Origin of the sequence: Caballeronia sp. LZ008, assembly GCF_031451435.1 — a bacterium.
In the GTDB taxonomy this organism is placed as follows: domain Bacteria; phylum Pseudomonadota; class Gammaproteobacteria; order Burkholderiales; family Burkholderiaceae; genus Caballeronia; species Caballeronia zhejiangensis.
The window spans coordinates 415,230-525,305 of sequence record NZ_JARUXK010000004.1; the positions used below are offsets into that span (position 1 = coordinate 415,230).

The 110,076-nt window shown below is 64.2% G+C and carries 98 protein-coding genes; 63 read left to right on the forward strand and 35 right to left on the reverse strand.

The features are described 5' to 3' along the window. A partial coding sequence (locus QCE49_RS26690) for an IS3 family transposase (protein WP_309806065.1) occupies nt 1–80 on the forward strand: 80 nt, incomplete at its 5' end. A gap of 73 nt (nt 81–153) precedes the next feature. Here the strand turns inward: QCE49_RS26690 and QCE49_RS26695 are convergent. Next, nucleotides 154–1,614, reverse strand: a complete 1,461-nt coding sequence (locus QCE49_RS26695; RefSeq protein WP_250460787.1) for an NAD-dependent succinate-semialdehyde dehydrogenase — start codon at nt 1,612–1,614, stop codon at nt 154–156. A 739-nt stretch (nt 1,615–2,353) separates the two neighbouring features. Further along, complete coding sequence (gene gabT / locus QCE49_RS26700; protein ID WP_309806605.1) at nt 2,354–3,649, reverse strand: 4-aminobutyrate--2-oxoglutarate transaminase; 1,296 nt, start codon at nt 3,647–3,649, stop codon at nt 2,354–2,356. 115 nt (nt 3,650–3,764) lie between these two features. On the opposite strand from gabT, the gene QCE49_RS26705 reads away from it, so the two are divergent. Then, entirely contained in the window at nt 3,765–5,252 is a 1,488-nt protein-coding gene (locus QCE49_RS26705) for a PLP-dependent aminotransferase family protein (protein ID WP_175979121.1), read from the forward strand. A gap of 121 nt (nt 5,253–5,373) precedes the next feature. Next, entirely contained in the window at nt 5,374–6,567 is a 1,194-nt protein-coding gene (locus QCE49_RS26710) for a M20 aminoacylase family protein (protein ID WP_250458926.1), read from the forward strand. Between the two features lie 6 nt (nt 6,568–6,573). Here QCE49_RS26710 and QCE49_RS26715 read toward each other — a convergent pair whose 3' ends face one another. From QCE49_RS26715 to QCE49_RS26735, 5 genes are all read right to left on the reverse strand, one after another. Continuing rightward, nucleotides 6,574–8,115, reverse strand: a complete 1,542-nt coding sequence (locus QCE49_RS26715; protein ID WP_034474397.1) for a methyl-accepting chemotaxis protein — start codon at nt 8,113–8,115, stop codon at nt 6,574–6,576. Nucleotides 8,116–8,253: 138 nt separating this feature from the next. Then, the gene (locus QCE49_RS26720; RefSeq protein WP_008353824.1) at nt 8,254–8,415 is read right to left on the reverse strand and encodes a hypothetical protein; all 162 of its coding nucleotides are present in this window, start codon (nt 8,413–8,415) and stop codon (nt 8,254–8,256) included. A gap of 27 nt (nt 8,416–8,442) precedes the next feature. Further along, nucleotides 8,443–9,030, reverse strand: coding sequence for a glycosyltransferase family 9 protein (locus tag QCE49_RS26725; protein WP_008353823.1), 588 nt, complete (start codon nt 9,028–9,030; stop codon nt 8,443–8,445). 295 nt (nt 9,031–9,325) lie between these two features. Continuing rightward, entirely contained in the window at nt 9,326–9,832 is a 507-nt protein-coding gene (locus tag QCE49_RS26730) for a hypothetical protein (protein WP_008353817.1), read from the reverse strand. Between the two features lie 139 nt (nt 9,833–9,971). Beyond that, nucleotides 9,972–11,468 carry a UdgX family uracil-DNA binding protein gene (locus tag QCE49_RS26735; RefSeq protein WP_250440453.1) on the reverse strand — a complete coding sequence of 499 codons (1,497 nt, stop codon included), beginning with the start codon at nt 11,466–11,468 and terminating at the stop codon, nt 9,972–9,974. A gap of 199 nt (nt 11,469–11,667) precedes the next feature. On the opposite strand from QCE49_RS26735, the gene QCE49_RS26740 reads away from it, so the two are divergent. Continuing rightward, nucleotides 11,668–12,378, forward strand: coding sequence for a glycosyltransferase family 2 protein (locus QCE49_RS26740; RefSeq protein WP_250440454.1), 711 nt, complete (start codon nt 11,668–11,670; stop codon nt 12,376–12,378). 7 nt (nt 12,379–12,385) lie between these two features. On the opposite strand, the gene QCE49_RS26745 is transcribed toward QCE49_RS26740, so the two are convergent. The 6 genes from QCE49_RS26745 to QCE49_RS26770 form a co-directional block, all read right to left on the reverse strand. Continuing rightward, on the reverse strand, nt 12,386–12,973 hold the full coding sequence (locus tag QCE49_RS26745; RefSeq protein ID WP_250458854.1) for an NTP transferase domain-containing protein: 588 nt from the start codon (nt 12,971–12,973) through the stop codon (nt 12,386–12,388). A gap of 110 nt (nt 12,974–13,083) precedes the next feature. Then, entirely contained in the window at nt 13,084–15,306 is a 2,223-nt protein-coding gene (locus tag QCE49_RS26750) for a xanthine dehydrogenase family protein molybdopterin-binding subunit (protein WP_008353812.1), read from the reverse strand. Further along, a complete protein-coding gene (locus QCE49_RS26755; RefSeq protein WP_008353811.1) occupies nt 15,303–16,292 on the reverse strand; it encodes a xanthine dehydrogenase family protein subunit M in 990 nt (329 codons plus the stop codon). Before QCE49_RS26755 ends, QCE49_RS26750 begins: the two co-directional genes overlap by 4 nt. A gap of 10 nt (nt 16,293–16,302) precedes the next feature. After that, nucleotides 16,303–16,995: a (2Fe-2S)-binding protein gene (locus QCE49_RS26760; RefSeq protein WP_250435556.1), complete on the reverse strand. Its 693-nt coding sequence runs from the start codon at nt 16,993–16,995 to the stop codon at nt 16,303–16,305. A gap of 309 nt (nt 16,996–17,304) precedes the next feature. Beyond that, on the reverse strand, nt 17,305–17,820 hold the full coding sequence (locus QCE49_RS26765) for an isochorismatase family protein (RefSeq protein ID WP_250458856.1): 516 nt from the start codon (nt 17,818–17,820) through the stop codon (nt 17,305–17,307). A gap of 4 nt (nt 17,821–17,824) precedes the next feature. After that, on the reverse strand, nt 17,825–19,153 hold the full coding sequence (locus tag QCE49_RS26770; protein WP_250458858.1) for an inositol monophosphatase: 1,329 nt from the start codon (nt 19,151–19,153) through the stop codon (nt 17,825–17,827). A gap of 62 nt (nt 19,154–19,215) precedes the next feature. Between QCE49_RS26770 and QCE49_RS26775 the strand changes: the two genes are divergently transcribed. The 9 genes from QCE49_RS26775 (at nt 19,216) to QCE49_RS26815 (ending at nt 33,011) form a co-directional block, all read left to right on the forward strand. After that, complete coding sequence (locus QCE49_RS26775) at nt 19,216–19,638, forward strand: GFA family protein (protein ID WP_008353807.1); 423 nt, start codon at nt 19,216–19,218, stop codon at nt 19,636–19,638. Nucleotides 19,639–19,645: 7 nt separating this feature from the next. After that, the gene (locus tag QCE49_RS26780; protein WP_008353805.1) at nt 19,646–20,557 is read left to right on the forward strand and encodes a DUF72 domain-containing protein; all 912 of its coding nucleotides are present in this window, start codon (nt 19,646–19,648) and stop codon (nt 20,555–20,557) included. Nucleotides 20,558–20,708: 151 nt separating this feature from the next. Beyond that, the gene (locus QCE49_RS26785; protein ID WP_250440457.1) at nt 20,709–22,295 is read left to right on the forward strand and encodes a protease pro-enzyme activation domain-containing protein; all 1,587 of its coding nucleotides are present in this window, start codon (nt 20,709–20,711) and stop codon (nt 22,293–22,295) included. Nucleotides 22,296–22,338: 43 nt separating this feature from the next. Beyond that, nucleotides 22,339–24,036: a S10 family peptidase gene (locus tag QCE49_RS26790; protein WP_250458860.1), complete on the forward strand. Its 1,698-nt coding sequence runs from the start codon at nt 22,339–22,341 to the stop codon at nt 24,034–24,036. A gap of 896 nt (nt 24,037–24,932) precedes the next feature. After that, the gene (gene katE, locus QCE49_RS26795) at nt 24,933–27,053 is read left to right on the forward strand and encodes a catalase HPII (RefSeq protein WP_250458862.1); all 2,121 of its coding nucleotides are present in this window, start codon (nt 24,933–24,935) and stop codon (nt 27,051–27,053) included. A 218-nt stretch (nt 27,054–27,271) separates the two neighbouring features. Next, nucleotides 27,272–30,427 (forward strand): ATP-binding protein, encoded by a 3,156-nt coding sequence (locus QCE49_RS26800; protein ID WP_309806608.1) that lies wholly within the window; start codon nt 27,272–27,274, stop codon nt 30,425–30,427. A 125-nt stretch (nt 30,428–30,552) separates the two neighbouring features. Further along, complete coding sequence (locus QCE49_RS26805; RefSeq protein ID WP_008353800.1) at nt 30,553–31,086, forward strand: hypothetical protein; 534 nt, start codon at nt 30,553–30,555, stop codon at nt 31,084–31,086. Between the two features lie 227 nt (nt 31,087–31,313). Beyond that, nucleotides 31,314–31,580: a hypothetical protein gene (locus QCE49_RS26810; RefSeq protein ID WP_008353799.1), complete on the forward strand. Its 267-nt coding sequence runs from the start codon at nt 31,314–31,316 to the stop codon at nt 31,578–31,580. A 207-nt stretch (nt 31,581–31,787) separates the two neighbouring features. After that, nucleotides 31,788–33,011, forward strand: a complete 1,224-nt coding sequence (locus tag QCE49_RS26815; RefSeq protein WP_250458868.1) for a hypothetical protein — start codon at nt 31,788–31,790, stop codon at nt 33,009–33,011. Between the two features lie 15 nt (nt 33,012–33,026). Here QCE49_RS26815 and QCE49_RS26820 read toward each other — a convergent pair whose 3' ends face one another. Both QCE49_RS26820 and QCE49_RS26825 read right to left on the reverse strand, forming a co-directional pair. Further along, on the reverse strand, nt 33,027–33,911 hold the full coding sequence (locus QCE49_RS26820) for a DMT family transporter (protein WP_250458870.1): 885 nt from the start codon (nt 33,909–33,911) through the stop codon (nt 33,027–33,029). A gap of 87 nt (nt 33,912–33,998) precedes the next feature. Then, nucleotides 33,999–34,184 (reverse strand): hypothetical protein, encoded by a 186-nt coding sequence (locus tag QCE49_RS26825; protein ID WP_008353795.1) that lies wholly within the window; start codon nt 34,182–34,184, stop codon nt 33,999–34,001. Nucleotides 34,185–34,365: 181 nt separating this feature from the next. Here QCE49_RS26825 and QCE49_RS26830 point away from each other — a divergent pair, with 181 nt between their 5' ends. The 6 genes from QCE49_RS26830 (at nt 34,366) to QCE49_RS26855 (ending at nt 42,539) form a co-directional block, all read left to right on the forward strand. Then, nucleotides 34,366–35,121 carry a DeoR/GlpR family DNA-binding transcription regulator gene (locus QCE49_RS26830; protein WP_250458928.1) on the forward strand — a complete coding sequence of 252 codons (756 nt, stop codon included), beginning with the start codon at nt 34,366–34,368 and terminating at the stop codon, nt 35,119–35,121. 845 nt (nt 35,122–35,966) lie between these two features. Further along, entirely contained in the window at nt 35,967–37,040 is a 1,074-nt protein-coding gene (gene phnS, locus QCE49_RS26835; protein ID WP_250435564.1) for a 2-aminoethylphosphonate ABC transporter substrate-binding protein, read from the forward strand. Then, nucleotides 37,040–38,101: a 2-aminoethylphosphonate ABC transport system ATP-binding subunit PhnT gene (gene phnT, locus QCE49_RS26840; RefSeq protein ID WP_250458872.1), complete on the forward strand. Its 1,062-nt coding sequence runs from the start codon at nt 37,040–37,042 to the stop codon at nt 38,099–38,101. Before phnS ends, phnT begins: the two co-directional genes overlap by 1 nt. Next, the gene (locus QCE49_RS26845) at nt 38,079–39,020 is read left to right on the forward strand and encodes a 2-aminoethylphosphonate ABC transporter permease subunit (protein ID WP_250458874.1); all 942 of its coding nucleotides are present in this window, start codon (nt 38,079–38,081) and stop codon (nt 39,018–39,020) included. The genes phnT and QCE49_RS26845 overlap by 23 nt, the downstream gene beginning before the upstream one ends. Nucleotide 39,021: 1 nt before the next feature. After that, nucleotides 39,022–39,840: a 2-aminoethylphosphonate ABC transport system, membrane component PhnV gene (phnV, locus tag QCE49_RS26850; protein ID WP_175979137.1), complete on the forward strand. Its 819-nt coding sequence runs from the start codon at nt 39,022–39,024 to the stop codon at nt 39,838–39,840. 245 nt (nt 39,841–40,085) lie between these two features. Beyond that, a complete protein-coding gene (locus QCE49_RS26855) occupies nt 40,086–42,539 on the forward strand; it encodes a glycogen/starch/alpha-glucan phosphorylase (RefSeq protein ID WP_008353789.1) in 2,454 nt (817 codons plus the stop codon). 8 nt (nt 42,540–42,547) lie between these two features. Here QCE49_RS26855 and QCE49_RS26860 read toward each other — a convergent pair whose 3' ends face one another. After that, the gene (locus QCE49_RS26860) at nt 42,548–42,874 is read right to left on the reverse strand and encodes a hypothetical protein (protein ID WP_008353788.1); all 327 of its coding nucleotides are present in this window, start codon (nt 42,872–42,874) and stop codon (nt 42,548–42,550) included. A gap of 110 nt (nt 42,875–42,984) precedes the next feature. Beyond that, nucleotides 42,985–43,392 (reverse strand): DUF6232 family protein, encoded by a 408-nt coding sequence (locus tag QCE49_RS26865; RefSeq protein WP_008353787.1) that lies wholly within the window; start codon nt 43,390–43,392, stop codon nt 42,985–42,987. 186 nt (nt 43,393–43,578) lie between these two features. On the opposite strand from QCE49_RS26865, the gene QCE49_RS26870 reads away from it, so the two are divergent. The 4 genes from QCE49_RS26870 (at nt 43,579) to QCE49_RS26885 (ending at nt 48,533) form a co-directional block, all read left to right on the forward strand. Then, complete coding sequence (locus tag QCE49_RS26870; RefSeq protein WP_008353786.1) at nt 43,579–43,872, forward strand: helix-turn-helix transcriptional regulator; 294 nt, start codon at nt 43,579–43,581, stop codon at nt 43,870–43,872. Between the two features lie 54 nt (nt 43,873–43,926). Continuing rightward, nucleotides 43,927–44,988 carry an alkene reductase gene (locus tag QCE49_RS26875; RefSeq protein WP_008353785.1) on the forward strand — a complete coding sequence of 354 codons (1,062 nt, stop codon included), beginning with the start codon at nt 43,927–43,929 and terminating at the stop codon, nt 44,986–44,988. A 157-nt stretch (nt 44,989–45,145) separates the two neighbouring features. Continuing rightward, entirely contained in the window at nt 45,146–46,837 is a 1,692-nt protein-coding gene (gene aspT, locus QCE49_RS26880; protein ID WP_175979139.1) for an aspartate-alanine antiporter, read from the forward strand. A 49-nt stretch (nt 46,838–46,886) separates the two neighbouring features. Next, nucleotides 46,887–48,533, forward strand: coding sequence for a bifunctional aspartate transaminase/aspartate 4-decarboxylase (locus QCE49_RS26885; protein ID WP_008353781.1), 1,647 nt, complete (start codon nt 46,887–46,889; stop codon nt 48,531–48,533). A gap of 60 nt (nt 48,534–48,593) precedes the next feature. On the opposite strand, the gene QCE49_RS26890 is transcribed toward QCE49_RS26885, so the two are convergent. Next, nucleotides 48,594–49,790 carry a porin gene (locus QCE49_RS26890; protein WP_250435571.1) on the reverse strand — a complete coding sequence of 399 codons (1,197 nt, stop codon included), beginning with the start codon at nt 49,788–49,790 and terminating at the stop codon, nt 48,594–48,596. Between the two features lie 240 nt (nt 49,791–50,030). Here QCE49_RS26890 and QCE49_RS26895 point away from each other — a divergent pair, with 240 nt between their 5' ends. Further along, complete coding sequence (locus QCE49_RS26895) at nt 50,031–50,399, forward strand: nuclear transport factor 2 family protein (protein ID WP_175979141.1); 369 nt, start codon at nt 50,031–50,033, stop codon at nt 50,397–50,399. A 15-nt stretch (nt 50,400–50,414) separates the two neighbouring features. Here the strand turns inward: QCE49_RS26895 and QCE49_RS26900 are convergent, their stop codons facing one another. After that, nucleotides 50,415–51,530, reverse strand: coding sequence for a succinylglutamate desuccinylase/aspartoacylase family protein (locus QCE49_RS26900; protein WP_175979142.1), 1,116 nt, complete (start codon nt 51,528–51,530; stop codon nt 50,415–50,417). A 199-nt stretch (nt 51,531–51,729) separates the two neighbouring features. Next, nucleotides 51,730–52,524 carry an ABC transporter substrate-binding protein gene (locus tag QCE49_RS26905; RefSeq protein ID WP_008353777.1) on the reverse strand — a complete coding sequence of 265 codons (795 nt, stop codon included), beginning with the start codon at nt 52,522–52,524 and terminating at the stop codon, nt 51,730–51,732. 374 nt (nt 52,525–52,898) lie between these two features. Between QCE49_RS26905 and QCE49_RS26910 the strand changes: the two genes are divergently transcribed. Continuing rightward, nucleotides 52,899–54,311, forward strand: coding sequence for an MFS transporter (locus QCE49_RS26910; RefSeq protein ID WP_175979143.1), 1,413 nt, complete (start codon nt 52,899–52,901; stop codon nt 54,309–54,311). 86 nt (nt 54,312–54,397) lie between these two features. Further along, the gene (locus QCE49_RS26915; protein ID WP_008353775.1) at nt 54,398–55,294 is read left to right on the forward strand and encodes a ferritin-like domain-containing protein; all 897 of its coding nucleotides are present in this window, start codon (nt 54,398–54,400) and stop codon (nt 55,292–55,294) included. Here the strand turns inward: QCE49_RS26915 and QCE49_RS26920 are convergent. Then, a complete protein-coding gene (locus QCE49_RS26920) occupies nt 55,284–56,018 on the reverse strand; it encodes a TetR/AcrR family transcriptional regulator (RefSeq protein ID WP_250458876.1) in 735 nt (244 codons plus the stop codon). The two genes, QCE49_RS26915 and QCE49_RS26920, sit on opposite strands and share 11 nt — an antisense overlap. Nucleotides 56,019–56,181: 163 nt before the next feature. On the opposite strand from QCE49_RS26920, the gene QCE49_RS26925 reads away from it, so the two are divergent. From QCE49_RS26925 to QCE49_RS26935, 3 genes are read left to right on the forward strand one after another with little or no spacing between them, the layout of a single operon-like run. Continuing rightward, nucleotides 56,182–57,363: an isovaleryl-CoA dehydrogenase gene (locus tag QCE49_RS26925; RefSeq protein ID WP_062603797.1), complete on the forward strand. Its 1,182-nt coding sequence runs from the start codon at nt 56,182–56,184 to the stop codon at nt 57,361–57,363. A 10-nt stretch (nt 57,364–57,373) separates the two neighbouring features. After that, the gene (locus QCE49_RS26930) at nt 57,374–58,981 is read left to right on the forward strand and encodes a carboxyl transferase domain-containing protein (protein ID WP_175979144.1); all 1,608 of its coding nucleotides are present in this window, start codon (nt 57,374–57,376) and stop codon (nt 58,979–58,981) included. 17 nt (nt 58,982–58,998) lie between these two features. Next, complete coding sequence (locus QCE49_RS26935) at nt 58,999–61,002, forward strand: acetyl/propionyl/methylcrotonyl-CoA carboxylase subunit alpha (RefSeq protein WP_250458878.1); 2,004 nt, start codon at nt 58,999–59,001, stop codon at nt 61,000–61,002. On the opposite strand, the gene QCE49_RS26940 is transcribed toward QCE49_RS26935, so the two are convergent. Further along, nucleotides 60,992–61,519, reverse strand: a complete 528-nt coding sequence (locus tag QCE49_RS26940; RefSeq protein ID WP_250458880.1) for an OmpA family protein — start codon at nt 61,517–61,519, stop codon at nt 60,992–60,994. The two genes, QCE49_RS26935 and QCE49_RS26940, sit on opposite strands and share 11 nt — an antisense overlap. 174 nt (nt 61,520–61,693) lie before the next feature. Between QCE49_RS26940 and QCE49_RS26945 the strand changes: the two genes are divergently transcribed. Continuing rightward, nucleotides 61,694–62,782 carry an AI-2E family transporter gene (locus tag QCE49_RS26945; RefSeq protein ID WP_033536337.1) on the forward strand — a complete coding sequence of 363 codons (1,089 nt, stop codon included), beginning with the start codon at nt 61,694–61,696 and terminating at the stop codon, nt 62,780–62,782. Nucleotides 62,783–62,830: 48 nt separating this feature from the next. Here the strand turns inward: QCE49_RS26945 and QCE49_RS26950 are convergent, their stop codons facing one another. From QCE49_RS26950 to pcaH, 3 genes are all read right to left on the reverse strand, one after another. Continuing rightward, a complete protein-coding gene (locus QCE49_RS26950; RefSeq protein ID WP_008353766.1) occupies nt 62,831–63,136 on the reverse strand; it encodes a DUF2288 domain-containing protein in 306 nt (101 codons plus the stop codon). Between the two features lie 87 nt (nt 63,137–63,223). After that, nucleotides 63,224–63,832 carry a protocatechuate 3,4-dioxygenase subunit alpha gene (pcaG, locus tag QCE49_RS26955; RefSeq protein ID WP_008353765.1) on the reverse strand — a complete coding sequence of 203 codons (609 nt, stop codon included), beginning with the start codon at nt 63,830–63,832 and terminating at the stop codon, nt 63,224–63,226. A gap of 6 nt (nt 63,833–63,838) precedes the next feature. Further along, on the reverse strand, nt 63,839–64,540 hold the full coding sequence (pcaH, locus tag QCE49_RS26960) for a protocatechuate 3,4-dioxygenase subunit beta (RefSeq protein WP_033536333.1): 702 nt from the start codon (nt 64,538–64,540) through the stop codon (nt 63,839–63,841). A 115-nt stretch (nt 64,541–64,655) separates the two neighbouring features. Between pcaH and pcaQ the strand changes: the two genes are divergently transcribed. Then, a complete protein-coding gene (pcaQ, locus tag QCE49_RS26965) occupies nt 64,656–65,594 on the forward strand; it encodes a pca operon transcription factor PcaQ (RefSeq protein ID WP_034471860.1) in 939 nt (312 codons plus the stop codon). Nucleotides 65,595–65,647: 53 nt separating this feature from the next. After that, nucleotides 65,648–66,166: a response regulator transcription factor gene (locus tag QCE49_RS26970; RefSeq protein WP_235366236.1), complete on the forward strand. Its 519-nt coding sequence runs from the start codon at nt 65,648–65,650 to the stop codon at nt 66,164–66,166. 7 nt (nt 66,167–66,173) lie between these two features. Here the strand turns inward: QCE49_RS26970 and QCE49_RS26975 are convergent, their stop codons facing one another. Further along, nucleotides 66,174–66,887 (reverse strand): 1-acyl-sn-glycerol-3-phosphate acyltransferase, encoded by a 714-nt coding sequence (locus QCE49_RS26975; protein ID WP_250458881.1) that lies wholly within the window; start codon nt 66,885–66,887, stop codon nt 66,174–66,176. 153 nt (nt 66,888–67,040) lie between these two features. On the opposite strand from QCE49_RS26975, the gene pip reads away from it, so the two are divergent. Further along, nucleotides 67,041–68,030 carry a prolyl aminopeptidase gene (pip, locus tag QCE49_RS26980; protein ID WP_008353760.1) on the forward strand — a complete coding sequence of 330 codons (990 nt, stop codon included), beginning with the start codon at nt 67,041–67,043 and terminating at the stop codon, nt 68,028–68,030. Between the two features lie 12 nt (nt 68,031–68,042). Here the strand turns inward: pip and QCE49_RS26985 are convergent, their stop codons facing one another. After that, entirely contained in the window at nt 68,043–69,263 is a 1,221-nt protein-coding gene (locus tag QCE49_RS26985; protein ID WP_144403698.1) for an EAL domain-containing protein, read from the reverse strand. 325 nt (nt 69,264–69,588) lie between these two features. On the opposite strand from QCE49_RS26985, the gene QCE49_RS26990 reads away from it, so the two are divergent. From QCE49_RS26990 to QCE49_RS27000, 3 genes are all read left to right on the forward strand, one after another. Beyond that, the gene (locus QCE49_RS26990) at nt 69,589–70,011 is read left to right on the forward strand and encodes a hypothetical protein (protein ID WP_008353757.1); all 423 of its coding nucleotides are present in this window, start codon (nt 69,589–69,591) and stop codon (nt 70,009–70,011) included. 656 nt (nt 70,012–70,667) lie between these two features. After that, the gene (locus QCE49_RS26995) at nt 70,668–71,342 is read left to right on the forward strand and encodes an N-acyl amino acid synthase FeeM domain-containing protein (RefSeq protein ID WP_250458883.1); all 675 of its coding nucleotides are present in this window, start codon (nt 70,668–70,670) and stop codon (nt 71,340–71,342) included. A gap of 154 nt (nt 71,343–71,496) precedes the next feature. Continuing rightward, entirely contained in the window at nt 71,497–74,466 is a 2,970-nt protein-coding gene (locus QCE49_RS27000; RefSeq protein WP_309806614.1) for an EAL domain-containing protein, read from the forward strand. 10 nt (nt 74,467–74,476) lie between these two features. Here QCE49_RS27000 and QCE49_RS27005 read toward each other — a convergent pair whose 3' ends face one another. Beyond that, a complete protein-coding gene (locus QCE49_RS27005; protein WP_008353754.1) occupies nt 74,477–74,686 on the reverse strand; it encodes a hypothetical protein in 210 nt (69 codons plus the stop codon). Nucleotides 74,687–74,858: 172 nt separating this feature from the next. Here QCE49_RS27005 and QCE49_RS27010 point away from each other — a divergent pair, with 172 nt between their 5' ends. Beyond that, nucleotides 74,859–76,088 (forward strand): ROK family transcriptional regulator, encoded by a 1,230-nt coding sequence (locus QCE49_RS27010; RefSeq protein WP_008353753.1) that lies wholly within the window; start codon nt 74,859–74,861, stop codon nt 76,086–76,088. A 1-nt stretch (nt 76,089) separates the two neighbouring features. On the opposite strand, the gene QCE49_RS27015 is transcribed toward QCE49_RS27010, so the two are convergent. Continuing rightward, nucleotides 76,090–76,713, reverse strand: a complete 624-nt coding sequence (locus tag QCE49_RS27015) for a LysE family translocator (RefSeq protein ID WP_250458887.1) — start codon at nt 76,711–76,713, stop codon at nt 76,090–76,092. Nucleotides 76,714–76,842: 129 nt separating this feature from the next. Here QCE49_RS27015 and QCE49_RS27020 point away from each other — a divergent pair, with 129 nt between their 5' ends. The 3 genes from QCE49_RS27020 to hutI all read left to right on the forward strand — a co-directional run bounded on the left by QCE49_RS27020 (nt 76,843) and on the right by hutI (nt 80,355). Next, nucleotides 76,843–77,307 carry an Lrp/AsnC family transcriptional regulator gene (locus QCE49_RS27020; RefSeq protein ID WP_008353751.1) on the forward strand — a complete coding sequence of 155 codons (465 nt, stop codon included), beginning with the start codon at nt 76,843–76,845 and terminating at the stop codon, nt 77,305–77,307. A gap of 154 nt (nt 77,308–77,461) precedes the next feature. Next, entirely contained in the window at nt 77,462–79,138 is a 1,677-nt protein-coding gene (gene hutU, locus QCE49_RS27025; RefSeq protein ID WP_250458889.1) for a urocanate hydratase, read from the forward strand. Next, entirely contained in the window at nt 79,135–80,355 is a 1,221-nt protein-coding gene (gene hutI, locus QCE49_RS27030) for an imidazolonepropionase (protein ID WP_008353748.1), read from the forward strand. The genes hutU and hutI overlap by 4 nt, the downstream gene beginning before the upstream one ends. Before the next feature lie 65 nt (nt 80,356–80,420). Here the strand turns inward: hutI and QCE49_RS27035 are convergent, their stop codons facing one another. Next, entirely contained in the window at nt 80,421–80,672 is a 252-nt protein-coding gene (locus QCE49_RS27035; protein WP_008353746.1) for a GlsB/YeaQ/YmgE family stress response membrane protein, read from the reverse strand. A 204-nt stretch (nt 80,673–80,876) separates the two neighbouring features. Here QCE49_RS27035 and QCE49_RS27040 point away from each other — a divergent pair, with 204 nt between their 5' ends. Then, nucleotides 80,877–81,365 carry a hypothetical protein gene (locus QCE49_RS27040; RefSeq protein ID WP_250458891.1) on the forward strand — a complete coding sequence of 163 codons (489 nt, stop codon included), beginning with the start codon at nt 80,877–80,879 and terminating at the stop codon, nt 81,363–81,365. A gap of 97 nt (nt 81,366–81,462) precedes the next feature. On the opposite strand, the gene QCE49_RS27045 is transcribed toward QCE49_RS27040, so the two are convergent. Together QCE49_RS27045 and QCE49_RS27050 are read right to left on the reverse strand one after the other, a co-directional pair. After that, nucleotides 81,463–83,277 carry an OmpA family protein gene (locus QCE49_RS27045; RefSeq protein WP_250458893.1) on the reverse strand — a complete coding sequence of 605 codons (1,815 nt, stop codon included), beginning with the start codon at nt 83,275–83,277 and terminating at the stop codon, nt 81,463–81,465. A gap of 140 nt (nt 83,278–83,417) precedes the next feature. After that, the gene (locus QCE49_RS27050) at nt 83,418–83,654 is read right to left on the reverse strand and encodes a hypothetical protein (RefSeq protein WP_008353743.1); all 237 of its coding nucleotides are present in this window, start codon (nt 83,652–83,654) and stop codon (nt 83,418–83,420) included. Nucleotides 83,655–83,804: 150 nt separating this feature from the next. On the opposite strand from QCE49_RS27050, the gene QCE49_RS27055 reads away from it, so the two are divergent. After that, the gene (locus QCE49_RS27055) at nt 83,805–84,101 is read left to right on the forward strand and encodes a YciI-like protein (protein WP_008353742.1); all 297 of its coding nucleotides are present in this window, start codon (nt 83,805–83,807) and stop codon (nt 84,099–84,101) included. 13 nt (nt 84,102–84,114) lie between these two features. Here QCE49_RS27055 and QCE49_RS27060 read toward each other — a convergent pair whose 3' ends face one another. Both QCE49_RS27060 and QCE49_RS27065 read right to left on the reverse strand, forming a co-directional pair. Continuing rightward, a complete protein-coding gene (locus QCE49_RS27060; protein WP_033536340.1) occupies nt 84,115–85,107 on the reverse strand; it encodes a LysR family transcriptional regulator in 993 nt (330 codons plus the stop codon). A gap of 187 nt (nt 85,108–85,294) precedes the next feature. After that, nucleotides 85,295–86,560: a mechanosensitive ion channel family protein gene (locus tag QCE49_RS27065; RefSeq protein WP_250458895.1), complete on the reverse strand. Its 1,266-nt coding sequence runs from the start codon at nt 86,558–86,560 to the stop codon at nt 85,295–85,297. Between the two features lie 218 nt (nt 86,561–86,778). Here QCE49_RS27065 and QCE49_RS27070 point away from each other — a divergent pair, with 218 nt between their 5' ends. The 17 genes from QCE49_RS27070 (at nt 86,779) to QCE49_RS27150 (ending at nt 103,052) form a co-directional block, all read left to right on the forward strand. Next, nucleotides 86,779–87,753, forward strand: coding sequence for a MurR/RpiR family transcriptional regulator (locus QCE49_RS27070; RefSeq protein WP_250458897.1), 975 nt, complete (start codon nt 86,779–86,781; stop codon nt 87,751–87,753). Then, on the forward strand, nt 87,750–88,724 hold the full coding sequence (locus QCE49_RS27075; protein WP_250458899.1) for an isoaspartyl peptidase/L-asparaginase family protein: 975 nt from the start codon (nt 87,750–87,752) through the stop codon (nt 88,722–88,724). Before QCE49_RS27070 ends, QCE49_RS27075 begins: the two co-directional genes overlap by 4 nt. Continuing rightward, on the forward strand, nt 88,721–90,613 hold the full coding sequence (locus QCE49_RS27080) for a dipeptide ABC transporter ATP-binding protein (RefSeq protein WP_250458901.1): 1,893 nt from the start codon (nt 88,721–88,723) through the stop codon (nt 90,611–90,613). The genes QCE49_RS27075 and QCE49_RS27080 overlap by 4 nt, the downstream gene beginning before the upstream one ends. A gap of 49 nt (nt 90,614–90,662) precedes the next feature. After that, nucleotides 90,663–92,213 carry a glutathione ABC transporter substrate-binding protein GsiB gene (gsiB, locus tag QCE49_RS27085; RefSeq protein ID WP_250458902.1) on the forward strand — a complete coding sequence of 517 codons (1,551 nt, stop codon included), beginning with the start codon at nt 90,663–90,665 and terminating at the stop codon, nt 92,211–92,213. Between the two features lie 46 nt (nt 92,214–92,259). Continuing rightward, complete coding sequence (gsiC, locus tag QCE49_RS27090) at nt 92,260–93,180, forward strand: glutathione ABC transporter permease GsiC (protein WP_008353734.1); 921 nt, start codon at nt 92,260–92,262, stop codon at nt 93,178–93,180. Between the two features lie 7 nt (nt 93,181–93,187). Further along, a complete protein-coding gene (gsiD, locus tag QCE49_RS27095) occupies nt 93,188–94,078 on the forward strand; it encodes a glutathione ABC transporter permease GsiD (RefSeq protein WP_250458904.1) in 891 nt (296 codons plus the stop codon). After that, nucleotides 94,075–95,085, forward strand: coding sequence for a P1 family peptidase (locus QCE49_RS27100; RefSeq protein WP_250458906.1), 1,011 nt, complete (start codon nt 94,075–94,077; stop codon nt 95,083–95,085). The genes gsiD and QCE49_RS27100 overlap by 4 nt, the downstream gene beginning before the upstream one ends. Next, a complete protein-coding gene (locus QCE49_RS27105) occupies nt 95,082–95,900 on the forward strand; it encodes a M55 family metallopeptidase (RefSeq protein ID WP_250458916.1) in 819 nt (272 codons plus the stop codon). Before QCE49_RS27100 ends, QCE49_RS27105 begins: the two co-directional genes overlap by 4 nt. 57 nt (nt 95,901–95,957) lie before the next feature. Next, nucleotides 95,958–96,206 carry a hypothetical protein gene (locus tag QCE49_RS27110; protein ID WP_033536342.1) on the forward strand — a complete coding sequence of 83 codons (249 nt, stop codon included), beginning with the start codon at nt 95,958–95,960 and terminating at the stop codon, nt 96,204–96,206. A 33-nt stretch (nt 96,207–96,239) separates the two neighbouring features. Then, nucleotides 96,240–96,617 (forward strand): fluoride efflux transporter CrcB, encoded by a 378-nt coding sequence (gene crcB / locus QCE49_RS27115; protein ID WP_008353729.1) that lies wholly within the window; start codon nt 96,240–96,242, stop codon nt 96,615–96,617. Nucleotides 96,618–96,785: 168 nt separating this feature from the next. After that, a complete protein-coding gene (locus tag QCE49_RS27120; RefSeq protein ID WP_008353727.1) occupies nt 96,786–97,265 on the forward strand; it encodes a GNAT family N-acetyltransferase in 480 nt (159 codons plus the stop codon). Nucleotides 97,266–97,387: 122 nt separating this feature from the next. Beyond that, entirely contained in the window at nt 97,388–98,917 is a 1,530-nt protein-coding gene (hutH, locus tag QCE49_RS27125; RefSeq protein WP_250458918.1) for a histidine ammonia-lyase, read from the forward strand. Next, on the forward strand, nt 98,914–99,609 hold the full coding sequence (gene hutC, locus QCE49_RS27130; RefSeq protein ID WP_008353725.1) for a histidine utilization repressor: 696 nt from the start codon (nt 98,914–98,916) through the stop codon (nt 99,607–99,609). The genes hutH and hutC overlap by 4 nt, the downstream gene beginning before the upstream one ends. Before the next feature lie 2 nt (nt 99,610–99,611). Then, entirely contained in the window at nt 99,612–100,184 is a 573-nt protein-coding gene (locus tag QCE49_RS27135) for a HutD family protein (protein ID WP_250440480.1), read from the forward strand. Between the two features lie 31 nt (nt 100,185–100,215). Further along, entirely contained in the window at nt 100,216–101,595 is a 1,380-nt protein-coding gene (locus QCE49_RS27140) for a formimidoylglutamate deiminase (RefSeq protein WP_250440481.1), read from the forward strand. A gap of 8 nt (nt 101,596–101,603) precedes the next feature. Beyond that, on the forward strand, nt 101,604–102,410 hold the full coding sequence (gene hutG, locus QCE49_RS27145; RefSeq protein WP_250458920.1) for an N-formylglutamate deformylase: 807 nt from the start codon (nt 101,604–101,606) through the stop codon (nt 102,408–102,410). A gap of 318 nt (nt 102,411–102,728) precedes the next feature. Next, nucleotides 102,729–103,052 carry a DUF4148 domain-containing protein gene (locus QCE49_RS27150; protein ID WP_033536343.1) on the forward strand — a complete coding sequence of 108 codons (324 nt, stop codon included), beginning with the start codon at nt 102,729–102,731 and terminating at the stop codon, nt 103,050–103,052. A gap of 178 nt (nt 103,053–103,230) precedes the next feature. Here QCE49_RS27150 and QCE49_RS27155 read toward each other — a convergent pair whose 3' ends face one another. Beyond that, entirely contained in the window at nt 103,231–103,953 is a 723-nt protein-coding gene (locus QCE49_RS27155; RefSeq protein WP_250440483.1) for a TetR/AcrR family transcriptional regulator, read from the reverse strand. 382 nt (nt 103,954–104,335) lie between these two features. On the opposite strand from QCE49_RS27155, the gene QCE49_RS27160 reads away from it, so the two are divergent. The 4 genes from QCE49_RS27160 to QCE49_RS27175 all read left to right on the forward strand — a co-directional run bounded on the left by QCE49_RS27160 (nt 104,336) and on the right by QCE49_RS27175 (nt 109,907). Further along, a complete protein-coding gene (locus QCE49_RS27160) occupies nt 104,336–105,616 on the forward strand; it encodes a Zn-dependent hydrolase (protein WP_008353719.1) in 1,281 nt (426 codons plus the stop codon). 87 nt (nt 105,617–105,703) lie between these two features. Beyond that, nucleotides 105,704–107,038 carry an NAD(P)-dependent oxidoreductase gene (locus QCE49_RS27165; RefSeq protein WP_008353717.1) on the forward strand — a complete coding sequence of 445 codons (1,335 nt, stop codon included), beginning with the start codon at nt 105,704–105,706 and terminating at the stop codon, nt 107,036–107,038. A gap of 21 nt (nt 107,039–107,059) precedes the next feature. Then, entirely contained in the window at nt 107,060–108,346 is a 1,287-nt protein-coding gene (preA, locus tag QCE49_RS27170; RefSeq protein ID WP_008353716.1) for an NAD-dependent dihydropyrimidine dehydrogenase subunit PreA, read from the forward strand. 73 nt (nt 108,347–108,419) lie between these two features. Next, a complete protein-coding gene (locus QCE49_RS27175; protein WP_250458922.1) occupies nt 108,420–109,907 on the forward strand; it encodes an NCS1 family nucleobase:cation symporter-1 in 1,488 nt (495 codons plus the stop codon). Nucleotides 109,908–110,076 lie beyond the last annotated feature (169 nt).

Here is a 110,076-nt window from a genome sequence, read left to right on the forward strand (position 1 = left end):
ACTACAATCACCACCGCATCAAGCTGAAGCTGAAAGGGCTGAGTCCTGTGATGTACAGAACTCAGCCCTTAGCGGCCTAGCCCAAAACTGTCCAACTTTTGGGGTGCAGTTCAAAGCGCCGAGGCTTTTTCTTTTCGCGTCAACGAAACGCGATCACACCGCCATGCAGAGATACTTGATGACGACGTAATCGTCGATGCCGTAATGCGAGCCTTCGCGCCCGAGGCCCGACTGCTTCACGCCGCCGAACGGCGCGACTTCGTTCGAGATGAGGCCGGTGTTGATGCCCACCATGCCGTATTCCAGCGCTTCGGCGACGCGCCAGATGCGGCCGATGTCGCGGCTATAGAAGTACGCGGCGAGGCCGAACTCGGTGTCGTTGGCGAGCTGCACGACTTCGTCGTCGGACGAGAATTTGAAGATCGGCGCGAGCGGGCCGAAAGTTTCTTCCTTCGCCACTTTCATGTCCGGCGTGACGCCGGTCAGTACGGTCGGCTCAAAGAACCCGTGACCGAGCGTGTGCCGCTTGCCGCCCGAAGCGAGCGCGGCGCCTTTCGCGAGCGCGTCCGCGATATGCGATTCGACCTTTTGCACGGCCGCTTCGTTGATGAGCGGCCCGAGCGCGACGCCGCTTTCCGTGCCGCTTCCGACCTTGAGCTTGCTCGCGGCTGCCGCGAGCTTTTGCGCGAAGGCATCGTAGACGCGCTCGTGGACGTAGAAGCGGTTCGTGCACACGCAGGTTTGTCCGCTATTCCGATATTTCGATGCAATCGCGCCTTCCACGGCGGCGTCGAGATCGGCGTCGTCGAATACGATGAACGGTGCGTTGCCGCCGAGTTCCAGCGTCACCTTTTTGACGGTCGGCGCGCTTTGCGCCATCAGCAGACGGCCGACCGCCGTCGAGCCGGTGAACGACAGCTTGCGCACGATCGGATTGTCCGTCATTTCGCCGCCGATCGCTTTCGGATCGCCGGTCAGGATGCTGAGCACGCCTTTCGGCAGGCCCGCGCGTTCTGCGAGCACCGCGAGCGCGAATGCGGAGAAGGGCGTTGCTTCGGCGGGCTTCACGACGATCGGGCAGCCGGCTGCGAGCGCCGGTCCGACCTTGCGCGTGATCATCGCGGCGGGGAAGTTCCACGGCGTGATTGCGGCGCAGACGCCGATCGGTTCCTTGGTCACGACGATGCGCTTGTCGGCGGCGGGCGTGGCGAGCGTATCGCCGGCGACGCGCTTGCCTTCCTCCGCGAACCATTCGATGAACGACGCCGCGTAGGTGATTTCGCCCTTGGCTTCGGCGAGCGGCTTGCCTTGCTCGGTCGTGAGGATGAGGGCGAGATCGTCGGCGTTTGCCATCATCAGGTCGAACCAGCGGCGCAGGATGGCCGCGCGTTCCTTCGCGGTTTTTTTGCGCCAGGCGGGCCAGGCGGTGTTGGCGGCATCGATCGCGCGGCGCGTTTCGGTTGCGCCCATGTTGGGGACTTTGCCGAGGGATTCTCCCGTTGCCGGGTTCACCACTTCAAACGTTTCGCCGTTGTCGGCTTGTTGCCATTCGCCGTCGATGTACGCTGCGTGACGCAAGAGCGTCGGGTCTTTCAGGTGTTCTTTCAGGCTCATTTGCTAGTCCTTTCGGGTCGGCTCGGGGTTGTCGCTGGATCCCGTTTTCGTGTCGGCTCCGGTTTTTCGCCGGATCCCGTTTTCTTAGTGGTCTATTAGCACTGCCCCTGTGCGGGGCGGCACTTACTTTCTTTGCTGCTGCAAAGAAAGTAAGCAAAGAAAGCAGCTTCCGATACGCCCGCGGTCACACGCAGTTTGGGTAGTCCTCTCGTCGTTCGTGGGCTGCCTAAAGAGTGCCCTCATAGGCCCCATCGGGCTTGGCTCGCGCACGGTCTGTCACATCGCACCACACAACAAACTGGTTCAGCACCAAATAGCTCCAGCCCGCTTCGCGGCCGACCGGTCAATCGGGTCCGCGCGTGCTTCTCTACTAACGTCTCCATCTCACTGCAATCGCCGCCCTTTGGTTTCCCTTGCGGACCCGGCGGCAGCGCGTAGCGCTGTGCCGAAGCTCTTTCGTGCTGAACCAGTGTCCTCAGCGTTTTCGGGCGGCGGACCGTGCGCGAGCCAAGCCCGGTTGGTCCTTCGAGGGCACTCTTTAGGCGAGTGCCGCCTGGGACGAGAGAACTACCCAAATTGCGTGTGACCGCGGGCCTGAAAAGCTGCTTTCTTTGCTTACTTTCTTTGCAGCAGCAAAGAAAGTGAGTGCCGCCCCGCACAGGGGCAACGCTAATAGACCGACGCGAATACGGGATCCGGCGACCAACGCAAAACAAAAAACAAAAAACCAAAAACCAAATCAAACCGCAACGCCAACAGTCTCCGTCAACACATCTTCAAGAATACCGAGCGCCTCATCAAAAACCGCATCCTGAATGGTGAGCGGAAACAGGAACCGAACCACGTTCGAATAAACGCCACAAACCAACAGCAGCAACCCGCGCTCCAGCGCCCGCGTCTGCACGAGCTTTGCAAAAGCAGCATCCGCATCATGCGAACCGGGCTTGCAGAACTCGACCGCGATCATCCCCCCCGGCCCGCGCACATCGGCGATCTGCGGCACATCGCCCTTCAGCGCTTCGAGTTTCGCCTTCAGCTTGTCGCCGAGCACAACCGCGCGCTCGCAGAGCTCTTCATCGTCGATGATGTCGAGCACCGCATGCGCCGCCGCCACCGCCAGCGGATTGCCCGCATACGTGCCGCCGAGCCCGCCCGGCGCCGCCGCATCCATGATCTCCGCGCGCCCGACGACGCCCGACAGCGGCATCCCGCCCGCCAGCGACTTCGCGATCGTCATCAGATCCGGCACGACGCCGTGATGCTCCATCGCGAACAGCTTGCCGGTGCGCGCAAAGCCCGTCTGCACTTCATCGGCGATCAGCAGAATGCCGTGGTCATCGCAAATCTTGCGCAGGCCGCGCACGAATTCCGTCGGCGCCGGAACGAAACCGCCTTCGCCCTGCACCGGCTCGAAGATGATCGCGGCAACACGCGTCGCTTCGATATCCGCCTTGAAAAGATGCTCGATCGCGCGCAGCGAATCCTCGACGGACACGCCATGCAGCGAATTCGGGAACGGCGCATGGAACACGTCCGACGGGAACGGCCCGAAGCCGATCTTGTACGGCGCGACTTTGCCCGTGAGCGCCATGCCCAAGAGCGTGCGGCCGTGAAAGCCGCCCGTGAACGCGATCACGCCCGGCCTGCCCGTCGCGGCGCGCGCGATCTTCACCGCGTTCTCGACAGCCTCCGCGCCCGTCGTGAAAAACGCCGTCTTCTTCGCGTGCGAGCCCGGCGCGCGGGCGCTGATCTTCTCGGCGAGCGACACATACGACTCGTACGGCACGATCTGATACGCCGTGTGCGTGAAGCAGTCGAGCTGCGCGCGAATCGCCTCGACGATCTTCGGATGGCGATGCCCCGTATTGCACACCGCGATGCCCGCCGCGAAGTCGATGAAGCGGCGGCCCTCGACATCCCACAGTTCCGCGTTCTCGGCGCGCGCCGCGTAGAAATCGCACATCACGCCGACACCGCGCGGCGTCGCAGCGTTCTTGCGGGCGTGCAGATCGGCGTTCTTGAGGTTGGTGCTCACGGAAATCTCCTGGATCGTTGGTGGCCGCATCGGCCGACTGAACATAGAGACGACTATAGTAAGATTTGGCCCTCAAGTTCAGAGCCATTTCAATAAATCTATAGGAGCCAATTCGATGTCGACGCGCGCAAGCGTGCTGTCCGACTGGCTGGCGCAGCGCATCGATCGCACGAACGGCCAGCCGATCTACCGGCAATTGCATCGGCTGCTACAGCAGGCCATCCTCACGCGCGAGCTCGCGGCGGGCGCGAAAGTGCCGTCGTCGCGCTTGCTTGCCGCCGAGCTCGGCGTCGGGCGCAACACGGTGACGCAGGTCTACGAGCAACTCGCGCTCGAAGGCTACGTGTCGTCGGCGACGGGGCGCGGCACCTTCGTCGCGGACAGCACGCCCGACGACATCGTGTTCGACGACGCGCCGCCCGCGGCGATCGCGCCATCCGATGCACAATCGACGCTCTCCACGCGCGGCGCGCGGCTGATTTCGGGCGCGGGCGTGTCGAAGCGTCAGGGCGGCGCGTTCATGCCGGGCGTGCCGGACGTATCGCGGTTTCCGTCGCGCGTGTGGAACCGGCTGCACGCGAAATACTGGCGCAAGCCGCTGCCCGATCTGCTCACCTACGCGCCGGGCGGCGGCCACGCGGGACTGCGCCACGCGCTCGCGCACTATCTGCGCACGTCGCGCTCGGTGCGTTGCACGCCGGAGCAGATCGTCGTGACGACGGGCATCCATCAATCCATCGATCTCGCCGCGCGCCTGCTCGCCGATCCGGGCGACACGATCTGGACGGAGGATCCGTGCTACTGGGGCGTGCGCAGCGTTCTGCAGGTTTCGGGGCTCGATCTGAAGGCGATTCCCGTCGACGCGGAAGGCATCGCGCCGACATCCGCCGATCTCGCGTCGCCGCCGAAGCTGATGCTCGTCACGCCGTCGCATCAGTATCCGCTCGGCATGGTGATGAGCCTCGCGCGCCGCCGCATGCTGCTCGAATATGCGCGCCAGCACCGCTGCTGGATCATCGAGGACGATTACGACAGCGAATTCCGCTACGGCAGCCGGCCGCTCGCGTCGCTGCAGGGCATGGACACGGCGGGGCAGGTGATTTACGTCGGCAGTTTCGGCAAGACGCTGTTTCCGGGGCTGCGCATCGGTTATGTGGTCGTGCCGGAAGCGCTCGCGGAGAGCTTCGCGATGGCGAGCGCCGAGCTGTATCGCGAAGGGCAGTTGCTGCAGCAGGCCGTGCTCGCGGAATTCATCGAGCAGGGGCATTTCACGTCGCATATCCGGCGGATGCGCGCGCTCTACGGCCAGCGCCGCGACGCGATGCTCGCGACCATCGCCGCGCGCTACGGCGACACGCTTTCGATCGCCGGGGGCGATGCCGGGCTGCATCTCGTGCTGAAACTGCCGCGCCACGTCGATGATCGCGCGCTCGCCGCCGCCGCGCTCGCGCAGAACATCGTCGTGCGGCCGCTGTCGGGGTATTACGCGCATCGGCCGGACGCGGAATCCGGTTTGCTGATCGGATATGCATGCGTGCCGGACGACGACATCGCGCCGGCTTTCGCCACGCTCGCCGACGTGATCGACCGGTTTCTGCGCTAAAAGCGGTCGAAATTTCACGATTCGCTTACGGTCAGCGAAAAAAACGCGCGCGGAACTGGCAAGGGCGGCGCATGTGGAGGATCATGTGCGCCGTTTTCCGATCAACCGCAAGGGCTTCTCCATGACGATCTCGTCCGACCACCACTTCACCGTCATCGCCGATCTCTCCGACGACGCGCCTTCGCTGCGCGAAATTCGCCACGATATCCATCGTCATCCGGAGTTGTCGTATGAGGAGACGCGCACTGCGGCGCTCGTCGCGGAGCGGCTCGAAGAGTGGGGCTGGACGGTGACGCGCGGCGTCGGCGGGACGGGCGTCGTCGGCACGTTGAAGGCGGGCGACGGCACGAAGAGCATCGGACTGCGCGCGGACATGGACGCGCTGCCGATCATCGAGCAGAGCGGCAAGCCCTGGGCGAGCGAGACGCACGGCAAGATGCACGCGTGCGGCCACGACGGCCACACGACGATGCTTCTCGGCGCGGCGCGCCATCTCGCGCGCACGCGCAATTTCAACGGCACGGTGCATCTGTATTTTCAGCCGGCGGAAGAGCACGGCGTGCCGAGCGGCGCGCAGAAGATGATCGAGGAAGGTCTTTTCGAGCGCTTTCATTGCGACGCCGTGTTCGGCGTGCACAACCATCCCGGCGCGCAGCCCGGCACGTTCCTGTTCCGCAAGGGGCCGTTCATGGCGGCGGGCGATCAGGTGTCGATCGCGGTCGAAGGCGTCGGCGGGCACGCGGCGCGGCCGCATCTGTCGGTCGATCCGGTCGTCGTGACGGCGAGCATCGTCATGGCGCTGCAGACGATCGTCGCGCGCAACGTCGATCCGGCGCAGCCGGCCGTCGTCACTGTCGGCTCGATGCACGCCGGGACGGTCAACAACGTCATCCCGAATCGCGCGACGCTCGAACTGTCCGTGCGCTCCTTCGACCCGCAAGTGCGCGAACTGCTCAGGCGCCGCATCAAGGAACTGGTGGAATCGCAGGCGGCGAGCTACGGCGCGAGCGCGACGGTGAAGTATCTGGAAGGCTATCCGGTCGTCGTGAATTCGGACGCGGAAACGGAGTTCGCTATGGAGGTCGCGCGCGAACTGGTCGGCGCAGAGAACGTCGTCGCGCACGCCGATCTGCTGATGGGCAGCGAGGACTTCGCGTTCATGCTGCAGCAGCGGCCGGGCTCGTTCCTGCGCCTCGGCAACGGTGCGGGCGAGGACGGCTGCATGGTCCACAACCCGCACTACGATTTCAACGACAAGAATCTGCCGGTCGGCGCGGCTTACTGGGCGCGTCTCGTCGAACGATTCCTGGCGTGACCGAAATCACGCCGGCAGCCTGAAACTTCCGATCGCCTCGCGCAGCACATCGACCTGATCCTTCAGCGAATGCGCGGCGGCGGCGGCTTCCTCGACGAGCGCGGCGTTCTGCTGCGTCACCTGATCCATCTCGACGACCGCGCGGTTCACCTGCTCGATGCCCGCGCTCTGCTCGCGCGACGCGTGGCTGATCTCGTCGAGAATCTCGTTCACGCGGCGCACCGATTGCACGATTTCCGTCATCGTCGCGCCCGCGTTCGTCACGAGCGACGCGCCTTGCTCGACCGTCTGCGTCGACGTTTCGATGAGCGCCTTGATTTCCTTCGCCGCCGTCGCCGAGCGCTGCGCGAGACTGCGCACTTCCGCCGCCACGACCGCGAAGCCGCGTCCCTGTTCGCCCGCGCGCGCCGCTTCGACCGCCGCATTCAGCGCGAGGATGTTCGTCTGGAACGCGATGCCGTCGATCACGCCGATGATGTCGCCGATCTGCTGCGAGCTCGCGGTGATGCGCGTCATCGTGTCGATGACGTCGTCGACCACGCCGCTGCCGCGCGTCGCCACGTCCGCCGCCTGCTCCGCGAGACGCGCCGCCTGCGCGGCGCTCTCCGCGTTGTTCTTCACGTTCGCGGTCATCTGGTCCATGCTCGACGCGGTCTGCACGAGCGCCGCGGCCTGTTCCTCGGTGCGCTGCGACAGATCGGTGTTGCCCGCCGCGATCTCCGACGCGCCCACGTTGATGTTGTCCGTGCCGCTGCGCACGCGCGACACGGTATCGACGAGACCGCTCTGCATCACGCTGAGCGCGTGCAACAGACTTGTCGTGTCGTTCGGACGGACGTCGACGCTGCTCGTCAGATCGCCACGCGCGATGCGATGCGCCGCGTCGACCGCCAGTTCGAGCTCGCCGCCGAGATTGCGTTTGATGCTGCGCAGAACGATGAGCATCGCGGCCGTCGCGAAGCCGCCGAGCACGGCCGTGATCGCGAGCCAGCGCAGCGCGCTTGCCCAGAACGCGCTCTGCACGTCGTCCATGTACATGCCGGTGACGATGTACCAGTCCCACTGCCCGAAGCGCTGCGAGTAGGAGAGCTTGCCGACTGGCTTGTCGCTGCCGGGCTTCGGCCACAGATAGCTGATGAAGCCGCCGCCGGGCTGATCGCCCGCCTTGACGATATCGACGAACAGGCGAGTGCCCGCCGGATCGGCATAACTCGAGAGATCCTGCCCGTTCATCGCGGACTTGATCGGGTGCATCACCATCCTCGGATGCGAGTCGTTGATCGAGAGATAGCCGTCCGTGCCGTAGCGGATCGCGCCGACCACTTCCAGCGCGCGCTTTTTCGCTTCGTCTTCGGTGAGCGTCTTGTTCGCGGCGAGCGCCGCGTAGTGCGCGGTGATCGAGTGCGCCTCGTTGACGAGCGTCTTCAACTGCTCCTTGCGGTCGTCGATCATCGACGTCCGGTTTTGCCATGCCCCGATGATCCCGATCGCGATCAAGCCGATCCACAGCACGGCGATCAACGAGCCGAGCTTCTTGTTCAACGTCATTCTGTTCATGTTGCGCCCGTCGCCTGTTTGCGTTGTATTCGCGTTGTCGTTTGCGACGGCGCACGCCGCCGCATGCCCGCTTTACGGCAGGCATGGGCGGCGAATGTAGGGCGGGAATTCCCGTAGGGAGGCGTCGGATCAGAGACGCCGGATCGGATCCTTGTCGGGCGGCGCGTCGGGATGCTGCGGCTCCTCCGGCCGATGACCGGGCGAAGGCGGCGTGAGCGGATCGGCTTCCGGATCGCGGTTCGGGTCCGCGACGGGATCCGGAACGGGATTGGTCTGCATGTCGAATTTCATGATGTCCCCCGAAAGGTGGCTCTTCGTCTATGCCGATTCGTGCGCCGCCGGCATGTGCAGCGTGAACGGCTCGCCCGGATGCGCGCCGCCGGTGTGCGAGAGCGCGTCGCGGGCGTGTGCGGCGATCGCGTCGCTGCCGGTGTCGCGCGGATGTTCGTCGAGCACGATATGCGGCGTGCCGAGCGCGCGGGCGGCGGCGACGGGCGAGGACGCTTCGGCGTCGTCGGACAGGAGCAGCCGCGCATTGGCGATCAGGCGCGGCAGCGTCGCCGGCGCGACGGCGCCCGCGAGAAAGAGCGCGGCCGTCTGCATCGCGCCGAGCACGCCGGCGGTGCGCTCGGGATCGGGCGAATCGCCGACGATCGCGATCTGCCAGCCATCGGCGGCGAGCTGGTCGGCGACATCGGCATATCGTTCGGCGGGCCAGGCGGGCGCGGCGTGATGGCTGCCCGGATGGATCAGCACCAGGCGCTCGCGCTCGATGCCGTGGAACGCGGCGAGCGTGTCGTAATCGTCGCTCCCGTCACGCGCGGCGGCGGGCGGGGCGCTCGGCGCGTCGGGGACGAGCGTTGTCGTGAGGTCGTCGCTCAACGTGGAAAGGGGATTGGCTCGCATCTTGGCTCCTGCAAGTGGCGTGGCCTCGCTCGATTCGGCGCAACTCGCGGGGCCGCGCGCTTGGCAAGCACCCGCCATGCCCGGCGTGTTTGCGGCAGGTTCCGCCTGAAAATGCCCGCGTTGGACACAGATTGCGTTCCGAAGCGTGACAGTTTGAGCGTCGATTGCGGCATCTGTCACGTATTGAAGGAGGCGCGGCGGCGCTCGTCAAGGCGCGAAGTTTTCAGCGTCGATGTAAAAAAGCCGCCACCTCGCGATGGCGAGGCGGCGGCTTGGATGCGGCGTCGAGCGGCGCTCAGGTTTCCGTGTTGCCGTCGGCGGCGGGCAGCGTCTTCGGCGTGAACGCTTCGGCGCGGCGGCGGATGCCGTCGACTTCGCCAGTCACGAACGTGCGCTTGTCCGCGGCGAGCGCTTCCTGATACGACACGCCTTCCGGCACGCGATGCAGCAGCGCGCGCAATTCGCCTTGCGTCGTCTGCTCGACGGGCTCGTAGTCGTAAAGACCGAGCTCCAGTTCGGCGCGCTCGTGCAGGATGAACAGGCACGACGCGAACACCGCGACGCCGAGCACTTCCTGCACGCCGAAGCGGAATGCGTGCGGCACAGGCGAGAACGGCAGCCACGCGATGAGCGCGACGCCCGCGAGCGCCACCGCGATGGTCACGTTGAGCAGCAATTGCAGACGCGCGACGATGCGCTCGCGTTCGGTCTTCAGTTGCCCGGCCGATTTCGGCACGAGCGCGCGTGTGTGCAAGCCCTGCGATTGTTGACGGCGGAGTTCTTCGAGCGGGAGAGCGGCCATTTGGGTGTGATGTGGACCATCGGTGAGCGCCAGTCGGCGCGACACCGGTATAACGCGCGGCTTACAGGAACGTTGACGACGCTTTCGTCTTGTTGCGTCCTGTTGCGTCCTGTTTCGTCCTGTTGCATCTGCGGCTCGCTCAGCGCGTCGGGTCCTTCACCGGCGTGCGGATGGTCGCGGTGCCGTCGGCGATCTGCTGCGCGAAAACGAGCGCCTCGACGATCGTCCCGAAGACTTCCGCGCGCACTTTGTCGTCGGCGAGGCGCATCAGATACGACGGGTGATACGTCGGCACGATGATGTGCCCCTTATGCTCGATGGTCTTGCCGAGATACTCGGACAACGCCGTGCGATGCCCCGTGAGCGCCTTGAGCGCCGTCGCCCCGAGCGCGACGACGACTTTCGGCCCGATGCGCTTCAGTTCTTCGTCGAGCCAGTAGCGGCAGGCTTCGCGTTCGCGCTGCGCGGGCGCGAGATGCGCGCGCTCCTCGCCTTGCGCTTCCCATTTGAAATGCTTCACCGCGTTGGTCAGATAGAGCGATTCGCGCGCGATCTGCGCCTCGGCGAGCGCTTCGTCGAGCAGCTTGCCCGCCTGACCGACGAACGGCTTGCCCTCGCGGTCTTCCTGATCGCCCGGCTGCTCGCCGACCAGCATCACGCGGGCGTCGCCGGGACCGACGCCCGGCACCGCCTGCGTCGCGTTGCGCCACAGCGCGCAGCGCCTGCATGCATCGAGCGACGGCGGCTCGATCAGCATCGTGCCCTTGATCGGCTCCAGATCCGTGTTGATGGCGACTTCCATGTCGGGCGGCACATTACGCGGATGACGGTCGCGCCGCGAATAGGGATCGGCGCGGGAGATCAGCGCGGGATCGGTGCGCGCGTTCTCCGGGCTTTTCCAGTAGCGCACCGGCATATGCGACGCCATTTCGGCGGCGTTTTCCTGCGCCGGCGCGAACGTGCTCTCGTAATACGCGAGCCAGAGCGCCTCGATGGCGTCGCCGCTGATGGCTTCGCCGCTCATCGCGGTGTCGCCGAAATCCATCGGCTTTTCTTCCGGCTCGCTCGTGCGGTCCACGCGCAGGAGCGCGCCGTCCCAGAACGCGGCGCCGTGCGGCGTGGCGATCATCCACGTGGCGCTGCCCATGCGCGTGGCGAAGTGCATCGCGGCGTGCTCCAGCACATCGTGCACCGGCTCGAACCAGCTGATGAACTCGGGCGGCCCGAGCGACGAATCGCGATGCCGGAAACGCAGCACTCTGCGCATTTCGCTTTCTTCGGCCTCGACCGATTCGATCATGCGCCGCAGCCGATGCCCGTCCGGATCTTCCGGCGAGGCGATCGCGCGGTCGCCCTGCGTCCAGCGCCACAGCGCCTTGTAGAGAAACCGCCAGCGGTCGGGCGCGCGATAGCACGCCGCCGTTTCGAGCATGGCGAGGAATTCGCGCGCGATCTTGACCGGCTTCTTCGCATTCGGATCCGACGGGCCACGCGACGCAACGATGGAGCCGAACACCGTTGCCGATGCATCGGTTTCGAGCCATTCCACGTCTTCCGGGCGCGCGTCTTCCATGAGGAGATTGCGCGCCTCGGTACGCCAGGCAGCGAACGACGGATCGATGGTGACGCTTTTCATCGGCGAGCGGAATCATAAAAGCACTGTATATCCATACAGTAATTCTAGCGATTCCCGCCGCTTTTCAGCAACTATTTAGAGACGATCGCGCCCTTATACGGCGGAGCGGCCCGCCATTCACGGGAACGGCCATTGCTGAAATTCATCCATCGCGCCGTCTCGATTGCCAACGGAAAAAAACTCACACACGGAGCCGCCAATGCTTGCCATCGTCATTCCTGCTCACAACGAAGCCGCGCATATCGGCGCGTGCGTCGCGGCTGCACGTCGCGCGGCAGATCATCATCAACTGCTTGGCGAGGCGGCGCGCGTGATCGTCGTCGCCGACAGTTGCAGCGATGACACCGCCGCCATCGCGCGGGCGCTGGGCGCGGAAGTGACGTGCATCGAAGCGTGCAATGTCGGCGTCGCGCGCGCGCATGGCGCACAGCGGGCGCTGGCGCTGGGCGCGCGCTGGCTCGCATTCACCGATGCCGATACGACCGTCGCCGCAGACTGGCTCGTGCGCCAGCTCGACTGCTGCGCGGACGCGGTGTGCGGCGTGATCGGCGTGCGCGACTGGTCGCCGCATATCGGCGCGGTGCGCGAGCACTTCGGGCGCACTTATACCGATGCGGACGGGCATCGGCATATTCACGGCGCGAACATGGGCGTGTCGGCGAGCGCGTACGTGAAGGCGGGCGGATTTGCGCCGCTGGAGACGAGCGAGGACGTGGCGCTCGTCGAAGCGCTGATGGCGACCGGCGCACGGATCGAGTGGAGTGCGTCGCCGCGCGTGGTGACGAGCGCGCGGACGGATTTCCGGGCGAAGAAGGGATTCGGCGCGACGCTGCTCGACGTCAGCCGGCGCTATCTGCCGATCGGCGCCGACGCCGAAGATTCGGCGGAAACGGCGGCGATCGCGGCTTAAGTCGCGCTCAAGTCTGCCCGAGGTCGCTCGGCAAATCCACGTCGCGCAGCACGTTCGCATCGTCCACTCCGACGATGAACGGCTTGTGCGTCGTGAAGATGGCGCGTGCGCCCGCGTCGCCGTCGAGCGTGGCGAGCATCTCGCGATGCGCGATGCCGAAGCCCACCGGATGCCCGCGCTTGCCACGATGGAACGGCGCGACGAGCGCTTCCCCGCCGTCGAGCGCACGCGCGACCGCTTCATACGACGACGCTTCGATCCACGGCATGTCGCCGAGCGCGACGAGCCAGCCATCGGCTTCGGACGTCGCGCGCACGGCCGCGGCGAGCGTCGCGCCCATGCCGCGCTCGGCGTCGACGCTGAAGATGACGTTGCAGCCTGCTTCGTTGAGCACGTCGGCGAGCTTTTCGGCGCCGGGACGCACGACCGCGATCACTTCGGCGCACACGGCGAGCAGCCTGCGCGCCGACTGGAACACGATGGACGTTCCGTCGGGCAGGGTGGCGAGCAGCTTGTTGTGGAGTCCGGACGGGTCGAAACGGGTGCCGAGACCCGCCGCCAGCAGAATGCCGGTCGCGTTCGACGAATAGGTCATCGCGGGTGCTCGTGTGGGGATGAATCGCGATTGTGCGGCGCATCGAACGGCGTCGCAAGCATAAAAAAACACACGGCGGCCGGGCGGACCGCCGGGTGCGTCGTTTCACTTCACGCCATCGTCGGCGGCAGGATTTTGTCGAGCGTAATCGGCAGATCGCGCACACGCACCCCCGTCGCGTGATACACCGCGTTGCCGAGCGCGCCTGCCACGCCCGTAATGCCGATCTCGCCGATGCCCCGCGCGCCGTGCGGATTGATATGCGGGTCCGGCTCGCCGACGAACGCGATATCCAGCATGCCGATATCCGCGTTCACCGGGACGTGATATTCCGCGAGATTCGCGTTCGTATAGCGCCCGTAGCGCGAATCCATCTCGCTCTTTTCCAGCAGCGCCGAGCCGACGCCCCACACGATGCCGCCCATCAACTGGCTATGCGCGGTCTTTTCGTTGAAGAGCGTGCCGACGTCGTACACGCCGACGATGCGCGGCACGCGGATGATCCCGAGGTCCGCATCGACATGCACTTCCGCGAACACCGCGCCGAACGAGTGAAACGAATACTGCTTTTTCTCGTCGCCGGGCCGGGTCGTGGCGATCGCCTCGATCGGCTTGCCGCCGTTGCGCGCGATGATCGCCGCCGCGGGATCGCGCTTGTCAGGATTCGACAGGCTCACGACCCAGCCGTTGGACACGGTCACGTCCTCGCGCGCGAGACCGGCGACGGGCGATCCGCGATCCGCGAGCGCCATCGCGATGAGTTGATCGCGCGCCTCCATCGACGCCGCCCGCACCGCCGGCGACACGCTCGCCGCCGATTGCGAGCCGCCCGAGACCGGCGCCTTCGGCAAGGACGAATCGCCGAGCGCGAAGCGCACGTAATCGAGCGGAAAGCCGAGCGCGTCGGCGGCGACCTGCGTCATGATCGTGTACGTGCCGGTGCCGAGATCCTGCGTGCCGGACGCGACCATCGCGGTGCCGTCGGGCAGGATGCGCGCCACCGCCGACGCCTCGCTGCGATTCGCCGGATACGTCGCCGTCGCCACGCCCCAGCCGATGAGCGTATTGCCTTCGCGCATCGACTTCGGCGCGTGGTTGCGCTTGGACCAGCCGAAGGTATCCGCGCCGCGCCGATAGCATTCGAGCAGCGCCTTCTCCGACCACGGCTTCTTCTCCTGCGGCTCCATGTTCGCGTGATTCTTGATGCGAAACGCGAGCGGATCCATGTTCAGTCGATACGCCATTTCGTCCATCGCCGATTCGAGCGCGAACGAGCCGCTCGTCTCGCCGGGCGCGCGCATGAAGGTCGGCGTGCCGATGTCGAGCTTGACCAGCTTGTGCGACGTCGACTGGTTCGGCACCGCGTACAGCATGCGCGTGACGATCGCGGAGCTTTCGGTCCAGTCCTCGAACGTCGATGTCGTCGAAACGACGTCGTGACGCATGCCGGTCATGATGCCGTCGTCGCGCGCGCTCACCTGAAAGCGCTGCTCGGTGAATGGCCGGTTGCCGACCATGCCGAACATCTGCGGCCGTTCGAGCACGAGCTTGACGGGGCGGCCGGTCTGCTTCGACGCCATCGCCGCCAGCACGACGTGCGACCACACCGACCCCTTGCAGCCGAAGCCGCCGCCGACGAACGGGCAGATCACGCGCACGTTCTCATCGGAGATGCCGAAGAACTTCGCGACCGCGCTTTTCGCGCCGGACACGCCTTGCGTCGCGTCGTAGAGCGTGAGATTCGGGCCGTCCCAACGCGCGACGGTCGCGTGCGGCTCCATCGGATTGTGATGTTCGTACGGCGTCGTGTAGACGGCGTCGAGGCGCGTCGGGCCTTGTTTCAAACCGGCGTCGACGTCGCCGCGTTTCGTCGTGATCGCGCGGCCCATCATCTTTTCCGGCTGATACGCCGAGGCCTTCGCGCGCGTGAAATCCGCGTTGGGCATCGCGGCTTCGTAGCGCACGTCGACGTAACGCGCCGCGCCTTGCGCGTGCTCCAGCGAGTCCGCGACGACGACCGCGACCGGCTCGTTGCTGTAGCGCACCTCGTTGGTCTGCAAGAGCGTCAGCTTGCGCACGGCGGGCGGCTGCGCGTCAGGGACGCCGTTGTTCGGCAGGCGCATCGCGTTCCGATACGTCATCACAAGAAGCACGCCGGGCATCGATTGCGCGCGGCTCGTGTCGATCGACGCGATACGGCCGTGCGCGACCGTGCTCGTGACGATGACCGCGTGCGCGAGCTTGGCGTCGGTGTTGTCGGCGGAATAGCGTGCCTGGCCGGTGACTTTCAGCACGCCGTCGGTGCGATCGAGCGGTTTTCCGATGACAGTCATGCGACACCTCCGGCCTGTTGAACCGCGCGCACGATCGCGCGCTGCGCGAGCACGATCTTGAACGCGTTGTCGCGCTGCGGCTGGGCGCCCTGTACGGCGAGCGCGGCGGCGTTCTGCAGCGTGGCTTTATCGAGCGATTGGCCGACGAGCGCGCGTTCGGTCGCGTTCGCGCGCCACGGCTTGTGCGCGACGCCGCCGAGCGCGATGCGCGCGCTCTTCACCGTGTTGCCGTCCATCTGCAACGCGGCCGCGACCGATACCAGCGCGAACGCATAACTCGCGCGGTCGCGCACTTTCAGATACTTCGAGTGCGCGGCGAAGAGCGGCGGCGGCAGATCGACCGACGTGATGAGCTCGCCTGCGTGCAAGGTCGTGTCGAGCTCGGGCCTGTCGCCCGGCAGCCGATGAAACTCCGCGAACGGAATCGTCCGCTCGCCGTTCGGGCCCGCGACGCGCACGACGGCATCGAGCGCCGCGAGCGCGACGCTCATGTCGGACGGATTCGTCGCGATGCACTGACGGCTCGCGCCGAGAATCGCGTGCATGCGATTGTTGCCGTCGATGGCCGCGCAGCCGCTGCCCGGCGAGCGCTTGTTGCATTGAGGAAAGCCGGTGTCGTAGAAGTACGCGCAACGCGTGCGCTGCATCAGATTGCCCCCGACGGTCGCCATGTTGCGCAGTTGCGCCGATGCGCCCGCGAGCAGCGCCTGCGACAGAAGCGGATAGCGTTCGCGCACCCACGCATGATTGGCGGCGTCGCTGTTGCGCACGAGCGCGCCCAGGCGCAGACCGCCATCGGGCAGGGCGGTGATGCCATTCAGGCCGTCGATGTGCGTGATGTCGACGAGCCTCATCGGCCGCATGACGCCGCCTTTCATCAGGTCGAGCAGATTCGTGCCGCCGCCGATGAACATCGTGCCCGGCTGGCTCGCGGCCGCGAGCGCCGCGCCAATATCCGGCGCGCGCTGATAGGAGATCGCGTCCATGTGCGTCTCCTTACGCGTTGCCCGACGCGACGGCTTTTACCGCCGCGACGATGTTCGGATACGCGCCGCATCGACAGATGTTGCCGCTCATGCGCTCGCGAATTTCGTCGTCGGAGAGTTGCGCGGGGCGAAAGCGCACGTCGGCCGTGACCGCGCTCGCGTCGCCGTTGCGATATTCGGCGATGAGCGCCGTCGCCGAGCACAATTGCCCCGGCGTGCAGTAGCCGCACTGAAAGGCGTCCTTCTCGATGAACGCGCGCTGGATCGGCGCGAGCGTGTCGCCGTCGGGCGCGAGGCCTTCGACGGTCGTGACGGATTCGCCGTCGTGCATCACCGCGAGCGTCAGGCACGAGTTGATGCGCCGGCCCGACACGATCACCGTACACGCGCCGCACTGGCCGCGGTCGCAGCCTTTCTTCGTGCCGGTGAGGTTGGCGTATTCGCGCAGCGCGTCGAGGAGCGTCGTGCGCGCCTCGACCTGCAGTTCATACGGATGGCCGTTGATGGTGAGCTTCACGGGCAACATCGGCGTGGCGGCGGGCGGCGGCGCCAAGGCAGGCGTCGCGGCCGGTTGCTGCGCGTGCGCGTGCGGCGCGGCGGTCACTGCTGCGGCCGCGGCGGCGGATTGCAGGAAACGACGGCGCGACGGCTTTTGCGCCGCGTCGCTGGCGTCGTCGTGAGGATGGGTATCGGCTGGGGACATGGCGATCGGTTGCTCCTCGCTCGTTCGGAAGGGCGTCGACGGGCTCAAGTCTTCACGGGGATTCGCTCGCAGCCGATTGCGACGGATCGGGCGGAGCGCCGATGCTCGAGTCCTCGGGGCGGCGCAAGAGGCGCGGTTCGCGATCGTTCGGCAACTGTAAGGGAACCGAACGTTCGTCGAGCCGCAATCGCAGACTACAGCAAGTGGGGTGCCATGCGCTCGGGACGGACGCTGGCTGGCTTATGAGCGGGCCGTGCGGGTAAATGCTGCATGCGCGCGTAAAACTAACGGTCTGGTTCGAAACCCACGTCACTTGATCAGCGCAAGCACGTCCCGAAAGCGCGGATGCCGGCAACTGCCCATCCATCCGAAGATCGTCGTTTCGACCGTCGTGAGCCGCGCGCCGTCCTGCCGCGCCCGTTCGATCGCGACGGCGCGATCCGCGGCTCGCCGCGACGCGACCGCGTCCGCCACGAATTCCACGCGATAGCCGAGCCGCAACACTCCGAGCACCGTCAGCAGCACGCACACATGCGCCTCCGCGCCGGCGACCCACAGCGTCGCGGGCGCGGGCGGCAGCGCATCGACGAACGCGGGTTCGAGCGTCGCATCGAATGTGTGCTTTTCGACGACTTTCGCCGACCGGAGATCGACGGGCAGGCTTTCGACCGTCCGGCCGAGCCCGCGCGGATTCTGCTCCGTAAAAAGCACCGGCACGTCGAGCAGGTTCGCCGCGCGCAAGAGCGTGCCGGCGCGCTCCGTCAGACGTTGCGCGCCATCCAGATGCGGCAGGAGCCGCGCCTGCACGTCGACGATGACGAGCATCGCGTCAGGCCTCGCTCTCCATGATCCAATCGATGAGCCGCGCGTTCTCGCCCGCGGAGCCGATGCCCGCATGCTTGGCCATCGGCACGAAGAAGTGCGTGGCGATCGGCAGCTTCGAGCGTTCGAGCCAGTTGGTCAGATGCGCGGCGAGGCGCTTCGCCGGCGTCTTCAGTTCCTCGCGCAGCACGCCGGGCAGCTTCTCGAAGTGCCGCATGTCGGTCTGATACGGCTCGGGCGCGACGCACAGCGCGTTCGGCCGGCCATCGACATCGACGGGAAGGCGTTCCAGCGCCTGATGCAGCAGCGCGACGCCGAGGCCCTCGCCGCGCCACGGCTTTCTCACTTCCCACAGGCTGATGTAAATCACGCGATGCGCGTTGTAGACCTCGCACAGCTTCTCCGGACCGAGCGCTTCCGTCGATGCGAGCGCGAGCGAGAGCATTTCGCCCGAGTAAGTGTCGAGCGTGTAGACGAGATCGGCGCTGCTCGTGAGCGGCGGCACCTTGACGAGTTTCAGCCGCACCGCCGCCGCGACGATATCGCTGCCCGCCTCGTGGAAGACGGCGAACGCGGTGCCGAGCCGCTCGTCGTCGACCTGCGGGTATTCGTGGCGATAGGTCATCGTGAAGAGAAACGGCCCGATCTTCTCGCGATACGCGAGCGGCCTGTCGACGTCGTAATCGTCGACGCCGTCGAGACCGTACGGATCGTAATCGCGCTTTTCTCGCCGCTCGCCGTTTTGCGCGGCGGCGAGCGCCGCGAGCGGACGGCGCGATTCCGGCACGAGATCCTCCGGCAAACCTTCCCAGCTCAGACGCAAAAACTCCCGTCCGCCGCGATAGTGCGTCTCGAAGAGCGAAAGAACCGGCTCGCCCGCGACCGGATCGAGAATGCGCTGGGCGCACTCGTAGGCGCGGTCGAGCAGCTGATCGGCTTCGGCGGGATCGGGCGCGAGATGCGGCTCGCTGCCTTGCGGCTCGGCGGGCAAGCCTTTTGCAACGCGTTCCTTGTGCGCGAGTTCGAGCCATTCGTCGGCCGCGCGTTCGGCGATGAAACCCGCCGCGATGCGATAGCCCGTCAGCACGATCGACTGGCCGGTGCGGCCGAGCGGGAACACGTACTCGTCGTTCATGACGTCGTCGACGGTGACGCCGCGGAACGTTTCGCGCGGCGCGTTCGCATTCGCGACCGCATCGAAGCGATCATGCGACAGCACCTGGGCGACGAGGTCGGATGCGGCCGGACCGAACTCCGATCCGGCGCCGGGAAGCAGCTTCAGCAGGGACAAGGTACTCGCGGTATACGTGGTGCCGGTCGTGCTTGGTGTGCTCATGAGTGCCATCTCCGATCGTGAAGGGTTATCGTAACAAACCATCGTATTTACGGGAGAGATCGATGAGCGTTGAAAAGGACGAAACGCGGGCGGCTACGGTTCATGAAGGCGGATGCGCGTGCGGCGCGTTCCGCTTTCGCGCGACGGGCAAGCCCATTCGCGTCTGCATCTGCCACTGCACGACGTGCCGGCAAGTGCATGGCTCCGCCTTCGGAGCTTATGCGATTTACGCGCGCGGCAACGTGATGATGAGCGGCAGCCTTTCGACGTGGAAGAGTTCCGACGATGGCCGGCGGCACTTCTGCCCGGCGTGCGGCTCGGTCGCGTACATGGAATTCACGACGCGCGACGAAGTCGATCTGCCCATCGGCGCATTCGACGAAACCGGCGTCTTCGAGCCGACTTACGAGCTCTGGTGCAAGCATCGCGAGCCGTGGCTGCCGCAGGGCGCGCGGGCGGAATACGACGAAGGCCGTCCGCACTAGGCGCGCGATGACCGGGCGCATCCGCATCGGTATTTCGGGCTGGCGCTATGCCGGCTGGCGCGGCGTGTTCTATCCGAAAAAGCTCGCGCAGGCCCGCGAGCTCGATTTCGCGTCGCGCGCGGTCCAGACGGTCGAGATCAACGGATCGCATTATTCGCTGCAAAGCGTGACGAGCTATCGCGCGTGGCGCGACGCGACGCCCGATGGCTTCGTCTTCAGCGTGAAGGGGCCGCGCTATCTGACGCACATGCTGCGTTTTCGCGACGAAACGGCGATTCCGGCGATCTCGAACTTCTTCGCGTCCGGCGTGCTCGCGCTCGGCGACAAGCTCGGTCCGTTCCTCTGGCAGTTTCCGCCGAACTTTTCCTTCCGTCCCGAAGCCTTCGAACGCTTTCTCGAATTGCTGCCGAAGGATACGGTCGCCGCCGCGCGGCTCGCCCAGGGCCACGACACGCGCGTGAAAGACCCGTGGTTCGAGCCCGGAAGAAAGCGCGCGCTGCGGCACGCGATCGAGATCCGTCATCCGAGTTTCTGCACCGATGAATTCGTGCGGCTGCTGCGCAAATACGGCGCGGCGCTGGTCGTGTCGGATTCGGTGGCCGGCTGGCCCTATGCCGAAGATCTCACGTCCGACTTCACCTATTTGCGGCTTCACGGCAGCGAAACGCTTTATGGCGGCAGCTATAAGGACGAGGCGCTCGACGAATGGGCACGCCGCATCGAATGCTGGGCGTCGGGCGGACAGATCGCCGACGCGCGGCTGATTTCATCGGCGAAAGCACGGCCGCGCGCGGGCCGCGACGTCTTCTGCTACTTCGACAACGATCAGAAAGTGCGCGCCCCGTTCGACGCGCGACGCCTGATGGAGCGCCTCGGCATCGCGCTCCCCGCCGAGCCGCACATCGAGACGAAACGTTGAAGACCGGGACAGCTTTTGTCTCGCTGGAACTGCATGCTCTCGTCAACGGTCCGAGCAATTGCATTCGCGCCCGGAAAATAAGACGATAAGCGCGGGCAGCGGCAGGATCGAGAAACTTTGATTTTCATGGCCAACGAGGAGCATCGATACCATGACGAAGCAACCGGTCAGCGGCAGCGACAAGATTCATCCCGAAGGCGCGCAATGCATCGGCGACTGCGATCCGTCCGAACAGATCGAAGTCATCGTGATGCTGCGGCGCAAGGACGAGGCGGGCTTCAAGCAGATGATGGCGCGCATCGATTCCGGCGAAGCGCCCGCGCAAGCCGTATCGCGCGAGGAATTCGACAAACGTTTCACCGCCTCGGACGACGACATCGCCAAAGTGAAGGCGTTTGCGCAGCAGTACGGCCTGACGGTCGTGCGCGCGGAAACCGAAACGCGCAGCGTCGTGCTGAAAGGGACCATCGAACAATTCCAGAAGGCTTTCGACGTCAAGCTCGAACGCTTTCAACATCACAACATCGGCGAATATCGCGGACGCTCGGGGCCGGTGAAGGTGCCCGACGAAGTGCACGACGCCGTCACCGCCGTTCTCGGCCTCGACAGCAAGCCGCAGGCGCGTCCGCACTTTCGTTTCCGTCCGCCGTTCAAGCCGGCGCGCGGCGCGGCGAGCGCGTCGTTCACGCCGGTCGATCTCGCGCGTCTCTACGATTTCCCCGATGGCGACGGCGCGGGCCAATGCATCGCCATCATCGAACTGGGCGGCGGCTATCGCGATGCCGATCTTTCCGCGTACTTCTCGAAGCTCGGCGTGAAGTCGCCGCAAGTCGTGTCGGTCGGCGTCGATGGCGGCAAGAACGCGCCCACGGGCAATCCGAACGGCCCGGACGGCGAGGTGACGCTCGATATCGAGGTCGCGGGCGCGGTGGCGCCGGGCGCGCGCATCGCCGTGTACTTCGCGCCGAACAGCGACGCCGGTTTCGTCGATGCCGTCAATCGCGCGCTGCACGATTCCACCAACAAGCCTTCGGTCATATCCATCAGTTGGGGCGGGCCGGAGGCGAACTGGTCGTCGCAATCGATCGGCGCGTTCAACGACGTGCTGCAAAGCGCGGCCGCGCTCGGCGTGACGGTGTGCGCGGCATCGGGCGACAGCGGCTCGTCCGACGGCGCGGGCGACGGCGCGGATCACGTCGACTTTCCGGCGTCGAGCCCGTATGTGCTCGGCTGCGGCGGCACGAGCCTGAAGGCGTCGGCGACGGGCATCGCGAAGGAAGTCGTCTGGAACGACGGCGATCAGGGCGGCTCGGGCGGCGGCGGCGTGTCCGGCGTGTTCGCGCTGCCGGCGTGGCAGAAGGGTTTGTCGGTGATGCGTAACGGCAAGCCAACGGTGCTCGCGAAGCGCGGCGTGCCGGACGTTGCGGGCGACGCATCGCCGCTGACCGGCTATGAGGTGCTGATCGACGGCGAGGATACGGTCGTCGGCGGCACGAGCGCGGTCGCGCCGTTGTGGGCTGCGCTGATCGCGCGCATCAACGCGATCAACGGTTCGCCATCGGGCTTCGTCAATCCGAAGCTCTACACGGCGAAGACGGCGTTTCGCGACATCACGGAAGGCAACAACGGAAGTTTTTCCGCGGCGGCCGGCTGGGACGCGTGCACCGGCATGGGCAGTCCCGACGGCGCGAAGATCGCGGCCGCGTTGAAACCCGCGAAGTCTTTGAGCAAGGCGTAAGACAGTGAACAACAACCACGACGACGATTCTGGAGCGATCACGATGAACTCCGATCCACTGGCAGCGAGCGACAAACCTGCGAACGCGGAAGAACCGGCCTTGACCGCCGCCGCGAAGAAAGCGCCGAAGAAGACCACGACGGCGAAGAAGGATCAGCCGTATTTCGATCCGGTCGCGTACGGCAACGGTCCCGACGACGCCATCGCGGCGACCGAGGCCGACGAGAACGCGGCGATCACGCATCACAGCGTGACGATCGGCGGCGCGAAGATCGCTTATACGGCGACGGTCGGCCATCTCGTCACGGTCGATCCGAGCAGTTCGAAGCCGAGCGCGAAGATGTTCTACGTCGCGTTCACGAAAGACGGCGCGAAGGAAGAGGCGCGTCCGCTGACCTTCTTCTATAACGGCGGGCCGGGGTCGTCGTCGGTGTTCGTGTTGCTCGGCTCGTTCGCGCCGCGCCGCATCAAGACGGCGATGCCGGGCTTCACGCCGCCCGCGCCGTATCAGATGGAAGACAACCCGGACAGCCTGCTCGACCGCAGCGATCTCATCTTCATCAATCCGGTCGGCACGGGCTATTCGGCGGCGATCGCGCCGAACAAGAATCGCGATTTCTGGGGCGTCGATCAGGATGCGGGGTCGATCGCGCAGTTCATTAAGCGTTATCTGACGAAGAACAATCGCTGGAATTCGCCGAAGTTTCTGTTCGGCGAGTCGTACGGCACGGCGCGCAGTTGCGTGCTCGCGTACAAGCTGCATGAGGACGGCATCGATTTGAACGGCGTCACGCTGCAATCGTCGATTCTCGATTACGCGCAGGCGGGCAATCCTGTCGGCGCGTTGCCGACCGCCGCCGCCGACGCGTGGTATCACAAGAAACTCGGCGTGCATCCGACGCCGACCAACTTGCTGACGTTCGTGGAGGAAGTCGCGGAGTTCTCGCGCACGGATTATCTGAACGCGCTGCGCAAGTTTCCGCAGACGGACGATGAAGTGGTCGAGAAGCTCTCCGAATACACGGGCATCGACCGCGCGACGTTGCTGGCGTGGAGTCTCGATATCGCGGCTTACGACAGCCGGGGGAATTCGCTTTTTCTCACGACGCTCTTGAAGTCGAAGGGCGAATCGCTCGGCTCCTACGATGGTCGCGTGACGGCGATATCGACGGGCATCGCGGGCAAGATCGATCCGAATTCGGGCGGCAACGATCCGACGATGACCGCGGTGAGCGGCGTCTACACGACGATGTGGAACAGCTATCTGAACGAGCAGTTGAAGTTCACGTCGACGTCGTCGTTCACGGACCTGAACGATCAGGCGTTCCTCAACTGGGACTTCGAGCATACGGACCCGACGGGCGAACAGAAGGGCCTGGATTCGAAGGGCAACATCATTCTCTACACGGCGGGCGATCTCGCCGCGGTGATGGCGCTGAACGTCGATCTGAAGGTGCTGGCCGCCAATGGGATGTACGACTTCGTGACGCCGTTCTATCAGACGATCATCGACTTGCAGCAGATGCCGCTGATCGACAAGACGGTGCGGCAGAATCTTTCGGCGACGTTTTATCCTTCCGGACACATGGTCTATCTCGATGGCGGATCGAGGACGCAGCTCAAGGCGGATCTCGCGAAGATGTACGACGAAGCGACCACGAATCATGCGGCTATGAGCCGGATCATTACGTTGCAGAAGACTACGGCGGATAAGTTGGGGGCGTTGTCGCCGGTGGGGTGATGGTTTGCTTTTACCGCGAGGCGGTGGGGTTCGGGGGTTTTTTGTTTTGTTGTCGCCGGATCCCGTATTCGTGTCGGCTCCGGTTTTTCGCCGGATCCCGTTTTCTTAGTGGTCTATTAGCACTGCCCCTGTGCGGGGCGGCACTTACTTTCTTTGCTGCTGCAAAGAAAGTAAGCAAAGAAAGCAGCTTCCGATACGCCCGCGGTCACACGCAGTTTGGGTAGTCCTCTCGTCGTTCGTGGGCTGCCTAAAGAGTGCCCTCATAGGCCCCATCGGGCTTGGCTCGCGCACGGTCTGTCACATCGCACCACACAACAAACTGGTTCAGCACCAAATGGCTCCAGCCCGCTTCGCGGCCGACCGGTCAATCGGGAATGCGCGTGCTTCGCTACTAACATCTTTATCGCACTGCGCGCGCAAACCGATGGTTTCCCTTGCACACCCCGCGGCAGCGCGTAGCGCTGTGCCGAAGCTCTTTCGTGCTGCACCAGCGCGCTCAACGTTTTCGGGCGGCAGACCGTGCGCGAGCCACGCCCGATTAGGTGTTTGAGGGCACTCTTTAGGCGAGTGCCGCCTGGGACGAGAGGACTACCCAAATTGCGTGTGACCGCGGGCCTGAAAAGCTGCTTTCTTTGCTTACTTTCTTTGCAGCAGCAAAGAAAGTGAGTGCCGCCCCGCACAGGGGCAGTGCTAATAGACCGCTAAGAAAACGGGATCCGGCGACTACAGCAAGGAAAGTGACTGCCGCCCCGCACAGGGGCAACGCTAATAGACCACAAAGAAAACGGGATCCGGCGAAAACAACCACGGCGAAAAGCACCCCCGCCCGGGAACATCAATTGCGGTAGAGGACCGCAAGTCCTCACCCAAACCCCGGAGTCCGCAAAAAAATGGCAATGGAGAAGCAACCGCCCGAAGGCGGCGTAGCCCGCACCCCCTCGCAGAGCAACACCAACAAAAAAGTCGAATCCCTCGAAACGTTCCGCTCCGACGCGACCAATCAGGCCCTGACGACAAACCAGGGCGTCAAGATCGCCGATAACCAGAACACCCTGCGCGCCGGCGAACGCGGCCCTTCGTTGCTCGAAGACTTCATCATGCGTGAAAAAATCACGCACTTCGACCACGAGCGCATTCCGGAACGCATCGTCCACGCGCGAGGCTCGGCCGCTCACGGCGTCTTCAAGGTGTACGAATCGCAGGCCGAACTGACGAAGGCCGCCTTCCTGCAAGACCCGTCGAAGGAAACGCCCGTCTACGTGCGCTTCTCGACCGTGCAAGGCTCGCGCGGCTCAGCCGATACCGTTCGCGACGTGCGCGGCTTCGCCGTCAAGTTCTACACCGAAGAAGGCAATTTCGATCTCGTCGGCAACAACATGCCGGTATTCTTCATTCAGGACGCGATCAAGTTCCCCGACTTCGTCCACGCGGTCAAACCCGAGCCGCACAACGAAATGCCGCAAGGCGCATCCGCGCACGACACCTTCTGGGACTTCGTCTCGCTCGTGCCCGAATCGGCGCACATGGTGCTCTGGACCATGTCCGATCGCGCGATTCCCCGCAGCCTGCGCACGATGGAAGGCTTCGGCATCCACACCTTCCGCTTCATCAACGCGCAAGGCAAAGGACGCTTCGTCAAGTTCCACTGGCGGCCGACGATCGGCTCCGCATCGTTGCTCTGGGACGAAGCGCAGAAACTCGCGGGCAAGGATTCGGACTTCCATCGGCGGGATCTCTGGGAAGCGATCGACAACGGCGACTATCCCGAATGGGAACTTGGCGTGCAGATCGTCGAAGAAGAGGATGAACACAAGTTCGACTTCGATCTGCTCGATCCGACCAAGATCATTCCCGAAGAGCTCGTGCCGCTCAAGATGATCGGCAAGCTCACGCTGAATCGCAATCCCGACAACTTCTTCGCCGAAACCGAGCAGGTCGCGTTCTGCCCCGGGCACATCGTGCCGGGCATCGACTTCACCAACGATCCGCTGCTGCAAGGGCGTCTGTTCTCCTACACCGACACGCAGATCAGCCGGCTCGGCGGCCCGAACTTCCACGAAATTCCGATCAACCGGCCACTCGCGCCACTCGCCAACGGCCAGCGCGACGCGATGCATCGCCAGACGATCGACAAGGGACAGGCGTCCTACGAGCCGAATTCCATCGACGGCGGATGGCCGAAGGAAACCCCGCCCGCCGCATCGGGCGGCGGCTTCGAAAGCTACACGGAGCGCGTCGAAGGCTCGAAGATCCGCGTGCGCAGCCCGTCGTTCAAGGACCATTACTCGCAAGCCACGCTCTTCTGGAACAGCATGACCGATCCGGAAAAGGATCACATCGTCGGCGCGTATTCGTTCGAGTTGTCGAAGGTCGAGCGCAAGCACATCCGCGAGCGCCAGCTCGGCATTCTCGCGAACATCGATGAGACGCTCGCCGCGCGCGTCGCCGAGAATCTCGGCTTGCCCGCGCCGAAGAAGAACGCGGATGCCGACGAGCTCGGCAAGTCTTCGGTGACGGAATCGCCGGCGCTGTCGATCGTCGCGAAAACGAAGCCGTCGATCAAGACGCGCAAAGTCGCCATTCTCGCCGCGCCCGGCGCCGATGCCGCGAGCATCAAGGCCGTACAGGACGCGCTGAAAGCCGAGGGCGCGCACGCAAAGGTCATCTCGCCGACGCTCGGCTCGCCCGCGCAAGGCATCGAGGCCGATGCGACCATCCTCGGCATGCCGTCGATCATGTTCGACGGCGTGATCGTCGCGGGCGGCAAGGACAGCGCGAAGACGCTGTCGGAATCCGGCGACGCGCGTCACTTCGTGCTCGAAGCGTTCAAGCATCTGAAGGCCATCGGCGCGATCGGCGACGGCGAGGACCTGCTCGCGGCCGCGCATCTGCCGGGCGGCGAGGAAGGCGTCGCCGTGGGCAGCGACGCGAATGCCGTGCTGAAGAGCTTCATCGAAGCGGTGAGCAAGCATCGCGTGTGGTCGCGCGCGCAAAAGGCGGAGTCGGTGCCCGCCTGACGCGCGTTTCGCGCCGCGCAACGAAGCGCGGCTTCATGCGTCACGCCGTCGATATACGCGCCCGGGTGTTTTTGAGACACTAGCCGCACTCGGGTCCATCGGGGCGTGACGTGGTCAATCTAGCGCAGCATCGCGCCGGCGCCGGGCGGGGCGCGTGCGCTGTTCTCGCGTGTGTGGTCTGCATCGCGTGCGGGTTTGCGCATGCGAAGGAGTCCATCGTGATCGGCGCGGTGCCGGGCATGGCGCCGCCGCTCGACATGGCCGATTCGGTGAATCATTGTTCGGCGCGGCCGGGCTTGCCGCGCGGCATCTCGGCCGATTTTGCGAACGCCGTCGCGAGTGCGCTCGGAATCGATCCGGACTGGCGCTTCTTTCCCGACAGGCCGGCGATGATCGCGGCGCTCAGGCTCGGCGACATCGACATGGCGACGGGCGCGACAGGCGAAGATGCCGGCGAACCGCTCGCGTTCAGCCGCCCGTATCTGCCGACGAAGCTGATCTACGTCGAGCCGCTCCATTCCCATCCGCCGACGCATCGGCTTGCTTACGTGGCCGCGCAGACATCGCCGGCGCGTCTGCGCGCGGCGTATCCATCGCTCGAACCCGTGGCTTATCCCGATCTGACCGGCGCGCTGCTCGCGGTGTCGCTCGGCGACGCGGACGCCTTCGTCGGCGACATGACCGTGGCCTCGTACACGATCGATCATTTCGATTTGCCGAACCTGACGATCACCGGTTTCGCGACCTTCGACGAAGGCGGCTACAGTTTCGCGTTCGCGCCCGGACGCGCCGACGCCGATGCGCTGCGCAAGCGCGTCGACGATGCGCTCGCCGCATTGCCGCCGAGCTTCGCGCTCGTGACGCACGAGCGCTGGCAGCCGGCGGCGTCCGCGATCACGCGCAACACGCCGATCCCGCTCACGCGCGAGGAAGCAGCGTGGATCGCGGCGCATCCCGTCGTGCATTATTCGATGCTCGCGCAGGCCGCGCCGCTGATGTTCCGCGATCAGCGCGGCAACGCGGCGGGCATCGCCGTCGATATCCTCGACGCGATCGCGCGCGTGACCGGCTTGCGCTTCGAGCCGCGCATACGCACGTCGATGGCGCAGTTGCGCGCCGATCTGAAGAGCGGCGCGTCCGCGATCGTGCCGTTCAGTCTCGGCGCGTTGTCGCCGTTGCCCGGCGGCGAGGCGACCACGCCGACGGGCGAAAGCATTTTTGCGATCGTGACCGCCGTGGGCCGTCCGCCCTTGCGCGACGCCGCCGCGCTCGCCGGCAAGCGCATCGCGATTCCGCACGATTGGCCGATCCTGAACTTCGTGCGCGAGGATGCGCCGCAAGCGCGCATCGTCGATTCGAAACCGTTCGACGGTCCGTTTCGCGCCGTGGCCAACGGCGACGCCGATGCGGCCGTCGCCGATCTGCCTTTCGCCAATTACGCCGTGGGCAATCCGTTTCGCGGCACGCTCACGATCAGCGGCGTGCTGTCGACGAAGCCGATTCCGCACGGACTCATCGTCAGTGCGGGCGAGCCGGTGCTGCTCGGCATCGTGAATCGCGCGATCGCGAGCCTGCCGCCGCCGGAACTCGAATCGATCCGCACGCGCTGGAAGCTCGCCGAGCATCCCGAAATGATGTGGGAGCGCCGCCGTCCGCAAGTCGAGCTGGGCGCGCTGCTCGGCATTGCGCTTTTGCTCGCGCTCGCGGGCTGGGCGTTGACGCTGCGCGTGCAGATCGCGCGACGGATCGCCGCCGAACGCGCCATGCGCGCCGCGAAGGAAGAGGCGGAAACGGCGAATCGCGCGAAATCGACGTTCCTCGCGACGATGAGCCACGAAATCCGCACGCCGATGAACGCCGTGCTCGGCCTGCTGGAAATGGAGCTGCGTGCGCCCGGCGAGCGCGCCGCGACCGAGCGCGCGCTGTCGACCGCGCATCACGCCGCGCGCGATCTGCTCGGCATGATCGACGATCTGCTCGACGTCGCGAAGATCGAGGCCGAGCGCCTCGTGCTCGCGCCCGCGCCGCTCGAGGTCGAATCGTGGATCGCGGGCGTCGCGGCGATCTACGAGCCGGCCGCCCGCGCTAAGGGCATCGCGCTCGTCGTGAAGCGGCTTTCCGGCGACGGTCCCGTCTGGATTCTTGCCGATGGTCAGCGTTTACGGCAGATCGTCGGCAATCTGCTCTCGAACGCGATCAAGTTCACCGATACCGGCGCGGTCACGCTCGAACACGACATCGCGCCGGCGCTGGACGGCAGGCGCGTGGTGACGCTCGCGGTGTCCGATACGGGCATCGGCATCGCGCCCGGGAAGCAGGCGCTGCTGTTCACGCCGTTCGTGCAGACGCACGATGGCCGTGCGCGCAGCGTCGGTGGCACCGGCCTCGGCCTCACGATCAGCAAGCGGCTCGTCGAGATGATGGGCGGCGCGATCGAGCTGGCGAGCGAGCCGGGGCGCGGCACGCGCTTCACCGTGCGGCTCGATTTGCCCGAGGCGGATGCCGTCGCGTGCGCCGCCGATGCGCCGGCCGTGGAGACGGGCGTATCGGCGGTATCGCTTGCGGGCTTGCGCGTGCTCGTCGTCGACGATCATCCGGCGAACCGCATCGTGCTCGACGGACAAATCCGGCTGCTCGGCGGCGTCGCGCAACTGGCCGTCGACGGCAAGAGCGCGCTCGCACGCTGGCGCGCCGCGCCGCACGCCGTCGACGTGATTCTGACCGACTGCTCGATGCCCGAAATGAGCGGCGAGGAACTGGCCCGCACGATTCGCGAGGACGAAGCGAAGCATCCGGCGACGCGCGCCGTGCCGATCATCGGCCTGACAGCGAACGCGCAGCCCGAGGCGGCATTGCGCGCGGTCGCATCGGGCATGAACGCGTGCCTCGTGAAGCCGCTCGGCCTCGACGCGCTGCGCGAGGCCTTGCTCGGCGCGACGCGCGACGGCCGCGTGCCGGTTGCAGCGCCGGTCGCATCGGCGACGCGCGAATCCGGCGAGCCGGTTCTGAATGCCGCGTTGCTCGCCGGTTTCGGCGAGCAGGCCGGGACGCTCGTCGATACGCTGAAGTCCGCGAACGCGAGCGATCTCGCCGACGCGCACGCCGCGTTCGCCGACAACGACCACGCCTTGCTGCGCGACATCGCCCATCGCATGAAGGGCGCGGCGGCGGTGATCGGCGCGGCGTCGTTCATGCGCGCGTGCGTCACGTTGCAGCGCGACTGCGAACTGGCGGTCGACGACGATCGCAACGGCGAGGACGATGCGCGCATCGCGGCATCGTTCGCGGCGTTCGTCGCGGCGGCCGAGGCGCTCGATGCGGCGCTCGACGCGGCGTCGGCATCGGTTTGTCCGGCGTCCGGCGCGTCGACGTGACGCGGCTTCGCGGATCGCGAGCAACTCTTCGCGTGCGGCGCGCGTTTCGTGTGCTTTAATTGAACCTCCGATCATCTTGAAAACAAGCGGCGGACCGAGGCCGCGATCGATGGCGCACGAAACGCATGAGTCGAAGGGATACCGGGTTCACCGAGGAACCGAAACCGGGCGCGCGCCGCGCCCGCCGGGCCGCGCGCGCGGCGCTCGCGTGCTGCTGCGCGATGCTCGCATGCGTGCCCGGCACGCCGCGCGCCCAGCGCGCCGAATGGCTCGATGCGCGCGTCACGCAGGCGACCATCGTCGATACGATCTGCATTCCGGGTTACGTCGACCGCGTGCTGCCGTCGTTTGAAATCCAGATGCGTCAGAAGGAGCGGCTGCTCAAGCAGCGCAGCATCGATCCGTCGTTCGCGTCGGAATACGCGCTCGATCATCGCATGCCGGTGCTGCTCGGCGGCTCGCCCAACTCGCCCGCGAATCTCGATCTGCGCCGCTGGGAAGGGCGCGAGGGCCAGCGCCGAAAGGAACGGCTCGCGGTGTACCTGAAGCGCTGCGTCTGCACCGGCGACATGACGCTGAAAGAAGCGCAAACCGCAATGGCGGGCGACTGGCCGAATCGGTATCCGAATCTTTCCAGCATGACCTGTACGGGCCTGTAACGATGCGTTCGGCTTATCCGTCCGATTTAGAACATCTATTGAAATAGGCGGAATGTCGCATCACACGCGCCATTAACGGGATTAGTATGGAGCTATCTCGAAATTAGTCCTGGAGTCGCCATGATGCTCGCGTATGTGTCCCTCTTCGTTGTCGGTACGCTCGCGGCGCGGATGATCGCGAGGCAGAGCCGGCGGCCTGTTTTCGCACGCGCAAGAAGGTGACGACGATGAACCTGCTCGTCTGGAATCTTCCTCAACGCTGCGCCGCGCGCGACGTGCGGCGATTTCTCGAGCACGAACTCGGGCAGTATGCGAGCGACATCGAAGTTCACGGCGCGGGCACCGCTCACGCCTACGCGACCGCCAGGCTCGCGACCGATGTGCCTTACATCGGCGAGGCGATCGCCCAGAAGCTGTGCCATCAGCGCTTTCACGACGAACCTTTGCGTGCCCGGGCTTCCGCGTCCGGCGACGCCTCCATCCGTCTGCATTGATGTTTCCGCTGTGCCGCGCATCGTCGCGCGTGCGGTCGGAACGAACTTTGCTGCGCTTCCGTTGACGAACCTCAAGTAGCGGCGAAGCCGGCGCGTCGTGCGCGCCGGCTTTTTTGTCGATGCGCGCAGTCTCGCGCATGGGCCGCTCGAACCGGGCGATCCGGTGGATCGTCCGTTGGCGAATGGCAAAGCGGATCAATCAAATCAATGCATCAGGCAGGAAAGAGCAGGACGAAAAAGACGCCGATCGGCGCAAGGTTTCTCGTGTGCGCGGCGGTGGGCGCGCTTCTTTCGATCTCGACGGCGGCTCGCGCGCAGCCTCAGGCGGCCTCGGGCGCATCGGGAGCGGTCGCGCAGGGACGCGTGACGGCGTTGCCCGTCGCGCCCGTCGCCCGCTCTATCCCGGTGCCGCCGATGCCGCAGGGCGCAAGCATTCCGCAAGCCGCGAGCGCGCCCGAGCGCGCGCTTCCCGCCATGCCCGTGCCGATGCCCGCGCAACCGGCTCCGGAGGCGTCGGCTGCATCGGCTGCGTCGGCTGCATCGGCGGCGAGCGCAGCCAGCGCGGCATCGGCGGCGAGCGCGGCATCGGAAGCGGCCGTGCCCGAAGTGCCCTTGCCGCCGGAAACACCCGAGCCGAATCTCGCCCAGCGCAGCGGCATGCAGCCGGCCGGCGCGTATGCGATGCGGCAGACCTTCGCGAAGGAAGTCGATCGGCGGCTCAATGTGCCCGTCGCGGATCAGCAGGGCTACGGCCGTCTGCTGCAACGTACGCTGGAAGAAGACGGTCACGGCGGCCTCGTCAACGAATTCGTCGTGATGGTCGATCGCAGCGCGAACGTGCAGGCGATCTTCGTCTATTTCCGCGCGAAGGCCGACGATGCGTGGTCGATGATCGGCGCATCGCCGGTATCGACGGGGCGTCCCGGCAGTTACGATCACTTCCTCACGCCGCTCGGCGTCTTCCAGCATGTGCCGGGCAACATGGACTTTCGCGCCGAGGGCACGCTCAACGAGTTCAAGATTCGCGGCTACGGCGCGCGCGACATGCGTATCTACGATTTCGGCTGGGCCGAAGGCGAGCGCGGCTGGGGCCACGGCGGCAAGTCGCCGATGCGCTTTCAGATGCACGCCACCGATCCCGAGAAACTGGAGCCGCTGCTCGGCATGCGGCATTCGAAGGGCTGCGTGCGGATTCCGTCGACGCTCAACACGTTCTTCGATCATCACGGCATTCTCGATGCGCAATACGAGGCGCGCGTATCCGAAGGCCAGTCGATGTGGGTGCTGAAGGCCACGCGCAAGACGACGCCCTGGGCGGGGCATTATCTCGTCGTCGTCGATACCGGAAGGAAGACGCGGCCCGCGTGGGCGCCGGGTCCGGGCAAGGCGGTGCGCGAGCACATCCCGGCGGGCGCGGACACGGTCGATTGAGGCGTGCCGGGCGTGCTATTTCGAGCGCGCGAGCAGCACGCCCGCGAGCGCGAGGCCGAAGCCCGCGAGCTGCATCGCGTCGAGCGTCTCGCCGAATGCGAGATAGCTTTCGAGCGCGGCGAGCGGCGGCGCGAGAAAGAGCAGGGCGGTCGCGCGCGATGCGTCGCCGCGACGGACCATCCATACGAGCAGCGTCGTCGCGACGCCCGAGAGCATCACGATGCCCCACGCGAGCGCGAGCCACGTCGTCGTGGAGACGATGAAGCGATGCTCGCCTAGCGCGATCACGAGCACGAGCGCGACGATCGTCGCGCCCGCGTTCTGCAACGCGCTGGCGCTGCGGATATCGGCGCGCGCGAGCGAAGTCTTCTGATACAGCGTGCCCGCGGTGATCGCGACGACGGCGAGCACGGCGATCGTCGCGACGAGCCATTGCGGCGCGTGTCCGGACGATGCGTGCGTGACGGGCGCGCCGCTCGCCGCGATCTTCGGCGCGAGCACGAGCGCGACGCCGAAGAGGCCGAGCACGAGCCCGCTCCATGCGCGCGGCGAGAGCCGTTCACCGAAGAGCCGCGCGGCGACGGCGGCGGTCAGAAGCGGTTGCAGCGCGCCGAGCAGCGCCATGATGCCCGCGCCCATGCCTTGCGCGACGGCCCAGTAGCCCGCGCCGAGATAGACGCCTTGCAGCAGCGCGCCGGCGAACAGATGCCGGCCGATGTCCCCGCCTTTCGGCCATGGCGCGCGCGTGACGACGGCGATTGCGAGAAACAGCAGCGTCGTGCCGCCGAAGCGCGCGAGCAAATAGAGATTCGGATCGACGTAGGGCGTGATCGCCCTTGCGACGATGAAACCCGTCGACCAGAGAAACACGAAGACGGGTGCGGCGAGAATCGAGACCATGTGAGGCAAGCGGCGAAACGAAATGCCGCAGTATCGGCCGGAACGCTTGCGCGCGTCTTGTCTAACCGTGCACTTCGGCGCGGCGCGTCATTCGATGGTGAACGTATCGAGCGGCTGATTGGCGCGCGCTTCGCCCTCGAAACGCCGCGATAGTTGCGCATGCAAGCGCTTTGCCTCGTCGAGTGTGAGGTCGATCCAGTAGGGATCGCCAGCCGCGTCGTTCAGACGTTCGGGAGGGAACTGGATTTCGATCACCACGCCTTTCTTGTACATCGTGTTGCCTCGTTCAAAGCTCGTGCATAAGGCACGAAGTCTAGCGGAGGCGTGCTTGTCGATTGCGTACCCGGGGGAAAGAATTCATTGCGCGTCGTGGCTTGACGAATCGCGCTTGCCAGAGAAATGCCACATAGGGCCGCTAAACTCCACACGCCGCCTTGCCTTTCTTCATCGAACGATGCTCGCCGAACAACGTCACCAGTACATCCTCTCCGAATTGGACAAGCATGGCGCGCTCGCGGTGGCGGATCTCGTGCGTGCGTTGTCGGTGTCGCGCGAGACGGTGCGGCGCGATCTCAACGCGCTCGCCGGACGCGGGCTCGTGACGACGACGCATGGCGGCGCGTTATCGGTCGACCGGCGCGAGCCGCACGTCGATGTGCGCGAAGCCGAGAACGCGGCGGCGAAACATGCGATCGGCGTGCGCGCGGCGGCGTTCGTGCCGGACGGGGCGTCGCTCGTCATCGATTCGGGAAGCACGACGCAGGCGGTGGCGCGTGCGTTGGGGCAGCGGCATCGGCTGACGGTGTATACGAACGACTGGCGTATCGCGATGTTGCTGGCGCGGCGCAATGGCAATCGCGTGACTTTGCTGGGTGGCGAGATCGCCGATCTCGAAGATGCGACGTTCGGGCTCGATACCATTCAGCAGCTTGCGCAGTATCACGCGGATTTTGCTTTCGTCGGGGCGGGGGGGATTACGAATGACGCGCATCTGACGGATTATTCGCGGCTCGCCGCTGAGGTGCGCGGGAGCATGATCGCGTCTGCTGCGTGCCCGGTCGTGGTTGCTGATTGCTCGAAGTTCGGCCTGGTTTTGCCAGTTAGGATCGCCGGGTTCGAGGCGGTTCGGTTTCTGGTTTGTGAAGCTCTGCCTGAGCGGGGGGTCCGAAGGGCGCTGGCCGCGCGGGGGCTTGAGGTCGTTGTTGCTTGATTTTTGTTGTTCGCTTTCGCTGGGTCTCGTTTTCGTGTCGGCTCCGGTGTTTCGCCGGATCCCGTTTTCTTAGTGGTCTATTAGCGTTGCCCCTGTGCGGGGCGGCACTCACTTTCTTTGCTGCTGCAAAGAAAGTAAGCAAAGAAAGCAGCTTCCGATACGCCCGCGGTCACACGCAATTTGGGTAGTCCTCTCGTCGATCGTGGGCTGCCTAAAGAGTGCCCTCAAACACCTAATCGGGCTTGGCTCGCGCACGGTCTGTGTCATCGCACCACACAACAAACGGGTTCAGCACCAAATAGCTCCGGCCCGCTTCGCGGCCGACCGGTCAAGCGGGGATGCATGTGCTTCTCTACTAACGTCTCCATCTCACGGCACTCGCCGCTCGCCGGTTTCCCTTGCGGACCCGGCGGCAGCGCGTAGCGCTGTGCCGAAGCTATTTCGTGCTGAACCAGCGCGGTAAAGGGAATGGCTCGTCAGACCGTGCGCGAGCCAAGCCCGGTTAGTCCTTCGAGGGCACTCGTTAGGCGAGTGCCGCCTGTGACGAGAGAACTACCCAAATTGCGTGTGACCGCGGGCCGTGACGAGCTGCTTTCTTTGCTTACTTTCTTTGCAGCAGCAAAGAAAGTGAGTGCCGCCCCGCACAGGGGCAACGCTAATAGACCGACACCATAACGGGATCCGGCGAAAAAGCAGACACCAAAGAACAAACCACAAGCCCCTTGGCGAAATATGCAAATACGTGGCGACCCGTGGCGCCTTCACGTCGATGTCACACATCTCTGCAATATTCCGGGTCGAAGGTCGCCCCCGACCTTCATCGATCCCCGACACGAGAGACCACCATGACCCGCGATTCCCGCTTCGCGCGCACTGTGCTGCCGGCGTTCGCCGCCGCGTTTGCTCTGCTTGCCGCGATGCCCGCTCACGCCGCCGACGCCGTCGTCCTCTACACCGCCGATGGCCTCGAGAATCTCTACAAGGACGTGCTTCCCGCATTCGAAAAGAAGGAAGGCGTGAAGGTCAACATCGTCACGGCGGGCAGCGGCGAAGTGGTGAACCGCGCGACCGTCGAAAAGGATTCGCCGAAAGCAGACGTCCTCGTCACGCTGCCGCCGTTCATCCAGCAAGCGCAACAAGGCGGCCTGCTGCAGCCGTATCAGAGCGTGAACTACAAGAACGTGCCCGCCATCGCGAAGGAAAAAGACGGCGCATGGGCCACCTTCGTGAACAACTATTTCTCGTTCGCGATCAATCCCGAAGTCACGAAAACCGCGCCCAAGACCTTCGCCGATCTCCTGCATCCGAACTACTCCGGCAAGATCGCATACTCGAATCCAGCCACGGCAGGCGACGGCATGGCCGTCATCATCCTGACGTCCGCGCTGATGGGCGAAGACCAGGCTTTCAATTACCTGAAGGATCTCGAACAACACGCGAAGTTCCATACGAAGGGCACGGGCTATCTCGACGTGCTGCTCTCGCGTAACGAGATCGCATTCGCGAACGGCGATCTGCAAATGGACCTCGACGATGCCGCGAACGGCGGTCTCTCCATCAAGCCGCTCTTCCTGTCGCACAAGGCAGGCGAAGCGCCGAGCACATTCCAGCTTCCGTATGCAATCGGCCTCATCAAGAGCGGACCGAATCAGGCGGCGGGCAAGAAGCTCATCGACTATCTGATGTCGTCGGATGTGCAGTCGAAAGTGCCCGATATCTACGGCATCCCCGGCCGCACCGACGTGCCGCTCGCCGGCAAGAACGGCGAAGCCGTCAAGCAGGCGATCTCCGGCGTGAAGCTCATTCCCGTCGACTGGAACGAAGTCATGCAGAAGAAGGCGGGCTGGACCGAGCGCTGGAAGACCGAAGTGATCGGCAACACCGGCAAGCAGACCGACGTCGTCAAGCCGAAGTCCTGATGAGCGCCGTCCCCAAGGAAGCGTTCGGCGTCGATCAAACGCCGGGCGTGCACATCGATCGTCTGACGGTGCGCTTCGGCACGCGTACCGTGCTCGACGATCTCTCGCTTCGGATCGAACGCGGCGAATTCCTCACCGTGCTCGGCCGAAGCGGATGCGGCAAGACCACGCTGCTGCGCTTCATCGCCGGCTTCGTGAAGGCTGATGCGCTCGCGGGCACGCTCGCCGTCGCGGGCCGCGATCTCACGCACGTGCCGCCGCATCAGCGCAATCTCGGGCTGCTGTTCCAAAGCTATGCGCTGTTCCCGCATTTCTCGGTGTTCGACAACGTCGCGTTCGGCTTGCGCGCACGCAAGCTGAAGACGGGCGAGATCGCGCGACGCGTCGCCGATGCGCTCAAGCTCGTGCAGCTTTCCGATGCCGGTCACGTCATGCCCGCGCAGCTTTCCGGCGGCATGCAGCAGCGCGTGGCGCTGGCGCGCGCGCTCGTCATCGAGCCGGACGTGCTGCTGCTCGACGAGCCGCTCTCGGCGCTCGATGCGAATCTGCGCGCTTCGGTGCGCAGCGAGCTGAAGGCGTTGCATGAGCGCTTGCCGAATCTGACGATCGTCTGCGTGACGCACGATCAGGACGATGCGCTCGTGCTCTCCGACCGCACGCTGCTGATGTGCGATGGCCGCATCGCGCAACTCGGTGCGCCGCGCGAGCTGTACGACGCGCCCAACGATGCGTTCGTCGCGCGCTATCTCGGTGCCGCGAATTTGCTGCCGCCGCGCGTGGTGTATCCCGTCGGCGATGCGCGGCACGACGAGCGCGAACGTCTCGCGTGCATTCGTCCCGAACGATTCGCGATCGCGCCGTTGGGAGAAGGCCATCTGCATGGCACGATCGCGTCCGTCGAATGGTATGGCGCGGCGCTTTCCATTTCCGTTGCGCTCGATGCGTTGCCCGGCGAGCCCGTGCTCGTGACGACGCAGCGCGGCCATTCGCGCATGCCGGACAAAGGCGCGCGCGTTTCCCTTCGCTTCGAGGCTGACGATGTCGTCCTTGTTCGTCCCTGACAGCGTCGCGCGCGACGAACGCGGCATCTGCGACGCCTATCTCTCCGCGCAATTCGCAGCGCACGCCAAAGAAGCGCAACGCCGCGAGCGCAAGGCGCAGTGGCATCTGCTCTTCATTCTCGTCGTCGTGCTCGGGCCGCTCGTGGTGTATCCGCTCGCGCGCCTCGTCATGTCGAGTGTGACCGGGCCGCACGGTTTCTCGCTGCACGCGTACGGCGCGTTCTTCAGCAACCCCGAAACGCGCGGGATGATCGGCACGACGCTCGGTATTCTCTTCGCGAGCGCGAGCATCGCTTCGTTGCTCGGCGTCGCGCTCGCATCGATGCTGTTCTTCAGGCCGTTCGCGCTCGCGCGCCTGCTCACGCGTTTTCTGGAATTGTTCGTCGCGTTTCCGTCGTTTCTGGTCGCGTTCACGCTGATCTTTCTATACGGCTCGCAAGGTTCGGTGAGCATCGGTCTGCAGCGGATCTTTTCGCTCGATGCGCCGCCGCTCGATTTCCTTTTCGGCATCGGCGGCGTGATTCTCGCGGAGGTCGTGTTCTATGCGCCGTTCGTCGTGCGTCCGACGCTCGCATCGTATGCGACGCTCGACATGCGGCTCGTCGAAGCCGCAAAGAGCCTCGGCGCCGATGGCTGGATGGTCGCGACGAAAGTCGTCTTGCCGCTCGCGTGGCCGGGCATCGCGGCAGGCACGATCCTCTGCTTTCTGCTGACGTTGAACGAGTTCGGCATTCTGCTCGTGCTCGGCAGCGCACATCTGATCACCTTGCCGATCGCGATCTACAGCGCCGCGACCGTCGACCTCGATCTGGCCACCGCGGCCGCGGGTTCGGTCGTGATGCTGTTGATGTCGCTATCGCTCTATGCGTTGTATCGACGCGTGAATCGGCAAACGAGTCGCCGTTCGGGAGAGCGCTGACATGCAACTCATCGCTGCTGCGTTCAGACCTCGCGCGCTCCTGCGTCATGCGTTCACGGGCCTCTTCGCGTTGCTGTGCTTCTGGCTCTTCGTGCTGCCGGTGATCGTCGTCGCGTTGTCGAGCGTCGCGTCGCACTGGTCCGGCACGATCCTGCCCGATGGTTTTTCCACGCGCTGGTTCGCGCGTCTTTCATCGAGCGATCTCGATGCGGTCGCGACGAGTCTCGAAGTCGGCCTGGGCGTCGCGTTTCTCGGCACCGCGCTGGGACTCTGGCTCGCGCTCGCGCTGGAAGGACGCGACCGGCGCGGTCTCGGCGCACTCGTCGATGCCGTCGCGATGATGGGCAGCGGCGTGCCGAGCGTCGTCCTCGGGCTCGCCGTGTTGATCGCGTATCACAAGCGTCCGCTCGATCTGTCGGGATCGGCCGCAATCGTCGTGCTCGTGCAACTCGCGCTCGTGTTGCCGTTCTGTTATCGATGCGCCGCCGCGGCGCTGCGCCCCGAGCTCACGACGCTGCGCGAAGCCGCCGCGAGTCTCGGCGCGCCGCCGCGCATGGTGCTCGCGCGCGTGGTATTGCCGCAACTCGTGCCCGCGATCCGCGCGAGCCTCGCGCTCGGTTTCGCGCTCTCGCTCGGCGAACTTGGCGCGACGCTCACCGTGTATCCGCCCGGATTCGCGACGGTGCCGATCGTCGTCGTCGGGCAGGTGAATCGCGGTTACTATCTGCCTGCGTCCGCGCTCTCGCTGATTCTGCTGGGCGTATCGCTCGCGGCGCTTCTGCTGATCGCCGCACGCGCGCCACGCCGCTCCATCGCATGACAAACATACGGAATCCGAACGAAATATCGATGCCATCATGTGCCCGCAAGCTCTTCGTTAGCAATTTGCGGGCCGCTCTCCGTTTCCGCCTTGTCATACCAAAAAAAATAAAACTGGCGTAACCTGCACGTTCAGGCACGTCCGCACCCGCCAGACCGGGGCAGGGCGCCAATTCGGTGCGTCCGGATTGAACTCCCGTCAGGCTTTCGCGGTCGTTGCATATGTTGCAAACACCGGAGGTTTCGATGACATCCGTCGATCTGGAATTCGACCAGCTCAACAGTACCGTCGATGCGCTCAGGCGCTCCATCTCGAACCGCCTGATGTACGGCGTCGGCAAGGATGCAGTCACCGCGCAGCCGCGGGACTGGCTTCACGCCGCTGAACTGGCCGTGCGGGATCGTCTCGTCGCGCGCTGGATGCGCACCACGCGGCTCCAATACGAACAGGACGTGAAACGCGTCTACTATCTGTCGATGGAATTTCTCATCGGCAGAACTTTCAGCAATGCGCTGCTCGCGCTAGGCATCTACGACGAAGTGCGCGATGCGCTCGCCGGCTTGGGCGTCGATCTCGCGGCGCTCGAGGAACTCGAGCCGGACGCCGCGCTCGGCAATGGCGGCCTCGGACGCCTTGCGGCCTGTTTCCTCGATTCGATGGCGACGGTCGGCGTGCCGGGCTTCGGCTATGGCATCCGTTACGAATACGGGATGTTCCGTCAGACGATCGTCGACGGCAATCAGGTCGAGATGCCCGATTACTGGCTGCGCGCGGGCAATCCGTGGGAGTTTCCGCGGCCCGAAGTCGTGTACACCGTGCATTTCGGCGGGCGCACGGTGCAACATGACGATCGCACCGACTGGATCGACACCGAGCACGTCAACGCGATGGCCTACGACACGGTCATTCCCGGCTTCGCGACAACGGCCACCAACACGCTGCGCCTGTGGTCCGCGCGCGCAACCGACGAGTTCGATCTCTCCGCGTTCAATCAGGGCGACTATCGGCGCGCGGTGGAGGCGAAGAACACATCGGAACATGTGTCGCGTCTCTTGTATCCCGACGACTCGACTCAGGCCGGACGCGAGTTGCGTCTGCGTCAGGAATACTTCTTCGTCTCCGCGACGATGCAGGATCTGATACGCCGCTATCAGCGCACGCATACGCACTTCGGTCGGCTCGCGGAAAAGGTCGCCGTGCATCTGAACGACACGCATCCGGTGCTCGCGATTCCGGAGCTGATGCGCCTGCTCGTCGATCGGCATCATCTGCCGTGGGACAAGGCGTGGAAGCTCGTGCAGCAGATGTTCTCCTACACGAATCACACGCTGATGCCCGAAGCGCTCGAAACATGGGACGTCGAGATGCTCGCACGCTTGCTGCCGCGGCATCTGGAGATCATCTTCGAGATCAACGCGCAGTTCCTGAAGCAAGTCACCGAGAAGTTCGGGCGCGATGTCGAACTGATTCGGCGCATCTCGCTCGTCGATGAATTCGGCCAGCGCCGCGTGCGTATGGCGCATCTCGCGATCGTCGCGAGTCACAAGGTGAACGGCGTATCGAAGCTGCACTCGCAACTGATGGTGCAGAACATCTTCTCCGACTTCGCGCGCATGTATCCGGAGCGCTTCACGAACGTGACGAACGGCATCACGCCGCGCCGATGGCTCGCGCAGGCGAGTCCGTCGCTGTCATCGCTGATCGACAAGCGGCTCGGGCCGCGCTGGCGCACCGATCTCTTCGAGCTTGGCAGGCTGCGCGAATGGCGTGACGATCCGGAGTTCTGCAAGGCCTTTCACGATGCGAAGTTCGCCAACAAGCTGCGGCTCGTGGAACGCGCGAAACGCGACGCCAACGCGATCATCAATCCGGAAGCGCTGTTCGATCTGCAGGTGAAGCGCATCCACGAATACAAGCGGCAATTGCTCAACATCCTGTATGTGATCGTGCGCTATAACCGCATCCGCGAAAATCCGGAGCAGGACTGGACGCCGCGCGTCGTGATGTTCGCGGGCAAGGCGGCGTCCGCGTACAAGATGGCGAAGAACATCATCAAGCTCATCAACGATGTGTCCCGCAAGATCAACACGGACCCGCTCATCGGCGATCGGCTGAAGGTCGGCTTTATTCCGAACTACGGCGTTTCCGTGGCCGAGCTCATCATTCCGGCGGCGGATCTGTCGGAGCAGATTTCGATGGCGGGCACCGAAGCATCGGGCACCGGCAACATGAAGCTCGCGTTGAACGGCGCACTGACAATCGGCACGCTCGATGGCGCGAACATCGAGATCTGCGATGCCGTGGGGCGCGAGAATATTTTCATCTTCGGCAACACGACCGACGAGATCGAATCGTTGCGCGCGGCGGGTTATCGGCCACGGCAGATTTACGAGGAAAACGCGGAGCTCAAAGTCGCGCTCGACCAGATTCGACTCGGGCACTTCTCGCCGGAAGAGCCGCACCGTTTCTACGACATCTTCCATACGCTCGTGGACTGGGGCGATCACTACATGGTGCTCGCCGATTTCGACAGCTTCGACAAGACGCAGACCGAAGTCGATCTCAAGTACCGCGACAAGGATGCGTGGACGCGGAGCGCGATCGAGAACGTCGCGGGCATGGGCATTTTTTCGTCGGACCGCACGATCGCGGAGTATGCGCGCGACATCTGGCACGTCGAGCCGTTGCAGATCACCTGACGACGCGTTCAGCGCCGTGTGATGCGCGTAATGCGCGTCACGCGGCCGAGCGTTGCGTTGGGAAAATGCGCGGTGAGCGTGCCGATGACATCGTTGATGTCATCGCGATCGGTCTCGACATGGAGCGTGGTGCAATCGCGGAGGCGGCTCGTCTCCACGATATAAGCCTGCGTGCCCGCGCCGAACGCATACGCGAGCATGTCGCGTGCGGCCGACGAATCCAGTCCCGGAACGGTGAGATCGAACGCGACGCAGTGGCGTGCTTCGCGGCGGCGCGGCGAGCCGCCGTTGACCACGCGCGAAAGAGCGATCGAGTCGAATGTGCGGATATCCATCGATGGAAGCCGTCCGGCGACGGCTCGTTGTGGCGATGCCCGCACTCTAGCGCCGCGCGCCTAAAGGCCGGGCTAAAGAAGCGCGCCGCCGTGTAAACGGCGCATCAAGATCAGGCTTGCGATGACTTCGCGCCTGCGCTCGCCGCATGTTTCGCGACCGCCTCGCCGACGAGCGCCGCGACCTTGTCCGCGAATTCCTGATCCTTCGTGATGAGCACTTCGCGCTCGCCGTCGGGCGTCGCGACCATCAACTGATAGATCACGTCCTGCGTGATCCAGGTGAGATAACCCACGACGACGATCATCACGCCGAGCACGAGCGCCGCGCCCGAGCCGGTGAAGATGCCCGCGCCGAGCACGATCAGCCCGATCAGCGCGATGATGATCGGCAAAGGCTTCTGGCGCGGGATCATCACGACACGCGCGGCGCGCAGATCGCGCAGCGGAATCATCTGACCGGACGCCGAGAGTCCGGCGCGCGAAAGCGTCACGCCACGTTCATTGAAAGGAGTATCCATAAGGGTTGTGCAGTCTTCTTGCAGCCGATGAAACCGGGGAGCGTACCAGACGGCGCGGCGCGGCGGCATGTCGCACATCGACGCATTCGGCGGGGTTTGCATATCGTAAATTTACGATATATACTTCGCAGCAAGACGATTCGGAACAGGCTGCACGTTCCGTCCGTCAGACGCACGAGCAACGAAATGGACATCGACGCAATTCACAAGGCCCTCGCCAACCCCCTTCGCCGCGAGATTCTGGAATGGCTGAAGGAACCCGAGCTGCATTTCCCTGATCAGGAATTGCCGCACGTGCACGGCGTTTGCGCGGGTCAGATCGATGGGCGCTGCGGCATGTCACAGTCCACCGTTTCGGCGCATCTCGCGACCTTGCACAAAGCCGGACTCGTCACCACGAAGCGCGTTGGACAGTGGGTGTTCTTCAAGCGCGACGAAGCGGTCATTCAGGCGTTTCGCGATTCCATCGGGAATCTCTGAGCTTGCTTGCCATTCGGTGAAAGTCTGCTTTCAATTTCATTAGGAATCCAATTCATGTCGACTCTTTTCGATCCGCTTAAAGTTGGCGCACTCACGTTGAAGAACCGCATCATCATGGCGCCGCTCACGCGTCAGCGCGCGGGCGTCGAACGCGTGCCGAACGCGTTGATGGCGCAGTACTACGCAGACCGCGCATCGGCGGGGCTGATTCTGAGCGAAGCGACGTCGGTGACGCCGCAAGGCGTCGGCTATGCCGACACGCCGGGCATCTGGTCCGACGAGCAAGTGGAAGGCTGGAAGCTCGTCACGAAGGCCGTGCACGAAGCGGGCGGCAAGATCTTCCTGCAACTGTGGCACGTCGGCCGCATTTCCGATCCGATCTTTTTGAATGGCGAACTGCCGGTCGCGCCGAGCGCGATCGCGGCGGGAGGACACGTGAGCCTCGTGCGTCCGCAGCGTCCGTACGTGACGCCGCGCGCGCTCGAACTGGATGAAATCGCCGGTGTGGTCGCGGCGTACCGCAAGGGCGCGGAAAACGCGAAGCGCGCGGGCTTCGACGGCGTCGAAGTGCACGGCGCGAACGGCTATCTGCTCGACCAGTTCCTGCAGGACAGCACGAACAAGCGTACCGACGCCTACGGCGGCCCGATCGAAAATCGTGCGCGCCTGCTGCTCGAAGTCGTCGATCAGGCTATCGAAGTTTGGGGCGCGGATCGCGTCGGCGTGCATCTTGCACCGCGCGCGGATTCGCACACGATGGGCGACAGCGATCGCGCCGCGACCTTCGGTTACGTCGCGCGTGAACTGGGCCGCCGCAAGATCGCGTTCATCGCGGCACGCGAGCATGAAGCCGCCGACAGCCTCGGGCCGCAATTGAAGAAGGCGTTCGGCGGCGTGTATATCGCCAACGAAGGCTTCACGAAGGCCAGCGCCGAAGCGATCATCGCCCGCGGCGACGCCGATGCCGTCGCGTGGGGCAAGCCCTTCATCGCGAATGCGGATCTGGTGCGCCGCTTCGAAGTCGATGCCGATCTCAACAACTGGGACACGTCGACGTTCTATGCGCCGGGCGCGAAGGGCTATACGGATTACCCGTTGCTCGAAACGGCGGAATAAGACGCGTCGAAGTTAGCGTCTCGATGAAAACAGCGGCTCCGGCCGCTGTTTTCATTGATGGTTTCAAAGCTGCACCAAATAGTGTATTGCTGGCGTTCGGATCATTCATTCCCTTCATCGCTGATGTGCGAGCGGCTCATACCGCAAAGGAGTGCCTATGTCCTGGCTTACGGCAACACTGCGCAGTTATCCTGAAATCGCCATCTTTCTGTCGCTCGGCGTCGGCTATTGGGTCGGCGGAAAAAGCTTTCGCGGCTTCAGCCTCGGCGCCGTGACGGCGACCTTGCTCGCGGCCATCGCCATCGGGCAACTAGGCATCAGCATTTCGTCGAACGTCAAATCGGTCTTCTTTCTGATGTTCCTGTTCGCCGTCGGTTACGGCGTCGGTCCGCAGTTCGTGCGCGGCATCGCGAAAGACGGCTTGCCGCAGGCGATCTTCTCCGTCATCCAGTGCGTGCTGTGCCTCGCGGCGCCTTACGCGGCGGCGAAGATCGCGGGTTATGACGTCGGCTCGGCGGCGGGCCTGTTCGCGGGCTCGCAGACGATTTCCGCTTCGATGGGCCTCGCCACCGACGCCATCAACCGGCTCGGCCTGCCGCCGGATCAGGCGAAGGCGCTGCTCGACGCGATGCCGACCGCCTACGCCGTGACCTATATCTTCGGGACGATCGGCTCCGCGCTGATTCTCGCGATGCTCGGGCCGAAGCTGCTCAACATCGACCTCGTCGCGGCCTGCAAGGAATACGAGGCGACGCTCGGCGGCGGCGGCGATCTCGGCGGCGCGGGGCAGGCGTGGCACAAGTTCGAACTGCGCGCGTATCGCGTGGCGGAGCACGGGCGCGCGGCGGGCATGTCGGTCGCGCAGGCCGAAGCGCTGGAGCCGGAAGGCGCGCGGCTCTTCATCGAGCGGATTCGGCGGGGCGGAACCATTCAGGAAGCGAAGATCGACGACGTGCTGCAACCGGGCGATGTCGTCGCGGTCTCCGGGCGGCGCGAGCTGCTCGTCGATCTGCTCGGCGGCGTCGCGACCGAAGTGGACGACGCCGAACTGCTCGCCGTGCCGATCGAAGGCGTCGATATCTACGTGACGAGCAAGGCCGTCGACGGCAAGACGCTGCAGGAGCTCGCGCATATGCCCGCGTCGCGCGGCGTGTTTCTGCGCAAGATCAAGCGCGGCGCGACCGAAACGCAGATACCGATTCTGCCGAGCACGAAGCTGCATCGCGGCGACACGATCACGCTCGTCGGCCGGACGCAGGACACGTCGGCGGCGGCGAAGGCGATCGGCGTGCTCGACCGTCCGACCGACGCCGCCGACATGGCGTTCGTCGGCCTCGCGATCACGCTCGGCGCGTTGATCGGCGCGCTCGTGCTGCATGTCGGCGCGATTCCGCTCACGCTGTCGACGGCGGGCGGCGCGCTCATCGCGGGCATCGTGTTCGGCTGGCTGCGCGCGATCCATCCGACGTTCGGCCGCATTCCGTCGCCGACGATCTGGTTCATGAACTCAGTCGGCCTGAACGTCTTTATCGCGGTCGTGGGGATTTCGGCGGGGCCGGGCTTCGTCGCGGGCTTGCAGAAGCTCGGCGTGAGTCTCTTTCTGTGGGGCATTTTCGCGTCGGCGGTGCCGCTCATCATCGGCATGTACATCGCGAAGTACGTGTTCAAGTTTCATCCCGCGATCCTGCTCGGCATCTGCGCCGGCGCGCGCACGACCACCGCCGCGCTCGGCATGATCTGCGACGCCGCGAAGAGCCAGGTGCCGGGCCTCGGCTACACGGTGACGTACGCGGTCGGCAATACGCTGCTCACGATCTGGGGCATGGTCATCGTGATGCTGCTGACGTGACGCGGTCTTCCTGCCGCATTGTTTCCATCATCAATTCTGGAGGTGTTGGATGGCAAAGTCCGATAAATCGGGTTCCAACGACCGCGCCGGCATGGCGGCGCTCAGCCCGTTCGAGCTGAAGGACGAGCTCATCAAGGCGGCGGGCGGCGGGGCGGTCGAGCGTCCGGCCAATCTCGCGATGCTCAATGCGGGGCGCGGCAATCCGAACTTTCTCGCGACGATACCGCGTCATGGTTTCTGGCAACTCGGCCTCTTCGCGATGCGCGAGTCCGAGCGCTCGTTCGCGTACATGCCGGAAGGCGTCGGCGGTTTTCCGAAGCGCGAAGGGCTCGAAGAGCGCTTCGAGATTTTCGCGCGCGAGAACAAGGGCGTGCCGGGCATCGCGTTTCTTGCGGGCGCGGTGTCGTATGTGCGCGATCAGCTGGGCCTGAACGCGGGCGACTTTCTCTATGAGATGTGCGAAGGCATCCTCGGATCGAACTATCCCGTGCCGGACCGCATGCTGAAGCTGTCGGAGCAGATCGTCGCGCAATATCTGCGGCGCGAGATGATCGGCAAGCATCCGTTCGTCGGCGAATTCGATGTCTTCGCGGTCGAAGGCGGCACCGCCGCGATGACCTACATCTTCAACACGATGCGCGAGAACTTCCTGATCGCGCCCGGCGACACGATCGCGCTCGGCACCCCGATCTTCACGCCGTACATCGAGATTCCGCGCCTGAACGATTACAAGCTGAAGGTCGTCAATCTGGAGGCGGACGTCGCCCGCGGCTGGCAATACTCGAAGGCCGAGCTCGACAAGCTGCGCGATCCGAAAGTGAAGGCGTTTTTCCTCGTGAATCCGAGCAATCCGCCATCGGTGAAGATGGACGACGAAAGCCTCGAATACATCGCGGAGATCGTGAAGGAGCGGCCCGATCTGATCCTTCTGACCGACGACGTCTACGGCACCTTCGCCGACGATTTCGTGTCGCTCTTCGCGTTGTGCCCGAAGAACACGATCCTCGTTTATTCGTATTCCAAGTATTTCGGCGCGACCGGCTGGCGTCTCGGCGCGATCGCGACGCATCGCGACAACGTGCTCGACAAGCAGCTCGCCGCGCTGCCGAAGGACAAACGGGCGGAGCTTCACGAACGCTACGAATCGATCACGACGGAGCCCGACAAGCTCAAGTTCATCGACCGGCTGGTTGCGGACAGCCGTACCGTCGCGCTGAATCACACGGCGGGATTGTCGACGCCGCAGCAGGTGCAGATGGTGCTGTTCTCGCTCTTCTCGCTGATGGACACGCCCGACGCGTACAAGAACGCGTTGAAGCGCCTGATCCGCAGCCGCAAGCAGGCGCTGTATCGCGAGATCGGCATCGCGCTCGAAGAAGAGGACAAGAACGAGGTCGACTACTACACGATCCTCGATATCGAATATCTCGGCGAGCGCAGGCACGGCCGCGAACTGGTCGACTGGGTCATCAAGAACACGGAACCTTCGGAGATGCTCTTCAGGCTCGCGAAAGAAGCGCGTGTCGTGCTGCTGCCGGGGCGCGGCTTCGGCACGCAGCATCCGTCGGGGCGCGTGTCGCTCGCGAATCTGAACGAGAGCGACTACATGCAGATCGGCCGCGCGATCCGCAAGCTGATGGACGAGTACATCGAGCGCTATAACAAGGCCGTCGGCAAGAAGTCCGACAAGAGGTAAACAAATCGGGCCGCCCGATACGTCTGGCGGCCCGATCTCATGTCAACTCAGGAAGCAAGCTCAGAACTTGTGGCGGATGCCGATGCGGAACGCAAGCTGATCGTCTTCGCCCAGACCCGACGTGCCGAAGTAGCTCGACGACGACGAACCGATCGACGCCTGATTCTCGACGCCGCGGTTCGAACCCGAAGCCTTCTGATAGATGCCGAGCACGTACACATCGGTGCGCTTGGAAAGCGCGTAGTCGACGCTCGCGTCGACCTGGTTCCAGTGGCCGCTCGAGTTGCCCGTCATGTTCAGGTACGAGTAGCCGAGGCCGGCCGACAGCGCCGACGTGAAGCTGTACTTGCCGCCGATATCGAACGCGTTGAGCTTGGAGCTCGCGCCGTTGATCGGCTCGAACAGCGTGTTGGTCCACAGGCCGAACACGGTCGCCGCGCCGAACGCGTAGTTCGCGCCGACGCCGAACGTGCGCAGATCCTTGCCGGCGTTCGCGGTGCCCATCGTCTGGATGTTCGCGACGGCCGTGCTGAACGCGGGCGTCGATGCCGCCGGATAGCGGATGTCGGTGTACGCCGCGCCGATGCCGAACGGACCCGCCTTGTAGTTCAGGCCGAAGCTGTACGCGCGCGACGAACCCGCCGTCGTGGTCGTGCCGACGGTCGTGTTGGGCGTGCCCGCGAACGCGCCTGCCTGGTTCGAGAAGCCGTACATCGCGCCGAACGTCACGCCGTAGAAGCTCGCGCTGCTGAACTTGACCGCGTTGTTGATGCGGCTCGACGTCAGCTGGTCGACGTCGTTCATGTGATACGCGTAGTTGCCCGCGAGCGTCTGGCCGCCGATCGAATAGTTGCTGCCGAGGTAATCGGTCGAGAACGAATATTGACGGCCGAAGGTCAGCGAGCCGACGTCGTTCTTCGCGAGACCGACGTATGCCTGACGGCCGAACAGCGCGCCGCCCTGGCCGAGCGTGCCGGTGCCGCTATTGAAGCCGTTCTCCAACGTGAAGATCGCCTTCAGGCCGCCACCCAGGTCTTCCGAACCCTTCAGGCCCCAACGGCTGCCTTGCGCGACGCCGTCGTCGTACTTGAAGAGCTTATCGCCCGCGCGCGTCGCGGTTTGCGTGCTGTTGTTCACGTAGCTGATGCCGGCGTCGATGATGCCGTAGAGCGTTACGCTGCTTTGCGCTTGCGCGGACGTGGCGGCGAGGGCGGCAAAGGTGGCGAGCGCGGCGGTCGCCAAGAGATTCTTCTTCAAAACAAGCTCCGTATGATGGTTCGCGGTGTGGTTGTTGACGGTGTCTGCAGTGCGTCGCGCTCTGATGGCGCGTGGCGTTCGACGGGCGCAAATGTAGCGGGCGCTAAAGAAAGAAATGTGACAGTGCTTTCAGCCGCCTTGCGGTGTGTCGCGCGTGCAACAGGGATGGCGAAATATCGGCGCTTGTGTATTCGGCGCGTCCGATGCGATGCTCTCGGTTCCGTCACCGCGAGCGAAAACATGGACGAGCAAGGAATCCGCGAACTGGAGGAGCGCCTGAAGAAGGCGATGCTGGCATCGGACGTGGACGCACTCGATGCGCTATTGGCCGACGACCTCAGCTTCGTCGATGCGACCGGCAAGGTCTGGACGAAGTCCGACGATCTCAACGGGCATCGTTACGGCATGCAGCGCATCGAGAAACTGGACGTCGAGGATCAGAGCGTGCGCGTGTACGGCGCGTTTGCCGTGACGGTCACGCGCGTGGCGCTTTCGGGAACGTTCGCGGGCGCGCCGTTCGCGGGCAGCTTGCGCTACACGCGAACGTGGGGTGACATTGGCGGCGCGTGGAAGATCGTCGCGGCGCAATGTTGTCTCGCGCCGTTCTGATCCGCCGCGAAACGCTTACGCCGACAGCAGCGAGCCCGTGCGATAGGCCTTCGCGCCCGCAATGCGCGCCACTTCCAGCCCGGCCGTCGCGAAGCGCGTGATATGCCGTGCGTACATCACGCCGGAGGTCGTGCACTTGAGCGTGGTGACGACATCGGTGAGCGGATCGACGATATCGGCGATCGGCTCGCCCGCTTCGATGAACGCGCCCACTTGCGCGCGAAACACGAGCACGCCCGACGCCGGCGCGACGATCGGCTCCGCGCCCGCGAGCGGCGTCGCCGGATACGCGAGCGGCGGCTGCTCGGGCACGGGCGCGTCGATCACGCCGCGGTGGATCAGATAGTTGACGATGGCCTGCGCGTCTTTATCCGCGAGTTCGTAGGACACGTCGTGCTGGCTGCGCAGTTCGACCGTCACCGAAATGCCGCCATTCGGAATCGGGAAGCGCTCGCCGTAACGCTGGCGCAAATCCGACCAGCAGAAGCTGTGGATTTCGTCGAACGGATTGCCGACCGAATTCAGCGCGAGCAACGACGCTCTTGCATCGAGATAGCGCGCGAGCGGCTCGACTTCGTCCCAGATGTCCGGATTGGTGTAGAGATGCAGCGCGGCGTCGAGATCGCAGTGCAGATCGAGCACGACATCGGCGTCGAAGGAAAGCTTTTGCAGCGCGAGGCGTTGCGATTCGAGCTCGGTGTGCGGCGTCTGCTCGTCGAGCGCTTCTTTCATCGCGGCGCGCACGGCGAGCTTGTTCGCGCCGGCGTCCTTGCCGAGGCGCGCTTCGATGCGCGGCGCGATCAGCGCGGCGAGATCGTGGAAATTGCGGTTGAAGTTGTGGCCGCTGTTGGTCTCGAAGCGGCCCATCAGCGTGCCGTGCAGATGTTGCGACAGGCCGATCGGATTCGGCACCGGCACGATGACGACTTCGCCGCGCAGCTTGCCCGCCGCTTCGAATTCGGCGAGCTGGCGGCGCAGACGCCATGCGACGAGCATGCCGGGCAGTTCGTCCGCGTGCAGCGACGACTGGACGTAGATTTTCTGGCCGCCGCCGGGGCCGTAGTGAAAACTCGTGATGTTGCGGGAAGTGCCGAGCGTCGGCGAGATCAGGGAATGAGTTCTGGTTTGCATGTTGGTCGCGCGCAGGCGAGTGCGCGGTCTTGCCTCGGAAAAGTGCTCCGCGCCGCGGCGTCTCCTTCCGTCGGCGCTGTCTCGAACGTTCGATCTTAGCGGAAATCGGCCGCCAAAACCGCTGTCCGAAAAGCAAACGGGCTCCGCGCCCTTGAGCGCGGAGCCCGTTCGTCAGCCGGTGTGGCTTGTGGCGAGCGGCTTAGCTGCCGTACACGTCGAAGTCGAAGTACTTCTTTTCGAGCTTCTTGTAGGTGCCGTCCTTGATGATGTCGGCGATAGCCTTGTCGATCTTTGCCTTCAGATCGGTGTCTTCCTTGCGCAGACCGATGCCCGCGCCGTTGCCGAGCGTCTTCGGATCGTCGATGTTTTGACCGGCGAAGTCGTAGCCCGCGCCGCGCGGCGTCTTCAGGAAGCCGATTTCAGCCTGCACCGCGTCTTGCAGCGCGGCGTCCAGGCGGCCCGAGATCAGATCGGCATAGACCTGGTCCTGGTTCTGGTACGGCGTGACCGTCACGCCCTTCGGCGCCCAGTAGGTCTTGGCGTAGGTTTCCTGGATCGTGCCCTGTTCGACGCCCACGTTCTTGCCCTTCAGGCTTTCGGCCGTCGGCAGGATGTTGCTGCCCTTTTTCGCGACGAGGCGCGTCGGCGTGTTGAAGAGCTTGCTCGAGAAGGCGATCTGCTCGGCGCGTTGCGGCGTCATCGACATCGAGGAAAGCACGCCGTCGAACTTCTTCGCCTTGAGCGCGGGAATCATGCCGTCGAAGTCGTTTTCCACCCACACGCACTTCGCCTTCAGGCGCGCGCAGATCTCATTGCCGAGATCGATGTCGAAACCGACCAGCTTGCCGTCGGAACCCTTCGACTCGAACGGGGGATAGCTTGCGTCGACGCCGAAACGGATCGTCGAATAGTCCTTCGCAAGCGCCGGCGTGACGGCGGTGAGCGACGTGGCGGCGAGAAGGGACATCGTCAGTGCCGCGAGCAGTTTCTTCACTGTTTTAACTCCAGAAGGTGGTCAGTTCAGCCCGGAAGGTCTCGTACCGGACGTCCGGCGCGTCGTTGGGCGCCAGAGCATGATATTCCGCGGATCGTGTCCGTTCAGAATCGGCAGAAGGTTACCAAGCCAAAATAGTTCGGGAGCTAGTAAAAGCCCGGATAGCGGGGCTTTAGAGCTTTTCTTCGTATCGGGGGCTGAGCGGATGGTTCTTCCGGAACCCCGGCAGTCCGATGGCGATCGGTGTGACGCACGAGGCGACGGGATTCAGCTTCCAGCTCATGTTACCCACCCGGTTAAAATTCGTCCCTCGTCCGACCGCGCCGCGCCAGCGATGCCGCGCGGCGCACCCCGCCTCATGAGGAGACACCCCGATGGCCACACCCCGCAGCGCACACGCACAGGCGCTTCCCGTCACCGCCGGCAGCATTTCCGCCCGGCTCGATCGCCTGCCCGCCACGCGCTCCGTCTGGACGCTCATCGTCCTTTTGAGCCTCGGTTTCTTCTTCGAGCTCTACGATCTGCTGTATTCCGGATACGTCGCGCCGGGTCTCGTCAAAAGCGGCATTCTCACGCCGACGACCAGCGGACTTTTCGGCATGACGGGCGTCGCGAGCTTTATCGCGTCGCTGTTCGCGGGGCTTTTCATCGGCACGATCGCCTGCGGATTTCTCGCCGACCGCTTCGGACGGCGCGCGATCTTCACGTATTCGCTGCTCTGGTACACCGGCGCCAACCTCGTCATGGCGTTCCAGGACACGGCGACCGGCCTGAACATCTGGCGCTTCGTCGCGGGCGTGGGCATCGGGGTGGAACTGGTGACGATCGGCACGTATATCTCCGAACTCGCGCCGAAACACATCCGCGGGCGCGCGTTCGCGTGCGAGCAGGCGGTCGGTTTCATGGCGGTGCCGGTGGTCGCGTTTCTCGCCTATCTGCTCGTGCCGCGCGCGCCCTTCGGCATCGACGGCTGGCGCTGGGTCGTCATCATCGGCGCGCACGGGGCGCTCTTCGTCTGGTGGATTCGCCGCACGCTGCCCGAAAGCCCGCGCTGGCTCGCGCAGAAAGGACGCCTCGACGAAGCCGATCGCGTGATGCGCGCGCTCGAAGAGAAAGTCGCGCGCGAATACGGCAAGCCGCTGCCGCCGCCCGAACCCGCCGTCGAGACAGCGGAGCGGCGCGGCGCGTTCGCCGACATGTGGAAGCCGCCCTACGGCAAGCGCGCCGCGATGATGATCATCTTCAACATATTCCAGACCGTCGGTTTCTACGGCTTCGCCAACTGGGTGCCGACGCTGCTGGTCAAGCAGGGCATCACGGTGACGTCGAGCCTGATGTATTCGAGCATCATTGCGATCGCCGCGCCGGTCGGACCGATCATCGGGCTCGCCATTGCCGACAGGATCGAGCGCAAGACCGCGATCGTCGCGATGGCCGCGCTCAACATCGTCTGCGGGCTGGCCTTCAGCCAGTCGGGCAACCCGGCGTTTCTGATCGCGATGGGCGTCGGCCTCACGCTCTCCGCGAACATCATGTCGTACAGCTATCACGCGTATCAGACCGAACTCTTTCCGACGAGCATCCGCGCGCGCGCCGTCGGTTTCGTGTATTCGTGGAGCCGTTTCTCCGCGATTTTCACGTCGTTCATCATCGCGGGCGTGCTGAAGGGTTTCGGGACGACGGGCGTGTTCGTGTTCATCGCGTCGGCGATGCTGATCGTGATGGCCGCGATCGGTTTCATGGGCCCGCGAACGCGCGATCTCGCGCTGGAGAAAATCTCGCGATAGGCGAAAATGCGCGCATGATGCTGCGAGTCAGCGTCCTGTATGCCAAAATCCGCAGGACCTACCCATTCGGCGGCCAATATTCGAATATGTCCGACACGCTCAACCCGGTGGAAGCAGATCATGCGATGCGCAACTGGACGTACCGGTCGACGGGGAAGATTCCGATCGGTTCGGACCTGCACAAGCGCATGTTCTGCGAGATGTTGCTGACGACGCACAATCCGTACAAGCCGGCCGTCATCGACTGGCCGAAGCTCGATCCCGCAGCGTTGAAGCGCGTGACTTCGCTGCCGATCTGGGATATCGCGGTGCAGACGGAAGGGCGCGCGTCGATCCGCGTCGCGACCTACGCGGGCACCGTCGGCGATCCGCAATTGCGCGAAGCCTTGCGCATGAACGGCGGCGAGGAAGCGCGGCACAAGCTGGTGCTGTCGAAGCTCGTCGAGGCATATGGCATCGAGCTCGCGCCCGAACCGCCATATCCCGCTCCCGACGATGCATTGCGCGCGTGGATGCTCACGGGTTACAGCGAGTGCATCGACAGTTTTTTCGCGTTCGGCCTATTCGAGGCGGCGCGACAATCGGGTTATTTTCCCGAGGAACTCGTCGAAACCTTCGAGCCGGTGATTCAGGAAGAGGCGCGGCACATCCTGTTTTTCGCGAACTGGGTCGCGTGGTATCGGCGGAGTCTGCCTTGGTATCGCAAGCCGTGGTTCCTGATCAAGACCGCGAGCGTGTGGATTTCGCTGATTCGCGACCGCATTTCGCTCGCGCGCGGCTTCGACAAGAGCGGCGCGGCGCAGGATGCGAACTTTCCGGCGAATGTCGGCGATTCGGTCGCGGGCGATGTATCGGTTCGCTCGCTGATCGAACTGTGTCTCGCCGAAAATGATCGCCGTATGGGCGGTTACGACGCGCGCCTGCTGCGTCCGACGACCGTGCCGAAACTCGCGCGGCTCGCGCTGCGCTTCGTCAAGAAGTAGGTTTCTCGCGCGCGGCGCTCGCTTCGAAGCGCCGCGACGCTTCCTCGACGTCCTGCCGGAACTGCGCGAGCGCCGCCAGCTGCGCGTTCGGCGGCTGCAGCGCCGCCCACAATACTTCCACCAATTCGTTCGCCGTCGTCTCGATCTGAGTCTGACTCAGGCGGCGCTTCGCGAGCGTCGCGTCCCACAGGACGTGCTCCATCGGCCCGAAAACGAGCGAGCGCAACAGACGCAACGGCATGTCGGCGCGTACGTGGCCGAGCGCCTGGCCGCGCGCGAGCACGTCCATCAGCGGCGCGGTGTAGCGGCGTTGCAGCTCGGTCAGCGTGTCGGAGAGATCGTGCTGCTTCGTGCGGCCTTCCGACAGCACGAGCGCGCACAACCCGGTGCCGTTCATCAGCATCAGCCGCATGTGCGTTCTGACGATGAACGCGAACTGCTGCCTCACGGAGCCGTCGCGCGGGAGGCCGCTCTCGGACGCATCGATGATTTCGTCGTACCAATCCGCGATGACGCGCGCGCACAACTCGCGCTTGCCGCTGAAATAGCTGAACACCGTCGCTTCCGAAATGCCCGCGCGCTGCGCGATCTCGGCGCTCGTGGCGGCGTCGTAGCCTTTCTCGGCGAAGACGTCGCGCCCCGCCTGCAGGATGTCCTTCACGCGCTGCTGCGATTTGACGCCGGCGGGCGCGCGGCGGCCGGTGGCGGTGGTTTGCGTCGACATTGGCGGGAAACGTGGGGAAATAAATGTGAGCGTAGCTCAAAAATCTATTGACGGCTAGGCGATTTGAGCGTGAAATTGCCCCATTCCGTGGTTTGTGGTCCTGTGTGAGTGAGGCTCATATTTCAGGACGCACCGAAAACATCGCATCTGGAGGAGACGACCCATGAGCAACGTACCCGGCCTGAATTTCGCGTTGGGCGAAGACATCGACATGTTGCGCGACTCGCTCGCCAATTTCGCAGCGAAGGAAATCGCGCCGCGCGCGGGCGAGATCGATCACAGCGATCAGTTCCCGATGGACCTCTGGAAGAAATTCGGCGATCTCGGCGTGCTCGGCATGACGGTCTCCGAGGAATACGGCGGCGCGAACATGGGCTATACGGCGCACATGGTCGCGATGGAAGAGATTTCGCGGGCGTCGGCGTCGGTCGGGTTGTCGTACGGCGCGCATTCGAATCTGTGCGTGAACCAGATTCATCGCAATGGCACCGAGGCGCAAAAGCGCAAGTATCTGCCGAAGCTCGTGTCCGGCGAGCATATCGGCGCGCTTGCGATGAGCGAGCCGAACGCCGGTTCCGACGTCGTCAGCATGAAGCTGCGCGCCGAGGAAAAGGGCGATCACTACGTGCTCAACGGCACCAAGATGTGGATCACCAACGGGCCGGATTGCGACACGCTCGTCGTGTACGCGAAGACGGACATCGAAGCCGGTCCGCGCGGCATCACGGCGTTCATCGTCGAGAAGGGCATGAAAGGCTTTTCGGTTGCGCAGAAGCTCGACAAGCTCGGCATGCGCGGCTCGCATACCGGCGAACTCGTGTTCGAGAACGTCGAAGTGCCGAAGGAGAACATTCTCGGTCAACTGAACGGCGGCACGAAGGTGCTGATGAGCGGCCTCGACTACGAGCGCGCGGTGCTCGCGGGCGGGCCGACCGGCATCATGCTCGCGTGCATGGACGCGGTCGTGCCGTATATCCACGATCGCAAGCAGTTCGGTCAGGCGATCGGCGAATTCCAGCTCATTCAGGGGAAGGTCGCGGACATGTACTCGACGCTGCAAGCGTGCCGCGCGTATCTTTACGCCGTCGGCCGTCAGCTCGATACGCTCGGCTCGGACCATGTGCGGCAAGTGCGCAAGGACTGCGCGGGCGTCATTCTCTACACCGCCGAAAAAGCGACGTGGATGGCGGGCGAAGCGATTCAGGTGCTCGGGGGCAACGGCTACATCAACGAATATCCGGTCGGCCGTCTGTGGCGCGATGCGAAGCTCTATGAAATCGGCGCGGGCACGAGCGAAATCCGCCGCATGCTGATCGGCCGCGAACTGTTCGCCGAGACGGCTTGAGGCGCGCGTCATGACGATCATCGAATCGAAACTGAATCCGCGCGGCGAGGAATTCCGCACGAACGCGGCGGCGCTCGAAGCGCTCGTCGCGGACCTCAAAGAGAAGATCGCGAAGATCGCGGAAGGCGGCGGCGCGGCCGCGCGCGACAAGCACGTATCGCGCAACAAGCTGCTGCCGCGCGATCGCATCGCGCAACTGCTCGATCCGGGCACGCCGTTTCTCGAACTGTCGCAGCTCGCGGCGTACGGTATGTACAACGATGACGCGCCCGGCGCGGGCATCATCACCGGCATCGGGCGCATTGCGGGGCAGGAGTGCGTCGTCGTGTGCAACGACGCGACGGTCAAGGGCGGCACGTACTATCCCGTCACCGTGAAGAAGCATTTGCGCGCGCAGGAAATAGCGGAGCAGAACCGCCTGCCGTGCGTGTATCTCGTCGATTCGGGCGGCGCGAATCTGCCGAATCAGGACGACGTGTTTCCCGATCGCGATCACTTCGGCCGCATCTTTTACAACCAGGCGAACATGTCGGCGCAAGGCATCGCGCAGATCGCCGTGGTGATGGGCTCGTGCACGGCGGGCGGCGCGTACGTGCCCGCGATGAGCGATGAATCGATCATCGTCAAGAATCAAGGCACGATCTTTCTCGGCGGTCCGCCGTTGGTGAAAGCCGCGACGGGCGAAGAAGTCAGCGCCGAAGATCTCGGCGGCGGCGATGTCCATACGCGTCTGTCCGGCGTCGCCGATCATCTCGCGCAGAACGACGCGCATGCGCTCGGCATCGCGCGCAGCATCGTCGGCAATCTGAATCGCGTGAAGACGCCGACGCTCGCATTGAAAGAACCGCTGCCGCCGCGCTATGACCCGCAAAGCGTCTACGGCGTGATTCCCGTCGATACGCGCAAGCCTTTCGACGTGCGTGAAGTGATCGCGCGCATCGTCGACGATTCCGCTTTCGACGAATTCAAGGCGCGCTACGGCACGACGCTCGTCTGCGGTTTCGCGCATATCTGGGGGCATCCGGTCGGCATCGTCGCGAACAATGGCATTCTCTTCAGCGAATCCGCCTTGAAGGGCGCGCATTTCATCGAACTGTGCGCGCAACGCAAGATTCCGCTCGTGTTCCTGCAGAACATCACGGGCTTCATGGTCGGCCGCAAGTACGAGAACGAAGGCATCGCGCGCAACGGCGCCAAGATGGTGACGGCGGTCGCGACCGCCAAGGTGCCGAAGTTCACGGTGATCATCGGCGGCTCGTTCGGCGCGGGCAATTACGGCATGTGCGGCCGCGCGTATTCGCCGCGCTTTCTGTGGATGTGGCCGAACGCGCGCATCTCGGTGATGGGCGGCGAGCAGGCCGCGTCCGTGCTCGCGACGGTGCGGCGCGACGGCATCGAGAAGAAGGGCGGCACGTGGTCGAAGGAGGACGAGGAAGCGTTCAAGGCGCCGATCCGCGATCAATACGAAGTGCAAGGGCATCCGTATTACGCGAGCGCGCGTCTGTGGGACGACGGCGTGATCGATCCCGCGCAGACCCGCGACGTTCTGGGCCTCGGATTGGCCGCGACGATGAACGCACCTATCGAAGAAACACGCTTCGGCGTGTTCCGCATGTGACCTCGGGATGTAACGCCATGTTCAACAAAATACTCATAGCGAACCGCGGCGAGATCGCATGCCGCGTCGCGGCGACGGCGAAGCGCCTGAACGTCGGCAGCGTCGCGGTGTATTCGGACGCCGATGCCAAAGCGAAACACGTCGATGTCTGCGATGAAGCGGTGCATGTCGGCGGATCGGCGGCGTCGGAGAGTTATCTGCGCATCGAGCGCATCGTCGATGCAGCGAAGAAAACCGGCGCGCAAGCAATTCATCCGGGCTACGGATTTCTTTCGGAAAACGAAGCATTCGCGAACGCGTGCGAAAAAGCCGGACTCGTGTTCATCGGACCGCCCGTCGAGGCGATCAGCGCGATGGGTTCGAAAGCCGCCGCGAAAGCGCTGATGCAATCCGCATCGGTGCCGCTCGTGCCCGGCTATCACGGCGACGATCAGGATCCGTCGCTGCTTCAGCGCGAAGCGGATCGCATCGGTTATCCGGTGCTGCTGAAAGCGAGCGCGGGCGGCGGCGGCAAGGGCATGCGCGTCGTCGAGAGAAGCGAGGATTTCGCGGCGGCGCTCGCGTCGTGCAAGCGCGAGGCGGCGTCGAGCTTCGGCAACGATCGCGTGTTGATCGAGAAGTATCTGCTGCGTCCCCGTCACGTCGAAGTGCAGGTTTTCGCGGACAAGCACGGCAACGCGGTCTATCTCTTCGATCGCGATTGCTCCGTGCAGCGTCGCCATCAGAAAGTATTGGAAGAAGCGCCCGCGCCCGGCCTCGATGACGAAACCCGTCGCGCGATGGGCGAGGCTGCGGTCGCGGCGGCGCGTGCGGTGAATTACGTCGGCGCGGGCACGGTCGAATTCATCATGACGCAGGACGGCCAGTTCTACTTCATGGAGATGAACACGCGCCTGCAGGTCGAGCATCCGGTGACAGAGATGGTCACGGGCCTCGATCTCGTCGAGTGGCAACTGCGCGTGGCGGCGGGCGAGCCGCTGCCGTTGAAGCAAAACGAGCTGAAGGTGCATGGCCACGCGATCGAGGCGCGCATCTACGCGGAGAATCCGTCGCGCGGCTTTCTGCCGTCGACGGGCACGCTCAAGCACGTGCGCATGCCGCACGCGGTTGAGTTTTCGATCGATGGCGACGTGCGCGTCGATAGCGGCGTGCGTCAGGGCGATGCCATCACGCCGTTCTACGATCCGATGATCGCGAAGCTGATCGTGCATGGGCGCGACCGTCGCGACGCGCTCGCCCGCATGGCGCGCGCGCTGGCGGAATGCGAGATCGTCGGCTTGTCGACGAACGTCGAGTTCCTGCAGCGCATCGTGAAGAGCGAGCCGTTCGCGTCGGCTGATCTCGATACGGGCCTGATCGAGCGTCATCACGATGCGCTCTTCGCGCCGACGCACGTCTCGCGCAAGAAGGGGCTCGCGCTCGCATGCGCCGCGCTGCTCACGCGCGAGGGCGGCGAGGCGCACGGACATTCGCCGTGGGATGCGCTGTCGCACTGGCGCATGGCGGGCGGCTACAGCCAGGATTTGAACTGGCGCGCGCTCGATACCGACGAAACGCTCAAGGTCGTGTTCACGAAGAACGGCGAGAAGCGCCTGCGTCTCGACGATGCCAGCGCGCGCTTCGACTGGTCGCATAGCGGCGAGACATCGTTCGCGGTGCAACTCGACGATGCGCTGATCAAAGGCCACGTCTTCACCGACGGCGACGTCTTCCACGTCTTCCACGAAGGCGCGGCGTTCCAGTTCGAATGGCAGAACCTGATGGCGCACGCGGGCGATGCCGAGCACGAAGGCCGTCTCACCGCGCCGATGCCCGGCAAGGTGATCGCGGTGCTCGTGGAAACGGGCGCATCCGTGACGAAGGGCGCGCCGCTGATGGTGATGGAAGCGATGAAGATGGAGCACACGATCGTGGCTCCGGCGACGGGCAAGATCGGCGAGATTCTGTTCGAGGTCGGCGATCAGGTCGCCGACGGCTCGCAATTGCTCGTGCTGGAAGTCGAGCAGGCCGCTAGCGCTTGACCTTGGCGGGCGCGCCGAGCAGCGTCTCTTCGCTCTCGGCGCGCACGAGAATTTCCACGCGGCGATTCAGTGGGCGCCCTTCACGGGTGTCGTTCGTCGCGATGGGCCGCAGATACGCCATGCCCTTCGTCGTGATGCGTTCGGCGGGCACGCCGCGCGCGATCAACGCCTGCGCGACGGCATCGGCGCGCGCCGCCGACAGTGCGCGGTTATAGGCGAGCGAGCCTTCGTTGTCGGTATGGCCTTCGATCAGCACGGGCCGCATGCTGCGCTTCAACACCTGCGCCGCGCGATCGAGCATCGGCGAATCGCTGCGGCGAAGCGTCGATTCATCGGTATCGAAGAGCGGCGTGTTCGGCAAGCGCATCTCCACGCCTCCCTTGACCGGCAACATCGTGATGCCGTATTGCGCGTTCAACCGGTCTTCCTTCGACCGATTGAGCCCGCTTGAACATCCGGCGAGCAGCGCGAGCGACACACATGCGCCCACCGTTGCGCGCGAAGCCATTGCCTTCATTGCATAGTCCTGCATCGAAATCGAGTCTCGATTATAGGGAGCGCGAAAGGTGCGTTCTGTAAATAACGTTGCCTGACTGCGCGCATCGAGTGGAATGATTCGTGCGTGATTACAATGCTGGCGAGCTTTCATGTTTCGCCGGTCATCGATCTCACGAACAGAGCCTCATCATCCATGCCGATCCAGCCGCGCAACGACCCGACCCCGGACTCATCCGAGCGCACGCGAAAGATGCAGCGCACCGCTTCCGCCGCGCTCTATGCCGTGCTCGTTCTGGTCGCGCTCTATACGGCGCGTACCTTCATTCCGGCGGTCGTCTGGGCGAGCGTGATCGCGATTGCGCTGTGGCCGGCTTTCGGCTGGCTCGAACGCCGGCCCATGTTCAGACGGCATCACAACGTGCTTGCTGTCGGGCTGACCGCGGCCATCGGCCTGCTTTTCGTCGTGCCGTTTTTCATCGTCGCGGCGCAGACGGTGAGCGAAGCGCGCGACATGCTCCACTGGTTCCACGAAGTGCTGCGCACCGGCCTTCCGATGCCCGCGTTCATCGAGCATTTGCCGATGGGTTCGCAACAAGTCGCGCGCTGGTGGCAGGAGAATCTCGCGACGCCGCTCGAAGCATCGCCCGCAGTGAAGAACCTGCATAGCGCGACGGTCGTCGCGATGACGCGGCACTTCGGCGGGCGCGTCGTGCATGGTTTCGTCATCTTCGGCTTCATGCTGATGACGCTCTTCTTCGTGTTTCTCGCGGGTTCGAAGCTCGGCGAGCAACTGCTCGCGGGTTCGCGCCGCGCGTTCGGCCCGGATGGCGCCGCGATCGTTCGCCGGATGGCCGAATCGGTGCGCAGCACGGTCGTGGGGCTCGTGGTCGTCGGCTTGGGGGAGGGCGCGCTGCTCGGCGTCGCCTATGCGGTGACGGGCGTGCCGCATGCGACGCTGCTGGGCATGCTGACGGCCGTCGCGGCGATGCTGCCGTTCTGCGCGCCGATCGTCTTTCTCGGCTCGGCGCTATGGCTGCTCGCGCAAGGCTCGACCATCGCGGCGGCGTGCGTCGCCGTGTTCGGGCTGATCGTGGTGTTCGTGGCGGAGCACTTCGTGCGGCCGGTGCTGATCGGCGGATCGGCGCGGCTGCCGTTTCTGCTCGTGCTGTTCGGCATTCTCGGCGGCGCGGAGACGTTCGGGCTGATCGGCCTTTTCATCGGCCCGGCGCTGATGACGATTCTCGTCGTGCTGTGGACGGATTACGTCGACAACCGCAGTTAGCGCTTCAGCGCCTACTGCGGTGTCGCGAGGCAGCGCGACTGCATCCGTTCACCCGCGTTCCTGGACGCACACCCACGGCGACAGCACCACCGCCCACAGTTGCGGATCGCGCGCGGCGACATCGGCGGCGGTCTCGGCCTGCATGCGTTCGACGAGTCCCGCCGAAAGCCATTGCGTGACCTGCTGCTTGTCGTCGTTGGCGATGGCTTCCGCGACGCTTACGAGATCGAGATCGCCCTTCACCCAGATGAGCTTGCCTTGCGCGAAAAAGCGCTCCAGCTCGGACCAGCCGATCTGGGCGGTTTCGGCGAGAAGCTTGACGTAGAGCGGGCTGGGCGTGGGAGCGTCGGACATGGAAAGAGTGCGGAGAAAAACGAAAGGCGTCCGACACTATAGCGCAGTGCCGGACGCCCTCGTTTCAAACGACTGCTGCGAGAAACTTTACAGATCGAAGAAAACCGTCTCGTTCGGGCCGCGCAGATGGATGTCGAAGCGATAGATCGTGCCCGACGAACCCGGCTTGGCCGACGCGCCCGCTTCGCGCTTCGCGACAAGCGTATGACGGCGCTCCGCCGGCACGCTCTGCAGCACGGTGTCCTTCGCGTTGGCTTCGGTTTCGTCCTCGAAGTAGATGCGCGTGTAGGTGTGCAGCAGCATGCCGCGCATCAGCACGATGACATCGAGGTGCGGCGCGGAATCGTCGGCGGTTGCGCCCGGCTTCACCGTATCGAAGATGAAGCGCAGCTTCGGATCCGTGCCCGTGCCGCAGCGCGCGAAACCGCGAAAGCCCGACTCCCGCGCTTCCTGCGCGCTCTGCACGTAGCGGCCGTTCGCATCGGCCTGGGCGATTTCGATCAGCGCGTCGTTGACGGGCTTGCCTTCCGCGTCGAACACGTTGCCGACGACGGCGATATGCTCGCCCGGCACTTCACGATCCGCCGCCGATGCGGTGAAGAGGCTCTTCAGATCGAAGTTGTACTGCTCGGGAACGAGGCCGTAAGCGAAGTACGGTCCGACGGTCTGCGAAGGGGTCTGTTTCAGCGTGGTCATGTTCGGTTACTCCGTCGGCGTTTGGTCCGGGCCGCGCAGCACGATGTCGAATTCGTAGCCGAGCGCGTAGTTTTCCTGCGTCGTGTCGATCGAAAAGGCCGAAACCAGACGCTTGCGAGCGTGCTCGGGAATGCCTTGGTAGATCGGATCGAGATCGAGCAGCGGATCGCCGGGGAAATACATCTGCGTGACGAGGCGCGAGCCGAAATATTCGCCGAAGAGCGAGAAGTGGATGTGCTGCGGACGCCACGCGTTCGGGTGGTTGCCCCACGGATACGCGCCCGGCTTGATCGTCATGAAGCGATAGCGGCCTTCGTCGTCGGTCAGGCAGCGGCCCGCGCCGAGGAAGTTCGGATCGAGCGGCGCATCGTGCTGGTCCGCCTTGTGCACGTAGCGGCCGGCGGCGTTCGCCTGCCACACTTCCACGAGCGTGTTGCGCACCGGACGGCCGCCTTCGTCGAGCACACGGCCCGTCACGATGATCCGCTCGCCGAGCGGTTCGCCGTTTTTCGCGGCGTTACGGGTGAGGTCGTTGTCGAGCACGCCCAAGTCTTCAGCACCGTAGACCGGCACGCGGCGGTTGCGCAGATTTTCCTTCAGCGGAATGAGCGGCAAACCGGGGCTGCGCAGGACCGACGACCGGTAACCCGGCGACAGATACGCGGGATGGGATTCCCAGTCACGCGGTGTGAGGATGGGGGAGGTCATGTCGACTGTCTCCTGTATTTGTGGAAGTTGAATAGGATGTTTCTGACGGCTACTTTATAGAACGACACAAGTTATGGAAAATGATGTTTCGTGCCATCTTGCATAACGGATCGTCATGGATACCGATTTCACCAACACCCGCGTCAAGTTCCGGCATCTCCAGTGTTTTCTGGCCGTCACGCAACTCGGCAGCGTGCAGCGCGCCGCCGATAGTCTGTCGATCACGCAGCCCGCCGTTTCCAAAACGATCGGCGAGCTCGAATCCATTCTAGGCGTGCGGCTGTTCGAGCGTGGGCGGCGCGGCGCGGTGCCTACGCGCGAGGGCCGGCTCTTCGCGCCGCACGCGAGCGCGTGCGTGGCGTCGCTGCGCGAGGGCGTCGACATGCTTCTGCGGGAACGTGGCGACGTGCCGGGATCCATTTCGATAGGCGTTCTGCCGACGGTCGCGCCGGTGCTGCTTTCGCCCGCGCTGACATCGTTCCGGCAGCAGTGGCCGGCGGTGTCGCTGTCCGTCTGGACCGATTCCAACGCGCTCTTGCTGGAAAAGCTGAAGGCGGGCGACGTCGATCTCGTCGTCGGACGCTTGTCCGAGCCGGAAGCGATGCACGGGCTGTCCTTCGAGCAGATTTATCGCGAGCCGCTCGCGGTGGTCGTGCGCCGCGAGCATCCGCTGACGCTCGAAACGCCGCTCACGCCCGCGCTGCTCGCGCGGTTCGTGATCGTCGTGCCGCCTTTCGGCACGCTGATCCGTCAATCGGCGGAAAGCGTGCTGACCGCGTTCGGCGCGCACGCGCTGACGGCGCTCGTCGAAACGTTGTCGGTGTCGCTTGGGCGCGCGCTCGCGATGAACAACGACGCCGTGTGGTTCGTGCCGGCCGGCGCGGTCGAGCAGGACATCGGCCTCGGACTGCTCGCCGCGCTGCCGATGCCCTTCGCGGGCACCGACGAGCCCATCGGCCTGATCCGCCGCAACGACGCCGCGCGCACGCCGGTGGAAGAGGCGCTCGTCGACGCACTGCGCGACGCCGGCCGCTCGCGCGCCGGGAGCAAATGACCGCCGACGCCGGGCGGCGCGCAAGTTGCTGAAGCAGCATTTACCGCGCAGATTTGGCGCGAAAGAAATACTATGACAAAAAGCTGCAGATAAGCGGTGACGGCAACCATCGGCCTTGGCGGCAGTCACTACCGATGTTGCCGGCAGCCTTTGTCCTGCACCTCCCGCCGCACAAACGCGCCGCACTCGAACAAGTTCGCAAGATGAAGACTGTACTGCTCGTCGACGACGACCCCGCCACCATCGAAGCCTGGACCCTCTCTATGCAAGGCGAGGATTGCAATGTCTTATGCGCGTTCGACGGCAACAAGGCGTTATCGATACTCGGCGAACAGAGCGTGGACATCGTCGTATCGGACTGGATGATGCCGGGCTTGGGCGGCGCGCTGCTCTGCCAGACGATGAAGAACGACGCGTCGCTCGCGCACATTCCTTTCCTGATGATTTCGGGGCATCCGAACCCGCCGGCGTTCGTCAGCTACGACGGCTATTTGCGCAAGCCCGTCGACGTGGGGACGCTGATCGCCGCGGTGAACCGCTTGTGCGCCGCAAAGAAACGTCCGCCGTATTGAGCGCCGTCTAGCGCAACACGGCGAGCGCATCGTCCATTTGCGACTGCGCGAGGCGGTTCAATTCCTGCGGAATGTGGCAGTCGAGCGGCAGGCAGGGCGTGACGATCACGCGGATATGCCCGCCGCGATCCGGCCACCCTTTCGCCGGCCAGACCTTGCCCGCGTCGTGGACGACAGGCACGACCGGCACCTTCGTCGCGCACGCGAGACGCACGCCGCCCGACGCCAGTTTGAGCGGCGCATCGTGCGCGACGCGCGTGCCTTCCGGAAAGATCACGACGGAATCGCCCTTTTTCAGCCGCGCGGCGCATTCGCGCGTCACGGCCGTATGCGCCTGACGGATCGAGCCGCGGTCGAGGCTCACCATGTCGAGCCCGCGCAGCACCCAGCCGAAAAACGGAATGTTCATGAGTTCGTGCTTGAACACGAAGCTGATGCGTCGCGGAAAGAGCGCCATGAACGAAAGCGTTTCCCACGTCGATTCGTGACGCGACAGGATGATGCACGGCCCGTCGGGCAGATGCTCCAGACCTTCGATCGAGCACGTCACGCCGGTGATGACGCGCATCATCACGACCATCGCGCGGCACCAGAGCTTCGCGAGCCGGTAACGTCCGTTGCGGCCGACGAACGGAAAGAGCGGCAGGATCAGAATCGACCAGACGATGCCGCTGCCCAGCAGATAGGTTGCAAAAAGCCACTTGACGAGGGTGCGTCGCATCGGGATTCGTGAATGACAGTCGGATGAACGGCGGGAATCCGCAAGCATAGCGTATCGGGTGAAACGCCTTGGATCGGCGTTTCGCGTCATGCGGCGTCATCGAAGCGATGCAACAATGGACCCCGACGAAACACACAGCAAGGAAACAGCGCAATGGAAAATCAGACGCCGGTGCAGTTCGACGAAGGCATGCTCGACGTGGGCGACGGTCATTCGATCTACTGGCGCGCGCAGGGCCCGCGCGACGCGCCGGTGATGCTCGTCGTGCACGGCGGCCCCGGCGGCGCGATGAACGTCAAATGGGCCGAGGTGCTGGAGCAGGACAAATGGCGCGTCGTGTTCTTCGATCAGCGCGGCTGCGGCAAGTCCACGCCGTTCGGCAAGCTGGAAGCGAACGGCATCGATGCGCTCGTCGGCGATATGGAAAAGCTGCGCGTCGCGTTACAGATCGAGCAATGGGCGATTTTCGGCGGCTCGTGGGGCACGACGCTCGGGCTCGCGTATGGCGTCGCGCATCCCGAGCGCTGCACGGGCTTTCTGCTGCGCGGCATCTTTCTCGCGCGGCGCGAGGACATCGACTGGTTTCTATGGGACGTGCGGCGCGTGTTTCCGGAAGCGCATCGCGCGTTCCTCGATGCCATCGAGGCGGCGTGCGGCCAGCGTCCCGCGAACGGGCAGGACATTTTGCGGATGACCGAAGCGCCGCTCGCGCGCTTCGACGAAGCCGGCACGCGGCTCGCGCGCGCGTGGACGCAGTACGAGACGACGCTTTCCGTCGTCAACAAGCCCGAGAAGGAACCGGCCGAGGAAGAGAAACGTCCGAGCGCGGAAGCGAACGCGGCGGCGATCTCGATGGCGTTGCTCGAACGGCACTACATGGCGAACGAACTGCCGCCGATCCCGCTCTTGCCGCTCATCGCGCGGATTGCGCATCTGCCTTGCCGGATCGTGCATGGCCGCTTCGACATGGTGTGTCCGGCCGATCAGGCGCTCGACCTCGCGGCTCACTGGCCGGGCGCGGAACTGACCGTCGTGAATGCGGCGGGACACTGGACTTTCGAGCCCGGCAATGTCGCGGCGCTGCGCGCGGGCGCGGCGGCGCTCGCCGATGCGATCGCGCGGACGAAGCGCGCGACCGCCTGAGACGCTGAAGAGTCAGAGAATCGCGGGCGCCGCTTCGCTCAGGCGACGCCAGTCGAGATCGACGCCGATCACGACCGGTTTGGCGTTGCGCTGCGTCGCGATCGTCAGCGTCACACATAGCGACGTGCCCGTCACCGAGAGATACGGCGTGCTCGCGACGACTTGCTGCGGCTTCGCGTGGGCATCGACGAAATACGGACGATTGTCCCAGCGGCCCGTCGACGGATCGGCGATCGGCGCGAACCGCGCGGTCGGCGATCTCGCGGCCGCGCCCGCCAGGCCGGGCATGAACTCGCGGCCGCCCTGATCGAGGAAAAAGCAACTCAGCGTGCACGGCTGCGCGAGCAGGTCGGCGCAAGAGGCTTCGGCCGTCGCGCCCGACGCGAAACGCCGCGCCGCCTGCGTGAGTCCTGCGCGATAGGGCAGCAGAAGCAGATCGCCCGCGAGGCGCTCGGTGCGGCGCATCTGCGCGAGCGTGTCGAACACGTCTTCGAAAAGCGGCGTGACCGCGCCGCGCTCGGCGAGCCGCACCGACGGCATGCCGAGCAGATAGCCCTGGACGAAATCGACGTTCGAGCGCGCCGCCAGCATCAGATCCTTGTGCGTCTCGATGCCTTCGGCGACCACGAACATGCCCGACTCGTGCAGCAGATCGACGAGCTTCGGCAGCAACGCGTCGCGCATGTGAGCGCTTTTCGCCCGCACGAGACTGCGATCGAGCTTGACGATGTCCGGCCGCAGCGTCAGCAGCCGGTCGATGTTGGAATGCCCCGCACCGAAATCGTCGACCGCGACGAGAAAGCCTTGCGCGCGAAAGGAACGCGTCGCGCGCGCGATTTCCGCGACGTCCGTGCCGCCGGATTCGAGCACTTCGATCACCAGTTGCTCGGGCGCGAGACCGGATGCGCGCGTGGCCGCCGCGAGCCGCGCGGCATAGCCGGGATCGGTGAAGGTCGCCGGATTGATGTTGACGAAGAGCCAGTGCGCGGCGGGCAGCATCGGCGCCGCGTTGCGCAGATGCGTGAGATGGCTCATGCGGTCGAGCTCGGTCAGCTTGCCCGCGACGATCGCGCGCGCGAAGAGATCGAACGGTCCGACTAGCGCGCGGTCTTCGGCTTCGCCGCGCAACAGGGCCTCGTAGCCCACCTCGCGCTGGTGCGGCAGGCTGTAGATCGGTTGCAGATGCGTGCGCAGCGTGATGCCGTCGACGATCTCCGTATGTCCGGTCAGCACGTTCAGGGACGCTGTCGCGGCGGCCGCACGGCGGTGCCCGGAGACGGCATGCGGGAAGCGAGCGCCGGCGGACGAACGCACAAAGGAGCAGTCAGGTCGATGAACGGCACGGCAGTCACGCGTTTCGGTGGGGATGAGCGCAATATCGGCTGGTCGCGTGCAAACTTGAGCGCGATCCGTCCATGCGTCGAGCGGGCTTTGTCGTCTCCGGTTTGCCGCCGACGCCCGCGCGACCTATCTTTGTTGGTGCGATGCTACGATCCGCGTGCAACTTAAGCCGGGCCGTGCCCGTCGAAAGTCGCAACGAACCCCTTGAGAGAGATAGATGGCGCAACAGAAAACCAACCCCAAACTCGAGCAGGCGCTGACGCGCGGCGATCTCGCGATCCGCCAGGCCAACTCGGGCCGCGCCACCGCGGTGCTGCGCGCGCTCGGCAAGATGATCGTCGAGGCGTCGGCGACGATCGGCGTCGAGGCGCACGTCGTCATCCACGACGGCGACAAGATCTACGATCCGGCCGACGGCGTCTGGCCGCAGCAATTGCTCGTGTCGCTCGACGGTCCGGTCGAGGATAACGATCCGGACGAAATCCGCACCATCACGCTGCTCGCCGACACGCCCGCGACGATTTTCCGCTGCGAGTGGCAACGCGCCGACGGCAATATCGGGCGGCAGGAAGGCCGTCCGCTCGCGATGGTCGCGTTCATTACCGACGTGGATATCCCCTGGCTAGACGAAGAGGACTGATTTTCTAATTCGCTTCAACGCGTTTCATACTGCCGACACGATTATGTCGTGATACAGCGGGCGTCCTTTCGGAAGGACGCCCGCTTTTTTTCGTCCTCCCCGATCGCCTTTCGGCAATCCCAAACTTTGCATTTTTTTGGTTTCGCAGAATCTGCGAAGAAAAATGTAAGCAAACGTTACCGAACCCCTTTTATTAAATGTTTTCCAGCGTTTACGCGATGCTCCGCGACTGTTCGCCGAACGCTATTCTCCTGAATGCCTCTCGCGTTGGCCGGTGGCTGCTTACCCTCGTTCTTTCACCCTCATCGGGCGCGCATATACCTTCCTGGCATATGCATATTTCGGTTTGCGGCTGCGGCCGACGATTGGCTTTTTCGCCGATTAGAAGCTTTCTTCCACTGAATTAGCCCAAAAGTTGCTGAGAAACAGCGGCAAGCGCGCACCCCCTTTTTCGACTTCGTGAGAGGCTCGACCCGCCCGTGTAAGGAACCCTCCAATAAACGTCCTCAACACGCGGCACCTTTCCAATCGCCAAGAAAAAATGGGGTTTACAAATGGAACGTCTGAACCTTGCCAACAATGCCGCCGCTAACCAGACCGAATCGGCGGTACGCCCGACTCTCACGGTCGTCCCCGCGCTTCAGAAAACGGAGCGCATGCCGTTTACTATCCGTATCGTCGAAGACGATGGCGGACTGCAGAAAGCCGTGAGCATCAGACGTTCGGCCTACGGGCGGCATCTGCCCGAATTCGCCGAAAAGATGACGATCGAGCCGTCGGACCGCGATCGCGGCACGGCGGTGCTTCTCGCGGAATCGAAACTCGACGGCGCACCGCTCGGGACGATGCGTATTCAGACCAATGCGTACGGCCCGCTCGCCGTCGAGCAGTCGGTGCGTCTGCCGGATCATCTGGCGACGAGCCGCCTCGCGGAAGCGACGCGTCTCGGCGTCGCGGGCGGCATGGTGGGGCGGGTGGTGAAAGTGGCGCTGTGCAAGGCGCTCTGGATGTTCTGCGAACTGCACGGGATCGACTACATGGTGATCACGGCGCGCACGCCGCTGGATCGGGAGTATGAGGCGATGCTCTTCAAGGATGTTTTCGGCGTCAACGAATTCCTGCCGATGTCGCATGTCGGCGGGCTGCCGCATCGCGTGCTCGCGAAGGACGTCGCAGCGGCGCGCCAGCGCTGGGAAGAAGCCCGTCATCCGCTCTTCAATTACATGGTGAACACGCATCACCCGGACATCGATTTGCATTCTGTAGATTTATCTTTTGACTGGGAACCGGTACGATGCCCAGACGCTCCGTTGATGGCTTACGGCAGGTAAAAGAAACGGACGATCGTATTTAGGACGGTAATAGCGAATAACCGGACCAGGAGCGGTCCGGTTGGCCAAAAGCGGCGGCGCGCGGGGCTTCGGCCTCCGCCGCTGTCTGCGCCGGCGCATTTCGCGCTGGGCGCAAACGGGGGTTTTTCCAAGAATGGCGTCGGTTATTCCAGCTTCCTTATCGAGATTCAGACGCACGGGCTCGTGGATCGACGACGCGCTGTACGCGGTCGCCGTTTACGCCGTGCCTTTTCTGATTTTGCTCGGTACGATCGCCACGCTCTATTTCCTTCCGCGTCAATACGAAACGCGCGGCGCGGTTCCGCTCCAACTGCGCGTCGTCGCCGATAAAGCCGCGATCATGAATCCCGGCGACGCGCTCGTGGCGCTTCGAGGCGTCACGCCGGTATCGCGCTACAGCACGCGTCTTTCGGAAAAGCCGGTCTGGTTCAGTTTCACCACGCCAAGCATGAGCGCGCATTCATCGACGGTCGTCGAATTGCCGTCGCGTCACGCGCAAACGCTTGCCTGCTGGAACGCGGACACGCTTGCGCCGCTCGGCGACGCGAGCCGCGAATCCGTCAGCGGCCAGATGCGCGCGGTTAAAGCCGGTTTCTCGATTCACGTCGGGCGATTGAAAGAACCGGAAAACATTCTCTGCCGGGGCACATTTTCCGGACCCGCGCAAATCAACGCATTTACATGGGAATGGCAAGGCCTCCGTAATTCGGCGCTCGATTTTCAGGAAAGCTCCGGATTGATCGCCGGCGGTTTGCTGACGCTCGCGGTATTCGTCTTCGTGACGGCGCTCATCAATCACGAATGGACCTATGTGATTTTCGCGGTATGGCTCGTCGGCAATCTGCGCCTCTGCGCAAATGCGATGGGCTGGGACATGCAATGGCTCGGCCGCGTATTGCCGACCGAATACATTCAGCCATTGCGGCAAATCACCTTCGCGGCCTATTACCTGTTGACGGCCGCGCTCTTTCAACAGCTTTTCCGGCGCGAGTTGCGCGTGGTCGGTTATCGCTGGCTGCTGCGCGTCATTCAGTACGTCGGCATTGTGCTGCTCGCCGCCGCGATCGCGTTGCCGTATGAGCTTTTCATTCCGACGCTCTGGGTCATCGCGGGTTTCGGCATTTGCGTGCTGTTGTTCTTCCTCGCGCGGCTCGTGTGGATGGCGCGTTCGCGCACCGTGCTGTGGTATGTCGCGTCGCTCGCGATCGTGCTTTTCTCCACGTTCTCGGAAGTGCTCGGCGCGGCCTTCGGGCTGCAGGTGCGCGTCGGCGGCGTCAATACGGTGATGGCCGCGCTGTCGTCGAGCATGATGGCGGCGTTCGCGATCGCCGAGCAGATGCGCGCGGAACGCGATTTCCGCCGCCAGGCGCAGATGGAACTGCGCAACACCTACGAAGTCACGCCGATCGGCCTCTTCACGCTCGATTCCGACGGTCACTTCGTGCGCGCCAATCCGGCGTTGCGCGCGATGCTCGATCTGCAAAAGGCCGACTACAAGGTGCGGCACTGGAACGACTACTTCGAAGCCGGCGCGTGGGGCGCGCTGCAGGCGCTCGCGTCGAAGGGCAGCGACGGCGAACTCGAAATGGGCGGCTCGCCCGAACGCGGCACCGCCGAGCGCCGCTATCTGTTGAAGGCAATCCGCTCGAACGGCTGGATCGAAGGCTCGCTGCAGGACACGACCGAACGGTCGAAGGCCGTCGAGCGCCTGCGCTTTCTCGCCGAGCACGATTCGCTGACGGGCTCGCTCAACCGGCGCGGCGTCGAGAAGGCGATTGCCGCGCAAAGCGAAGAGACGCTGCCGTGGGCACTGGCCTATGTCGATCTCGACCGCTTCAAGCTCGTCAATGATCTCTTCGGCCATCGCAGCGGCGACGAAGTGCTGCGCCAGGTCGCGGCCCGCACGCGCGCGCACTTCGCGCGCAGTTATCCGGTCGGACGCATCGGCGGCGACGAGTTCGTCTGCGTGATGCACGACACGTCGATCGAAGACGCCATCGCGCAATGCCGCGAACTCATCTCCATTTTGTCGGATGCGCCGTATCAGGTCGGCAATCGCGCGTTTCAGGTGAAGGCGTCGATCGGTCTCGTCGAATGCTCGCAGGGCGTGCGCGTGCAGGACGCGCTCTCACACGCGGATCGCGCGTGCCGGGAAGCGAAAAAGGTCGCGCACACGCATCTCGTCACGTACCGCAAGGGCGCGGCGGCGTTCGAGGAGCGCGCGGAGGAACTGAAGCTCGTCGAGACGCTCGGGCGCAATCGCCTGCCGCCGGGACTTTTCCTCGTGATGCAGCCGATCATGTCGCTCACCAAGCCGACCGAATCGCTCAACTTCGAAGTGCTGCTGCGCATGCGCGCGCCCGATGGCGCAACGCTGCCTGCAGGCAAGGTGATCGTCGCGGCGGAGGAATCGGGCAACATTGCGGCGATCGATCGCTGGGTCATCTCGACGCTGCTGGACTGGATCGAAGCGCATCGGCATCAGCTCGGCAACACGCAGTTCATTTGCGTGAATCTTTCAGGCGGTTCGCTGAACGACGAGCAGTTCATGGAGGATATCTTCGCGCTCTTCGCGCGGCATCAGTCGATCGTGCATTACCTGTGCCTCGAAATCACGGAAAGCGTCGCGCTGCACGATCTGGAGAACACGCAGCGTTTCATCGCGCGCGTGCACGACATGGGCGGCAAGATCGCGCTCGACGACTTCGGCGCCGGCTACACGTCGTTCAAATATCTGAAGGCGCTGTCCGCCGATGCGCTCAAGATCGACGGCGAATTCGTGCGCTCGATGTGCGCGCATCCGGCCGATATCGCCATCGTCGAGGCGATCGTCGCGCTGGCGCGCAATCTCGGCATGCGCAGCGTCGCGGAGTGGGTCGAGGACATCGATACCTTGCGCGCGCTGCAGGAGATCGGCGTGGACTATGTGCAGGGTTTCCTCGTCGCGCGGCCGCAGGACAGCTCGGCGATTCTCGCGGCGAGCTCGGCTGCGAGCTTCGTCAAGGATCCGGAAGTCATCGGTTTCGTCGAGAGCCTGTCGGAGCCGGTGCAGGCGACCGTCTTCGACTACGAATGGCACGCGCGCGCCTCGGGCACGCACTGAGCGGCGCGCGTCAAGCCGTCTTCATCTCGTTCAAAATCTTCGCCGCCGCGATGGGAATGCGCGTGTCTTCCCATTGCGCGAGCCATTGAATCTCCTTGCGCGTGAAATAGCCGGGATGGTTGCGCAGCGCGAACTGCAAAGAATCGACGATGTGATCGCGAATGATTTGCGGCGCGTTTTCGTCGTTGACGATCGCGTGAAGGGCTTCCAGGGTGCTCATGTTTTCGATAAGACGAGGTTGATCGGCGATGACGCTCTCCCGAACATAACCGACTAAAAATCCGGAAAAAATTCGGCGCGGATGTTTAAATAAAAGGACTCGAATTAATCCAGCGGGGACAAACACATGAATCGCTCACGGCGCGCACGCTCGCGCCACGAGGCACGCGCCGATGTCTGAGCGGCCCGCGCACAAAGCTTCGATGCACTCCATCGGCTCGAATCAACTGGGCATGCGCCAGTTCAACGAGCGCATCGTCTTGCAGGCAATCCGCCTGCATGGCGCGCTGCCGAAGGCCGAAGTCGCGCGCATGACGCGCCTGTCGATGCAGACGGTTTCGCTGATCGTCGATCATCTGATCGAAGACGGCCTGCTCGCTAAAGAGCCGCGTTCGCGCGTGCGCGGGCGCATCGGGCAACCGTCGGTGCCGATTTCGCTGCGCGCGGACGGCGCGTTTTCCATCGGCGTGAAAGTGGGGCGGCGCAGCCTCGACGTGCTGTCGATGGACTTCGCCGGCAACGTGCGCACGCGCGAGACGCTGGAGTATCCGTATCCGGATCCGCATACGCTGTTTCCCGCGCTGGAAGAGCGGCTCGCGCGCGTCACCGCCGCGCTCGGCGACGACGCGCGCAAGATCGCGGGCATCGGTGTCGCGGCGCCGTTGTGGATCGGCGGCTGGCGCGATTTCTTCGACACGCCGCCCGACGCGCTCGCGGCGTGGGACGACATCGACATCCGCGCGCGCATCGAAGCGATGACCGCGCTGCCGGTCGAATTCGCGAAGGACACGACCGCCGCGTGCGCCGCCGAACTCGTGATGGGCCAGGGGCGCGGGCTGCGCGATTTCCTGTATGTGTTCATCGGGACGTTCATCGGCGGCGGGCTTGTCATCGATGGCCGATTGCACGCGGGACCGGGCGGGAATGCGGGCGCGATCGGATCGCTGCCGCTCGTCGGCGGAGGCGGAGGGAAAGGCAAGCGCGCCGGGCAGTTGCTCAATACGGCGTCGGTGTACGTGCTGGAAAAGGCGCTCGCCGCGGCGGGCGCGCCGGCCGCCGCGGCGCACGATGAGCGCGCGTGGTCGCCGGAGTGGCGCGCGCTGTCGGAAGCGTGGATGCGCGAGACGTGTCCCGCGATCGCGACGGGCATCGCGTCGTCGGCTGCATTGCTCGATCTCGAAGCCGTGGTGATCGACGGTGAAATCGACCGGAATCTGCTGCGCGAAGTCATTGGCCGCACCGATGCGGCGCTCGGCAACTTCGACTGGCAAGGCATGACGCGGCCGCGTCTCGTCGAAGGGCAGATCGGCCCCGACGCCCGCGCGATGGGCGGCGCGATCCTGCCGCTTTACGCGCACTTCGCGCCGAAGCACGAGCTCTTTCTGAAGCCGCTCGACGTCTGAATCATTCGAGCGAAAGGCGCGCCGCGAATGCGAGCAGCGCCGCGGAGAACGTCCAGCGCTGCACCGTCTGCGCTTTCGGATGACGGCGCAGCCAGCCCGAAATACGCACCGCGCCCGCCGCGAGCGTCAGGTCGAACGCGACGCCGACAACGACCAGCACGACGCCCAATTCCACCACTTTCGACCAGACCGGACCCGTCTCCGGCCGCACGAATTGCGGCAGCAGCACGGAGCAGAACAGCAGCGCCTTCGGATTGAGGATGCTGCTCAGAATGCCTTTCGCGTAGGCAGAGCGCAGCGTGGATGCAGTGTGTCCGGATGCGGCTTCGAGTCCGAAAGCGGGCGAGCGGAAGATCTGGATCGCCACGTACGAGAGATATAGGCCACCCGCGATACGCACGCCGTCGTAAAGCCACGGCGCGCTGCGCAAAAGCGCTGCAACGCCGAGCGCCGACAGCGTGACGTGCGTCGCGCGTGCCGTGGCGAGACCGGCGGCGACGGCGAGTCCGTGGCGGAATCCGCGCGTGCCGCTCGTCTGCAGCACGAGCGCCATGTCCGGTCCGGGCAGCGCGTAGACGACCGCGAGCGCGCCGATGAAAACCCAAAGCAAGTGTGCCGAAACCATGATGCGCTCCTGTTCAGAAGGCTTTATCGTGCCACTTCGGAAAGAGCGATTTATGGTCTTTTGAGGCGATTTTGCGAGTCGGGTTGCAGCTTTCCTCTAAGATCAGAAGAGTTTAAAGGGGATAGCACCATGACCGAAATCGACCGCATCGATCGCGCGATGCTTGCTGCGCTCCAACACGACGGCCGCATGCCCGTCGCGAAACTGGCCGAGCGCGTCGGCCTGAGCGAAACGCCGTGCGCGCGCCGTCTCAGGCGTCTCGAAAGCGAGGGATTCATCGACGGCTATCGCGCCGTGCTGTCGCGCAAGGCGCTGGAACTGGGCGTCGTCGCGTTCGCGCAGGTGCGCTTCAGCGTGCACGACCGCGCGCTCTCGGATCGCTTCGAGCGCGAAATTCAGGGCATTGCCCGCATCGTGTCGTGCCACAACATTTCGGGGACGGCGGATTATCTGCTTCAGATCATCGCGCGCGATCTCGACGAATACGGCATCTTCATGCGCGACGTGCTGCGGACTTTGCCGGGCGTCACCGCCGTGGAATCGATGCTCTCGCTGCGTGAAGTCAAACGCGACAGCGGGCTTCCCCTGCCGTGAAGATGTCTAGACAAGGAGCGACATCGCTCGAATGGGAAGCATCGGGATTCCCCTAATACAACGTAAGTTGTATATACAAGAAGATGAAGTGAACTCGACGCGGGTTGTCGTTCGCGTCTGTCCACACTCACTTCTTGATGCGCAGGAGCAATCCGTGACTTCGACTTCCCGTTTTCGCGACACCGAGATCCGCGCGCCGCGCGGCACGCAACTCAGCGCAAAGAGCTGGCTGACCGAAGCGCCGCTGCGCATGTTGATGAACAATCTCGATCCCGAAGTGGCCGAGAATCCGAAGGAACTGGTCGTGTACGGCGGCATCGGCCGGGCGGCGCGCGACTGGGCGTGCTACGACAAGATCGTCGAAACGCTGAAGCGTCTGGAAGCGGACGAGACGCTGCTCGTCCAGTCGGGCAAGCCAGTCGGCGTGTTCAAGACGCACGAAAACGCGCCGCGCGTGCTGATCGCGAATTCGAACCTCGTGCCGCACTGGGCGAACTGGGAGCACTTCAACGAGCTCGACGCGAAAGGTCTCGCGATGTACGGCCAGATGACCGCTGGAAGCTGGATCTATATCGGCAGTCAGGGCATCGTGCAGGGCACGTATGAAACCTTCGTCGAGGCCGGGCGACAGCATTACGGCGGCGATCTCAAAGGCCGCTGGGTGCTTACCGCCGGTCTCGGCGGCATGGGCGGCGCGCAGCCGCTCGCGGCGACGCTCGCGCTCGCGTGTTCGCTGAACATCGAATGTCAGCAGAGCCGCATCGATTTCCGTCTGAAGACGCGTTACGTCGACGAACAGGCGACCGATCTCGACGACGCCCTCGCGCGCATCCGGCGCTACACGTCCGAAGGCCGCGCGATCTCCATCGCACTGTGCGCGAACGCGGCGGACGTGCTGCCCGAACTCGTGCGTCGCGGCGTTCGGCCGGACTTGGTCACCGATCAGACCAGCGCGCACGATCCGCTCAATGGCTATCTGCCGAAAGGCTGGACGTGGGCGCAATATCGCGATCGCGCGCAAAGCGATCCCGCGGCGACCGTGAGGGCCGCGAAGCAATCGATGGCGGAGCACGTCCGCGCGATGCTCACGTTCCGCGAACAGGGCGTGCCGACCTTCGACTACGGCAACAACATCCGCCAGATGGCCAAGGAAGAGGGCGTCGAGAACGCGTTCGACTTCCCGGGCTTCGTGCCGGCGTATATCCGGCCGCTCTTCTGCCGCGGCGTCGGGCCGTTCCGCTGGGCCGCGCTGTCGGGCAATCCCGAGGACATCTACAAGACCGATGCGAAGGTGAAGGAGATCATCGCCGATGACGCGCATCTGCATCGCTGGCTCGACATGGCGCGTGAGCGGATCAGTTTTCAGGGCTTGCCGGCGCGCATCTGCTGGGTCGGCCTCGGGCTGCGCGCGAAGCTCGGCCTGGCGTTCAACGAGATGGTGCGCAACGGCGAATTGTCGGCGCCGGTCGTGATCGGCCGCGATCATCTCGATTCCGGCTCCGTCGCGAGCCCGAATCGCGAAACCGAAGCGATGCAGGACGGCTCGGACGCCGTGTCCGACTGGCCGCTGCTCAACGCGCTGCTGAACACGGCGAGCGGCGCGACGTGGGTCTCGATCCACCACGGCGGCGGCGTCGGCATGGGCTTTTCGCAGCACGCGGGCGTCGTGATCGTCTGCGACGGGAGTCGTGAAGCCGATGCACGCATCGCGCGCGTGCTGCACAACGATCCGGCGACGGGCGTCATGCGCCATGCCGATGCCGGTTACGACATCGCGATCGAATGCGCGCGCGATCAAGGCCTCGATCTGCCGATGATCGACAAGCGATGAAAAAGCTCTGGCAACACTGCCACGCCGCGACGATGGCCGGCGGCAAGTATTCGGTCATCGACGACGCGGCGATCCTGACCGATGGCGCGCGCATCGAGTGGATCGGACCGCGCGCGGCCGCGCCGGATATCGGCGAATGCGAACGTGTCGAACTCGATGGCGCGTGGGTGACGCCGGGTCTGATCGACTGTCACACGCATCTGGTTTTCGGCGGCGATCGCAGCGGCGAATTCGAGGAGCGGCTCGAAGGCGTGAGCTACGCGGAGATCGCGGCGCGCGGCGGCGGCATCGCGAGTACGGTGCGCGCGACGCGCGAAGCCAGCGAAGACGCGCTGTTCAAAGCGGCGAAAACACGCGCGCTCGGCCTGCTGCGCGAAGGCGTGACCACGCTCGAAGTGAAGTCAGGCTACGGGCTCGATCTCGCGAACGAGCGGAAGATGCTCGCCGTCGCGCGTCGTCTCGGCGAAGCGCTGCCGCTGACCGTGCGCGCGACCTGCCTCGCCGCGCACGCGTTGCCACCCGAGTACGCGAATCGCGCGGATGACTATATCGCCCATATCTGCGATGAGATGCTGCCAGCGCTCGTCGAAGAAGGCTTGGTCGATGCCGTCGATGCGTTTTGCGAGCACATCGCGTTCTCCACGGAGCAAGTCGAGCGCGTGTTCCGATGCGCGCGCGATCTCGGCGTGCCAGTCAAAGTGCACGCGGAGCAGTTGTCGTCCTTGCATGGATCGTCGCTGGCGGCGCGGTATCGGGCGTTGTCGGCGGATCATCTCGAATACATGACCGAGGACGACGCCATCGCGATGGCGCAATCCGGCACCGTCGCCGTGCTTTTGCCGGGCGCGTTTTACATGTTGCGTGAAACGCAGTTGCCGCCCATCGACGCACTGCGGCGGCATCGTGTGCCGATCGCGCTCGCGAGCGATCTGAATCCGGGAACGTCGCCCGCGCTTTCGCTGCGCATGATGCTCAACATGGCCTGCACGCTCTTTCGCCTGACGCCCGAAGAAGCGCTCGCCGGCGTGACCTTGCATGCGGCAAAGGCGCTCGGCTTGCACGCGACGCACGGATCGCTCGAAGCGGGCAAGACCGCCGATTTCGTCGCCTGGCGCATCGGCAGGCCGGCCGAGCTTTCCTACTGGCTCGGCGGCGCGCTCCCGAACCGCGTCGTGCGGGGCGGTGCGGAGGTCGATATCGAGCGCATCGCCCGATGAAATAAACGCCTCGTCCGAACCGGAACGAGGCGTTTCACCAAGAAAAGAAACGATGAGGCGCGGCGTTACGTGCGCTTGCGGATCATTCCCCAGACGACGAGCAGGATGATTGCGCCGATCACCGAGGCGATCCAACCCGCCGGTTGTCCCGGCTGATACCAGCCGAGCGCCCGGCCGACGTACCCCGCGATCAGCGATCCGGCGATGCCGAGGACGATGGTCATGATCCAGCCCATGCTGTCGTCGCCCGGCTTCAGTGCGCGTGCGATGAGACCGACGACGAGTCCGACGATCAAAGTACCGATAAATGCAAGCATGCGGTCGCTCCTTGACTAAGTTTTACGGCGTTTTGATTGCGTTTGCGGAAGGATTCCGGACGATCCGGTACATCCAAAGTAGCACGGCGCAATGCGTTTGGGTATGACACTGGCCGTTCGGCTAACCCGTGGAGCACGAACGATGCCGCGTCCCGCCCCAAGGTAAAATTCGTCGCATTGCCTCTCTGCATGCGTTGCTACGATATGACCGATTCCGAATTCCCCTCCACCGACGAAGCCATCCACGAAGACCGCCTCTGGCGCGACGACGGCTGGACCGCGCGCGTCATCAAGAACGAGGACGACGACGGCTGGGCCGTCGAGATGATTCAGGCGGGCGAGGCGGAACCCGCGCTCGTCGGCCCGTGGACAATGGGCCGCGACAAGAAAAATCCGAAGCCGCTCGATGCAGGCGCGTTCCGCACGCTCGTCAAGACGGCGTCGGAAGTCTTGCGTCGCCATGAACAGCAACGTCATGCGATGTTGAACAAGAACGTCACCATCGACGTGCGGGGTGAGGACATCACCGTCACGCTGGAGATCGTTCCGGATGAAGACGATCCCTACGCCAATCTCAAAGCCTTCGATGCGTACGGCGCGCAACTCGCGTTCGTGCGTGTGTCGCCGGCGTTCAAGCTCAGCAAGGCGAGCGCCGAACGCTGGGCCGATAACGATTTCGCCAAGCCGAACTGAATCGGCTGCAGAGCGCGCATGGCGCGGGCACAAATAGAAACGCCGTCGCGCTTTCGTGCGACGGCGTTTGAAGAAATCTTGCGAGTCGAAGCGGCGCTCAGCCCTTTCTGACGACGAACTCGATTCGGCGATTCGCGAAACGTCCGCTGGCAGTATCGTTGTCGGCGATCGGATTGGCGTCGCCGTAGCCTGCTGCCGTGAGCGATTGCGGCGGCACGCCGTTACGCACGAGGAAGCCTCGGACCGCCTGAGCGCGTTCCTTTGACACTTCCAGCTTGGCCGCCGCTCCGCCCTGGGCATCCGAATAACCCGCGATTTCGAGATTCACCATCGAACCCTTGGCCGCGCAGTTCTTGAGCAGCTGCGCCGTCTCGCCGAGCGTGGCGTAGGCGCTTTCCGGCACCTGCGCACTCGAACGCTCGAAATTGACAACCTGAAGGTCGAGCACGCGCGTCAGCTTGTCGCCGGAGCAAGGCGTGTCCGTGGCGAGCAGGCTCTTTAGCGCGCTGCGAAAGGATCGTGTCGCCGTGGCGACCGCGCCGTCCACGTCGAACGCCGCGACCTGGAACATGCCGCCGAGCGAGGTTCTCATCCTATCGACCCAGCCGAGCTTCGCGTTTGCGGCCGCGCCGCTCAGTTCCACCTTCGAGCCGGTGATCTTGGCTTCCGCGCCGGGCACGGCCATGAGCGGGAAGAAGTCGCTCAGACGCGAAAGCCAGGCTGCCGGGCGTGTTTCGGCAACGACGGAAATATCAGCCGTGTAGGCTTTGCCGAAGCGAGCCGTCAATGCGTCGATGAGATGCTTCTTCTCTGCTTCGGTGCCGACCGTCGCCTCGATCGCCGGGACGCCCGCCGAGTTGACGCTGAACAGCAACTGCGCGTCTTTCCATGAAGCCGGCGCGGCTTTCATTGCCGAGGCCGATTGCGGTGCCGCCGCCGTGTTGGCCGACGCATCGATGGATGACACGGCCGGCGTTTCATCGCTGACCGGCGAGACCGATGGCGTCGCGGAGGAAGCCTGCGTCGACGCATCGGCGACCGGCTGCGTGGCTGGCGCGGCGCTCAGATCGACGCTTTCGCCATGCGTGAAGCCACGGTAATAGACGAGCGCGAGGACGACGGCCAACACAGCGAAAAGCAGCCAGATCCACTTGTTCGAACGCTTCTCCGCCGGCTTGCGAACCGGTGCGCGCATCGGCGGCGGCGAGGGGGGCAAGGACGGCGCGGGCTTGGGCGCCGGGGCGCTTTGCGTGACGGCTTTCACGACGGGTTCGGGCGCAAGCGCCACCGCGACGGCGCCGTCGATGCGCGGTTCGAGGCTCGATGCGACGGTATCGAGGCGCGGCGTGATGCAACTGGTGAAGCCTTCGGTGTTGCCAACGCCGATGGCCGTCGCGACCGCGTTCGACATCGACGAATTGATCTCGCCGACCTGATCGCGCAGGAGCTTGGGCACCTGCGGCAGTCCCCACTGTGCAAGCAGGAAGTGGCGTTTCATGACGCCGAACAGCACGGCCGCCACGATGCCTGCGAGCGCCGACGTCGCTTGCGTCGGAACGCCGGTTTCTGCCGAGACGGCGTCGGTCAGGGCATCGACACGCTGGCCCGTCGCGAGCGCGGCAAGCGAGTGCCCGGTGGTTTCGAGCTGCTTGAGCCCGCCGGTGGTGGCGATCAGCTTTGAGAACTGTTCCGCGATGTAGGCGTTGGTCTCCGGCTGCATGATGACGGCGTAGACCGACTGCGAGCCGGGCACGAGCGTCGCCCGGTCCATGAGCGAGGCGACGAGTCCGGGCGCGATGCGCGCCGCGAGTTGCCGGACCATTTGCCCAGGTATGCCGAACTGCTGCGACAACTGCTCCGCGACGTTTTCCGAGATCGCGGCGTTGACCGCCTGGACCAGATTGATGCTCATCGACTGAATTTCCTTTCTACATGAGCGCTTAACGCAAGCGCAGAAGCGCAGCGGATTCTATATGCACAGTTATCCTAAAAAGAATCGTGCAAACTTCTTTACAAAAACGGTGCTTCGATGCGACTTGCCTTACGCTTTTTTTAGCGTGCAAGCGGGCTCATTTGCGAGAAAAATTTGAGAATCCGCTTGCAGGCGATGCCGAGCCACGACGGTTCGGCGGGCGCGGTTTCCGCGCTTTTCACGGAAAGCGCGACGAGCGACAGCATGGAATGAGACTGGATGAGCGTGCGATACGAAGCGTCGAGCGGCGACGTCCACGCGCACGAGCGGCAATCGTGCTTCGCGCACATATTGCAGGGAGGTTGATCGCGGTTCATGGCAGAGTCCTTTACAAGTATCCGCACATGATCTTCGATACGGGATCGCAAGGCGATCAGAGCCTTCCGATTGAACTCTTGGTTTTATTTTCGGAAATAGGACAAACTAGCTTGATAAATCCGGCACTGTTCGCACGAAAGGAGATGGCGATGCACTATCTGTTGATTTACGAACTTCGGTCTGACTATCTGGAGCGCCGCGCGCAGTTTCGCGATGAACATCTGGCGCTCGCGTGGGCGGCGGTCGAACGGGGCGAAATCGTGCTCGCCGGGGCGCTCGATGCACCCACCGATCGCGCGATGCTGCTGTTTCACAGCGAATCGCCCGCCGCCGCCGAAGATTTCGCGAAGAACGATCCTTACGTGACGAACGGGCTGGTGGAGCGTTGGGAAGTGCGCAAGTGGAACACGGTCGTGGGCGCGAACGCAGCCACGCCCGTGCGATAGCGCGACGCGAAGATCACGCGTCGGCGGTTTCTTCCTCCGGCCGGTCCCGCCGCGAGGAACCGCGCCGCTGCGCCGAGCGATACAGGCTCGTCAACGTATCGTCGATCTGTTGCGAACGCTCGAAGAGCGTCGCGAGCCAGTCGACGAACGCGGATACGCGCGGCGTCGCCTGACGGCTCTTCAGGAACGCCACCGACACCTTGAGCGGCGGCGATTTCCATTGCGGCAGCACTTCGCGCAACTGTCCCGAGCGCAGATAAGGCTGCGCCGCGATCCGCAGCGGCTGAATGAGCCCGAGCCCTTCGACGCCGCACGCGAGGTACGCGTGCTCGTCCGCGACCTGAACGAAACCGCGCATCTTCATCGTGACGGCTTCGCCGTCGACAGCGAAATCGAAATCGGCCGGGCGCCCGCTTTTCTCGGCAAGACAGTTCACCGCGACGTGCTGCGCGAGCTCGTCGAGCGTTTCCGGCGTGCCGTGCTTCTCCAGATACGCGGGACTCGCGCACGTCACCTGTTCGAGCATGCCGAGCCGGCGCGCGATCAATCCGGAATCGGGCAATTCGCCGAGCTGCACGCTGCAATCGACGCCTTCGCCGACGAGATCCACATTGCGATTGCCGATGCCGATCGACAGTTCGATCTGCGGATAGCGCGCGTGGAACTCCGGCAGCGCGGGCACGACGATCGACGTCGCGACGGTATCCGGCATTTCGACGCGCAGCCGTCCGCGCAGGCGCTCTTCGCCCGCGCCGAAACCGGATTCGAGCTCGTCGATATCGGCGAGAATTTGCGCGCAGCGCTCGTAATAAGCGGCGCCGTCGACGGTGAGATTCAGGCGCCGCGTCGTGCGTGCGAGCAATTGCACGCCGACTAGCGCTTCGAGTTGTTGCACGGTCGTCGAAACACTCGCGCGCGGCATGCCGAGCGACTCGGCGGCGCGCGTGAAACTGTTCGTATCGACGACACGCGTAAAGACACGCATGGCATGGACGCGATCGATCACGTTGAGTTTTCCTTTTATGACGATTGAATGGCGATGCGCGAGAAAAAACGACTTCACCGCGGCTGCGAAACCGCGGAAAAAAGGCGCATCGGCGATGGTTGAATCGTACGGACGGGAAGCGTCAACGTGAATACACAAAAATGGCGGATTCTTGCCTGATTCTTTTCGACGGCGAATCCTGCGCGCGTCACAGCATCGGCATTTCGCCGCGCAGGCGGCCCGCGACGCCCGAGAAGTCGCTGCCCGACGGCGCCTGATAAAGCCGCAGGCCCATCTCGGGAAGGATCGAGAGCAGATGATCGAAGACGTCGCCCTGAATGCGCTCGTATTGCGTCCACGCGGTGGTCGCGGTGAAGCAATAAACCTCGACAGGGATGCCGTCCGATTGCGGCTCCATCATTCGCACCATGATCGCCATGTCCTGGCGAATCTCCGGATGGCGCTGCAAAAACGCAAGCCCGTACGCGCGGAACGTGCCGATGTTCGTGAGCCGCCGCCGGTTCGCGGGCTCGTTCGCGAGTTCGCCGAGATTGCGGTTGGTTTGCTCCACCTCGGTCTGCTTCTGTTCCAGATAATCGTGCAGCAGGCGAAAGCGTTTCAGGCGCGCAGTCTCTTCCTCGGTGAGAAAGCGCACGCATTGCGCGTCGATACGCATCGTCCGCTTGATGCGCCGCCCGCCCGATTCGAACATGTGCCGATAGTTGCGATAGCTCTCCGAAAAGAGCTTGTAGGTCGGCACCGTGGTCACGGTGTTGTCCCAGTTCTGCACCTTGACGGTGTGCAGCGCGATGTCCTTCACGAAGCCATCGGCGGCGGCTTGCGGCATTTCGATCCAGTCGCCGATGCGCAGCATGTCGTTCGACGTCAGTTGCGTGCTCGCGACGAGCGACAGCAAGGTGTCCTTGAACACGAGCAGCAGCACGGCCGAGAGCGCGCCGAGACCGGAGAGCATCCAGAGCGGCGAACGGTCGATCAGTATCGACAGGACGAGCACGCCGCATACGAGCGCGAGTCCGAGCTTGCCGATCTGGATGTAGCCTTTGATCGAGCGTGTCTGCGCTTCCTTGCTTTCCGCATAAACGTCCTGCCACGCGGACAGGGCGCTGCCCGCGGCGAAGAACATGCAGATCCACGCGCCGCCGTGCGCGACGCGGCCGATGATCGTCGCCCAGTGACCGATGCGCGGCACTTCGTCGATGCCGAGCGCGACCGTCGCGAACGGCACCGCATACCAGAGCCGGTGATAAGCGCGATGCTTGATGAACGCGCGGTCCCACTTCTGATGCCCCGCGAGCACGAGCAGGCGATGCGCGACATGGAGCACGATGCGGGCCACGACCCATTGCACGAAGAGCGCGATCATTGCGAGCGCGACGAGACCCGCGACCGTTTGCGCCCACGGATGAATGGCGAGCAGATGCGGCAGCGGACCGGGCAGGAAATCGAAATTCATAGGGATCGTGGAGGACTGAAGACGCGCGATCTTGCATCGCGACGCGCTTCGTATTGTGCATGATCGTGCGCGTTCGAGGCATCGGATGCGGCCGAGTTGCGGGCCGTGGCGCGCCTTATCGAAAACCCGAGTTCGATGAAAATGAATTTTTTTTGGCCGGATTTTCGAGTAAATATACTTTCATCGCGTTCAATCGCCATGAGGGCGCAGCGCATTTCATGTCCCGTTCACTATCGGTCCGTGCGCCGGCGAGCGCCGACGATCTGATCTCCGCGCGCATCGCGGCGGCCATGCCGACGCTCACGCCGATCCATCGGCGCATGGGGGCGTTCGTGCTCGCGAATCTGTTCCGCTCGGCGACGATGCGTATCGACGAACTGGCGGGCGCGGTGGGCGCGTCGGTGGCGACGGCGAACCGTTTTGCGCGCGCGCTCGGCTTCTCCGGCTATCCCGCGTTTCGCGAGGCGCTCGTGCGCGGCTTCGAGGCGACCATCGCGCCGGTCGAGCGCTTGCGCACCGCGCTCGAATCGCCGGCGAGCGGCGCCGAAGTATTCGATGCATCGCTTGCACAGGCGGCGGCGAATCTGCGTCTCGCGCAAACATCCGTCGATGGCGCGAGGGCCGAAGCGATCGTCGATACGATTCTCGCCGCGCCGCGCGTCTTCGTGATCGGCTACGGCGCGAGCGCGTTTCTCGCCGGCCTGATGGAGCACGGTCTCACGCCGTATTGCGCGAACGTGCAATCGCTCGCGCTGATGGGCGGGCCGTCGCACGCGGCGCGCAGGCTTTTCACGGCTTCGCGCGGCGATGTGCTCGTCGCGATCGCGTTCCCGCGCTATGTCGACGACACCATCACGCTTGCGCGGCTCGCGCGCGATCACGGGTTGCGCGTGGTCGCGTTGACGGACAGCGCCGCGTCGCCGCTCGCGCAGGTCGCCGATCTCGTGCTCGCGATCCGCGCCGAACGCAGGCTCGCGGCGAATTGCGATACCGCCGTGCTCGCCGTCATCGAAGCGCTGTGCGATGCGGTCGCGCATCGGGCGAAGCGTTCGGTGGAGGCGGCATCGGGATTGACCGAATTCGTGTTGCCGTGGCTCGTCGCCCCGGCGCTCGCCAAAGATGCGCGCGCCGCTCATACGACGCGCCGCACGACCGTGAAACGACACACTCACAGGGAACCGCGCGACTCATGAAGGTCACACCAGTCATTGCGATTCACGGCGGCGCGGGCACGCTCCTGCGCAGCGCGATGAACGCCGAAACGGAAGGGCGCTATCTCGCCGCGCTCACCGACATTCTCAGCGCGGCTCAGCGCGTGCTCGCCGATGGCGGCAGCGCGCTCGACGCCGTCACCGAAGCCGTGCGTCTGCTCGAAGACTGTCCGCTCTTCAACGCGGGGCACGGCGCGGTGTTCACGGCGGCCGGCACGCACGAACTCGACGCCTCCGTGATGGACGGCGCGACGCTCGAAGCGGGCGCGATCAGTTGCGTGACGCGCGTGAAGAACCCGGTGCTCGCCGCGCGCCGCGTGCTCGACGCGAGCGATCACGTCATGTTTACGGGCGCCGGCGCGGAAGCCTTCGCGCAGTCGCAGGGTCTCGAATTCGTCGATCCGTCGTACTTCTACACGGAAGCGCGCTTTCAGCAATGGCAGAAGGCGCGTGGCACGTCCGGCACCATGCTCGATCACGATGCGATGACGAAATTCGCCTTCGATAACGGCCCGGACGATCCTATCGATCCCGACAAGAAGTTCGGCACGGTCGGCGCGGTCGCGCTCGATTCGAACGGTCATCTCGCGGCGGCGACGTCGACGGGCGGCATCACGAACAAGCAGGCGGGTCGCGTCGGCGATGCGCCCCTGATCGGCGCGGGCTGCTATGCGAACGACGCGACGTGCGCGGTCTCCACGACGGGCACGGGCGAGATGTTCATCCGCATGCTCGCGGCGTATGACGTGTCGGCGCAGATGGAATATCGCGGCGTGTCGCTGGAAGAAGCATCGAACGATGTCGTGATGAACAAGCTGCCGCGCATCGAAGGACGCGGCGGACTCGTCGCCGTCGATGCGAAAGGCAACGTCGTGTTGCCGTTCAACACGCAAGGCATGTATCGCGGATTCGCGCGCGTGGGCGAAGCGCCCGTCACGGCGATCTATCGATGATGACGCTGCCCGAAGCGTGCGTCATCGACGTACACGGCCTGTCCGTGAATTTTCGCTCGCGCTCGCGCACCATCGAAGCGGTGCGCAACATCTCGTTTAGCGTCGACCGCGGCGAGACCCTTGCGATCGTCGGCGAATCGGGCTCGGGCAAGTCGGTCACGTCGCTCGCGCTCATGCGTCTCGTCGAGCATGGCGGCGGACAGATCGTGTCGGGCAGCATCGCGTTTCGCCGGCGCAACGGGCAAGTGCCCGATCTCGCGAAAGCATCGTCGGCGACGATGCGCGGCGTGCGCGGCGCGGACATCGCGATGATCTTCCAGGAGCCGATGACATCGCTCAATCCCGTGTTCACGGTCGGCGACCAGATCGCGGAAGCGATCGCGTTGCATCAAGGCAAGAGCCGTTCCGATGCGCGCGCCGAAGCATTGCGTCTGCTCGATCTCGTGCGGATTCCCGAGGCGAGGCGCGTGTTCGCGCGCTATCCGCATCAGTTGTCGGGCGGCATGCGCCAGCGCGTGATGATCGCGATGGCGCTCTCGTGCAAGCCCGCGCTCTTGATCGCCGATGAGCCGACGACCGCGCTCGACGTGACGATTCAGGCGCAGATCCTGCAACTCGTGCGCGGCTTGCAGGACGAGATGAACATGGGCGTGATCTTCATCACGCACGACATGGGCGTGGTCGCGGAAGTGGCCGATCGCGTGCTCGTCATGTATCGCGGCGAGAAGGTGGAAGAGGCGCCATCGGACGCGCTGTTTCATGCGCCGAAGCATCCGTACACGAAAGCGCTGCTCGCCGCCGTGCCGACGCTCGGCGCGATGCGCGGCACCGATCGTCCCGCGAAATTCCCGATCCTCGAAGTCGAGTCCGCCGACATCGCGCCCGACGATGCGAGCGCGTTGCGTCCGTCGGAAGCGGTCGAGAAGGAGAAGCAGCCCGCCGTCGATGAAGCCATTGAACCGATACTGCGCGTGCGCGATCTGGTCACGCGCTTTCCGGTGAAGAGCGGCCTCTTTGGCCGAACGACGGCGGCGGTGCACGCGGTCGAACGCGTGAGCTTCGACTTGCGGCCTGGCGAAACGCTTGCGCTCGTCGGCGAATCGGGTTGCGGCAAATCGACGACGGGACGTTCGCTGCTCAGGCTCGTCGAGAGCCAGAGCGGGTCCATCGAATTCGATGGACGCGATATCAGCAAGCTCGAAGGTCACGCGTTGCAGGCGCTCAGGCGCAATATCCAGTTCATTTTTCAGGACCCGTTCGCGTCGCTCAATCCGCGTCTGACCGTGGGCTTTTCGGTGATGGAACCGCTGCTCGTGCATGGCGTCGCGAGCGGAAGACAAGCACAGGCGCGGGTCGACTGGCTGCTCGACAAAGTGGGCTTGCCGCCCGAAGCCGCGCAACGTTATCCGCATGAATTCTCGGGCGGTCAGAGGCAGCGCATCGCGATTGCGCGCGCGCTCGCGTTGAACCCGAAAGTCGTGATCGCCGATGAATCCGTGTCCGCGCTCGATGTCTCCGTGCGCGCGCAGATCGTCAATCTGATGCTGGATTTGCAGCGCGAACTGGGCGTCGCGTATCTCTTCATTTCGCACGACATGGCGGTCGTGGAGCGCGTGAGTCATCGCGTGGCGGTGATGTATCTCGGGCAGATCGTCGAGATCGGGCCGCGCGCGGCGGTGTTCGAAGCGCCGCGTCATCCGTACACGCGCAAGCTGATGAGCGCGGTGCCGGTCGCCGATCCGTCGCGTCGGCACGCGAAGCGCATGCTCGCCGCCGACGAGATTCCAAGCCCGATCCGCAAGCTCGGCGATGAGCCGATCGTCGCAAAACTGGTTGCTGTCGGACCTGATCACTTTGTCGCCGAGCATCACGTTGGCGGCGCTTACTAAAAGCAATTCGAAGAGCACCTCGAAAAGCACTTCAACAAGGAGTCCAACGATGCCGTCCTTCAAATTGCGCGCGATGCTCGCAGCAAGCGCGTTCGCCACATTGACCGTTCTCGCGCCGGTCGCTGCGCACGCGCAAAGCACCGCCGTGATGGCCGTCGCCTCGACCTTCACGACGATGGATCCGTACGACGCCAACGACACGCTCTCGCAAGCCGTGGCGAAGTCGTTCTACGAAGGCTTGTTCGGTTTCGACAAGGACATGAAGATTCGCAACGTGCTCGCGACGAGCTACGAGGCGAGCTCCGACGCGAAGGTGTACACGATCCATCTGCGCAAGGACGTGAAGTTCCAGGACGGCACCGACTTCAACGCCGATGCGGTGAAGGCCGTCTTCGACCGCGTGACGAATCCGGACAACAAGCTGAAGCGCTACAACCTCTTCAACAAGATCGAGAAGACCGAAGTGGTCGATCCGTACACGGTGAAGATCACGCTGAAGATTCCGTTCTCGGCGTTCATCAACGTGCTCGCGCACCCGTCGGCGGTGATGATCTCGCCGACCGCGCTGCAGAAATACGGCAAGGACATCGCGTTCCATCCGGTCGGCACGGGGCCGTTCGAGTTCGTCGAATGGAAGCAGACCGACGACCTGAAAGTGAAGAAGTTCGCGGGCTACTGGCGCAAGGGATTGCCGAAGATCGACATGATCGACTGGAAGCCCGTGGTCGATAACAACACGCGCGCCGCGCTCATGCAAACGGGCGAAGCGGACTTCGCGTTCTCGATTCCGTTCGAGCAGGCCGCGACGCTCAAGTCGAGTCCGAAGGTCGATCTGATCGCGGCGCCTTCGATCATTCAGCGCTACGTCAGCATGAATACGCTGCAGAAGCCCTTCGACAATCCGAAGGTGCGCGAGGCGATGAACTACGCGATCAACAAGGAAGCGCTCGTCAAGGTCGCGTTCGCGGGTTATGCCGTGCCGTCCGAAGGCGTCGTGCCGCCGGGCGTCGACTACGCGACGCCGAAGCTCGGACCGTGGAAATACGATCCCGCGAAGGCGCGCGAGCTGTTAAAGGAAGCCGGTTATCCGAACGGCTTCGAAACCGTGTTGTGGTCCGGCTATAACCACACGACCGCGCAGAAGATCATCCAGTTCGTGCAGCAGCAACTCGCGCAAGTGGGCGTGAAGGCATCGGTCGAAGCGCTCGAAGCGGGGCAGCGCGTGCAGCGCATCGAGAGCGCGCCCGATCCGAAGACCGCGCCGGTACGCATGCTCTACATCGGCTGGTCGTCGTCGACGGGCGAAGCGGACTGGGCGATCTCGCCGCTCCTGAGCGGCGGCTCGTTCCCGCCGAAGCTCTTTAACACGGCGTACTACAAGAACGATCAAGTCGATGACGATCTGCAAAAAGCGCTCGCGACGACCGATCGCAACGAGAAAGCGAAGCTCTACGCCGATGCGCAAAAACGCATCTGGGCCGATGCACCGTGGATCTTCCTCGTCACGGAAAAGGTCGTGTATGCGCGCAGCAAGCGTCTGTCGGGCGCATACGTGATGCCGGACGGTTCGTTCAACTTCGACGAAATCGCAATCAAGTGATGGACGACGGCCGGGCTTCATCGCCCGGCCTTATCTGACGAACACGATGCTCAACTTCATCGCCAAACGCCTGTTCGGATTGCTGCCGACACTCTTCATCGTCGCAGTGCTGGTGTTCTTCTTCGTGCACATGCTGCCGGGCGATCCCGCGCGTCTCGCAGCAGGCGCGGAAGCCGACGAAGCCACGGTCGCGCTCGTGCGCGCCGATCTCGGCCTCGACAAGCCGCTGCCGCAACAGCTCGTGAGCTTCTTCGGCAAGGTCGTGCATTTCGATTTCGGCATGTCCACGCGCAGCAAGCGGCCCGTGTCGACGGAAATCGCCGAGCGCTTCATGCCGACCTTGTGGCTCACGCTCGCGAGCATGGTATGGGCCGTGATCTTCGGCATGACCATCGGCATCGTGTCGGCGGTGTGGCGCAATCGCTGGCCCGATCGACTGGGCATGACGCTCGCGGTGTCGGGCATCTCGTTTCCGGCCTTCGCGCTCGGCATGCTGCTGATGGAAATCTTCTCGGTGAAGCTCGGCTGGCTGCCCATCGTCGATGACGGAACGTGGAAAGGCTACGTGCTGCCATCGATCACGCTGGGCGCGGCGGTGGCCGCCGTCATGGCGCGCTTCACGCGCGCGTCGTTCGTCGAAGTGCTCGGCGAGGACTTCGTGCGCACCGCGCGCGCAAAGGGCGTGCATGAGCCGATGGTCATCGTGAAGCACTGCCTGCGCAACGCGATGATTCCCGTCGTCACGATGATGGGCCTGCAATTCGGCTTTCTGCTCGGCGGCTCGATCGTCGTCGAGAAGGTGTTCAACTGGCCGGGCCTTGGCCGCCTGCTCGTCGATGCCGTCGAGATGCGCGACTATCCCGTGATTCAGGCAGAGGTGCTGCTGTTCTCGCTGGAGTTCATCGTGATCAATCTGATCGTGGACGTGCTGTACGCGATCATCAATCCGACCATTCGCTTCAAGTGAGGACGCGATGAGCGTGACAGCCGAAAGCGCGGCAACCGCGCTGCAAGAGATCCGCACGCCGTGGACCGAGTTCTGGCGCAAGTTCAGGCGGCAACACATCGCGATGATCGCGGCCGTGTTCGTGCTGCTGCTGATCGTGATCGCGATCATCGCGCCGTACATCGCGCCGTATGACCCGGAAAACTACTTCGACTACGACGCCCTCAACGCCGGTCCTTCGGCTGCGCACTGGTTCGGCGTTGATGCTCTGGGCCGCGACATTCTGAGCCGCATACTCGTCGGCAGCCGCATATCGTTGACGGCGGGATTACTCTCGGTCGTGCTCGGCGCGGTGATCGGCACGTTCTTCGGCTTGCTCGCGGGCTACTACGAAGGATGGTGGGACCGCATCGTGATGCGTATCGCGGACGTGCTCTTCGCGTTTCCCGGCATTCTGCTCGCGATCGGCGTCGTCGCGATTCTCGGTAACGGCATGGTGAATGTCGTGTGCGCGGTCGCGATCTTCAGCATTCCCGCGTTCGCGCGGCTCGTGCGCGGCAATACGCTCGCGCTGAAGCATCTCACGTATATCGAGGCGGCCAAGAGCATCGGCGCCTCGGACTGGACGATACTCGCGCGGCACATTCTGCCCGGCACGATTTCATCGGTGGTCGTGTACTTCACGATGCGGATCGGCACGTCGATCATCACGGCCGCGAGCCTGTCGTTTCTCGGACTCGGCGCGCAGCCGCCGACGCCCGAGTGGGGCGCGATGCTCAACGAAGCGCGCGCCGACATGGCGATGGCGCCGCATGTCGCCATCTTCCCGAGTCTCGCGATCTTCTTCACGGTGCTCGCGTTCAATCTGCTCGGCGACGGCCTGCGCGACGCGCTCGATCCGAAGCTCGACCGGCCATGATGCACATCGGCTCGCTCGTCGCGGGGCCGCGCGGCACGATCGCGGATGTCGCGGGCGTGACGGTCGGTCATTGCACGCTTGCGCAAGGCGCGGTGCAGACCGGCGTCACGGTGATTCGTCCGCATGACGGCGACGTGTATCGCGACAAGGTGCCCGCTGCGGCGTGCGTCATCAACGGGTTCGGCAAGAGCGTCGGGCTCGTTCAGGTCGACGAGCTTGGCGTGATCGAAACGCCGATCGCGCTGACCAACACGTTCGGCGTCGGCACGCTCGCCAATGCGCAGATTCGCGCGGCCATTGCTGCGAATCCGCGCATCGGACGCGAAGACCCGAGCGTGAATCCGCTCGTGTTCGAATGCAACGATGGCTATCTCAACGACATGCAGGCGCTCGCGATTCACGAAGCGCACTACACGAGCGCACTCGATGCGTGCAGTGTCGAGTTCGAGCGCGGCGCGGTCGGCGCCGGGCGGGGCATGTCGTGCTTCGAACTGAAGGGCGGCATGGGTTCGGCTTCGCGTGTGGTGCATATCGGCGGCGACGCTTATACGACGGGCGCGCTCGTGCTCGCCAATTTCGGCAAGCTGCAGCAATTGATTGTCGAAGGCGAAGCGCTCGGTCGCAAACTTCAATCGAGCATCGATGAGAAGCCCGAGCAAGGATCGATCATCATGTTGATCGCCACCGATGCGCCGCTCGATGCACGTCAGTTGCGCCGTCTCGCGATGCGCGCCGCCGCCGGTCTCGCACGCACCGGATCGGTCTTCGGACACGGCAGCGGCGACATCTCGCTCGCCTTCACGACCGCGTACACCGTGCCGCACGATGCAGACTTCATCGCGATGCCGCCGCTCATCAACGACGCGCGTCTCGATCCGCTGTTTCAAGCCGCCGCCGATGCCACCGAACAGGCGATCCTCGATGCGCTTTACAGCGCGGAAACGGTCGCCGGGCGCAACGGTCATCGGCGCATCTCACTCAAGGACGCATTGAGAACACGACCATGAAAGTGCTGATCTCGGTGGATATCGAAGGCATCGCGGGCGTGTTTCATCCGGAGCAGACGCGCGCCGGCAACACGGAATACGAACAGGCGCGCCGCTGGATGTCGCGCGAAGCCGATGCGGCCGCGCAAGGTGCATTCGATGGCGGCGCGACGCAAGTCTGGATCAACGATTCGCATGGCGGCTTTCGCAATCTGATGCCCGATCTCATCGATCAACGCGCGCGGCTCGTGCTCGGCAAGCCGCGCACGCTCGGCATGATGGCGGGACTGGAAGCATCGCCGGAAATCGTGTTCATGATCGGCTATCACGCGCGCGCGCAAAGCCGCGGCATTCTCGCGCATACGATCAACAGCGCGGCCTTTGCGCGCGTCATGCTCGACGGCGAGGAAGTGGGCGAGGCCGGACTCTATGGGCGGCTTGCCGAGGAACGCGGCGCACGCGTCGCGCTGCTGACCGGCGACGACGTGTTCGGCGCCGAAACGCTGCCCGCATTCCCAGGCGCGCGCTTTCTCTGCGTGAAGACGGCGCACGGCTATTCGAGCGGTGTCACCGAAACGCCCGCCGCAGCGTGCGAGGCGATCCGGCTCGCCGCGCGCGAAACGATCGAAACGTCTTCCGGACATGCCCGCCGTCCGGCGATCACGGAACACCGCTGCGAGTTGCGCGCGCAAACGAGCGCATTCGCCGATCTCTTCTGCCAATGGCCGACGCTCGAACGCATCGATGCCGTGACGCTCGCTTTCGATGCGCCTTCGATGGAGGATGTCGTGCGGATACTCAATTGCCTTTCGGCAATGTCTTTCATGATACGGTGAGTGGTTGAACCAGGCGCTTCGAGTATCGTTAGAATGGCGTCTTTCGCGAGACCGCTCATGGTTTCGACTTGCTTGCAGACGACGCTCATGCATACCGTGAAGCTTGAACATAACGACGACGAAGTCCTCGATCCCGCCGATCCGCAACTTGTCGTGCGCGGCTCGCTCTTCATCGACGGTCACGATGCCGGTTGCTGGGAAGAGCGGCGCGACGGCACATGGGCGGCGCATGTGCGGCACAAGGGCGGCTGGATCGTCGAGACGAGCCGTGGCGCGCTGATCGAGCGGCTCGCCCGCGGGGCATAACGCAGTTTTCTTCGAACTGATTTAACACATTTCATGTATCTGTCGATCATCGCCGTGGGGCTCGGCGGCGGGCTGGGTTCGTTGCTCAGATGGGTCCTCGGCTTGCGCCTGAATGCGATTTTTCCGAATCTGCCGCTCGGCACCTTTGCGGCGAACGTCATTGCGGGCTACATCATCGGCGTAGCGGTCGCTTTTTTCGCGCGCTTTCCCGATATTTCGGTGGAATGGCGCCTGTTCATCATCACCGGATTGATGGGCGGCCTGTCCACGTTTTCCACGTTCTCGGCCGAAGTGGTCGCGCATCTGCAGCAAGGGCGGCTCGGCTGGGCGCTCGGGGAGATCGCGATTCACGTTGGCGCGTCGCTCGTGATGACCGCGCTCGGCATCGCGACGGTGGCCGTCGCTTCCTGAAGGACCCGATCGGCGGCGCGGCATCGGCATCCGTCTTTTTATCGATTTGAACGTTTGCGCGCGCCGATTCCACTCATTCCCGTAAAGTTTTTTTTCCCGCGTTTTGAACGCTAGACCCTCGCTGCTTCGGCAGCGGTTTTTTCTTTTGACAGTAACGAAGGTGATGAAATGCCAGGCCTGCCGCTCATCGAAGTCAGACCGTATCGTGCGAGCGATCTCGACGGTGTAATCGATCTGTTCCAACGCGCCGTTCGCGAAACGGCATCGGCCGACTATAACGAAGCGCAGATCGCAGCCTGGTCGCAAGCCGATCGCGACGAATGGGAACTCGCGCGCTTGAGCCGCCCGACTTGGGTCGGACTTGTCGACGGCGAACTCGCGGGCTTCGCCGATCTCGAGAAGAACGGTCTCATCGACATGATGTTCGTCGATCCGATACATCAGCGCAAAAGCGTGGCGACGTCGCTGCTCGCGCGCATCGAGGCCGAAGCGGAGGTGCTCGGCCTGACGACGCTGCATACCTATTCGAGCGTCACGGGGCGGCCTTTCTTCGAATATTGTGGTTTCACGATGCTGCTGGCGCGCGCCGTCGTCGTGCGGCAGCAGCGCTTTGTCCAGTTCGTGATGGAGAAAGTGTTGGATCTGTGAAATCTGTATAGACAACACGCGTCGATCTTCCGGGGCGAGCCTAGTGAAATCCCGGATAACCCCTTGTTTCGTCCTTTCTGCGCGATTAGACTTGAGTCTAACTTGTATAGACAGGACGAACCATGATCACGCTTACGCCCGGAAAACTGACGCTGCCGCAACTGCGCCGCATCGCGCGAGGCTCGGACCCGCTTCTGCTCGATCCGGCCAGCTTCGACGCGATCGATGCCAGCGCGCGCGCAGTCGCCGCGATCGCCGCGAAGGGCGATCCGGCTTACGGCATCAATACGGGCTTCGGGCGGCTCGCCAATACGCACATTCCGGCCGATCAGCTGGAACTGCTGCAAAAGAATCTCGTGCTGTCGCATGCGGTGGGCGTGGGCGAGCCGATGTCGCGTCCGGTCGTGCGGCTTTTGATGGCGCTCAAGCTGTCGAGTCTCGGGCGCGGCCATTCGGGCATCCGCCGCGAAGTCATCGACGCGCTCATCACGCTCTTCAACGCCGACGTCCTGCCGATCATCCCGATCAAGGGTTCGGTCGGCGCATCGGGCGACCTCGCGCCGCTCGCGCATATGTCGACGGTGCTGCTCGGCATCGGCGAAGTCACGATTCGCGGTGAGCGCGCCAGTGCGCTCGACGGTCTGGCGGTCGCGGGCCTCAAGCCGCTCACGCTGCAGGCGAAGGAAGGTCTCGCGCTGCTGAACGGCACGCAGGCGTCGGCGGCGCTCGCGCTTTACAACCTTTTCGCGATCGAAGATCTGTTCCGCACCGCGCTCGTCGCGGGCGCGCTGTCCGTCGATGCAGCCGCCGGCTCGGTCGTTCCGTTCGATGCGCGCATCCATGAACTGCGCGGTCATCGCGGGCAGATGGAAGCCGCATCGGCGTATCGCACGCTGCTGAAGGGCTCCGGCATCAATCTGTCGCACGCGGATTGCGACAAGGTGCAGGACCCGTACAGCCTGCGCTGCCAGCCGCAGGTGATGGGCGCGTGCCTCGACCAGATGCGCCACGCGGCGGATGTCCTGCTGATCGAATCGAACGCCGTCTCCGACAACCCGCTGATCTTCCCCGATACGGGCGAAGTGCTCTCGGGCGGTAACTTCCACGCGGAGCCGGTCGCGTTCGCCGCCGACAATCTCGCGCTCGCCGCAGCCGAAATCGGCGCGCTCGCGGAACGCCGCATCGCGCTTTTGATCGACGCGACGCTCTCGGGCCTGCCGCCGTTCCTGGTGCGCGATGGCGGCGTCAACTCCGGCTTCATGATCGCGCACGTGACGGCGGCCGCGCTCGCATCGGAGAACAAGACGCTCGCGCATCCGGCGTCGGTCGATTCGCTGCCGACGTCCGCGAATCAGGAAGATCACGTCTCGATGGCGACGTTCGCCGCGCGCAAGCTCGGCGACATCGCCAGCAACACCGCGAACATCCTCGCGATCGAACTGCTCGCGGCGGCGCAAGGCGTCGATCTGCGCGCGCCGCATCGGACGAGCGCGCCGCTCGCCGAAGTGATGAAGACGCTGCGCGCGCACGTGCCGCACTACGACCTCGACCATTACTTCGCGCCCGACATCGCCGCGATCGCGACGCTCGTGCAGCAAGGCGCGATCGCGCGGCACAGCCCGTTCTCGTTCGCGTCGGAACAAGCTGAATGAGCACGCCCGCGTATCAGGAGATCAAGGACTACATTCTCCAGCGCATTCATATCGGCGAGTGGAAGGAGGGCGACCAGGTGCCTTCCGAAAACGAGCTTGCGCGCGAATTCAAGGTCGCGCGCATGACCGTGAACCGCGCGCTGCGCGAACTGACCGCCGAACAGGTGCTGACGCGCGTGCAGGGCGCGGGCACCTTCGTCGCGCAGCCGAAATACGCGTCGACGCTCGTCGAGATTCGCAGCATTTCGGATGAAATCGTCGCGCGCGGTCACACGTATCGCGCGCAGGTGCTGCATTTGGGCGCGTCGATCGTCGACGAAGCGCTCGCCGCCGAAATGCATCTCGCGCTCGGCAGCCCGGTGTTTCATTCGCGCGTGCTGCATTTCGAAAACGACGAGCCGGTACAGATGGAAGAACGTTACGTGAATCCCGCGCTGGCGCCGGAATACGCGCGCCAGGATTTCACGACGATCACGCCGAACCAGTATCTGATGACCGCCGCGCCGCTGCAGCGCGTCGAGTATCGGATCGAGGCATCGGTGCCGTCGGCGGAAATTCGGCTCGCGCTCGCGATGGCCGAGCACGAGCCGTGTCTGCTGCTGCATCGGCGCACGTGGTCGCGCGATGCGGTGGCGTCGGTTGCGAATCTCTGGCATCCCGGCGACCGCTACCAATTCACCGGACACTTCTGAACGTGACGATCATTCGTGCCGATTCGCTGACGCCCACGCCGTGGAAGAACGGCGGCGGCATCACGCGCGAGATCGCGGCGGGGCCGCAGGGCGTGTCGCTCGATGCGTTCGCGTGGCGTCTGTCGCTCGCCGACGTCGCATCCGACGGCGCGTTCTCGAAGTTCGAGGGCGTCGATCGCGTGCTCGTGCTGCTCGACGGCGCGGGCATGCGTCTGACGGAAGCGCACGGCAACGTGCATGTTCTCGATGCGCCGCTCGCAATCGCGCGCTTTGCCGGCGAGACGCCGATTCACGCCACGCTCCTCGCCGGCCCGACGCGCGATTTCAACTTGATGGTGCGCCGCGATCGCGCGCGCGCAACGGTGAACGCCGGGCGCGCGTCATGCTCGCTCGCGTTCGAACACGACGTGACGTTTCTGTTCTGCGTGCAAGGGCGGCTCGACATCAAGTTCGCCGACGACACATGCCATACGCTCGAAGCAGGCGACACCTCGCGCATCGATGGCGCGAGCGCGCTCGAATGCGCGGTTCAGGATGGCGCATCGTGGCTGCATATCGGCATCGACATGATGTAGACGCGCATCGACATAACAACGGAGACAAGCGATGAACGCATTCTTCGCGGAGCACGCGCGCCTCGCCGATGGCTGGCGTCGCGACGTGCTGCTCGAATGGGACGACGCCGGCACGCTCGTGCGCGTCACGCCGGACAGCGCGGCGCCCGCGGGCGTCGAGCGCGCGAAAGGACCGATCCTGCCCGGCATGCCGAATCTGCACTCGCACGCGTTCCAGCGTGCGATGGCGGGCCTCACCGAGTATCGCGCGAGCGTCGCCGATACGTTCTGGAGCTGGCGCGATCTCATGTATCGCTTCGCCGCGCGGATCGGCCCGGAATCGATCGCGGATATCGCGCACTGGCTTTACATCGAGATGCTGAAGGCCGGCTACACGTCGGTGTGCGAGTTTCATTACGTGCATCACGCGCCCGATGGCGCGCCGTACGCGAATCGCGCGGAACTCGCGGAGCGCGTCGTCGATGCGGCGGAGCGCGCGGGCATCGGCATGACGATGCTGCCGGTGCTCTACGAATACAGCGGCTTCGGCAAGAGCGCGCCGCGCGACGATCAGCGGCGCTTTCTCAATACGCCCGATTCGCTGCTCGGGCTCATCGACGCCCTCGCGCGCTCGCGGCCCGAAAACGGCGCGCGGCGTTACGGCGTCGCGCCGCATTCGTTGCGCGCGGTGTCGGGCGAATCGCTCGCGGCGCTCATCGAGGGAATCGATGCGCGTTTTGAGCGCGCGCCGGTGCATATCCATATCGCCGAACAGATGGCCGAAGTGGACGCCTGCGTCGCGGCTACGGGGCATCGTCCGGTGGACTGGCTGCTCGAACATTTCAACGTCGATGAGCGCTGGTGCCTCGTGCACGCGACGCACGTCGATGCCCGCGAATGCGCGCGTCTCGCGGCGAGCGGCGCGGTCGCGGGTCTGTGTCTCACGACCGAAGCGAATCTCGGCGACGGCGTGTTCCCGTCGCGCGATTATCTCGACGCGGGCGGGCGCATCGGCGTCGGGTCCGACAGTCATGTCGGCGTCGACTGGCGCTCGGAGCTGCGTCTGCTGGAATACGGGCAGCGCCTTTGCCGCCAGCAACGCAACGTGCTGGCGTCGCCGACGCAAAGCCGTCCGGCCGATCGTCTTTTCGATGCCGCGCTCGATGGCGGCGCGCACGCGACGGGACGCGCTGTCGGTGCGCTCGCGCAAGGCTTGCGCGCCGACTGGCTCGTGCTCGACGACGCGCATCCGGGCATCGGCGGACATGCGAGCGACGCGTGGATGTCGAGCGCGGTGTTTTGCGAGCATGGCGAGACGCCGATCCGCGATGTCTTCGTCTCCGGCCGCAAGGTGATCAACGCGCGCCGTCACGCCGACGAAGACGAAGCGCTCGCGCGTTATCGCGCCGCCTTGCGCGGCTTGCTGGATTGAGGTCTCACATGAACGGCTCTTCGATCTTCACGCTGGAACGCGGCAACGCGCCGCTCCTGATTTCGATTCCGCACCGCGGCACGCAGATTCCCTGCGCGCTCGCCGACGAGATGACGCCCGTCGCCAAGCTCACCGAGGATTGCGATTGGCATCTCGAACGCCTCTATGCGTTTGCGCGCGATCTGGGCGCATCGATCCTGACGCCGCACTACGCGCGCTATGTCGTCGATCTGAACCGCCCGCCCGACGACGCGAATCTCTATCCCGGCCGCGACACGACGGGGCTCTGTCCGGTCGATACCTTCGACAAGGCGCCGCTCTACAAGCCGGGCCACGAGCCGTCGCGCGATCAGATCGATGCGCGCCGCGCGATGTACTGGCAGCCGTATCACGATGCGCTCGCCGGCGAGCTCGATGCGCTGCGGCAGACGCACGGCCGCGTGCTGCTATGGGAAGCGCATTCGATCCGCTCGGTCGTGCCGCGCTTTTTCGATGGCCGCCTGACCGATTTCAACTTCGGCACGGCGGATGGCGCGTCGGCGGCGCCGGGGCTGGCGGAACGGCTTGCGAGCATCGTCGAGCGCGACGGCCGGTACACGACGGTGGCCAACGGGCGCTTCAAGGGCGGCTATATCACCCGGCGTTACGGGCGGCCCGAAGAGGGCGTTCACGCGGTTCAACTGGAGCTTACGCAGGTCAGCTACATGGAAGAAGCGCCGCCATTCGCTTACGACGAAGCCAAGGCGAACGCGATCGAACCGCTGTTGCGCGAGCTCGTATCGGCCGCGCTTGCCTATGCGACCGCGGCTTGCTGACTGTCAGCCGGATGACGAATTGCTGGCGTCGGCGCAATGGCCGGATTCGCAGCGATCTCGCGTGCGCGCGGCGGACGTGAAAATTACGCTGGAAAAACAGTAACTTAAGCAGGGTCCGCCACACGTCCCGCGCACGCCGCGCAACACCGGAGCGAAACGCATTGTTGCGGTCCGGACAATTATGTTTCCTTGAAATTGGGGTTTCCCCTAAGTCCGCGGCCTCCTACACTGTCTTCAAGCGAAACGAAATCAGAAAACGCTTAAAAAGCTTCCGATTCGGTTTCGATTTCAAAACAAGACTACTGGAGGTTCATCATGATCAAGGCATTCGTTCCCGCACTCGTCGTCGCTGCTGCTTTGGCTGCCCCGACTTTCGCTTCGGCACAAAGCAATGCGCCGGTGACTCGCGCTCAAGTCCGCGCTGAACTGGTTCAACTGGAAAAGGCTGGCTACAACCCGTCGGAAGACCGCGTGAACTATCCGCAGAATCTGCAGGCCGCTCAAGCACGCGTGAACGCTGAAAATGGCGCGAACGCTTATGGTCCTTCGACCGCTGGCACTTCGCAATCGGGCGTAGCTGCTCCGGCCGCACGCGCCAACGTGTCGATGTCGGATCGCAACTCGGTCTACTTCGGTCACTAATCGAAGGTTGATGCAGCAGGGCAGTAGATGTGGTGAGCAGTAGCGGTTGAAGTAGCAGCAAGCATCAGAAAGTGCAGTACTTGCGAGAATGCAGTAGTAGTGCGTAGTAAAGCAGTACAGCAGCAAGAAGCAAGAAGCAAGCAGTGAACGCCGGCCGCCATCGAGCGGCCGGCGTTTTTTATTGCGCGTCGTCCTTCTCTTCGATGCGCGGCGACACCGCCCCGCACGCGCGAATCACGAGTCGCACGACTTCTTCCGTCTGTTCATCGAAGGCCTTGCGTGTGAGCGCGCGCTTGCCTTTCAACGCCCGTATCTGCGCATCGAAGTCGGCATAGTGCTGCGTGATCGCCCAGATCATGAACATGAACGTGTCCGGCTCGACCGGCGCGAGCAAGCCGCGCGCGATCCAGCTTTCGATGACGATGACGCGTGTATCGAGCCAGGGCTTCACGCGTTCGTTGAGAATGTCCTGCATGTGATGCGCGCCGTGGATGATCTCGCTCGCCCACACCTTCGAGCCGAGCGGCCTGCGTCGCGACAGGTCCATCTTTGCGCGCACATAGCCGCCGATCGCTTCCACGGGATCGTCGCTGCATTCGAAGGTGTCCGCCGCGCGATGCCAGTCCTCGAACAGATCTTCGAGCACGCGCCGATAGAGCGCGAGCTTTGTCGGAAAGTAGTAATGCAGGTTGGCCTTCGGCAAGCCGGCGCGTTCGGCGATCATCGCCGTGCTCGCGCCTTCGAGTCCTTTCTCCGCGAACACTTCCTCGGCGCAAGCGAGAAGCTGCGCTTCGTTGCTCTCGCGGATTTGCGCCTTGCTACGCCGTGAAGGCGGCGCAGTGTCTTCGTTTCCGGCGATGCCGTTCGCCGCGTCGTCGTATCTCATCGTCGAGTTCTTCATCGTCGAATTCTTGGGCCGTGTGCCGCATCGTGCCTGATTCGCGTCATTCGTGCCATTCGCATGTTTGGCGCTGCATCGCGTCGAAAAGGCCATTGCACCCAATAGCTGCCGATGCTGCATCGCAATGGCACGCTTATCGCTTTATTTGCTCGGTGTTTGCCCGCACACGAAAGACGTTGATTTGCTTATTTTAATCGGCTACAACCTGTCCAACTGGACAGGATTTGAAGAGCGCTCGATTTATCGAAGAGGCGTGTCGTTCGCATCATTCATCGCATAAGAAAAACGTGCACCGGGCGCGTGCAGCATCGCACCGCAAACGTCCGGCATGCACGAAACGAAGTCACTCACATACGAAGTCCGATCGTAAGGAGCGAGGCGAATGAACGTCGTAACGGATGCAATCAGAGAAGCTGGTCTCGATACGTCCATCAAGGTGAACGGTCAGCGTCTATGGGACAGCCTGATGACGATGGCCAAAATCGGCGCGACACCGAAGGGCGGTGTCTGCCGTCTCGCGCTGACCGATCTCGATCGCGAAGGGCGCGATCTCATCGTGAGCTGGGCGAAGGCAGCGGGCTGCACGGTGAGCGTCGATCAGATGGGCAACGTGTTCATGCGCCGCGCAGGACGCAATCTCGACGCGCTGCCGGTGGTTACTGGCTCGCACGCGGATTCACAGCCTACGGGCGGGCGCTTCGACGGCATCTACGGCGTGCTTGGCGGACTCGAAGTGATCCGCTCGCTCAACGATCGCGGCATCGAAACCGAGCATCCGATCGAAGTCGTCATCTGGACCAACGAGGAAGGCTCGCGCTTCGCACCCGCGATGGTTGCGTCGGGCGTGTTCGCGGGCGTGTTCTCGCTCGATTACGGTCTGTCGCGCAAGGACGTCGATGGCAAGACGATCGGCGAAGAACTCGAGCGCATCGGTTATGCGGGCGATGTGCCGTGCGGCGGCCGCAAGCTGCACGCGGCGTTCGAGCTGCATATCGAGCAAGGGCCGATACTCGAGGCCGAAGACAAGACGATCGGCGTCGTCACCGATGCGCAAGGTCAGCGCTGGTACGAGATCACGCTGACGGGCCAGGAAGCCCACGCAGGCCCGACCCCGATGCCGCGCCGCAAGGATGCGCTCCTCGGCGCATCGCGCGTGGTCGATCTCGTGAACCGCATCGGCCTCGACAACGCGCCGCTCGGGTGCGCGACGGTCGGCATGATGCAAGTGCATCCGAACTCGCGCAACGTGATTCCGGGCCGCGTGTTCTTCACCGTCGATTTCCGTCATCCCGACGATGCCGTGCTCGCGCGCATGGATGCCGCGTTGCGCGAGGGCGTGGCACGCATCGCGGGCGAGATCGGTCTGGAGACCGCGCTCGAACAGATCTTCTACTACGAGCCCGTCAAGTTCGACGCCGCGTGCGTCGCTTCCGTGCGGGCGGCGGCGCAGCGCTTCGGCTATTCGCATCGCGACATGGTGTCGGGCGCGGGCCACGATGCGTGCTATCTCGCGCAGGTCGCGCCGACGTCGATGGTGTTCGTGCCGTGCGTCGATGGCATCAGCCACAACGAGATCGAAGACGCGACGCAGGAATGGATCGAGGCAGGCGCGAACGTGCTGCTGCACGCAATGCTGGAGCGCGCGTCCGAACCGGCTTCATAAGCGACGTTTTCTGTTGTTACGTTCAGCACTGTCCGCGTCGATCGAACGCGGACGGCGGGCACTCGTACGTCCTCACAAGGAACGCGCATGACCATGAAATCGACCGGCGATATCGCGAGCCATCGCCTCACGCAGGAACAGCTCGCATGCGAATTCGCGGATGTCGCGCCGCTCCTCGACGCCACCGCCGCCGCTGCCGCCGCGAGCCGCTGCCACTACTGCTACGACGCGCCGTGCGTCCAGGCATGTCCGACGAGCATCGACATTCCAGGCTTCATCCGCAAGATCGGCAACGGCAATCTGAAGGGCGCGGCCGTCGATATCCTGTCGGCCAATCCGCTCGGCGGAATGTGCGCGCGCGTGTGCCCGACGGAGATTCTTTGCGAGGGTAGTTGCGTACGCAACCATCAGGGCGACGAGCCGGTGAAGATCGGCGCGTTGCAGCGTCATGCGACCGATTGGGCGATGGCCAGAGGCGTCGCGTTATTTGAACGCGCGCCGGAATCGGGGCGCCGCATTGCGATCGTCGGTGCGGGACCGGCGGGACTCGCGTGTGCGTATCGGCTTGCGCTTGCGGGGCATCGCGCGGTGATCTTCGATGCGCGCGAGAAGCCAGGCGGACTCAACGAATACGGCATTGCTGCGTACAAGACCGTCGAGGATTATGCGCAGCGCGAAATCGAATGGCTGTATTCGATCGGCGGTATCGAGATCAACATAGGTCAGTCGCTCGGCCGCGACTTCACGCTCGACGGGTTGCGCAAGCAATACGACGCAGTGTTCATCGCGTTCGGCCTTGCTGGCGTGCGCGAGCTGGCGCTCGAAGGCGAAGCGCTCGAAGGCGTGATGAACGCGGTCGATTTCATCGAGCAAGTGCGCGAGGCAGATGATCTCGCGAGCGTGCCGGTCGGGCGGCGCGTCGTCGTGATCGGCGGCGGCAACACCGCGGTCGATGCGTGCGTTCAAAGCCGCAAACTTGGCGCGACGAACGTGACGATGGCGTATCGACGGGGCGTCGAGAACATGAGCGCGACGTGGGCCGAACGTGAGTTCGCGCAGACGAACGGCGTGAGCATCGTCACGCACGCGAATCCGGTGCGATTGGTCGGCGATAACGGGCAGGTGACGGGCGTCGAGTTCGAACGCGGCGGCGAGCGCTTCGTGATCGAAGCGGACATGGTGCTGAAGGCGATCGGGCAAACGCTTGTTCCCGTCGGAATCGATCGCGAGTTATTGACGCTCGATGGCGGGCGCATCGTCACCGACGAGAACCGTCAGACGACGCTCGCGAAAGTCTGGGCCGGCGGCGATTGCGCGACCCATGAAGGACTCGATCTCACCGTGCAGGCCGTACAGGACGGCAAGCTGGCGGCCGCGTCCATCGACGCGTCGTTCGAACTGACTGCGATCAAAGCCGCCTGAGCCAAAAGGAGAACCACGAACATGGCCGATCTGACTTGCAACATCGCCGGCATCACGTCGCCGAATCCTTTCTGGCTCGCGTCCGCGCCGCCGACCGACAAAGCCTACAACGTCAACCGCGCTTTCGAAGCGGGCTGGGGCGGCGTCGTGTGGAAGACGCTCGGGCTTGATCCGCACGTCGTGAACGTGAGTTCGCGTTACGGCGCGGTGCAATGGAACGGACAAAGAATCGCAGGACTGAATAACATCGAACTGATTACGGACAGACCGCTCGACGTGAACTTGCGCGAGATCGAACAGGTGAAGCGCGACTGGCCCGACCGCGCGCTTATCGTCTCGTTGATGGTTCCGTGCAACGAGAAGGACTGGAAGTGGATTCTCACGCAAGTGGAAGACACGGGCGCAGATGCGGTGGAACTGAACTTCGGTTGTCCGCATGGCATGAGCGAACGCGGCATGGGCGCGGCCGTCGGACAAGTGCCTGAATACGTCGAGATGGTGACGCGCTGGGTGAAGGAAGGCACGAAGCTGCCGTGCCTCGTGAAGCTCACGCCGAACATCAGCGATATTCGCATGGGTTCGCGCGCCGCGTTCAAAGGCGGCGCCGATGGCGTGTCGCTCATCAACACGATCAACTCGATCGTTGCGGTCGATCTCGATCAGATGGCGCCGATGCCGACCGTCGACGGCAAGGGCACGCACGGCGGCTATTGTGGTCCCGCCGTGAAGCCGATCGCGCTGAACATGGTCGCCGAAATCGCGCGCGATCCGCAGACGCCGAATCTGCCTATCTCCGGCATCGGCGGCATTTCATCGTGGCGCGATGCGGCGGAATTCATGGTGCTTGGCGCGGGCAGCGTGCAGGTGTGCACGGCCGCGATGCACTACGGCTTTCGCATCGTGTCCGATCTCGCCGATGGCCTCTCGAACTGGATGGACGAGAAAGGCTACGCAACGCTCGATGACATTCGCGGGCGCGCCGTGCCGAACGTCACGGACTGGAAGCATCTCAATCTCAAGTACGACATCAAGGCGCGCATCGATCAGGACAAGTGCATCCAGTGCGGGCTGTGTCATATCGCTTGCGAGGACACATCGCATCAGGCGATCCTGAAGGAGAAGGACGGCAAGCGTCATTTCGAAGTGGTCGATTCGGAATGCGTCGGCTGCAATCTGTGCATGCACGTTTGTCCTGTCGAGCAGTGCATCACGATGGAACGCGTCGATGCGGGCGAATATGCGAACTGGACCACGCATCCGAACAATCCCGCGCGCATCGATGCGGAAGAACCCGCGAAAGCGGCATGAACATAGACATAACGTAGCGCTCGTCGTCGTTGAATCCCCATGATCAACCGCACACTCAACCGGAGTGCATCCGATGAATCAGACAGCGCATGACGTCGAGACGAGCAGCTTGTATAACGATGACCTCGCACCGACCGGCCCCGCACAGCGCACGTGGAAGTGGTATCACTTCGCGGCGCTGTGGGTCGGCATGGTGATGAACATTGCGTCATACATGCTGGCCGCGGGTCTCACGGACCAGGGCATGTCGCCGTGGCAGGCGGTGTTGACGGTTCTGCTCGGCAACATGATCGTGCTCGTGCCGATGTTGCTGATCGGCCATGCGGGCGCGAAGCACGGCATTCCGTATGCGGTACTCGTGCGCTCGTCGTTCGGCACGCAAGGCGCGAAGTTGCCGGCGCTGCTGCGTGCGATCGTCGCGTGCGGTTGGTACGGCATTCAGACGTGGCTGGGCGGCAGCGCCATCTATACGCTCTTGAATATCCTGACGGGAAACGCATTGCATGGCGCGGCGCTGCCGCTCATCGATATCTCGCTCGGACAACTTGCGTGCTTTCTCGTGTTCTGGGCCTTGCAGCTCTACTTCATCTGGCACGGCACCGATTCGATTCGCTGGCTCGAAAGCTGGTCTGCGCCGATCAAGGTTGTGATGTGCATCGCGCTCGTGTGGTGGGCGACGAGCAAGGCGGGCGGCATCGGTTCCATGCTTTCGGCGCCGTCGCAGTTCGTCGCGGGCGGCAAGAAGGAGGGCCTTTTCTGGGCCACGTTCTGGCCGGGGCTCACGGCGATGGTCGGCTTCTGGGCGACGCTCGCGCTGAACATTCCCGACTTCACGCGCTTCGCGCGCACGCAACGCGATCAGGTGATCGGGCAATCGATCGGCCTGCCTGTGCCGATGGCGCTGCTCTCGGTGATCTCGGTTGTCGTCACGTCGGCGACGGTCGTGATCTACGGGAAGGCGATCTGGGATCCGATCGATCTCACGAGCCGCATGACGGGCATCGGTGTGGGCGTGGCACTGATCATCCTCACGCTCGATACGATGTGCTGCAATCTGGCGGCCAATCTTGTTGGACCGGCTTACGATTTTTCGAGCCTTTGGCCGAAGGGGATTTCGTATCGCGCGGGCGGCATGATTACGGCGACGATAGCCATCGTCATGATGCCTTGGAAGATTCTCGCGACTACGCAGGGTTACATCTTCACGTGGCTCGTGGGCTATTCGGCGCTGCTCGGTCCGGTCGCGGGCATTCTGATGGTCGATTACTTTTTGATTCGCGGCACGCGGCTCGATCAGCACGAACTCTTCGATGAAGACGGTGAGTATTCGTATAGCGGCGGATGGAATGTGGCGGCGGTGGTGGCGCTTTTGGTCGGCGTGCTGCCGAATCTGCCGGGTTTTTTGCATACTGCGTTTCCGGGTTCGTTTCCTAACGTGCCCGCGTTTTTCAATACGCTCTATACGTATGCGTGGTTCGTTGGTCTCGTGCTGGCTGCCGTTGTGTATGGATCGTGGATGAAGTTGCGCGGTGGCGCGCGGGCCAGGGTTTTGAGTGCTTGAGTTTTTCGCTTTCGCTTTTGCTTTTGCTTTTGCTTCGCCGGATCCCGTTTTCTTTGTGGTCTATGAGCGTTGCCCCTGTGCGGGGCGGCAGTCACTTTCTTTGCTGCTGCAAAGAAAGCAACTGTATTGAGCGTCAAGGGTTGAGTTGGTAAGGATCATGGTTTTGGGG

Excerpts from the sequence above, each read along its gene's own strand:
- QCE49_RS26695 (WP_250460787.1), bottom strand. The coding sequence starts at position 1,614 with ATGAGCCTGAAAGAACACCTGAAAGACCCGACGCTCTTGCGTCACGCA.
- QCE49_RS26705 (WP_175979121.1), top strand. The coding sequence starts at position 3,765 with ATGTCGACGCGCGCAAGCGTGCTGTCCGACTGGCTGGCGCAGCGCATC.
- QCE49_RS26710 (WP_250458926.1), top strand. The coding sequence starts at position 5,374 with ATGACGATCTCGTCCGACCACCACTTCACCGTCATCGCCGATCTCTCC.
- QCE49_RS26715 (WP_034474397.1), bottom strand. The coding sequence starts at position 8,115 with ATGACGTTGAACAAGAAGCTCGGCTCGTTGATCGCCGTGCTGTGGATC.
- QCE49_RS26720 (WP_008353824.1), bottom strand. The coding sequence starts at position 8,415 with ATGAAATTCGACATGCAGACCAATCCCGTTCCGGATCCCGTCGCGGAC.
- QCE49_RS26725 (WP_008353823.1), bottom strand. The coding sequence starts at position 9,030 with ATGCGAGCCAATCCCCTTTCCACGTTGAGCGACGACCTCACGACAACG.
- QCE49_RS26730 (WP_008353817.1), bottom strand. The coding sequence starts at position 9,832 with ATGGCCGCTCTCCCGCTCGAAGAACTCCGCCGTCAACAATCGCAGGGC.
- QCE49_RS26735 (WP_250440453.1), bottom strand. The coding sequence starts at position 11,468 with ATGAAAAGCGTCACCATCGATCCGTCGTTCGCTGCCTGGCGTACCGAG.
- QCE49_RS26740 (WP_250440454.1), top strand. The coding sequence starts at position 11,668 with ATGCTTGCCATCGTCATTCCTGCTCACAACGAAGCCGCGCATATCGGC.
- QCE49_RS26745 (WP_250458854.1), bottom strand. The coding sequence starts at position 12,973 with ATGACCTATTCGTCGAACGCGACCGGCATTCTGCTGGCGGCGGGTCTC.
- QCE49_RS26750 (WP_008353812.1), bottom strand. The coding sequence starts at position 15,306 with ATGACTGTCATCGGAAAACCGCTCGATCGCACCGACGGCGTGCTGAAA.
- QCE49_RS26755 (WP_008353811.1), bottom strand. The coding sequence starts at position 16,292 with ATGGACGCGATCTCCTATCAGCGCGCGCCGGATATTGGCGCGGCGCTC.
- QCE49_RS26760 (WP_250435556.1), bottom strand. The coding sequence starts at position 16,995 with ATGTCCCCAGCCGATACCCATCCTCACGACGACGCCAGCGACGCGGCG.
- QCE49_RS26765 (WP_250458856.1), bottom strand. The coding sequence starts at position 17,820 with ATGCTCGTCATCGTCGACGTGCAGGCGCGGCTCCTGCCGCATCTGGAT.
- QCE49_RS26770 (WP_250458858.1), bottom strand. The coding sequence starts at position 19,153 with ATGAGCACACCAAGCACGACCGGCACCACGTATACCGCGAGTACCTTG.
- QCE49_RS26775 (WP_008353807.1), top strand. The coding sequence starts at position 19,216 with ATGAGCGTTGAAAAGGACGAAACGCGGGCGGCTACGGTTCATGAAGGC.
- QCE49_RS26780 (WP_008353805.1), top strand. The coding sequence starts at position 19,646 with ATGACCGGGCGCATCCGCATCGGTATTTCGGGCTGGCGCTATGCCGGC.
- QCE49_RS26785 (WP_250440457.1), top strand. The coding sequence starts at position 20,709 with ATGACGAAGCAACCGGTCAGCGGCAGCGACAAGATTCATCCCGAAGGC.
- QCE49_RS26790 (WP_250458860.1), top strand. The coding sequence starts at position 22,339 with ATGAACTCCGATCCACTGGCAGCGAGCGACAAACCTGCGAACGCGGAA.
- katE (WP_250458862.1), top strand. The coding sequence starts at position 24,933 with ATGGAGAAGCAACCGCCCGAAGGCGGCGTAGCCCGCACCCCCTCGCAG.
- QCE49_RS26805 (WP_008353800.1), top strand. The coding sequence starts at position 30,553 with ATGAGTCGAAGGGATACCGGGTTCACCGAGGAACCGAAACCGGGCGCG.
- QCE49_RS26810 (WP_008353799.1), top strand. The coding sequence starts at position 31,314 with ATGAACCTGCTCGTCTGGAATCTTCCTCAACGCTGCGCCGCGCGCGAC.
- QCE49_RS26815 (WP_250458868.1), top strand. The coding sequence starts at position 31,788 with ATGCATCAGGCAGGAAAGAGCAGGACGAAAAAGACGCCGATCGGCGCA.
- QCE49_RS26820 (WP_250458870.1), bottom strand. The coding sequence starts at position 33,911 with ATGGTCTCGATTCTCGCCGCACCCGTCTTCGTGTTTCTCTGGTCGACG.
- QCE49_RS26825 (WP_008353795.1), bottom strand. The coding sequence starts at position 34,184 with ATGTACAAGAAAGGCGTGGTGATCGAAATCCAGTTCCCTCCCGAACGT.
- QCE49_RS26830 (WP_250458928.1), top strand. The coding sequence starts at position 34,366 with ATGCTCGCCGAACAACGTCACCAGTACATCCTCTCCGAATTGGACAAG.
- phnS (WP_250435564.1), top strand. The coding sequence starts at position 35,967 with ATGACCCGCGATTCCCGCTTCGCGCGCACTGTGCTGCCGGCGTTCGCC.
- phnT (WP_250458872.1), top strand. The coding sequence starts at position 37,040 with ATGAGCGCCGTCCCCAAGGAAGCGTTCGGCGTCGATCAAACGCCGGGC.
- QCE49_RS26845 (WP_250458874.1), top strand. The coding sequence starts at position 38,079 with ATGTCGTCCTTGTTCGTCCCTGACAGCGTCGCGCGCGACGAACGCGGC.
- phnV (WP_175979137.1), top strand. The coding sequence starts at position 39,022 with ATGCAACTCATCGCTGCTGCGTTCAGACCTCGCGCGCTCCTGCGTCAT.
- QCE49_RS26855 (WP_008353789.1), top strand. The coding sequence starts at position 40,086 with ATGACATCCGTCGATCTGGAATTCGACCAGCTCAACAGTACCGTCGAT.
- QCE49_RS26860 (WP_008353788.1), bottom strand. The coding sequence starts at position 42,874 with ATGGATATCCGCACATTCGACTCGATCGCTCTTTCGCGCGTGGTCAAC.
- QCE49_RS26865 (WP_008353787.1), bottom strand. The coding sequence starts at position 43,392 with ATGGATACTCCTTTCAATGAACGTGGCGTGACGCTTTCGCGCGCCGGA.
- QCE49_RS26870 (WP_008353786.1), top strand. The coding sequence starts at position 43,579 with ATGGACATCGACGCAATTCACAAGGCCCTCGCCAACCCCCTTCGCCGC.
- QCE49_RS26875 (WP_008353785.1), top strand. The coding sequence starts at position 43,927 with ATGTCGACTCTTTTCGATCCGCTTAAAGTTGGCGCACTCACGTTGAAG.
- aspT (WP_175979139.1), top strand. The coding sequence starts at position 45,146 with ATGTCCTGGCTTACGGCAACACTGCGCAGTTATCCTGAAATCGCCATC.
- QCE49_RS26885 (WP_008353781.1), top strand. The coding sequence starts at position 46,887 with ATGGCAAAGTCCGATAAATCGGGTTCCAACGACCGCGCCGGCATGGCG.
- QCE49_RS26895 (WP_175979141.1), top strand. The coding sequence starts at position 50,031 with ATGGACGAGCAAGGAATCCGCGAACTGGAGGAGCGCCTGAAGAAGGCG.
- QCE49_RS26900 (WP_175979142.1), bottom strand. The coding sequence starts at position 51,530 with ATGCAAACCAGAACTCATTCCCTGATCTCGCCGACGCTCGGCACTTCC.
- QCE49_RS26910 (WP_175979143.1), top strand. The coding sequence starts at position 52,899 with ATGGCCACACCCCGCAGCGCACACGCACAGGCGCTTCCCGTCACCGCC.
- QCE49_RS26915 (WP_008353775.1), top strand. The coding sequence starts at position 54,398 with ATGTCCGACACGCTCAACCCGGTGGAAGCAGATCATGCGATGCGCAAC.
- QCE49_RS26920 (WP_250458876.1), bottom strand. The coding sequence starts at position 56,018 with ATGTCGACGCAAACCACCGCCACCGGCCGCCGCGCGCCCGCCGGCGTC.
- QCE49_RS26925 (WP_062603797.1), top strand. The coding sequence starts at position 56,182 with ATGAGCAACGTACCCGGCCTGAATTTCGCGTTGGGCGAAGACATCGAC.
- QCE49_RS26930 (WP_175979144.1), top strand. The coding sequence starts at position 57,374 with ATGACGATCATCGAATCGAAACTGAATCCGCGCGGCGAGGAATTCCGC.
- QCE49_RS26935 (WP_250458878.1), top strand. The coding sequence starts at position 58,999 with ATGTTCAACAAAATACTCATAGCGAACCGCGGCGAGATCGCATGCCGC.
- QCE49_RS26940 (WP_250458880.1), bottom strand. The coding sequence starts at position 61,519 with ATGAAGGCAATGGCTTCGCGCGCAACGGTGGGCGCATGTGTGTCGCTC.
- QCE49_RS26945 (WP_033536337.1), top strand. The coding sequence starts at position 61,694 with ATGCCGATCCAGCCGCGCAACGACCCGACCCCGGACTCATCCGAGCGC.
- QCE49_RS26950 (WP_008353766.1), bottom strand. The coding sequence starts at position 63,136 with ATGTCCGACGCTCCCACGCCCAGCCCGCTCTACGTCAAGCTTCTCGCC.
- pcaG (WP_008353765.1), bottom strand. The coding sequence starts at position 63,832 with ATGACCACGCTGAAACAGACCCCTTCGCAGACCGTCGGACCGTACTTC.
- pcaH (WP_033536333.1), bottom strand. The coding sequence starts at position 64,540 with ATGACCTCCCCCATCCTCACACCGCGTGACTGGGAATCCCATCCCGCG.
- pcaQ (WP_034471860.1), top strand. The coding sequence starts at position 64,656 with ATGGATACCGATTTCACCAACACCCGCGTCAAGTTCCGGCATCTCCAG.
- QCE49_RS26975 (WP_250458881.1), bottom strand. The coding sequence starts at position 66,887 with ATGCGACGCACCCTCGTCAAGTGGCTTTTTGCAACCTATCTGCTGGGC.
- pip (WP_008353760.1), top strand. The coding sequence starts at position 67,041 with ATGGAAAATCAGACGCCGGTGCAGTTCGACGAAGGCATGCTCGACGTG.
- QCE49_RS26990 (WP_008353757.1), top strand. The coding sequence starts at position 69,589 with ATGGCGCAACAGAAAACCAACCCCAAACTCGAGCAGGCGCTGACGCGC.
- QCE49_RS26995 (WP_250458883.1), top strand. The coding sequence starts at position 70,668 with ATGCCGTTTACTATCCGTATCGTCGAAGACGATGGCGGACTGCAGAAA.
- QCE49_RS27000 (WP_309806614.1), top strand. The coding sequence starts at position 71,497 with ATGGCGTCGGTTATTCCAGCTTCCTTATCGAGATTCAGACGCACGGGC.
- QCE49_RS27005 (WP_008353754.1), bottom strand. The coding sequence starts at position 74,686 with ATGAGCACCCTGGAAGCCCTTCACGCGATCGTCAACGACGAAAACGCG.
- QCE49_RS27010 (WP_008353753.1), top strand. The coding sequence starts at position 74,859 with ATGTCTGAGCGGCCCGCGCACAAAGCTTCGATGCACTCCATCGGCTCG.
- QCE49_RS27015 (WP_250458887.1), bottom strand. The coding sequence starts at position 76,713 with ATGGTTTCGGCACACTTGCTTTGGGTTTTCATCGGCGCGCTCGCGGTC.
- QCE49_RS27020 (WP_008353751.1), top strand. The coding sequence starts at position 76,843 with ATGACCGAAATCGACCGCATCGATCGCGCGATGCTTGCTGCGCTCCAA.
- hutI (WP_008353748.1), top strand. The coding sequence starts at position 79,135 with ATGAAAAAGCTCTGGCAACACTGCCACGCCGCGACGATGGCCGGCGGC.
- QCE49_RS27035 (WP_008353746.1), bottom strand. The coding sequence starts at position 80,672 with ATGCTTGCATTTATCGGTACTTTGATCGTCGGACTCGTCGTCGGTCTC.
- QCE49_RS27040 (WP_250458891.1), top strand. The coding sequence starts at position 80,877 with ATGACCGATTCCGAATTCCCCTCCACCGACGAAGCCATCCACGAAGAC.
- QCE49_RS27045 (WP_250458893.1), bottom strand. The coding sequence starts at position 83,277 with ATGAGCATCAATCTGGTCCAGGCGGTCAACGCCGCGATCTCGGAAAAC.
- QCE49_RS27050 (WP_008353743.1), bottom strand. The coding sequence starts at position 83,654 with ATGAACCGCGATCAACCTCCCTGCAATATGTGCGCGAAGCACGATTGC.
- QCE49_RS27055 (WP_008353742.1), top strand. The coding sequence starts at position 83,805 with ATGCACTATCTGTTGATTTACGAACTTCGGTCTGACTATCTGGAGCGC.
- QCE49_RS27065 (WP_250458895.1), bottom strand. The coding sequence starts at position 86,560 with ATGAATTTCGATTTCCTGCCCGGTCCGCTGCCGCATCTGCTCGCCATT.
- QCE49_RS27070 (WP_250458897.1), top strand. The coding sequence starts at position 86,779 with ATGTCCCGTTCACTATCGGTCCGTGCGCCGGCGAGCGCCGACGATCTG.
- QCE49_RS27075 (WP_250458899.1), top strand. The coding sequence starts at position 87,750 with ATGAAGGTCACACCAGTCATTGCGATTCACGGCGGCGCGGGCACGCTC.
- QCE49_RS27080 (WP_250458901.1), top strand. The coding sequence starts at position 88,721 with ATGATGACGCTGCCCGAAGCGTGCGTCATCGACGTACACGGCCTGTCC.
- gsiB (WP_250458902.1), top strand. The coding sequence starts at position 90,663 with ATGCCGTCCTTCAAATTGCGCGCGATGCTCGCAGCAAGCGCGTTCGCC.
- gsiC (WP_008353734.1), top strand. The coding sequence starts at position 92,260 with ATGCTCAACTTCATCGCCAAACGCCTGTTCGGATTGCTGCCGACACTC.
- gsiD (WP_250458904.1), top strand. The coding sequence starts at position 93,188 with ATGAGCGTGACAGCCGAAAGCGCGGCAACCGCGCTGCAAGAGATCCGC.
- QCE49_RS27100 (WP_250458906.1), top strand. The coding sequence starts at position 94,075 with ATGATGCACATCGGCTCGCTCGTCGCGGGGCCGCGCGGCACGATCGCG.
- QCE49_RS27105 (WP_250458916.1), top strand. The coding sequence starts at position 95,082 with ATGAAAGTGCTGATCTCGGTGGATATCGAAGGCATCGCGGGCGTGTTT.
- QCE49_RS27110 (WP_033536342.1), top strand. The coding sequence starts at position 95,958 with ATGGTTTCGACTTGCTTGCAGACGACGCTCATGCATACCGTGAAGCTT.
- crcB (WP_008353729.1), top strand. The coding sequence starts at position 96,240 with ATGTATCTGTCGATCATCGCCGTGGGGCTCGGCGGCGGGCTGGGTTCG.
- QCE49_RS27120 (WP_008353727.1), top strand. The coding sequence starts at position 96,786 with ATGCCAGGCCTGCCGCTCATCGAAGTCAGACCGTATCGTGCGAGCGAT.
- hutH (WP_250458918.1), top strand. The coding sequence starts at position 97,388 with ATGATCACGCTTACGCCCGGAAAACTGACGCTGCCGCAACTGCGCCGC.
- hutC (WP_008353725.1), top strand. The coding sequence starts at position 98,914 with ATGAGCACGCCCGCGTATCAGGAGATCAAGGACTACATTCTCCAGCGC.
- QCE49_RS27140 (WP_250440481.1), top strand. The coding sequence starts at position 100,216 with ATGAACGCATTCTTCGCGGAGCACGCGCGCCTCGCCGATGGCTGGCGT.
- hutG (WP_250458920.1), top strand. The coding sequence starts at position 101,604 with ATGAACGGCTCTTCGATCTTCACGCTGGAACGCGGCAACGCGCCGCTC.
- QCE49_RS27155 (WP_250440483.1), bottom strand. The coding sequence starts at position 103,953 with ATGAAGAACTCGACGATGAGATACGACGACGCGGCGAACGGCATCGCC.
- QCE49_RS27160 (WP_008353719.1), top strand. The coding sequence starts at position 104,336 with ATGAACGTCGTAACGGATGCAATCAGAGAAGCTGGTCTCGATACGTCC.
- QCE49_RS27165 (WP_008353717.1), top strand. The coding sequence starts at position 105,704 with ATGACCATGAAATCGACCGGCGATATCGCGAGCCATCGCCTCACGCAG.
- preA (WP_008353716.1), top strand. The coding sequence starts at position 107,060 with ATGGCCGATCTGACTTGCAACATCGCCGGCATCACGTCGCCGAATCCT.
- QCE49_RS27175 (WP_250458922.1), top strand. The coding sequence starts at position 108,420 with ATGAATCAGACAGCGCATGACGTCGAGACGAGCAGCTTGTATAACGAT.